110 protein-coding genes and 3 pseudogenes (2 of these 113 cut by a window edge) are annotated in these 115,343 nt (G+C 72.5%); 84 read left to right on the forward strand and 29 right to left on the reverse strand.

The window, feature by feature from the left end:
• The 3 genes in view from GA0070617_RS11705 to GA0070617_RS11715 are tightly spaced (each overlapping or abutting the next) and all read left to right on the forward strand, a layout consistent with a single transcriptional unit that may run on beyond the window.
• Positions 1–84, forward strand: the end of a protein-coding gene (locus tag GA0070617_RS11705; RefSeq protein ID WP_091436407.1) for an SDR family oxidoreductase. It extends 618 nt beyond the left edge of the window; 84 of the gene's 702 nt are visible here — the last part of the coding sequence; its start codon lies beyond the left edge, outside the window; its stop codon occupies positions 82–84.
• On the forward strand, positions 81–1,028 hold the full coding sequence (locus GA0070617_RS11710) for a glycosyltransferase family 9 protein (RefSeq protein ID WP_091436410.1): 948 nt from the start codon (positions 81–83) through the stop codon (positions 1,026–1,028). Before GA0070617_RS11705 ends, GA0070617_RS11710 begins: the two co-directional genes overlap by 4 nt.
• A complete protein-coding gene (locus tag GA0070617_RS11715) occupies positions 1,009–2,022 on the forward strand; it encodes a DNA topoisomerase IB (protein ID WP_091436413.1) in 1,014 nt (337 codons plus the stop codon). The genes GA0070617_RS11710 and GA0070617_RS11715 overlap by 20 nt, the downstream gene beginning before the upstream one ends.
• A gap of 96 nt (positions 2,023–2,118) precedes the next feature.
• Here the strand turns inward: GA0070617_RS11715 and GA0070617_RS11720 are convergent, their stop codons facing one another.
• The 4 genes from GA0070617_RS11720 to GA0070617_RS32020 all read right to left on the reverse strand — a co-directional run bounded on the left by GA0070617_RS11720 (position 2,119) and on the right by GA0070617_RS32020 (position 5,726).
• On the reverse strand, positions 2,119–3,147 hold the full coding sequence (locus GA0070617_RS11720; protein ID WP_091436416.1) for a helix-turn-helix domain-containing protein: 1,029 nt from the start codon (positions 3,145–3,147) through the stop codon (positions 2,119–2,121).
• Positions 3,148–3,298: 151 nt separating this feature from the next.
• Entirely contained in the window at positions 3,299–3,802 is a 504-nt protein-coding gene (locus tag GA0070617_RS11725) for a hypothetical protein (protein WP_091436418.1), read from the reverse strand.
• 86 nt (positions 3,803–3,888) lie between these two features.
• Positions 3,889–5,520 carry a RecQ family ATP-dependent DNA helicase gene (locus GA0070617_RS11730; protein WP_091436420.1) on the reverse strand — a complete coding sequence of 544 codons (1,632 nt, stop codon included), beginning with the start codon at positions 5,518–5,520 and terminating at the stop codon, positions 3,889–3,891.
• Positions 5,521–5,600: 80 nt separating this feature from the next.
• Positions 5,601–5,726, reverse strand: a complete 126-nt coding sequence (locus tag GA0070617_RS32020; protein ID WP_268239678.1) for a hypothetical protein — start codon at positions 5,724–5,726, stop codon at positions 5,601–5,603.
• A gap of 202 nt (positions 5,727–5,928) precedes the next feature.
• Between GA0070617_RS32020 and GA0070617_RS11735 the strand changes: the two genes are divergently transcribed.
• Positions 5,929–7,437, forward strand: a complete 1,509-nt coding sequence (locus tag GA0070617_RS11735; protein WP_091436422.1) for a glycoside hydrolase family 3 protein — start codon at positions 5,929–5,931, stop codon at positions 7,435–7,437.
• A gap of 18 nt (positions 7,438–7,455) precedes the next feature.
• Here the strand turns inward: GA0070617_RS11735 and GA0070617_RS11740 are convergent, their stop codons facing one another.
• A complete protein-coding gene (locus GA0070617_RS11740; RefSeq protein ID WP_091436424.1) occupies positions 7,456–8,535 on the reverse strand; it encodes a PQQ-dependent sugar dehydrogenase in 1,080 nt (359 codons plus the stop codon).
• A gap of 99 nt (positions 8,536–8,634) precedes the next feature.
• Here GA0070617_RS11740 and GA0070617_RS11745 point away from each other — a divergent pair, with 99 nt between their 5' ends.
• The 7 genes and pseudogenes from GA0070617_RS11745 to GA0070617_RS11775 all read left to right on the forward strand — a co-directional run bounded on the left by GA0070617_RS11745 (position 8,635) and on the right by GA0070617_RS11775 (position 12,969).
• A complete protein-coding gene (locus GA0070617_RS11745) occupies positions 8,635–8,988 on the forward strand; it encodes a hypothetical protein (protein ID WP_091436426.1) in 354 nt (117 codons plus the stop codon).
• A 52-nt stretch (positions 8,989–9,040) separates the two neighbouring features.
• Complete coding sequence (locus GA0070617_RS11750) at positions 9,041–9,862, forward strand: DUF1206 domain-containing protein (protein ID WP_091436428.1); 822 nt, start codon at positions 9,041–9,043, stop codon at positions 9,860–9,862.
• A 74-nt stretch (positions 9,863–9,936) separates the two neighbouring features.
• Positions 9,937–11,142: pseudogene (locus GA0070617_RS11755) on the forward strand (mechanosensitive ion channel family protein); the annotation flags it as partial.
• Positions 11,143–11,432: 290 nt separating this feature from the next.
• Positions 11,433–11,867: a phage holin family protein gene (locus GA0070617_RS11760; RefSeq protein ID WP_091436434.1), complete on the forward strand. Its 435-nt coding sequence runs from the start codon at positions 11,433–11,435 to the stop codon at positions 11,865–11,867.
• Positions 11,864–12,217 (forward strand): DUF3618 domain-containing protein, encoded by a 354-nt coding sequence (locus GA0070617_RS11765; protein ID WP_091436437.1) that lies wholly within the window; start codon positions 11,864–11,866, stop codon positions 12,215–12,217. The genes GA0070617_RS11760 and GA0070617_RS11765 overlap by 4 nt, the downstream gene beginning before the upstream one ends.
• Positions 12,214–12,486 carry a DUF4235 domain-containing protein gene (locus GA0070617_RS11770; protein WP_091436439.1) on the forward strand — a complete coding sequence of 91 codons (273 nt, stop codon included), beginning with the start codon at positions 12,214–12,216 and terminating at the stop codon, positions 12,484–12,486. Before GA0070617_RS11765 ends, GA0070617_RS11770 begins: the two co-directional genes overlap by 4 nt.
• 279 nt (positions 12,487–12,765) lie before the next feature.
• Positions 12,766–12,969, forward strand: coding sequence for a cold-shock protein (locus tag GA0070617_RS11775; protein ID WP_088962828.1), 204 nt, complete (start codon positions 12,766–12,768; stop codon positions 12,967–12,969).
• Positions 12,970–13,150: 181 nt separating this feature from the next.
• Here GA0070617_RS11775 and GA0070617_RS11780 read toward each other — a convergent pair whose 3' ends face one another.
• Together GA0070617_RS11780 and GA0070617_RS11785 are read right to left on the reverse strand one after the other, a co-directional pair.
• Positions 13,151–13,345, reverse strand: coding sequence for a hypothetical protein (locus tag GA0070617_RS11780; RefSeq protein WP_091446267.1), 195 nt, complete (start codon positions 13,343–13,345; stop codon positions 13,151–13,153).
• A gap of 92 nt (positions 13,346–13,437) precedes the next feature.
• Positions 13,438–14,421, reverse strand: a complete 984-nt coding sequence (locus GA0070617_RS11785; protein WP_091436443.1) for an aldo/keto reductase — start codon at positions 14,419–14,421, stop codon at positions 13,438–13,440.
• Between the two features lie 118 nt (positions 14,422–14,539).
• On the opposite strand from GA0070617_RS11785, the gene GA0070617_RS11790 reads away from it, so the two are divergent.
• Positions 14,540–15,565, forward strand: coding sequence for an adenosine deaminase (locus tag GA0070617_RS11790; protein ID WP_091436445.1), 1,026 nt, complete (start codon positions 14,540–14,542; stop codon positions 15,563–15,565).
• Between the two features lie 289 nt (positions 15,566–15,854).
• On the opposite strand, the gene GA0070617_RS11795 is transcribed toward GA0070617_RS11790, so the two are convergent.
• Both GA0070617_RS11795 and GA0070617_RS11800 read right to left on the reverse strand, forming a co-directional pair.
• The gene (locus GA0070617_RS11795) at positions 15,855–17,258 is read right to left on the reverse strand and encodes a HAMP domain-containing sensor histidine kinase (protein WP_091436448.1); all 1,404 of its coding nucleotides are present in this window, start codon (positions 17,256–17,258) and stop codon (positions 15,855–15,857) included.
• Between the two features lie 29 nt (positions 17,259–17,287).
• Positions 17,288–17,977, reverse strand: coding sequence for a response regulator transcription factor (locus GA0070617_RS11800; protein ID WP_091436450.1), 690 nt, complete (start codon positions 17,975–17,977; stop codon positions 17,288–17,290).
• Positions 17,978–18,050: 73 nt separating this feature from the next.
• Between GA0070617_RS11800 and GA0070617_RS11805 the strand changes: the two genes are divergently transcribed.
• Positions 18,051–18,971 (forward strand): ADP-ribosylglycohydrolase family protein, encoded by a 921-nt coding sequence (locus tag GA0070617_RS11805; RefSeq protein WP_091436452.1) that lies wholly within the window; start codon positions 18,051–18,053, stop codon positions 18,969–18,971.
• Between the two features lie 4 nt (positions 18,972–18,975).
• Here the strand turns inward: GA0070617_RS11805 and GA0070617_RS11810 are convergent, their stop codons facing one another.
• Together GA0070617_RS11810 and GA0070617_RS11815 are read right to left on the reverse strand one after the other, a co-directional pair.
• Complete coding sequence (locus GA0070617_RS11810; protein ID WP_175440503.1) at positions 18,976–20,073, reverse strand: DUF1775 domain-containing protein; 1,098 nt, start codon at positions 20,071–20,073, stop codon at positions 18,976–18,978.
• A gap of 305 nt (positions 20,074–20,378) precedes the next feature.
• Positions 20,379–21,527 carry a class I SAM-dependent methyltransferase gene (locus GA0070617_RS11815; RefSeq protein WP_229688304.1) on the reverse strand — a complete coding sequence of 383 codons (1,149 nt, stop codon included), beginning with the start codon at positions 21,525–21,527 and terminating at the stop codon, positions 20,379–20,381.
• 113 nt (positions 21,528–21,640) lie between these two features.
• Here GA0070617_RS11815 and thrS point away from each other — a divergent pair, with 113 nt between their 5' ends.
• The 4 genes from thrS (at position 21,641) to GA0070617_RS11835 (ending at position 26,335) form a co-directional block, all read left to right on the forward strand.
• Positions 21,641–23,638, forward strand: coding sequence for a threonine--tRNA ligase (gene thrS / locus GA0070617_RS11820; protein ID WP_091436457.1), 1,998 nt, complete (start codon positions 21,641–21,643; stop codon positions 23,636–23,638).
• A 179-nt stretch (positions 23,639–23,817) separates the two neighbouring features.
• Positions 23,818–24,330 carry an HIT family protein gene (locus tag GA0070617_RS11825; RefSeq protein WP_091436459.1) on the forward strand — a complete coding sequence of 171 codons (513 nt, stop codon included), beginning with the start codon at positions 23,818–23,820 and terminating at the stop codon, positions 24,328–24,330.
• A 47-nt stretch (positions 24,331–24,377) separates the two neighbouring features.
• Positions 24,378–25,016, forward strand: coding sequence for a CG0192-related protein (locus GA0070617_RS11830; protein ID WP_091436461.1), 639 nt, complete (start codon positions 24,378–24,380; stop codon positions 25,014–25,016).
• A gap of 266 nt (positions 25,017–25,282) precedes the next feature.
• Positions 25,283–26,335, forward strand: coding sequence for an aldo/keto reductase (locus GA0070617_RS11835; RefSeq protein WP_217628924.1), 1,053 nt, complete (start codon positions 25,283–25,285; stop codon positions 26,333–26,335).
• A 734-nt stretch (positions 26,336–27,069) separates the two neighbouring features.
• On the opposite strand, the pseudogene GA0070617_RS11840 reads toward GA0070617_RS11835, so the two are convergent.
• A pseudogene (locus tag GA0070617_RS11840) lies at positions 27,070–28,110 on the reverse strand (GTP-binding protein); the annotation flags it as partial.
• 270 nt (positions 28,111–28,380) lie between these two features.
• On the opposite strand from GA0070617_RS11840, the gene pgsA reads away from it, so the two are divergent.
• From pgsA to GA0070617_RS11895, 11 genes are all read left to right on the forward strand, one after another.
• The gene (gene pgsA, locus GA0070617_RS11845; protein ID WP_091436464.1) at positions 28,381–29,010 is read left to right on the forward strand and encodes a phosphatidylinositol phosphate synthase; all 630 of its coding nucleotides are present in this window, start codon (positions 28,381–28,383) and stop codon (positions 29,008–29,010) included.
• Between the two features lie 40 nt (positions 29,011–29,050).
• The gene (locus GA0070617_RS11850; RefSeq protein WP_091436468.1) at positions 29,051–29,983 is read left to right on the forward strand and encodes a phosphatidylinositol mannoside acyltransferase; all 933 of its coding nucleotides are present in this window, start codon (positions 29,051–29,053) and stop codon (positions 29,981–29,983) included.
• 16 nt (positions 29,984–29,999) lie between these two features.
• Entirely contained in the window at positions 30,000–31,160 is a 1,161-nt protein-coding gene (locus GA0070617_RS11855; RefSeq protein WP_091436471.1) for a glycosyltransferase family 4 protein, read from the forward strand.
• 21 nt (positions 31,161–31,181) lie between these two features.
• Entirely contained in the window at positions 31,182–31,685 is a 504-nt protein-coding gene (locus GA0070617_RS11860; protein ID WP_091436473.1) for a hypothetical protein, read from the forward strand.
• Positions 31,686–31,908: 223 nt separating this feature from the next.
• Positions 31,909–32,826, forward strand: coding sequence for a pyridoxal 5'-phosphate synthase lyase subunit PdxS (gene pdxS / locus GA0070617_RS11865; RefSeq protein ID WP_091436476.1), 918 nt, complete (start codon positions 31,909–31,911; stop codon positions 32,824–32,826).
• A gap of 74 nt (positions 32,827–32,900) precedes the next feature.
• On the forward strand, positions 32,901–33,506 hold the full coding sequence (gene pdxT, locus GA0070617_RS11870; RefSeq protein ID WP_091436478.1) for a pyridoxal 5'-phosphate synthase glutaminase subunit PdxT: 606 nt from the start codon (positions 32,901–32,903) through the stop codon (positions 33,504–33,506).
• Positions 33,507–33,524: 18 nt separating this feature from the next.
• Positions 33,525–33,722, forward strand: coding sequence for a hypothetical protein (locus tag GA0070617_RS11875; RefSeq protein WP_091436481.1), 198 nt, complete (start codon positions 33,525–33,527; stop codon positions 33,720–33,722).
• Between the two features lie 203 nt (positions 33,723–33,925).
• Positions 33,926–34,678 carry a YebC/PmpR family DNA-binding transcriptional regulator gene (locus GA0070617_RS11880; protein ID WP_091436483.1) on the forward strand — a complete coding sequence of 251 codons (753 nt, stop codon included), beginning with the start codon at positions 33,926–33,928 and terminating at the stop codon, positions 34,676–34,678.
• A 111-nt stretch (positions 34,679–34,789) separates the two neighbouring features.
• Positions 34,790–35,002 (forward strand): type II toxin-antitoxin system VapB family antitoxin, encoded by a 213-nt coding sequence (locus GA0070617_RS11885; protein ID WP_091446274.1) that lies wholly within the window; start codon positions 34,790–34,792, stop codon positions 35,000–35,002.
• Positions 34,999–35,394 carry a PIN domain-containing protein gene (locus GA0070617_RS11890; RefSeq protein WP_091436486.1) on the forward strand — a complete coding sequence of 132 codons (396 nt, stop codon included), beginning with the start codon at positions 34,999–35,001 and terminating at the stop codon, positions 35,392–35,394. Before GA0070617_RS11885 ends, GA0070617_RS11890 begins: the two co-directional genes overlap by 4 nt.
• Positions 35,395–35,522: 128 nt before the next feature.
• A complete protein-coding gene (locus GA0070617_RS11895; RefSeq protein WP_091446276.1) occupies positions 35,523–36,155 on the forward strand; it encodes a ribonuclease FAU-1 family protein in 633 nt (210 codons plus the stop codon).
• A gap of 70 nt (positions 36,156–36,225) precedes the next feature.
• On the opposite strand, the gene GA0070617_RS11900 is transcribed toward GA0070617_RS11895, so the two are convergent.
• The 6 genes from GA0070617_RS11900 to GA0070617_RS11925 form a co-directional block, all read right to left on the reverse strand.
• A complete protein-coding gene (locus GA0070617_RS11900; RefSeq protein ID WP_091436488.1) occupies positions 36,226–37,290 on the reverse strand; it encodes an ABC transporter permease in 1,065 nt (354 codons plus the stop codon).
• Entirely contained in the window at positions 37,287–38,180 is an 894-nt protein-coding gene (locus GA0070617_RS11905) for an ABC transporter ATP-binding protein (RefSeq protein ID WP_091446279.1), read from the reverse strand. The genes GA0070617_RS11900 and GA0070617_RS11905 overlap by 4 nt, the downstream gene beginning before the upstream one ends.
• Positions 38,181–38,262: 82 nt before the next feature.
• Entirely contained in the window at positions 38,263–38,973 is a 711-nt protein-coding gene (locus GA0070617_RS11910) for a response regulator (protein WP_229688328.1), read from the reverse strand.
• Between the two features lie 11 nt (positions 38,974–38,984).
• Positions 38,985–40,271 (reverse strand): sensor histidine kinase, encoded by a 1,287-nt coding sequence (locus GA0070617_RS11915; protein ID WP_373868345.1) that lies wholly within the window; start codon positions 40,269–40,271, stop codon positions 38,985–38,987.
• A gap of 73 nt (positions 40,272–40,344) precedes the next feature.
• Positions 40,345–41,289 (reverse strand): permease prefix domain 1-containing protein, encoded by a 945-nt coding sequence (locus tag GA0070617_RS11920; protein ID WP_091436493.1) that lies wholly within the window; start codon positions 41,287–41,289, stop codon positions 40,345–40,347.
• A complete protein-coding gene (locus GA0070617_RS11925) occupies positions 41,286–41,627 on the reverse strand; it encodes a PadR family transcriptional regulator (protein WP_091436495.1) in 342 nt (113 codons plus the stop codon). Before GA0070617_RS11925 ends, GA0070617_RS11920 begins: the two co-directional genes overlap by 4 nt.
• Positions 41,628–41,763: 136 nt before the next feature.
• Between GA0070617_RS11925 and GA0070617_RS11930 the strand changes: the two genes are divergently transcribed.
• From GA0070617_RS11930 to GA0070617_RS31030, 3 genes are all read left to right on the forward strand, one after another.
• Positions 41,764–42,390, forward strand: a complete 627-nt coding sequence (locus tag GA0070617_RS11930) for an acyl-CoA-like ligand-binding transcription factor (protein ID WP_091436497.1) — start codon at positions 41,764–41,766, stop codon at positions 42,388–42,390.
• 87 nt (positions 42,391–42,477) lie between these two features.
• The gene (locus GA0070617_RS11935; RefSeq protein ID WP_091436499.1) at positions 42,478–44,064 is read left to right on the forward strand and encodes an MDR family MFS transporter; all 1,587 of its coding nucleotides are present in this window, start codon (positions 42,478–42,480) and stop codon (positions 44,062–44,064) included.
• Between the two features lie 135 nt (positions 44,065–44,199).
• The gene (locus GA0070617_RS31030; RefSeq protein ID WP_139135637.1) at positions 44,200–45,195 is read left to right on the forward strand and encodes a hypothetical protein; all 996 of its coding nucleotides are present in this window, start codon (positions 44,200–44,202) and stop codon (positions 45,193–45,195) included.
• Between the two features lie 69 nt (positions 45,196–45,264).
• On the opposite strand, the gene GA0070617_RS30525 is transcribed toward GA0070617_RS31030, so the two are convergent.
• Positions 45,265–45,417 (reverse strand): hypothetical protein, encoded by a 153-nt coding sequence (locus tag GA0070617_RS30525; RefSeq protein WP_175440504.1) that lies wholly within the window; start codon positions 45,415–45,417, stop codon positions 45,265–45,267.
• Between the two features lie 219 nt (positions 45,418–45,636).
• Here GA0070617_RS30525 and GA0070617_RS11945 point away from each other — a divergent pair.
• Positions 45,637–46,466 (forward strand): annotated as a pseudogene (locus GA0070617_RS11945) (helix-turn-helix domain-containing protein).
• On the opposite strand, the gene GA0070617_RS11950 reads toward GA0070617_RS11945, so the two are convergent.
• The gene (locus tag GA0070617_RS11950) at positions 46,408–46,596 is read right to left on the reverse strand and encodes a hypothetical protein (RefSeq protein ID WP_091436503.1); all 189 of its coding nucleotides are present in this window, start codon (positions 46,594–46,596) and stop codon (positions 46,408–46,410) included. The pseudogene GA0070617_RS11945 and the gene GA0070617_RS11950 sit on opposite strands and share 59 nt — an antisense overlap.
• A gap of 442 nt (positions 46,597–47,038) precedes the next feature.
• Here GA0070617_RS11950 and GA0070617_RS11955 point away from each other — a divergent pair, with 442 nt between their 5' ends.
• From GA0070617_RS11955 to GA0070617_RS11965, 3 genes are read left to right on the forward strand one after another with little or no spacing between them, the layout of a single operon-like run.
• Entirely contained in the window at positions 47,039–47,629 is a 591-nt protein-coding gene (locus GA0070617_RS11955) for a DUF4956 domain-containing protein (RefSeq protein WP_091436505.1), read from the forward strand.
• On the forward strand, positions 47,626–48,459 hold the full coding sequence (locus tag GA0070617_RS11960) for a polyphosphate polymerase domain-containing protein (RefSeq protein WP_091436508.1): 834 nt from the start codon (positions 47,626–47,628) through the stop codon (positions 48,457–48,459). Before GA0070617_RS11955 ends, GA0070617_RS11960 begins: the two co-directional genes overlap by 4 nt.
• Before the next feature lie 38 nt (positions 48,460–48,497).
• Complete coding sequence (locus GA0070617_RS11965; RefSeq protein ID WP_091436510.1) at positions 48,498–50,291, forward strand: carbohydrate-binding domain-containing protein; 1,794 nt, start codon at positions 48,498–48,500, stop codon at positions 50,289–50,291.
• Positions 50,292–50,412: 121 nt separating this feature from the next.
• Here the strand turns inward: GA0070617_RS11965 and GA0070617_RS11970 are convergent, their stop codons facing one another.
• The 4 genes from GA0070617_RS11970 to GA0070617_RS11985 form a co-directional block, all read right to left on the reverse strand.
• Positions 50,413–51,153, reverse strand: coding sequence for a response regulator transcription factor (locus GA0070617_RS11970; protein WP_268239676.1), 741 nt, complete (start codon positions 51,151–51,153; stop codon positions 50,413–50,415).
• Positions 51,154–51,352: 199 nt separating this feature from the next.
• A complete protein-coding gene (locus GA0070617_RS11975; RefSeq protein WP_091446282.1) occupies positions 51,353–51,919 on the reverse strand; it encodes a hypothetical protein in 567 nt (188 codons plus the stop codon).
• A gap of 163 nt (positions 51,920–52,082) precedes the next feature.
• A complete protein-coding gene (locus GA0070617_RS11980) occupies positions 52,083–53,135 on the reverse strand; it encodes a hypothetical protein (protein WP_139135638.1) in 1,053 nt (350 codons plus the stop codon).
• Between the two features lie 3 nt (positions 53,136–53,138).
• Positions 53,139–53,747, reverse strand: a complete 609-nt coding sequence (locus GA0070617_RS11985) for a hypothetical protein (protein ID WP_217628788.1) — start codon at positions 53,745–53,747, stop codon at positions 53,139–53,141.
• A gap of 258 nt (positions 53,748–54,005) precedes the next feature.
• Here GA0070617_RS11985 and dnaE point away from each other — a divergent pair, with 258 nt between their 5' ends.
• The 12 genes from dnaE (at position 54,006) to GA0070617_RS12045 (ending at position 70,193) form a co-directional block, all read left to right on the forward strand.
• Positions 54,006–57,548, forward strand: a complete 3,543-nt coding sequence (gene dnaE, locus GA0070617_RS11990; protein WP_091436520.1) for a DNA polymerase III subunit alpha — start codon at positions 54,006–54,008, stop codon at positions 57,546–57,548.
• Between the two features lie 119 nt (positions 57,549–57,667).
• The gene (locus GA0070617_RS11995) at positions 57,668–58,705 is read left to right on the forward strand and encodes an aminotransferase class V-fold PLP-dependent enzyme (protein WP_091436522.1); all 1,038 of its coding nucleotides are present in this window, start codon (positions 57,668–57,670) and stop codon (positions 58,703–58,705) included.
• Positions 58,706–58,831: 126 nt separating this feature from the next.
• Positions 58,832–59,428, forward strand: a complete 597-nt coding sequence (locus GA0070617_RS12000; protein WP_091446285.1) for a transcriptional regulator — start codon at positions 58,832–58,834, stop codon at positions 59,426–59,428.
• Positions 59,429–59,599: 171 nt separating this feature from the next.
• Positions 59,600–60,661, forward strand: coding sequence for an FAD-dependent monooxygenase (locus GA0070617_RS12005; protein ID WP_091436523.1), 1,062 nt, complete (start codon positions 59,600–59,602; stop codon positions 60,659–60,661).
• Between the two features lie 159 nt (positions 60,662–60,820).
• Positions 60,821–61,348 carry a crossover junction endodeoxyribonuclease RuvC gene (gene ruvC / locus GA0070617_RS12010; RefSeq protein WP_091436526.1) on the forward strand — a complete coding sequence of 176 codons (528 nt, stop codon included), beginning with the start codon at positions 60,821–60,823 and terminating at the stop codon, positions 61,346–61,348.
• Entirely contained in the window at positions 61,345–61,947 is a 603-nt protein-coding gene (gene ruvA, locus GA0070617_RS12015) for a Holliday junction branch migration protein RuvA (RefSeq protein ID WP_091436528.1), read from the forward strand. The genes ruvC and ruvA overlap by 4 nt, the downstream gene beginning before the upstream one ends.
• Entirely contained in the window at positions 61,944–63,011 is a 1,068-nt protein-coding gene (gene ruvB, locus GA0070617_RS12020; RefSeq protein ID WP_091436530.1) for a Holliday junction branch migration DNA helicase RuvB, read from the forward strand. Before ruvA ends, ruvB begins: the two co-directional genes overlap by 4 nt.
• Before the next feature lie 121 nt (positions 63,012–63,132).
• Complete coding sequence (gene yajC, locus GA0070617_RS12025; protein ID WP_091436532.1) at positions 63,133–63,501, forward strand: preprotein translocase subunit YajC; 369 nt, start codon at positions 63,133–63,135, stop codon at positions 63,499–63,501.
• Positions 63,502–63,722: 221 nt separating this feature from the next.
• The gene (gene secD, locus GA0070617_RS12030; protein ID WP_175440505.1) at positions 63,723–65,588 is read left to right on the forward strand and encodes a protein translocase subunit SecD; all 1,866 of its coding nucleotides are present in this window, start codon (positions 63,723–63,725) and stop codon (positions 65,586–65,588) included.
• Between the two features lie 3 nt (positions 65,589–65,591).
• Positions 65,592–66,776, forward strand: a complete 1,185-nt coding sequence (gene secF / locus GA0070617_RS12035; RefSeq protein WP_091436536.1) for a protein translocase subunit SecF — start codon at positions 65,592–65,594, stop codon at positions 66,774–66,776.
• 104 nt (positions 66,777–66,880) lie between these two features.
• Positions 66,881–67,444, forward strand: a complete 564-nt coding sequence (locus GA0070617_RS12040) for an adenine phosphoribosyltransferase (protein WP_091436538.1) — start codon at positions 66,881–66,883, stop codon at positions 67,442–67,444.
• A gap of 169 nt (positions 67,445–67,613) precedes the next feature.
• Positions 67,614–70,193, forward strand: coding sequence for a RelA/SpoT family protein (locus GA0070617_RS12045; RefSeq protein ID WP_091436540.1), 2,580 nt, complete (start codon positions 67,614–67,616; stop codon positions 70,191–70,193).
• Between the two features lie 67 nt (positions 70,194–70,260).
• Here the strand turns inward: GA0070617_RS12045 and GA0070617_RS12050 are convergent, their stop codons facing one another.
• Complete coding sequence (locus GA0070617_RS12050) at positions 70,261–71,094, reverse strand: peptidylprolyl isomerase (protein ID WP_091436542.1); 834 nt, start codon at positions 71,092–71,094, stop codon at positions 70,261–70,263.
• Between the two features lie 63 nt (positions 71,095–71,157).
• Positions 71,158–72,027, reverse strand: coding sequence for a peptidylprolyl isomerase (locus GA0070617_RS12055; protein WP_091436544.1), 870 nt, complete (start codon positions 72,025–72,027; stop codon positions 71,158–71,160).
• A 271-nt stretch (positions 72,028–72,298) separates the two neighbouring features.
• Here GA0070617_RS12055 and GA0070617_RS12060 point away from each other — a divergent pair, with 271 nt between their 5' ends.
• The 4 genes from GA0070617_RS12060 to GA0070617_RS12075 all read left to right on the forward strand — a co-directional run bounded on the left by GA0070617_RS12060 (position 72,299) and on the right by GA0070617_RS12075 (position 76,824).
• Positions 72,299–73,018, forward strand: coding sequence for an MBL fold metallo-hydrolase (locus GA0070617_RS12060; RefSeq protein WP_091436546.1), 720 nt, complete (start codon positions 72,299–72,301; stop codon positions 73,016–73,018).
• Between the two features lie 90 nt (positions 73,019–73,108).
• A complete protein-coding gene (hisS, locus tag GA0070617_RS12065; protein WP_091436549.1) occupies positions 73,109–74,437 on the forward strand; it encodes a histidine--tRNA ligase in 1,329 nt (442 codons plus the stop codon).
• A gap of 69 nt (positions 74,438–74,506) precedes the next feature.
• Positions 74,507–75,442, forward strand: a complete 936-nt coding sequence (locus GA0070617_RS12070; protein WP_091436551.1) for an acyl-ACP desaturase — start codon at positions 74,507–74,509, stop codon at positions 75,440–75,442.
• Positions 75,443–75,771: 329 nt separating this feature from the next.
• The gene (locus GA0070617_RS12075) at positions 75,772–76,824 is read left to right on the forward strand and encodes a S1 family peptidase (protein ID WP_091436553.1); all 1,053 of its coding nucleotides are present in this window, start codon (positions 75,772–75,774) and stop codon (positions 76,822–76,824) included.
• A gap of 315 nt (positions 76,825–77,139) precedes the next feature.
• Here GA0070617_RS12075 and GA0070617_RS12080 read toward each other — a convergent pair whose 3' ends face one another.
• Positions 77,140–77,802 carry a DUF998 domain-containing protein gene (locus tag GA0070617_RS12080; protein ID WP_091436555.1) on the reverse strand — a complete coding sequence of 221 codons (663 nt, stop codon included), beginning with the start codon at positions 77,800–77,802 and terminating at the stop codon, positions 77,140–77,142.
• A gap of 218 nt (positions 77,803–78,020) precedes the next feature.
• Here GA0070617_RS12080 and aspS point away from each other — a divergent pair, with 218 nt between their 5' ends.
• The 26 genes from aspS (at position 78,021) to GA0070617_RS12205 (ending at position 109,426) form a co-directional block, all read left to right on the forward strand.
• The gene (aspS, locus tag GA0070617_RS12085; RefSeq protein ID WP_091436558.1) at positions 78,021–79,841 is read left to right on the forward strand and encodes an aspartate--tRNA ligase; all 1,821 of its coding nucleotides are present in this window, start codon (positions 78,021–78,023) and stop codon (positions 79,839–79,841) included.
• A gap of 102 nt (positions 79,842–79,943) precedes the next feature.
• A complete protein-coding gene (locus GA0070617_RS12090; RefSeq protein ID WP_091436561.1) occupies positions 79,944–80,759 on the forward strand; it encodes a sugar nucleotide-binding protein in 816 nt (271 codons plus the stop codon).
• 96 nt (positions 80,760–80,855) lie between these two features.
• Positions 80,856–81,032, forward strand: coding sequence for a hypothetical protein (locus GA0070617_RS30530; RefSeq protein ID WP_175440506.1), 177 nt, complete (start codon positions 80,856–80,858; stop codon positions 81,030–81,032).
• A 76-nt stretch (positions 81,033–81,108) separates the two neighbouring features.
• On the forward strand, positions 81,109–82,656 hold the full coding sequence (locus tag GA0070617_RS12095) for a replication-associated recombination protein A (RefSeq protein WP_091436564.1): 1,548 nt from the start codon (positions 81,109–81,111) through the stop codon (positions 82,654–82,656).
• 2,840 nt (positions 82,657–85,496) lie between these two features.
• Positions 85,497–86,132, forward strand: coding sequence for a hypothetical protein (locus GA0070617_RS12100; protein WP_091446287.1), 636 nt, complete (start codon positions 85,497–85,499; stop codon positions 86,130–86,132).
• Between the two features lie 159 nt (positions 86,133–86,291).
• Entirely contained in the window at positions 86,292–86,786 is a 495-nt protein-coding gene (locus GA0070617_RS12105; protein WP_091436567.1) for a DUF948 domain-containing protein, read from the forward strand.
• A complete protein-coding gene (locus GA0070617_RS12110; protein ID WP_091436570.1) occupies positions 86,783–87,088 on the forward strand; it encodes a DUF6167 family protein in 306 nt (101 codons plus the stop codon). Before GA0070617_RS12105 ends, GA0070617_RS12110 begins: the two co-directional genes overlap by 4 nt.
• Positions 87,085–89,763: an alanine--tRNA ligase gene (alaS, locus tag GA0070617_RS12115; RefSeq protein WP_091436572.1), complete on the forward strand. Its 2,679-nt coding sequence runs from the start codon at positions 87,085–87,087 to the stop codon at positions 89,761–89,763. The genes GA0070617_RS12110 and alaS overlap by 4 nt, the downstream gene beginning before the upstream one ends.
• Positions 89,764–89,849: 86 nt before the next feature.
• A complete protein-coding gene (gene ruvX, locus GA0070617_RS12120; protein WP_229688302.1) occupies positions 89,850–90,296 on the forward strand; it encodes a Holliday junction resolvase RuvX in 447 nt (148 codons plus the stop codon).
• The gene (mltG, locus tag GA0070617_RS12125; protein WP_091436574.1) at positions 90,296–91,516 is read left to right on the forward strand and encodes an endolytic transglycosylase MltG; all 1,221 of its coding nucleotides are present in this window, start codon (positions 90,296–90,298) and stop codon (positions 91,514–91,516) included. The genes ruvX and mltG overlap by 1 nt, the downstream gene beginning before the upstream one ends.
• Before the next feature lie 143 nt (positions 91,517–91,659).
• Complete coding sequence (locus GA0070617_RS12130) at positions 91,660–92,019, forward strand: hypothetical protein (RefSeq protein WP_229688301.1); 360 nt, start codon at positions 91,660–91,662, stop codon at positions 92,017–92,019.
• A 92-nt stretch (positions 92,020–92,111) separates the two neighbouring features.
• The gene (locus tag GA0070617_RS12135; RefSeq protein WP_091446291.1) at positions 92,112–92,984 is read left to right on the forward strand and encodes a shikimate dehydrogenase family protein; all 873 of its coding nucleotides are present in this window, start codon (positions 92,112–92,114) and stop codon (positions 92,982–92,984) included.
• A gap of 126 nt (positions 92,985–93,110) precedes the next feature.
• Positions 93,111–94,838 (forward strand): glycoside hydrolase, encoded by a 1,728-nt coding sequence (locus GA0070617_RS12140; RefSeq protein WP_091436580.1) that lies wholly within the window; start codon positions 93,111–93,113, stop codon positions 94,836–94,838.
• 205 nt (positions 94,839–95,043) lie between these two features.
• Positions 95,044–96,972: a hypothetical protein gene (locus tag GA0070617_RS12145; protein WP_373868344.1), complete on the forward strand. Its 1,929-nt coding sequence runs from the start codon at positions 95,044–95,046 to the stop codon at positions 96,970–96,972.
• A 96-nt stretch (positions 96,973–97,068) separates the two neighbouring features.
• A complete protein-coding gene (locus GA0070617_RS12150; protein ID WP_091446295.1) occupies positions 97,069–97,620 on the forward strand; it encodes an acyltransferase in 552 nt (183 codons plus the stop codon).
• Complete coding sequence (locus GA0070617_RS12155; protein ID WP_091436582.1) at positions 97,613–99,292, forward strand: P-loop NTPase family protein; 1,680 nt, start codon at positions 97,613–97,615, stop codon at positions 99,290–99,292. The genes GA0070617_RS12150 and GA0070617_RS12155 overlap by 8 nt, the downstream gene beginning before the upstream one ends.
• Positions 99,285–100,634, forward strand: a complete 1,350-nt coding sequence (locus GA0070617_RS12160) for an O-antigen ligase family protein (RefSeq protein WP_091436584.1) — start codon at positions 99,285–99,287, stop codon at positions 100,632–100,634. The genes GA0070617_RS12155 and GA0070617_RS12160 overlap by 8 nt, the downstream gene beginning before the upstream one ends.
• Positions 100,631–102,193, forward strand: coding sequence for a lipopolysaccharide biosynthesis protein (locus GA0070617_RS12165; protein ID WP_091436586.1), 1,563 nt, complete (start codon positions 100,631–100,633; stop codon positions 102,191–102,193). The genes GA0070617_RS12160 and GA0070617_RS12165 overlap by 4 nt, the downstream gene beginning before the upstream one ends.
• Positions 102,194–102,199: 6 nt before the next feature.
• A complete protein-coding gene (locus tag GA0070617_RS12170; protein WP_091436589.1) occupies positions 102,200–103,096 on the forward strand; it encodes a sulfotransferase domain-containing protein in 897 nt (298 codons plus the stop codon).
• Positions 103,081–104,415 carry a hypothetical protein gene (locus GA0070617_RS12175; protein ID WP_091446298.1) on the forward strand — a complete coding sequence of 445 codons (1,335 nt, stop codon included), beginning with the start codon at positions 103,081–103,083 and terminating at the stop codon, positions 104,413–104,415. The genes GA0070617_RS12170 and GA0070617_RS12175 overlap by 16 nt, the downstream gene beginning before the upstream one ends.
• A gap of 207 nt (positions 104,416–104,622) precedes the next feature.
• Complete coding sequence (locus tag GA0070617_RS12180; RefSeq protein WP_091436592.1) at positions 104,623–105,105, forward strand: glycosyltransferase family protein; 483 nt, start codon at positions 104,623–104,625, stop codon at positions 105,103–105,105.
• Entirely contained in the window at positions 105,102–105,764 is a 663-nt protein-coding gene (locus GA0070617_RS12185; RefSeq protein WP_229688300.1) for a glycosyltransferase, read from the forward strand. The genes GA0070617_RS12180 and GA0070617_RS12185 overlap by 4 nt, the downstream gene beginning before the upstream one ends.
• On the forward strand, positions 105,761–106,681 hold the full coding sequence (locus GA0070617_RS12190; protein ID WP_091436598.1) for a glycosyltransferase family 2 protein: 921 nt from the start codon (positions 105,761–105,763) through the stop codon (positions 106,679–106,681). Before GA0070617_RS12185 ends, GA0070617_RS12190 begins: the two co-directional genes overlap by 4 nt.
• A gap of 503 nt (positions 106,682–107,184) precedes the next feature.
• The gene (locus GA0070617_RS12195) at positions 107,185–107,610 is read left to right on the forward strand and encodes a hypothetical protein (protein ID WP_139135639.1); all 426 of its coding nucleotides are present in this window, start codon (positions 107,185–107,187) and stop codon (positions 107,608–107,610) included.
• 99 nt (positions 107,611–107,709) lie between these two features.
• On the forward strand, positions 107,710–108,888 hold the full coding sequence (gene aroC / locus GA0070617_RS12200; RefSeq protein WP_091436602.1) for a chorismate synthase: 1,179 nt from the start codon (positions 107,710–107,712) through the stop codon (positions 108,886–108,888).
• 31 nt (positions 108,889–108,919) lie between these two features.
• Positions 108,920–109,426, forward strand: a complete 507-nt coding sequence (locus tag GA0070617_RS12205; RefSeq protein ID WP_091436605.1) for a shikimate kinase — start codon at positions 108,920–108,922, stop codon at positions 109,424–109,426.
• Here the strand turns inward: GA0070617_RS12205 and GA0070617_RS31035 are convergent.
• A complete protein-coding gene (locus GA0070617_RS31035; protein WP_217628789.1) occupies positions 109,416–109,598 on the reverse strand; it encodes a DUF2243 domain-containing protein in 183 nt (60 codons plus the stop codon). The genes GA0070617_RS12205 and GA0070617_RS31035 overlap by 11 nt on opposite strands.
• 119 nt (positions 109,599–109,717) lie before the next feature.
• Between GA0070617_RS31035 and aroB the strand changes: the two genes are divergently transcribed.
• The 4 genes from aroB (at position 109,718) to nusB (ending at position 112,332) form a co-directional block, all read left to right on the forward strand.
• Positions 109,718–110,794 carry a 3-dehydroquinate synthase gene (gene aroB / locus GA0070617_RS12215; protein ID WP_091436607.1) on the forward strand — a complete coding sequence of 359 codons (1,077 nt, stop codon included), beginning with the start codon at positions 109,718–109,720 and terminating at the stop codon, positions 110,792–110,794.
• Positions 110,791–111,234, forward strand: a complete 444-nt coding sequence (gene aroQ, locus GA0070617_RS12220; RefSeq protein ID WP_091436609.1) for a type II 3-dehydroquinate dehydratase — start codon at positions 110,791–110,793, stop codon at positions 111,232–111,234. The genes aroB and aroQ overlap by 4 nt, the downstream gene beginning before the upstream one ends.
• Before the next feature lie 106 nt (positions 111,235–111,340).
• On the forward strand, positions 111,341–111,898 hold the full coding sequence (gene efp / locus GA0070617_RS12225) for an elongation factor P (RefSeq protein ID WP_091436612.1): 558 nt from the start codon (positions 111,341–111,343) through the stop codon (positions 111,896–111,898).
• 23 nt (positions 111,899–111,921) lie between these two features.
• Entirely contained in the window at positions 111,922–112,332 is a 411-nt protein-coding gene (gene nusB / locus GA0070617_RS12230; RefSeq protein WP_175440762.1) for a transcription antitermination factor NusB, read from the forward strand.
• 82 nt (positions 112,333–112,414) lie between these two features.
• On the opposite strand, the gene bldD is transcribed toward nusB, so the two are convergent.
• Positions 112,415–112,903 carry a transcriptional regulator BldD gene (bldD, locus tag GA0070617_RS12235; RefSeq protein ID WP_091436620.1) on the reverse strand — a complete coding sequence of 163 codons (489 nt, stop codon included), beginning with the start codon at positions 112,901–112,903 and terminating at the stop codon, positions 112,415–112,417.
• Positions 112,904–113,189: 286 nt separating this feature from the next.
• On the opposite strand from bldD, the gene pyrR reads away from it, so the two are divergent.
• The 3 genes from pyrR to GA0070617_RS12250 form a co-directional block, all read left to right on the forward strand.
• Positions 113,190–113,774, forward strand: coding sequence for a bifunctional pyr operon transcriptional regulator/uracil phosphoribosyltransferase PyrR (gene pyrR / locus GA0070617_RS12240; RefSeq protein ID WP_091436623.1), 585 nt, complete (start codon positions 113,190–113,192; stop codon positions 113,772–113,774).
• A 114-nt stretch (positions 113,775–113,888) separates the two neighbouring features.
• Positions 113,889–114,815, forward strand: a complete 927-nt coding sequence (locus GA0070617_RS12245) for an aspartate carbamoyltransferase catalytic subunit (protein ID WP_091436626.1) — start codon at positions 113,889–113,891, stop codon at positions 114,813–114,815.
• Positions 114,812–115,343: the start of a dihydroorotase gene (locus GA0070617_RS12250; protein ID WP_091436628.1), read on the forward strand. The gene runs 803 nt beyond the window's last position; the window shows 532 of its 1,335 coding nt (coding positions 1–532); the start codon lies at positions 114,812–114,814; the stop codon falls past the right edge of the window. Before GA0070617_RS12245 ends, GA0070617_RS12250 begins: the two co-directional genes overlap by 4 nt.

Raw genomic sequence — 115,343 nt, forward strand, 5'->3', positions numbered from 1 at the left:
GTGCTCTTCGCGCTCTCCCAGCCGCCCGGTTGCGCGGTCCGTGAGCTGGTGGTCTGTGCCGAGCAGGAGACGTCGTACCCGTGATCCTGGCGCTGCGCGCCCTCGGCGTCGGTGACCTGGCCACGGCCGTGCCGGCGCTGCGTGGGCTGCGGGCCGCCCACCCGGACCGGGAGCTGGTGCTGGCCGCACCGGGCTGGTTGGCCCCGCTGGCCGACCTGGTAGGCGGCGTCGACCGGTTGCTGCCGCTGGACGGGCTGACCGCGCCGGGGCAGTCCGTCGCCGCGGTGGTCGCGGTCAACCTGCACGGCCGGGGCCCGCAGTCGCACCGGTTGCTCGCCGCCGGGCGCCCGCAGCGGCTGCTCGCCTTCCGGTGTCCCGAGGCCGGCCACCACGACGGCCCGCTCTGGCGGGACGCCGAACACGAGGTCCGTCGCTGGTGCCGGCTGCTGCACTGGTACGGCATCCCGGCCGACCCCGACGACCTGGCGCTGCTGCGGCCGGCGGTGCCCGGCACACCGACCGGGGTCACCGTCGTGCACCCCGGCAGCAAGATCCCGGCCAAGCGCTGGCCGGCCGCCCGCTTCGCCGCCCTGGCCCGGGTGCTGTCCCGGCGGGGGCACCGGGTGGTGGTCACCGGCTCGGCGGCCGAGCGGGAGCTGGCCGGGCGGGTCGCGTACCAGGCGGGACTGCCCGACACGGCGGTGCTCGCCGGGCGGACGGACCTGGCCGGGCTCGCCGCCCTGGTCGCCCACGGCCGGTTGGTGGTCAGCGGGGACACCGGCGTGGCCCACCTGGCCACCGGCTACGGCACCCCGTCGGTGGTGCTGTTCGGGCCGGTGTCGCCGCACCGGTGGGGGCCACCGGTGGACCGACCCTGGCACCGGGCGTTGCGCGGCGCACCCGGGGCCGACGCGTCCGCCGGTGACCTCGACGCCCGGCTGGCGGGGCTCGACGTCGCCCAGGTGCTGGCCGCCGTGGACGAGGTGGATCAGGCGGTACGGGGGCCCGGTGCGGTTGCGGCGAAGTGACCCCGGCGGACCGGGGTACGGGCGGCGGCGACGCGGCCGGGGTTGGCTCTTCGTCGACCCGGCCGGTGCGCCGGTGCGCGACGCGGACCAACTGGCCCGGCTGCGGGCGCTGGTCGTCCCGCCCGCCTGGCGGGAGGTCTGGATCTCGCCGTACCCGAACGGGCACATCCAGGCCGTCGGCGTCGACGCCGCCGGCCGGCGGCAGTACGTCTACCACCCGCAGTGGCGACGCAAGCGGGACGAGGCGAAGTTCGACCACGTGCTGGACGTCGCCCGGCGGTTGCCGGTGCTGCGCGAGCGGGTCGGGCGGGACCTCGGCACCCGGGGGCTGAACCGGGACCGGGTGCTGGCCACGGTGACCCGGCTGCTGGACATGGGGATGTTCCGCATCGGCAGCGACCAGTACGCCGCCGGTGACGAACCCACGTTCGGGGTGGCCACCCTGCGTCCCGAGCACGCCCGGTCCCGGCAGGGCTGTGTGGTGTTCGAGTTCCCGGCCAAGGGTGGTCTCGCCCAGGTGCGCCGGGTCGAGGATCCCGAACTGTGCCGGGTGCTCACCAACCTGCGTCGCAGCCGCCGCCGGGCGGACCGGCTCTTCGGCTACTGGGACGGTCGGAGCTGGCGGGACGTACGCAGCGACGAGGTGAACGACTACCTGCGCGACGCCAGCGGCGGGGAGATGACCGCCAAGGACTTCCGGACCTGGCACGCCACCGTGCTGGCCGCGACCGAGCTGGCCACTGCCGAACTGGCCGCGACCGAGCTGCCAAACCCCGGTCGGGCGCGCTCGACGACCGCGCGGCGGCGGACCGTGGCGGCGGTGATGCGCCAGGTGGCCGAGCTGCTCGGCAACACCCCGACGGTGGCCCGGACGTCCTACGTCGATCCCCGGGTGGTCGACCTGTACCACGACGGGGCGGTGGTGCCGGTGACACCGGGGACGTCCCGCCAGGATGCCGAACGGGCGGTGCTCGATCTGCTGGCCGAGGACTGACCGGGCGGGCCGCTCGCCACCGTGCGGCGGCGAGCGCCTCGCCACGGCCCCCCGTTGACGGTCACCCGAACTTGCGGACCGGTGACCGCGATGGACTCAGTCTGCCCTGACCGGGTTGACGGTGGATGCCCGCCGGTTGACGATCCGTGACGAGTCGGACTGCCGGCGGCGCCAGTCCTGCGGGGTGGTGTCGTGGGCGGCCCGGAACGCCCGGCTGAAGTGGGCCTTGTCGGCGAAGCCCCACCGGGCGGCGATCGTGGCGATCGGCCGGCTGTGCAGGGCGGGGTCGGCGAGGTCCCGGCGACACCGCTCCAGCCGCAGCCCCCGGATGTACGCCGCCACGGTGGACTGTTCGGCCTCGAAGAGCCGGTGCAGGGACCGCACCGAGATGTGGTGGGCGTCCGCGACGACCTGCGGGCTGAGGGTGGCGTCGCCGAGGTGCTGGTGGATGTAGGACTGCACCTGGGCGAGCAACGCACGTCGGCGTACCTCGGTGGGCACCGCGTCCTCGGCGACCAGGTGCCGACCGAGCATCGTGGTGACCAGGTCGAGCCCCACCCCGCCGAGCCGGCTGGCGTCGGCGTCGTGGTACTGCTCGGGATGGCTGGTGAGCTGCACCAGGTACTGCGCCAGCAGGGCGCCGATGCCCTCGCTGCCGGACATCCGGCCGGCGAAGAGCGGGACGAGCCGGTCCTGGGACAGCGGAACCGCCGAGTACGGGATCAGCGCCACGATGGACGAGGCGGCGTCGTCGCCGATGCCGTGGTGGCACACCTCGTGCGGGCGCGAGGTGTCGTAGAAGGTGAACTCGCCGGCGGAGATCGCGTTGTACCGGCCGGCCTGGCTCAACGAGCTGTTGCCCCGGATGGTCAGGGCGAGCAGGTAGTGCTCCGGGTCCGACCGGCGGACCAGCAGCTCGTTGCGCTGGGCGTCCAGCGACGGGTACTCGTAGCGCAGGAGTCGGATCGGGCCCAGTTCGGTGACCTCGGCCCAGGCGGCGAAGTCGTGGGCGTGTTCGGTGCGGATGCGCAGTGGCACCGAGGTACGGGCGACCATGTCGAGCCAGAGCCCGAAGCGTTCGGCTGCCGGCACCTGCCGGGTGTCGATGGTGTCTCGGGACAACATTGTCGTTCTGCCTCCCCCAGTGGCGCGAGCCGTCGGGCCCATTGTCCCCATTGGTCAGGTGACCATACGAGACGAGGGCGGTCACCGAACGTGTCGTCCGGTGACCGCCCGGGACCACCCGGACACCGGGGGTCGACGACGGCAGTGGGGTTCAGTCGTTGAGGATCTGGGCCAACCGGTCGCGGAAGCGTCGCTCCGAGGCGCTTACCTGCTCGCCGCCGAGGCCGAGCAGACCGCCGGTGGAGGCCGCCCCCACCACCTGCTCGGCGATCTCCACCAGCCAGTGCTTGTACGCCCCGGCCTCACCCTCGTCGACCTTCGCGGTCAGCAGGGTGGCGGCCTTGCTGGCCCGGTGCAGCACGTCGTCGATCAGCACGCCCGGGTCGGCGGGGGAGACGACCGGTAGCTCCGCGCCGGCCTCCGGGTCACCGACCCGCAGGACGATCTCACCGGCGACCGCGGCCACCAGCGGACTGGCCGAGCCCCGGCCGGCGGAGATGGTCTCCAGCCCGGCCGCGTTCTCGGCCATCGTCCGGCGGGTGCTGTCGGACTCGGCGGCGCTCGCCGCGGTCAGCACCGACTGCGGCAGGCCGACCAGCAGCCCCCATTCCTCGTCGGAGAAGCCGAACCCGGTGTACGCCGGCTGTTCGATCACGACAACGCCCCTCTCACCTGTGACTGCACCTGAAACGTGAGCCCGCCGGAAGCTGTGCGGTGCCGGCGGGCGCGCGCGGGAACACGCTAGCTCAGGGTCAGCAGACCCTGCTCGGACACCACGGGCACGGACAACGTCTTGTACCCGACCTCGTCGAAGAGAACCGTCATCCGGTCCTCCTCGTAGTTGAGCACCATGCCGGGGCCCCACTCCGGGTGGCGGACCTGGCTGTGCACCGGGAACGGGCCGCTCGCGCCGTCGTCGGCGACGCTGGTGCCGGCGTGGCAGTTGTCGCAGTGCCCGCACACCTCGGTCATCTGCTCGCCGAAGTAGGCAAGCAGCGCCTGCCCACGGCACCCGGAGGTCTCGGCGAAGGCCCGCATCATGTCGGTCCGGGACCGGGTGACCGCCTGCTGGCGCTCCGCCTCGGCCAGGGCCGCCGCCGCCGCGTCGGCCGGCTGCGGCGCGTACCGGGGGGTGCCGAGGCGTTGCTTCTTGCGTGGCTCGACCGCACCGACCTGCTCCAGCAGGGCCAGCAGCTGGGCCAGCTTGCGGGGGCCGAGGCCGGTGCTGGCCTTGAGGTCCTTCTTGGTCGCCGGCTTGCTGCGCACCAGCGCGGCCAGCTCCTGCAGCTCGGTGACGTTCGGCAGGCCGCCGCTGAAGAAGCGCTGCAACCCGACGTCCTCGGCCCGCCACAGCAGCAGCACCCGGGCCGGCTCGCCGTCGCGCCCGGCGCGACCGATCTCCTGGAAGTAGCTGTCCGGCGAGTCGGGCAGCGCCATGTGCACCACCCAGGCGATGTTCGGCTTGTCGATGCCCATGCCGAACGCCGAGGTGGCCACCATGATCGGCACCTGGTCGGCGAGGAACGCCTCGTGCAGCTCGTTGCGCTGCCCGTTCGGCATCCCGCCGTGGTAGTACTTCGACGGGAAACCCGCGTCGGTGAGCCGGGCGGCCAGTTCCTCGGCGGACCGGCGGGTCGGCACGTAGATGATCCCGGGGCGCCCGTCGTCGCGCAGCAGCGCGATCAGCCGCCGCCACCGGTAGTCCTCGGTGGGGCAGTGCGCCACCTCGAGGAAGAGGTTCGGCCGGTCCAGTCCGGAGACCACCACCTCGGCGTCGCGCAGCCGGAGCCGGGCGATGATGTCGTCGCGTACCGGTGGGGAGGCGGTGGCGGTCAGCGCGACCACCGGCGGGCGGCCGATGCCCTCGATGAGGTGCCCCAGGGCCAGGTAGTCGGGGCGGAAGTCGTGTCCCCAGGCCGAGATGCAGTGCGCCTCGTCGATCGCCACGAGCGCCGGCGCCAACTCACGGACCTCGGCCATCCGGTCCGGGTTGGCCAGTTGCTCGGGGGTGATGAAGAGGAACTCCGCGCGGCCCTCGCGGACCTCGGCGATCGCCTCCGCCTGCTGGCTGGCCGACTCGTTCGAGCTGACCCGGACCGCCCGCAGTTCCGGGCGCTGGCGTTCGTTGAGGGCGGCGATCTGGTCCTGCTGCAGGGCGAGCAGCGGGGAGATGACCACCGTCGGCCCGGGGATCAGGCTGGCCGGGATCTGGTAGATCGCCGACTTGCCGGCGCCGGTGGGCAGCACCACCAGGGCGTCGCGCCGTTTCATCACCGCCCGCATGGCCGCGAGCTGGTTGGGCCGCAGCTGGGTCCAGCCGAAGAGGCTGCGGGCCGCGCGGCGCAGGGTCGTGGAGTGCGTCGACAGTTTCATTGCTGGCCGGACGTACCCTGGCCGTTCCGCGACGAAACCGCCGGGGTGTGCGGATTGCCGCACCGGGCGGCGGCGGGGGATCAGCGGCGGCCGAACATCGCCCGGATCGCGGCGAACAGCAGCAGCCCGCCGACCACCAGGCCGAGCAGGCGTACGCCGGGGATCTCGGCCGCGCTGGTGGCGTCGGCCAGGTTGGTGGGCTCCATCGTCGAACTGTCGCACGGTTGCCGGACCGTCGCCACCGGCTAACAGTAAGGTTTCTTGACTATTTCGGGACGCGGTGTGACCATGGCAGGGCCGCGCCGGCGGCGACCGGCGGGGCCGGTGAGGACGGGGGTGCGGACACCGCATGAGCGACGGGATCCTTCCGACCGACGGGCGCACGCCGAGCAGGCGGGAGGCGGCGGCATGACCGCGCCGAACAGCGCGCTGACCGCGCTGGCCGCCGCCGTCCTGCAACCCGGCTTCGTCGGCACCACGCCCCCGCCCTGGGTCTGCCGGTGGCTCGACGAGGGGCTCGGCTCGGTGGTCCTGTTCGCCCGCAACATCGTCGACGGAGCGCAGGTGGCGCAGCTGACCGCGGCCCTGCGGTCGGTGCGGCCCGACGTCCTGGTCGCCGTCGACGAGGAGGCCGGTGACGTCACCCGCTTCGAGTCGGCCCGAGGCAGCTCCCGGCCCGGCAACCTGGCGCTCGGGGTGGTGGACGACCCGGCGCTGACCGAGGCCGTGGCCCACGACCTCGGCACCGAGCTGGCCGCCGCCGGGGTCACCCTGAACTACGCCCCGGACGCCGACGTCAACGCCGACCCCGGCAACCCGGTCATCGGGGTACGCGCCTTCGGTGCCGACCCCGCCCTGGTCGCCCGGCACACCGCCGCCTGGGTACGCGGACTCCAGGCCGGCGGGGTGGCCGCCTGCGCCAAACACTTCCCCGGACACGGCGACACCCGGGTGGACTCCCACCACGACCTGCCGACGATCCACGCCGACCGGGCCCGGCTGGAGCGCACCGAACTGCTGCCGTTCCGGGCCGCCGTGGCCGCCGGGGTGCAGGCGGTGATGACCGGTCACCTCCTGGTGCCGGCGCTGGACCCCGCTCTCCCGGCCACCCTCAGCCGGCGGATCCTGGGCACCCTGCTCCGCGACGAGCTGGGCTTCGAGGGCGTGGTGGTCACCGACGCGATCGAGATGCAGGCGGTCACCCGGCGCTACGGCTTCGCCGGCGCGGCGGTACGGGCCCTGGCCGCCGGCGCCGACGCGATCTGTGTCGGCGGCGAGCACGCCGACGAGGAGACGGCCCGCCACCTGCGCGACGCCATCGTCGCCGCGGTCGTCGCCGGTGAACTGCCCGAGGAACGCCTGGCCGAAGCCGCCAAACGGGTCGGCCACCTCGCCGCCTGGAGCGCCACCGCGCGGGCCCGCCGTCGGCCGCCGGCCGTCCACCCCGGACCGGCCACCGCACCGGCCGACCGGGCACCGGTCGGGTTGACGGCGGCGCGTCGGGCGGTCCGGGTCACCGGGGCACCCGACGGGCTGCCACTGGCCGGGGCGGCACACGTGGTGGAGTTCGAGCCGCCGTGCAACATCGCGATCGGGCCGGAGACCCCGTGGGGGATCGGCGTCGCCCTCGCCGAGCTGCTGCCGGGCACCCGCACCGTCCGGTTCACCGAGGCCGAGGTGCCCTTCGACCCGACCGCCGGGGCCGCCGGTCGGCCGGTCGTGCTGGTCGTGCGCGACCTGCACCGGCACCGCTGGATGGGGGCAGCCGTCGGGCGGGCGCTGGCCGCCCGCCCCGACGCGGTAGTGGTGGAGCTGGGGGTGCCCGCGCTGGTGGTCGGCGGGGTGCACCTGGCCACCCACGGCGCCACCCGGGTCAGTGCCCGCGCCGCCGCCGAACTGCTCACCGGCACGGCCTGACCGGTTGCCCTGCCCTGCTCAGGGCTCCAGGCGCAGGATCCGGTCGTCGTCGGCACCGGGTGAGCCACGCCCGTCCCGGTTGTTGGTCAACACCCACAGCGAGCCGTCCGGTGCGGGCGCGACGTGGCGCAGCCGCCCGTACTCCTCCACCAGCAGCGCCTGGGCGTTCTGCCCGTCGGTGCCGAGGCGGTACAGCCGTTCCCCACGCAGGCACGCCATCCACACCTCGTCGTCGACGACGGCGATGCCGCTGGGGGAGGCGTCACCGGTGGCCCAGGTGGCCACCGGCGCCTCGTACCGCTCGTCGTCGGAGTCGCCCTCCACCTCGGGCCAGCCGTAGTTGCCGCCGGGGGTGATCCGGTTCAGCTCGTCGTACCGGTTCTGGCCGAACTCGGCCGCGAAGAGGGTGCCCGCCGAGTCCCAGGCCAGCCCCTGCACGTTGCGGTGGCCGTAGCTGTAGACCGGCGAGTCGCCGAACGGGTTGCCGGGCGCGGGCTGCCCCTGCGGGGTGAGCCGCAGGATCTTGCCGCCCAGCGAGTCGCGGTCCTGGGCGCTGTCCCGGTCGCCGGCGTCGCCGGTGCCGGCGTAGAGCATCCCGTCCGGCCCGAAGGCGATCCGGCCGCCGTTGTGCGTCGAGGCCCGCGGGATCCCGGTGAAGACCGGCTCGGGGGTGCCGCCGGCCTGCATCCGGGCGATCCGGTTGTCCTGGGCGGTGGTGTAGTAGACGTAGATCCACCCGTCCTGGGCGTGGTCGGGGGAGACCGCGATGCCCAGCAGGCCACCCTCGCCGCCGGGGGCGGCGTCGGGCACCCGCCCCACCTCCCGGGTCTGGCCGTCGGTCAGGGCGAGGATCCGGGTGCTGTCGCGCTCGGTGACCAGCGCCGAGCCGTCCGGCAGGAAGGCCAGGCCCCAGGGTGCTTCGAGACCGGTGGCCAGGACCTCCACATCTCCCGGCCGGGCCTGCGGGGCATCCGAGACCGAGGGATCGGCGAACCACCCCCGCCAGTACCCGAAGCCGGCAACTCCGGCCAGCAGGGCGACGGTCAGCACACCGGCGAGCAGCAGCCGACCTCTTCCGGGGCCCGATCGATCCGTCATCGTCCGACCCTAGCGGGCCGGATCGGGCATCGACGAGCCGCCGCATTTTCAAGATCAGTGGTGGTTCCGGCGTTCGCGTCCGTCTCGTACCCTTGGCGTGTGACGAACTTCCCCCCGAACCCCCTCCGCCGGACCGCCGGGCTGCTGGCCGGTCTCGCCCTCGGCGCCGCCCTGCTCGCCGGGTGCAGCTCCGAGGGGGCCTCCACCGACTGTGGCCTGGACGCGTGCACGGTCACCTTCGACCGGGGGGTGGAGGCCAGCGCCACCATCCTCGGCGTGGAGACCCGCCTGGTCGGGGCCGAGGGCGACCAGGTGACCGTGGAGGTCGCCGGCGAGCAGCTGTCGCTGACCATCGGTCAGCAGGCGGCCGAGGTCGCCGGCTTCTCGGTCACCCTCGACGGGGTCACCGACCAGCAGGTCAAGATCCGCGTCGCCCGGAACCCGGGCAGCTGACGACCCCTGCGGGACACGTTTGGAAATCTCCGCGTTCGGAGATTGATGCGCCATGTCTCTCACCCGGAACGCCGAAGCCACCGCCTCCCGCGCGGCGAACAGCCGGTGGCTCAAACTCCTCGCCCGTGCCGGATTCATCGGTTACGGGGTCGTGCACCTGCTGTTCGCCTGGTTGGCCCTGCAGATCGCCTTCGGCAGCTCGTCCGACGACGGCGACCAGTCGGGTGCCCTGCGTACCCTCGCCGCCCAGCCGATGGGCAAGTTCATCGTCATCGCCATCGCCGTCGGCATGGTGGCCATGGCCCTGTGGCAGGCCACCGAGGCCGCCGTCGGTCACGTCAGCCAGGACGGCAACAAGCGCACCATGGAACGGGGCCTCTCCGCCGCCCGTACCCTGGTCTACCTCTGGTTCGCCTTCACCGCCTACAAGGTCCTCTCCAGCGCCAACTCCAGCAGCGCCGACCAGCAGGAGGACCTCACCGCCTCCCTGATGGAGTCCACCGGCGGCCGTTGGCTGGTCGGGTTCGTCGGTCTGGTGGTCGCCGGGATCGGCATCGGCCAGGCCATCTACGGCATCAAGAAGAAGTTCGAGAAGAACCTCAACACCCACGAGATGAACGCCAAGACCCGCCAGCTCGCCCGCCGGCTGGGCATGGCCGGGTACGCCGCCCGTGGCTCCGCCTTCGCCGTCTCCGGACTGCTGGTCGTGGTGGCCGCGGTGAACTACGACCCGGAGAAGGCCCGGGGCCTGGACGCCGCCCTGCGTACCCTTCGTGACCAGCCCTACGGCAGCATCCTGCTCGTCCTCGTCGCCCTGGGCATCGCCGCCTTCGGCGTCTACTGCTTCATCCAGTCCCGGTACCGCAAGGTCTGATCTGGTCGATTCCGGGTCCACCGGGCACCATTGGGCCTTTGCCCGACGGCCGTCCGGATGGAGGAGAGGAACCCGTGCAGGAGTACCTGACGACGATCGCCGCCGCGCTTGGTGCGGCGGCGATCGCGTTGTTGCTGGTCGAGGTGATGCACCGGGTGTTCCAGCGGCTTGGCCGCCGCTCGGTGCTGCTGGTCGAGCTCACCGAGCACGCCCACCGGTCCATCCAGGTCGCCGGGGCGGTGCTGGCCGTCCAGTTCGCCGTCGGGTTCAGCACCGGGTACGCGGTGGGCACCGCCTGGCGGCAGGCTGTCCTGCACCTGCTCGTACTCTGCGTGATCGCCAGCACGGCCTGGCTGGTCGCCTCGCTGCTGGTGGTGGTGGAGGACACCGCGCTGGCCCGGTTCCGGGTGGACGTGCCGAACAACCGGCACGCCCGCCGGGTGCGTACCCAGGTGGTGATGCTGCGCCGGATCACCATCGTGGTGATCGTGGTGCTGACCGTCGGCGTGATGTTGATGACCTTCCCCTCGGTGCGCGGCATCGGCGCCGGCGTGCTGACCTCCGCCGGTGTCGCCGGTGTGGTCGCCGCCCTGGCCGCGCAGAGCCTGCTCGGCAACGTCTTCGCCGGCCTGCAGCTCGCCTTCAGCGACGCGGTACGCCTCGACGACGTGGTGGTGGTCGAGGGGGAGTGGGGCCGGATCGAGGAGCTGACCCTCAGCTACGTGGTGGTGCAGATCTGGGACGACCGTCGGCTGATCCTGCCCACCTCGTACTTCACCAGCACCCCGTTCCAGAACTGGACCCGGACCGAGGCGGCCGTGCTCGGCACCGCCATGTTCGACGTCGACTGGGCGGTGCCGGTGCAGGCCATGCGGGAGGAGTTGCGCCGGATCGTCGAGGGCACCGACCTGTGGGACGGCCGGGTCTGCGTCCTGCAGGTGGTCGACGCCACCGGCGGCGTGATCCAGATCCGGGCGTTGGTGAGCGCGGCGGACGCCGGCAGCCTGTGGGACCTGCGCTGTGTGGTCCGGGAACACCTGGTGGCCTGGGTACGCGACCAGCGTCCGCACGCCCTGCCCCGGATGCGTACCGAGATCGGCGACGAGGCGAGCGCGCTGCCCTGGCAGTGGGACCGGCCGGACCGCAAGGGCCGCCGGCCGGCCCGACGCCCGGCCGCCGCGAACCCGCCCGACGACGCCCGGATCTTCGGCGGCAGCGACGACGGCGACGCCCGCAGCGAGGCCTTCGTCGGGCCGACCGACGACGATCCCCCGGCCGAGGCCCTCGTCGGCACCGGGGACGCCGAGCAGCCCGCCCCGACCGACGAGCACCACGACCCGGCGTCCGGTGCCTCGAACGGACGGGTCGAGAGCCGGCGCTGAGCCGACCGGGGCGACCCCTTCCGGGTGGTCTGCGCCGGTCGCCGGGTTTGGTCCGGTCGCTGGCGGGGAGGTGCTGCCGGTGCTCCCGCGGGCACCGGCGGTTCGGCGTCCCGGAACGGTCCCGCCGGGCAGGATTGACGGGCGACGACTCCGGGCATACAGCGCGGTGATGACGAAAGGAGGGCAGCATGGCTGACGTGGCGAATTCCCGAACGCCCCGGGGAGAGGTCGAGCCGTCCACCGCCGAGCTGGTGCAGCGGGCCACCGAGCAGGTCTCCCGCCTGATCCGGGACGAGCTGACGCTGGCGCGGGCGGAGTTGACCGAGAAGGGCAAGCACGCGGGCATCGGGGTGGGGCTCTTCGGCGGCGGTGGGGCGCTGGCGCTGTACGGGCTCGGTGCGTTGATCGCCGCCGTGGTGCTGCTGCTGGCCACCTGGATCACCCCGTGGCTGGCCGCGCTGATCGTCGCGGTGGTGCTCTTCGTGGTGGCCGGAATCCTCGCCCTGGCCGGCAAGAAGCAGGTCAGCCAGGCGGTCCCGCCGGTGCCGGCGGCGGCGGTGCACAGCGTCCGGGCGGACGTCGACACGGTCACCGCCGCGGTCAGGGACAGGGGACACCGATGACGGGCAACGGCAACGGCAACGGGACCGGCGACGCCGAGGCGCTGCGGGCGGAGATCCGCCGTACCCGGATGGAGCTCGGCGAGACGATGGAGGCGCTGGCCGCCAAGGCCGACGTCAAGGCGCGGTTGAAGGACTCCGCCGACCAGGCCAAGGAACGGGTACGCGAGCAGGCCGCGCAGACCGTCGCCCGGGTCCGCGGGCAGGCGGCGCAGACCGCCGAGGTGGCGCGGTTCCAGGCGCAGGAGAAGGGTGAACTGGTCCGGCGCAATCCCGTACCGTGGGCGGCGGTCGCGGCCGGTGCGGTGGCGACCGTGATCGTGCTGTTGATCGTCCGGGGGAGGCGCAGGTGAGCAAGGGCATCAACAAGACCGTCTACAAGCCCGTCGGGGTGGTGCTCGGGTTGGCCGCCGGTGCGGTGGCCGGCGCGGTCTTCCGGCAGGTGTGGAAGCTGACCGCCGGTGACGGCGACGCCCCGAACGCCACCGACGAGGACCGTGGCTGGGGTGAGGTGCTGGCGGCGGCGGCCCTGCAGGGGGCCATCTTCTCGCTGGTCCGGGCGGCCGTCGACCGCGGCGGCGCGGTGGGCGTACGCCGGCTGACCGGGCACTGGCCGGACTGACCGGCAGACGGCGTGGACCCCCTTCCCGGACTTCGGTGGAGGGGGTCTTCTCGCGCCCGATGCCTGGCCGTTCAGGCCTCCGTCAGGTCACATGTCGGAGACTTTCATCGGTTAGGCTGTGCGGAGTTTTTGCGCACGTGGTTTGCTGATCCACGCCGTTGACAGTGGCGTGGATCGAGAGAGGTCTCCTTACCTGGAGCCGCCTCGGAGCACCGCTGCTCGAAAACGGCCAATCGGCCGCACGGCGTGCTCGGCCGCCAGTTTTAGAAGGAGATACACATGGCGCAGGGAACCGTGAAGTGGTTCAACGCAGACAAGGGCTTCGGCTTCATCACCGTCGACGGCGGGGGTGCTGACGTCTTCGTCCACTTCTCGGCCATCCAGTCCAGCGGCTACCGGTCGCTGGAGGAGAACCAGCGGGTGGAGTTCGAGATCGCGCAGGGTCAGAAGGGCCCGCAGGCTGAGCAGGTCCGGCCGATCTGAGCGACGCCGGCCGACATCCGCCGGCCGCCGAACCGATCCGGCCTGCCGGGTCACGTCGAAGCCCCGCATCCCGACCGGGAGGCGGGGCTTTCCACGTGCCGTGCCGTGCCGTGCTGCCGCCGTGCCGGGCCACTGCCGTGCCGGGCCGCTGTCGGGCCGGCGGGTGGCCGGGCCGGTGGCCTCAGGGGCGGCGCCGGGCACGCATCGCCCACCGGAGCACGACCAGACCGACCACCGTCAGGACCGGGCCGATCACCGCCCAGATCAGTTGGTCGCTCATGATGCTGCCGCCGACGTAGCCGAGGCCCTGCACCGTCCACAACGCGCCGACGACCACCGCCAGCAACCCGAGCGTCAGCGGGAGCCAGCCCCTCATCCGATCCTCCCTCCCGGCGGTGGCGGCCACCGCACCGTCCCGGTCAGCCTGCCCCGGCCCGCCGTCGCCGGGGGGCACCACGCCGGAGGTGTTCACCACCGGTCGTGCACCTGCGGCCGGACCAACTCGTCGTAGGTGTCCCGGACCGCCGCGAGTTCCGCCTCGGACAGCGGCGCCAGCTTCGCCGCGGCGGCGTTGAGCCGGGCCTGGTCGGCGTCCCGGGCGCCGGGAATGACCACGGTGACGCCGGGCTGGTCGATGATCCAGCGCAGGGCGAACTGCGCCATCGTCCGGTCCGGGCCGAGCAGCGGTACCAGTCGACGCACCACGGCCAGCCCCCGGTCGAAGTCGACGCCGGAGAAGGTCTCGCCGACGTCGAAGGCCTCGCCGTGCCGGTTGAAGGTGCGGTGGTCGTCGGCGGGGAAGGTGGTCTGCTCGTCGTACCGGCCGGAGAGCAGACCACTGGCCAGCGGCACCCGGGCGATGATGCCGACACCGGCCGCCGCCGCGGCCGGCAGCACGCGCTCCAGCGGCTTGAGGCGTACCGCGTTGAGGATGATCTGCACGCTGGCCACCCCGGGCCGGGCGATGGCGGTGAGCGCCTGGTCGCAGGTCTCGACGCTTACCCCGTACCCGGCGAGGCGCTCCTCGGCCACCGGGGTGTCCAACGCGTCGAAGACCGCGTCGTCGGCGAAGACCGCGGTCGGCGGGCAGTGCAGCTGGACCAGGTCGAGCCGGTCCATGCCGAGGTTGGCCCGGGACCGGTCGGTCCAGGCCCGGAAGTTCTCCAGGGTGTACGCCTCGGGTGTCTGCGGCACCCGGCGGCCCATCTTGGTGGCCACGGTCAACCCCGCGTCGCCACGTTCGCGCAGGAACCGACCGATCAGCTGCTCGCTGCGCCCGTCACCGTAGACGTCGGCGGTGTCCAGGAAGGTGACCCCGGCGTCCACCGCGGCACCCAGCACGGCCGACGCGGTGTCGTCGCTTACCTGCCCCCAGTCGGCACCGAGCTGCCAGGCCCCGAGGCCGACCACCGAGACGGACCTACCGAGTCGCGTGAGGTTTCGTTGTTCCATTCGACAGAGCCTAGTGATCCGCTCGTGGTCCGCGCACCACGAGCCGGTCCGGCGGTCGACGGGACGCCCCGTCCGGGACCCGGCGGGTAGGCTGCTGCACCGCAGAGAGGAGCGTCCCGTGACCGACCTGACCACCTTCATCGCCGGACTGCCCAAGGCGGAGCTGCACGTGCACCACGTCGGCTCCGCGTCCCCGCGGATCGTGGCCGAGTTGGCCGCCCGGCACGAGGGCCGCAGCCCGGTGCCGGCCGATCCGGACGCGCTCGTCGACTACTTCGCCTTCCGCGACTTCGCCCACTTCATCGAGGTCTACCTGAGTGTGGTGGACCTGATCCGCGACCAGCAGGACGTCTGGCTGCTCACCCACGAGGTGGCCCGCGAACTGGCCCGGCAGCAGGTCCGCTACGCCGAGTTGACCGTCACGCCCTACTCCCACGTGCGGCGGGGCATCCCCGCCCCGGCGTTCTGCGAGGCCATCGAGGATGCCCGCAAGAGCGCCGAGGCCGACTTCGGGATCGTGCTGCGCTGGTGCTTCGACATCCCCGGCGAGGCCGGGCTGCCGGCCGCCGAGGAGACCCTGCGGATCGCCCTGGACGAGCGGCCGGACGGGTTGGTCAGCTTCGGTCTGGGCGGTCCGGAGATCGGGGTGCCCCGGCCGCAGTTCAAGCCGTACTTCGACCAGGCCAGGGCGGCCGGGCTGCACAGCGTGCCGCACGCGGGGGAGACCACCGGGCCGGAGACGATCTGGGACGCGCTGCGTCATCTGGGCGCCGAGCGGATCGGGCACGGCATCTCCGCCGCCGCCGACCCCGAGCTGATGCGGCACCTCGCCGAGCAGCGGATCGTGCTGGAGGTCTGCCCCACCTCCAACGTCCGGACCCGGGCGGTGGCCGACCTCGCCGAGCACCCGCTGTCCCGACTGGTCGAGGCCGGTGTTCCGGTCACCATCAACTCCGACGACCCACCGATGTTCGGCACCACGCTCAACGACGAGTACGCGGTGGCTGCCCGCCTGCTCGACCTCGGCCCGCAAGGGGTGGCCGCGCTGGCCGAGGAGGCGGTGAACGCCTCGTTCCTCGCCCCGGCCGAGCAGCAGCGGCTGCGCACCGAGATCGCCGGCTACCTGGCCACCGCTGCCGGCTGAGCCGGACCGGTGGTGGGCACCCAGCCGTGAAACCTGTCGCGGGCGTTGCCCGCACGAGCCGGAGTGTTGCTGGCGCGCGCGACGGGAGCAGGTGTGGGGGACCGCGCTCCCGCCGCGCGCGCGGCTGCACCGGCCGGTGGGTGACAGGCCGTTGGCCGGTGGAACTGATGGGTTCTCGAAGATCCTGTCACCGAGACCGGGCCGGCGGACGCCGGTTAAGCCGGATCTAAGAAAGACTTGCGTTACCGCACAACGAGCGCTCGCCGCACCGCACCACGAGCGATGGTCCTCAGCGTCCGGACGGGCGCTGCCGGGGCCAGCGGCGGCCGGCGGACTTCTGCTCCCGGGCCTCCCGCGTCATCCGGCCGACCAGGCCGAACCGGTTGACCTGCCGGGGGGTCGCCTCCGGATCGGTAAGCAGCATCACCACGCTGGCCCCGCCGAGCCGGGCCCGGTCGATGCTCACCGAACCGTTGGCCTGCAACGCCACCCGCTTGGCGATGTCCAGCCCCAGGCCGGTGGAGCCCTGGTCGCTGGCCCCCCGGCGCAGCGCCCGGTCCGGGTCGCTGATCCCGGGGCCGGCGTCGTCGATCCGGATCGCCACGTACCCGTCGCGGCGGGAGACGGCCACCTCGAACGCCGTACCCTGCGGGGTGTAGCGGAAGACGTTGCCGATCACCGCGTCCAGGGCGGCGGCGAGTTCGGCGCGGGCGACCGGCGCCGGGATCCGCAGCTGCGCCCCGCTGACCCGGTGCGGCCGGTGCTGGTCGCCGGCGAGTGCCGCCCAGAACACCATCCGGTCCCGCACCACCTCGCTGACGTCACACATCGCCGGTGCGGTCTCCTGGGCGACCGTCTTGCGGGTGGTCTTGATCAGCTCGTCGATCTCGCCTTCCAGGGTGACGATGGCCTGCCGGATCCGGCGGATGCCCCGGCGGCGGTCCAGCTCCGCCTCGCTGAACGCGCCGACGCTGGTGTCGTCGGACTCCAGCGCCTCGGCGTCCAGCCGCAGCACGGTCAGCGGGGTACGCAGCCGGTGCGACAGGTCCGCCACCAGTTCCCGCTCGTCGGTGCGGGAGACCACCAGCCGGTCGGCCATCCGGTTGAACGCGTACCCGGCCTCGGCCAGCTCCCGGGGGCCGCTGGGCTCGATGCGTACCCCGAGGTCGCCGTCACCCACCGCGAGCGCCGCCTTGACCAGCCCCCGGGCCGAGTCGACCGCGCGGGCGGCGACCCGGTCCACCACGATGACCGCGGCGGCCACCAGCGCGGCGGCCACCGCGGCCAGCAGCCACCAGACGTCGGTCACCCCGTCGGTCAGGGCCGCGTCGGGCACGAAGACCTCGACCACCGCGACGGTGTCGCCGCGCACCACCGGATCGAGCCGGACCACGCCACCCTCGACCTGCGCCACCAACGAACGCCGGTCGGCCACGGCCCGCTCCAGGTCCGCCGCGGCCGCCCGCGCACCGGCCGGTTCGGCAGCCAACCCGTGTACGACAGGCCGGGTGGCCGGGTCGCCGCCGGTGGCCGCGACGGCCCGGTCGACCACCGCCGCGTCGGTGCTCACCGCCAACGCGCCGGTGACCAGCGCGCTGCGTCGGGCGGCGTCGGCGATGGCGTCCTCGCGCGCCTGCTCGCGCAGGTTGAGCCCGAGCGGCACCAGGGAGGCCAGTGCGATGAGCGTGCACATGCCGGCCGTGAGCAGGGCCAGCGCGGCCCTCAGTCCGGTGCCACCAACCGGAAGCCGACCCCCCGCACGGTGCGCAGGTATCGCGGCTTCGCCGCGGACTCGCCCATTTTGCGGCGGAGCCAGTACAGGTGAACGTCGATGGTCTGGTCCTCGCCTACCGACGGCTGGCGCCATACCTCCTCCAAGAGTTCGCGCCGGGACACCACCCGGCCGGGCCGGGCGGCGAGATAGGCCAACAGGTCGAATTCCTTGCGGGTGAGCGCCAGCGACGCCCCGTCCAGCTGCGCGCTGCGCTCACCGACGTCGACCTTGAGCCCGCCGACGGTGTGTACGGCCGGGGCGACGGTCCGGCTGGCCCGCCCGGCCCGGCGCAGCACCGTGGTGATCCGGGCATCCAGGTGCGCGCCGGTGAACGGCTTGACCATGTAGTCGTCGGCACCGGCCCGCAGCAACCGGACCACCGACTGCTCGTCGTCCCGGGCGGTGGCGATGATGATCGGTACGTCGGTGATGCCGCGCAGCATCCGCAGGGCGTCGGAGCCGTCCAGGTCGGGCAGGCCCAGGTCGAGCACGACCAGGTCGGGAGCTTCCGCGGCGACCCGCCGCAGCGCGTCCAGCGCCGTACCCACGGCGTGCACGGCGTGTCCCCGGTCGGTGAGGGATCGCAGCATCGCGCCGCGTACGACGTGGTCGTCTTCGACCAGGAGCACGGTGGCCACGTCAAGACGGTACTTCCCGTGGCAAGTCGACCGCGTTGCGGCACACCCGCCGGGCGGGCAAGCTGAACCGGACATGACTTTCACCCTGTTCGCCGACAGCCGCCTGAGCCTGGCCCGGGACGCCCTGGCCGGCCTGTCGGTCGGTGACGCCCTGGGCTCGCAGTTCTTCGTGCCGGGCCGCCACCCGGGGGAGCTGGCCGCCGGGCACCTGCCACCGCCGCCCTGGCAGTGGACCGACGACACCGAGATGGCCTGCTCGGTGGTGGCCGAGTTGGCCGAGATCGGCCGGATCGACCCCGACCGGCTGGCCCGGGTCTTCGCCGAGCGCTGTGAGCCGTACCGGGGGTACGGACCGGGCGCGGTGACCGTCCTGCGCCTGATCCGTACCGGCACGCCCTGGCCGGTGGCCGCCGCTGCCGCCTTCGACGGGCAGGGTTCGTGGGGCAACGGCGCGGCGATGCGGGTCGGCCCGCTCGGCGCGTACTTCGCCGACTCGACAAGCCGGGCCGCCGCGCAGGCCCGGGTCAGCGCCGAGGTGACCCACGCCCACCCGGAGGGGATCGCCGGCGCGGTGGCGGTCGCCGTCGCCGCCGCCCTGGCCGCCCGGGCCCGCCTGGACGGCGACCGCCCGACGCCGGCCCGCCTGCTCGCCGCGGTGGCCGCCGCGCTCGACCCCACCACCCGGGTCCACCACGGGGTACGCCGAGCCGTACCGCTGCTGGGTCGTCCGGTCGCCGAGGCCGCCGCCGTACTCGGCAACGGCGCCCGGGTCACCGCCCCGGACACCGTCCCCTTCACCTGCTGGGTCGCCGCCACCTTCCTGGACGACTATCCGGCGGCGATCCGCTCCTGCGTCGAGGCGGGCGGCGACGTCGACACCACCGCCGCCATCGTCGGTGCAGTGGTGGCCGGGTACACCGGGGTGGGCACCCCCGGCGGGGTGCCCACGGAGTGGGTGGCCCACCGGGAGGCGTTGCCGGCCTGGGTGGCCTGAGGCCTCACCGGGCGACGGCCGCCTCGCCGGCGGGGGCTGTTCCCGGGGCGGCGGGGGTCGCCTCCGGGCTGGCGGGAGCGGCTTCCGCATCGGCTGGGGTTACCGTGTCGGCCGGGGTTACCGGCTCGGCCGGCGTGGCTTTCGTCTCGGCGGGGGTCGCTTTCGTGTCGGCCGGGGTCGTCGCCGTGTCGGCTGGCGTCGTTGCCGTGTCGGCCGGGGCTGCTTTCGTGTCGGCTGGGGTCGTTGCCGTGTCGGTCGGGGCGGTCTCCGCCGTGCTGCCCGCGGCGGTGCCTTCGTCGTTGCCCTGCGTCTCGCCGCTCTTCGGGTCGTCTTCGCCGGTGGTGTCTCTTCTACGCCGCAGCCAGCGGGTGCCCAGCCAGCCGGCTGCGGCCCCGCCGCCCAGGCCGGCGACCAGCCCGCCGCCGAGCAGCAGGTCGGCGGTCAACCAGCCACCCTCCTCCGGCTCGTAGAGGGCCGAGCCGCCGTACTCGTGCGGCTCGGCGAGGCGGGTGCTCAGCGTGGGATGGGCGCCGTGTCCGCCACCGGTGTCGGCCCCGCCGCCGGGTGCCGCCGGAAGCAGCGCCAGCACCGGTGCCGGGTGCGCACCGCCGGCCGGGTCGGCCCAGCGCACCACCGTCTTGTCGGAGTAGGTCTGCACCACCTCGAAGGTCATCCGTTCGGCCTGTGGCAGCGGCCCCATCGAGACCGCGAACCGGTTCGGCCCGGTCGTCGCCGAGCCGACCCGGGTCCAGGTCACCGCAGCGGTGACCGTGTCCACCAGGGGGCCGTGGATGCTCGCCACCGGCTCGTCCAGCTTCCGGGTGGTGATCTGCGGCGCCCACCCGTCGACCGACATCGGGTACGCCTCACCGATCGGGTACGCCGTCGGCAGGCGCAGCTCCACCTTGCTGGTCCGGGCTCCCGGGCGCTCCTCGGGGACGACGATCTCGAACTTCACCGGGTCGCCCTGCCTGGCCTGTCCGGGCGTGCTCGTGACGTCAGCCGCCCAGGCCGCGCCGGGCCAGCCCAGCACCCCCACCACGGCGACGGCCAACGCGGTCAGCGCCCCGGCCCGGCTCCGCTGGCTGTCGCTACGGGTCATCGTGTTCGGCCTCCCCATCGGTGTCCAGGCGGGGCGTACCGACTCCGGCCCCACGAGGTAGTTCGGATGGCGGGCCCGAAAGGTTCAATCGCCACCCCGACCCGGTGGGTCAACGCTGGCCCGGTGGGTCGCGCTGGCCCGGTGGGTCAACGCTGGCCCGGTGGGTTGCGCTGGCCCGGTGGGTTGCGCTGGCCCGGTGGGAGGGCTGCCCCGACGTGATGGGTCGCCCCGGCGCGGCAAGTCGCCCTGGCGCGGTGAGAAGGGTGCCCCGCTATACCGGAAGCGTTAACAGGGGACCCTTCCTTTCAGGGGAGGTGGAGGACCCAGCGGTAGGCCTGGACCAGGCCGGTGTCGAAGCCGGCGGCCGAGCCCCAGAGGAACAGCCGGAACCGGCGGTACAGCGGATCGCCCCAGCGTTGGACGATCTCGTCGCGGGCGGCGTCCAGCCGCCGGGCCCACTCCCGGCAGGTCAGGTGGTAGTTGTGCCGGTCGTCGGCGATGCTCAACAGCTCGAAGGGGGAACGTGCCACGTGCCGCAGGTACTGGTGCAGCAGCAGCGGGGTGGACGAGCCGGGGTAGATGTAGCGCTTCATGAAGGTCGACGCGCTGTGCTTGCGGCGCATCGCCAGCGCGTCGCAGTAGACCCGCCCACCCGGGCGCAACGCGCGGGCGTACGCGCGCAGGGTGCGGCGGTAGTCGGGCAGGTGCTCGGTGACCCCCATGTTGACCACCGCGTCGTAGCGCCGGTCCGGGGTGTGGCCCAGCAGGTGCTCCCGGATCACCCGGACCTCCAGCCCCTCCCGCTCGAACAACGAGTTGAGGAACCGTTCCGACTCCACCGACAGGGTCAGCGTGGTGACGTTGATCCCCCGGCGGGCGGCGTGCTCGGCGAACGCCCCCCAGCCACCCCCGACCTCCAGCACGTGGTCACCCGGTCCGACCCCGATCGCCGTCAGGGCGAGGTCCAACTTGCGGGTCACCGCGTCCTCCAACGGCTCGTCGTCGGCGGCGAAGACCCCCTCGGTGTAGCAGCGGTGCCGGGTGTCGAGGAACGTCAGGAAGAAGTCCGGATCCTCGTCGTAGTGGTGTGCGATGTCCCGGTCGTCGGCGGCCTGCCGTCGGCCGGGGCGCAGCAGTGCCGGGGCGAAGCGGGCCGCCCAGGCCAGCGGGTGCAGGTCGGTGAAGAAGTCACGCATCCGCAGCGCGGCGGCCACGTCGCCGTCGACGTCCAGCCACCCCCGCAGGTACGACACGGCGACACCGAACTGGTCCAGGCTGGCCAGCGCCCGCGCGCCCCGGGCGTCGGCGACGGTGATGGTGAACGCCGGCTCGCCCGCCCCGATCACGTGCCCCGGCCCGCCGTCGGAGGTGATCGCGAACGGGGTAGCCGGGCGGCCGGCGGCGTAGGAGCGGTACCGGCGTTCCAACACGCCGCGCACATCCGTGGTGGTCACGTTACCGAATGTAACTCCGACGGCGGCCCCGGCGGTGCCGGAACCGGCGACCGATAGCATCTCTAGCGGCCGATCACCGGCTGCCACCGTCGCCTGTCCCTGGAGGAGTCACCGTGTCCGCACCCCGTACCCCCGTAGTGGCCGACCCCGTCGTCGTCGCCGCCGGGACGACGGCGGCCGACGCGGTGGCCGCTGCCGGGCTGCCCGCGAGCGGCCCGAAGGCGATCGTGGTGGTCCGCGATCCGCAGGGCCAGCTACGCGACCTGGACTGGGCCCCGGCCCAGGAGACCACCGTCGAGCCGGTCGCCATCGACACCCCGGACGGGTTGGACGTGCTGCGCCACTCCACCGCGCACGTGCTCGCCCAGGCGGTGCAGGACGTCTTCGCCGACGCGAAGCTCGGCATCGGTCCACCGATCGAGAACGGCTTCTACTACGACTTCGCCGTGGACAAGCCGTTCCAGCCCGACGACCTGGCGAAGATCGAGAAGCGGATGCAGGAGATCGTCAAGTCCGGGCAGCGGTTCCGCCGCCGCCGCTTCGACAGCCTGGACGAGGCGCGGGCCGAGTTGGCCGCCGAGCCGTTCAAGCTGGAGTTGATCGAGGTCAAGGGCGAGGGACTGGACACCGCCGAGGTGATGGAGGTCGGCGGCGGCGAGCTGACCATCTACGACAACCTCGCCGCGAACGAGGAGAAGGTCTGCTGGTCGGACCTGTGCCGGGGCCCGCACCTGCCGAACACCCGACTGATCGGGGCGTTCAAGCTGATGCGCTCGGCCGCCGCGTACTGGCGCGGGTCGGAGAAGAACCCGCAGCTGCAGCGGGTCTACGGCACCGCCTGGCCGACCCGGGACGCGCTGAAGGCGTACCTGAAGCTGTTGGAGGAGGCCGCCCGGCGCGACCACCGCAAGCTCGGCGCGGACCTGGACCTGTTCAGCTTCCCCGACGAGCTGGGCTCCGGCCTGCCGGTCTTCCACCCCAAGGGCGGCATCATCCGCCGGGAGATGGAGAACTACTCCCGGATCAAGCACGAGCAGGCCGGGTACGCCTTCGTCAACACCCCGCACATCACCAAGGGCAACCTGTACGAGGTCTCCGGGCACCTCGACTGGTACGCCGACGGCATGTTCCCGCCGATGGAGGTCGACGGCGCGAACTACTACCTCAAGCCGATGAACTGCCCGATGCACGACCTGATCTTCCGCTCCCGGGGCCGGTCCTACCGGGAGCTGCCGTTGCGGATGTTCGAGTTCGGCACGGTCTACCGGTACGAGAAGTCCGGCGTGGTGCACGGCCTGACCCGGGTCCGGGGCATGACCCAGGACGACGCGCACATCTTCTGCACCGAGGAGCAGATGGCCGGCGAGCTGAAGTCGCTGCTCGCCTTCGTCCTCGAACTGCTGGGCGACTACGGCATGGACGACTTCTACCTTGAGCTGTCCACCCGCAACCCGGCGAAGTCGGTAGGCACCGACGAGAACTGGGAGCGGGCCACCGAGGCGCTGCGCTCGGCCGCCGAGGAGTCCGGGCTGGCCCTGGTGCCCGACCCGGAGGGTGCGGCCTTCTACGGCCCGAAGATCTCCGTGCAGGTCAAGGACGCCATCGGGCGGACCTGGCAGATGTCCACCATCCAGGTCGACTTCAACCTGCCGGAGCGCTTCGGCCTGGAGTACCAGGCCGCCGACGGCAGCCGGCAGCGGCCGGTGATGATCCACCGGGCGCTCTTCGGCTCGATCGAGCGGTTCTTCGGGGTGCTCACCGAGCACTACGCCGGTGCGTTCCCGGCCTGGCTGGCCCCGGTGCAGGTGGTCGGCATCCCGATCCGCGAGGAGCACACCGAACACCTGGACGGCTTCGTCGCGGCGCTGCGCGCCGAGGGCATCCGGGCCCAGGTCGACACCGGCGACGACCGGATGCAGAAGAAGATCCGCACCGCCCAGCAGCAGAAGATCCCGTTCATGGTGATCGCCGGCGACGACGACGTGGCCGCCGGCACGGTCTCCTTCCGCTACCGCGACGGCTCCCAGCGCAACGGCGTACCGATCGACGAGGCGGTCACCCACGTCCTCGACGTGGTCCGCACCCGCACCAACACCGGCCCCTCCGCCTGAGGTGTAAGGAAGGGCCCCCTGTTAACGCATTCGGTAGAGAGGGGTTCCCCTCTCACGCAGCCGCGTTAACAAGGGGCCCTTCCTTAAGGTGGGACGGTGGGACGGGGCACGGGGGTGGTCCGGTGGCGGAACGTAGGATCGGGGGCGTGACAGGGGCGGAACGGCACACGGACAGCGGCATGGCCGACGGGCTGGATCGGCTCTGGACACCACACCGGATGACCTACATCTCCGGGGCGGACCGCCCCGAGGGTGGGTACGAGAAGCCGACCGGTTGCCCGTTCTGCCTCGCGCCGGGCCGCCCCGAGCCGGAAAGCCTGGTCGTGGCCAGGGGCGAGCACGTCTTCGTGGTGCTCAACCTGTACCCGTACAACCCGGGGCACCTGTTGGTATGCCCGTACCGGCACGTCGCCGACTACACCGACCTGACCGCCGAGGAGACCGTCGAGCTGGGCACCTACACCCAGACCGCGATGCGGGTGGTCCGCCAGGCCAGCAGCGCCCACGGCTTCAACCTGGGGATGAACCAGGGTGGGGTGGCCGGTGCCGGGATCGCCGCCCACCTGCACCAGCACGTCGTACCGCGCTGGGGTGGGGACGCCAACTTCATGCCGGTGATCGGCCGGACGAAGGTCCTCCCGCAGTTGCTCACCGACACCCGTACGTTGCTCTCCGACGCCTGGCCGTCCTGACCCGGCCGCCCCCCGCGACGGGGGGACAGCGCCTACCCTCGTTGGGCATGGCTCTGCTTCACCGCGCTGAACTGCGTCCCACCAAGTTCGAGCTGCTGGCCGCCTGGATGCCCGGTCGGGAGTGGTTCCACGGTCGGGTCGGCCGGACCGTCGACCGGGTGGCCGCGTACCGGTTCGACGACCCGGCCGGCCAGGTGGGCATCGAGACCCTGCTGGTGCGCACCGGGGAGGGGCCGGTCCACCAGGTGCCGCTCACCTACCGGGACGCCCCGATCGAGGGCGCCGACGGTCATCTGATCGGGGTCGCCGACCACACGGTGCTCGGGCGACGCTGGGTGTACGACGCCATCGGTGACCCCGTCTACGCCGCCGCGCTGGCCTCGGCGGTGCTCGCCGGCACCGGCCAGGCGTCGGAGTACTTCGAGTCCGACGGCGGGCGGGAGTACCGCGCCCCGAGCATGACCGTCGCCGTGGTCGGTGCCGGGCCCGCCGCCGTACCGCAGGTGGGTGCCGTACTGCGGGTGGTGGACGCCGATCCGGCCGTCGTGGTCACCGACGCGGTCGAGTTGACCGTGTGCCGGCGGTTGGGTGCCGACCGTTCCCTGCCGGCGGACGCCCCCGTGCTCACCGGCACCTGGGACGGCCAGCCGACCGCCCTCGCTCTGGCCTACGCCAGCCCACGGTGACGTCGCCCGGCCACCACCGCCGGACGGGCCGCCTGATGCCGTGCGGTGACGGCCCGGCGGTCAGCGCGTGACACTCGGCCCGATCCGTCGGTCGCGGTCACACCGGCCCTGACCTGCCCGTCGTGCCCGGCCTTCCCGATCCGTCGGTACGGAAGCCGAATTCGGCGCGGCCGACGGTGATCCGTGGACCTGGGCGGCCCGTACGGATGGTCGTGATGGACATCTGTCAGTTCGTGTCCGAAAGATGGCAGGATGCGTCGGTGGGCATGTCGACGCGCACGTTGGGCCGCAGCGGCATCGAGGTCAGCGCCCTGGGTATGGGCTGTTGGGCGATCGCCGGCCCGTGGTCGGAGGGCACCACCCCGCTGGGCTGGGGTGCGGTGGACGACACCGAGTCGATCAGGGCGGTCCGTCGGGCGCTCGAGCTCGGGGTGACCCTCTTCGACACCGCCGACACCTACGGTGCGGGGCACGGTGAACGGCTCCTCGGGCAGGCACTCGGCCGTCAGCGGGACGAGGCGGTGATCGCCACCAAGTGGGGTCACACGTTCGACGAGCGGGCCCGGCAGGCCACCGGCCGGGACGCCACGCCGGCGTACCTGCGCCGGGCGGTACGGGAATCGCTGCGTCGCCTCGGCACCGACCGGATCGACCTGTACCAGCTGCATCTGGCGGATCTGCCGGTGCCCCGGGCGCAGGCGCTGATCGGCGAGCTGGAGGAGCTGGTCTCCGAGGGGCTGATCCGGGCGTACGGCTGGAGCACCGACCGGGCGGACCGAGCGGCCGTCTTCGGGCAGGAGGCCCCGCACGCCGCCGCCGTGCAGCACGCCCTCTCGGTGCTGCGCGACGCCCCCGACCTGCTCGCCGTCTGTGACAAGTACGACCTGGCCAGCATCAACCGGGGGCCGCTGGGGATGGGGTTGCTCACCGGCAAGTACACCCCGGCCTCGACCCTGCCCCGAGACGACGTACGGGGTCTCTCCTCGGGCTGGCTGGAGTGGTTCCGCAGTGGCCGGCCGGCCCCGGAGTGGTTGCGCCGGGTCGAGGCGGCCCGCGCCGCGTTGACCGCCGACGGGCGCACCCTGGCCCAGGGGGCGTTGGGCTGGATCTGGGCCCGCAGCGGGCGGACCATCCCGATCCCGGGCTGCCGGACGGTCGCCCAGGTCGAGGAGAACGCCGCCGCCCTGGCGCTGGGCCCTCTCCAGCCGGACCACTTCGTCGAGGTGGAGCGGCAACTGGCCGCCCTGCGTACCGCCGCCCTGCGGGAGGTGGACCGTCCCTACTGGCCCAGCCCCATGCTGCCCACCGCCTGGCCCTGAACGCCCCGGCCTGCCGGTCGGGTCGCCTCGCCGGACTGCGGCGGCCTGCCGGTCGGGTCGCCTCGCCGGACTGCGGCGGCCTGCCGGTCGGGTCGCCTCGCCGGACTGCGGCGGCCTGCCGGTCGGGTCGCCTCGCCGGACTGCGGCGGCCTGCCGGTCGGGTCGCCTCGCCGGACTGCGGCGGCCTGCCGGTCGGGTCGCCTCGCCGGACTGCGGCGGCCTGCCGGTCGGGTCGCCTCGCCGGACTGCGGCGGCCTGCCGGTCGGGTCGCCTCGCCGGACTGCGGCGGCCTGCCGGTCGGGTCGCCTCGCCGGACTGCGGCGGGTCGCCTCACGGGACAACGGCGTTGATCGACTCGGTTGGGCCGATATGGCGGCATCAACCGACCCCGGACACCGCCTTTTCGGCCCAACCGAGTCGATCAAGCCCTAGCTGATGATCAGCAGTGGGTCGTGCCGGGCGGAGATGGTGTCCCCGATCCCCGCGCTGCCGAGATTCGTGATCACACAGTTGTCGCCGGCGACGCAGAAGGGCACCTCGCGCCGGTCCCCGTCGAGCGCGTGGTGGAGGCGGCCGATCCGCTGGTCGGCGTCGTGCTCGGCACTGCCACGCTCGCCGGAGCCGGAGCCGGAGCCGGAGCCGGAGCCGGAGCCGGAGCCGGAGCCGGAGCCGGAGCCGGAGCCGGAGCCGGAGCCCGAGCCCGAGCCCGAGCCCGAGCCCGAGACCGAGACCGAGACGTGCACGTCCTGTCCGGGGCGCAGGGTGCCGGAGAAGACCCGGACCAGGCAGATCCGACCGAGAAGCGGATCGGTGCCGGTCCGGAGCACCTCGGCCACCAGCGGACCGTCCGGGTCGCAGGGCAACGGGGGGCGGGGTGAGCCGTCCACCCCGGTCACCGCGGGCAGGTCGCGCTCCAACGGCGACGGGACGGCCGTGACCAGGGTGTCGAGCAGGACGTCCAGGCCGACACCGGTGGCCGCGCAGACCGGCAGTACCGGGTGGAAGTGGCCCCGCGCCACGGCCTGCGCCAGCTCGGCGACCAGCACCGCGCTGTCGATCTCCTCGCCGGCGAGGTAGCGGTCCATCAGGGACTCGTCCTCGCTCTCGGCGACCAGCGGATCGATCAGCTCGTGCCGGGACTCGGTGATCGCCGGCAGGTGCTGCGGCTCGGGTTCGCGGACCTGGGCCGGCAGGCCGGTGGTGTAGTCGAAGACCTGGCGGGTGACCAGGTCGAGCAGCCCGGCCACCGACTCACCGTCGTCGCCGAGCATGATCAGATGCAACGGCAACACGTTGTCGCCGAACACCCGCTGGCACAGCGCCACCACCTCGTCGAAGTCGGCGCGGGGGTGGTCCAGCCGGGTCACCGCCACCACCCGGGGCAGGCCCAGGGCGGCGCACTCCTCCCAGCGGGCGGCGGTGGCGGTGTCCATCCCGTCGACGGCGGAGACCACGAACAACGCCGCGTCGGCGCCCCGTAGCCCGGCCCGCAGACCGTCCTCCGGGCCGTCCGGGCCGTCGCCGTCTCCGCACGGGTCCAGCAGATTGATCTTCACACCGCGGTGCCACAGCGGTACGCAGGCCAGGCCGACCGCCCGCCGCTGGCTGCCCGCCGCCGCGTCCGGACCGTCCGCGTCGCCGGCGGCCAGCAGGGCCTCCACCAGGGTGGTCTTGCCCGAACCGGAGTGCCCGACGAGCACCACGTTGCGTACCCGGTCGGGTGCCGTGACCACCGACGGCACGCCGGTGGTGCCGTCCTGACCGTGCTGCGCCATCGGGCGCACCTCACTGCGCTGCGCCATCGGGCGCACCTCCTCGACCGGTGGTGGTGTCCGCCACCCGTTACGGCAGCGGGCCCGGGGCTGATCCGCGGCGATATCCTCCGGTGTCCCGCCGTCCCGCACCGACGGGGCAGGCACGTGGGTGAGCTGGCTCACCATCACCGCCCGATTTCACCCCTTCGACCGGCCGCACACCACCACGCCGCGCCGGGCGACCACCGGCCGTATCGCGGACGGTGGACCGCCCGTTATCGTGGGACCGCCATGGCGAAGATCTTCCAAGTGTCGGCCCGAGCGGGGATGACCCGCGTCGTCGAGCCCGTCGCACGCGGCCTGCTGAAAGCGGGCGTCACCCCCAACACGGTCACCGTGGCGGGCACCGTCGGGGTGCTCGTCGGTGCCCTCGGCTTCGGTGCCCGCGGCCACCTGGTCACCGGAGCGCTCATCGTCACCGTCTTCGCGTTGACCGACCTGCTCGACGGGACGATGGCCCGGATGTCGGGCGGCTCCACCCGCTTCGGCGCGTTCCTCGACTCGAGCATGGACCGGGTCGCCGACAGCGCGGTCTTCGGCGCCGTGGCCTACTGGCTCGCCACCCAGGGCGACTACCCGTCGGTGGCGGCGGCCCTGCTCTGCCTGGCCGTCGGCGGTCTCGTCTCGTACGTGAAGGCCCGCGCCGAGGGACTCGGCATGACCTGCAACGTGGGCATCGCCGAGCGTACCGAGCGGTTGCTCATCGTCGGCGTCGGCGGCCTGCTCACCGGCCTCGGCGTGGACCGGGCCCTGCCGATCGCGCTCTGGCTGCTCGCGGCGGTCTCGGTGTTCACCGTCGGGCAGCGGATGGTCCACGTCCACCGGCAGGCCCGCCAGCTCGAGCCGGGCGGCCAGCGGTGACGGCCACCGCACGTGGGCCCGGGGTGACGGGCGGGCGCAGGTGAACGCGACCGAGCTCGGGTACGTCGCCGGTTGGCGGCTGGTCCGCGCGCTGCCCCGGCCGATGGTCGCCGCCGCCTTCCGGGCCGGGGCGGACCGGTCCCACCGTCGCGGCGGTGCCGGGGCCCGCCGGCTGCGGGCCAACCTACGCCGGGTGGTCGGCCCGGCGATGCCCGAGGCCGAGCTGGACGACCTGGTCCGGCAGGGTCTGCGGTCGTACGCCCGGTACTGGATGGAGGCCTTCCGGCTGCCCGCGCTGAGCCGGGAGCAGATCCTGGCCGAGTTCCGGCTGGGCAACTCCGAGTCGCTGGCCGCCGACGTGGCGGCCGGGCGGGGCGCGGTGGTGGCGCTGCCGCACGCCGGGAACTGGGACCTGGCCGGTGCCTGGGCGGCGGCCACCGGCTGGCCGATCACCACGGTCGCCGAGCGGCTCAAGCCCGAGGGGGTCTTCGAGCGGTTCGTGGCCTTCCGGGAGGGGCTGGGGATGGAGATCCTGCCCAACCACGGTGGTACCCGGCCCACCTTCGACGTGCTGGTGGACCGGCTGGGCGTCGGTACGGTGGTGCCGCTGCTCGCCGACCGGGACCTCTCCGCCCGGGGCGTGGAGGTGGACTTCTTCGGCGGCCGCACCCGGATGCCGGCCGGCCCCGCGCTGCTGGCCATCCGGACCGGCGCCCCGCTCTACGTCGCCTCGATGTGGTACGAACCGGACGCGGCCTGTGCCGCCCTCGACGGTCCGCTGACCCTGCCGGCACCCGACAGCGGCCCGCTGGACCAGCGGGTCCGGCTGCTGACCCAGCGAATTGCCGACGGTCTGGCGGCGGGCATCGCCCGTCATCCGCAAGACTGGCACATGTTGCAGCGTATGTGGCTGGACCAGAAGGGCCCGGGACCGGACCGTACGAGGCCCCCGGCCGCCACCGGCTCGGTCTGAGACGAAGGGCACTGACGTGCGGATCGGCATCGTGTGCCCGTACTCCTTCGACGTTCCCGGCGGAGTGCAGAACCACGTCATGGACCTCGCCGAGGCCCTGATCGGGCTCGGTCACCAGGTGAGCGTGCTCGCCCCGGCCGACGAGGACTCCGAACTACCGGCGTACGTGGTGCCGGCCGGCCGGGCGGTGCCGCTGCCGTACAACGGTTCGGTGGCCCGGATCGCCTTCGGCCCGGTCTCCACCGCCCGGGTCCGGCGCTGGATCATCCGGGGTGACTTCGACGTGCTGCACGTGCACGAGCCGCTCACCCTCAGCCTGTCGATGCTCGCGGTCCTGTCCGCCCGGGGGCCGGTGGTGGCCACCTTCCACACCGCGATGACCCGGTCCCGGGTGCTCTCGGCGGCCCAGGGGGCGCTGCGGATCGTGCTGGAGCGGATCACCGCCCGGATCGCGGTGAGCGCGCTGGCCCGCAAGGTGCAGGTCGAACACCTCGACGGCGGGGCGGTGGAGATCCCCAACGGGGTCACCGTGCGTAAGTACGCCGGGGTCGATCCGCTGCCCGGGTGGCCGGGGGAGTGCGCCCCGGGCGTCGGCGGCAGCATCGGTTTCCTGGGCCGGTTCACCGAGGCCCGCAAGGGCTTCCCGATCCTGCGTGACGCCTTCGTCGAGCTGGCCCGGCAACGGCCCGGCCTGCGGCTGCTGGTCGCCGGCCCCGGTGACCCGGACGACCTCTACGGCCGGTTCCCGGCCGACCTGCGCGAGCGGGTGGACTTCCTCGGACGGGTCTCCGAGGCGGACAAGGCACGCATGTTACGCAGTGTGCATCTCTACGTCGCGCCGAACACCGGTGGGGAATCATTCGGGATGATCCTCACCGAGGCCCTCGCCGCCGGCACCACGGTCGTCGCCAGCGACCTGGACGCGTTCCGTCGGGTGCTCGACCAGGGGCGGGCCGGCTGCCTCTTCCCCAACGGTGACGCCGTGGCGCTGCGGACGATCCTCGGCGAACTGCTGGACGATCCGGTGCGTCGGGCCGCGCTGACCGCCTGCGGCGACCAGGTGGTGGCGGGCTTCGACTGGCCCGTGGTGGCCCGGCGGGTGGTGGAGGTCTACGCCGCCGCCATCGAGGCGACCGACGGGCGGGTCATCGACCAGGAATGGGTGGGGCTGGGCTGAGCGGAACGGAGCAGCACTACGATGCCGGGCATGTGGTGGGTGGTGGGCGCGACCGTGGTCGTCGGCCTGGTCGCGGCGTACCTGATCTGGACCGCCGGCCGGGTCGAGCGGCTCCAGGTCCGGGCCGAGTCGGCCGCCCGTGCCCTCGACGCCCACCTGCTGCGCCGGGCCGCGGCCGCGGCGGTGCTGGCCGAACGGCGGTTCGGTGTCGAGCTGTACGCCGCCGCGCGGATCGCTCTGGACGCCGGGCCGCAGGAGCGGGAGGCGGCCGAGAACGACCTCACCCGCCAACTGCGCTCGGTACGGCTGGACCCGACCGACCCCGAGTGCGAGGCGGTGATCGCGGCCAGTCGTCGCCTGGCGCTGGCCAGGCAGGTGCACACCGACCTGGTACGCGACGCCCGGGCGGTGCGGGGGCGGCCCCTGGTGCGGCTGTTGCGGATGGGGCGTGGCCACGACTGGCCCCGCTACTTCGACGTCGACGACCCCACCCTCACCACCCCCGCCGCCGACGTCCCCGCCTGAGGTGAAAGGAAGGGCCCCCTCTTAACGCATTCGGTAGAGCGGGGCACCCCTTTCACCCTCGCCGGGGCACCGGGGACTCCAGGCTGGCCGGGCAGCCGCAGCAGGCGGGGTGATGACGGCCACAGAGCAGGCCACCGTGGGGCTGATTGGCTGTCGGGTGCGCGTTGTGGCCGTCGTAGCATTTCGACAAGCCACCCCGTACCCGTCCGAGGAGCGATGACCCGTGTCCGAATCCACCGCCGCACCCGCCAGCGCCACGCCGACCGTCGGCACCGCCCGCGTCAAGCGCGGCATGGCCGAGATGCTCAAGGGCGGCGTCATCATGGACGTGGTCACCGCCGAGCAGGCCAAGATCGCTGAGGACGCCGGCGCGGTCGCGGTGATGGCCCTCGAGCGGGTTCCCGCCGACATCCGTGCCCAGGGCGGGGTGTCCCGGATGAGCGACCCCGACATGATCGACGGCATCATCAACGCGGTCTCCATCCCGGTGATGGCCAAGGCCCGCATCGGCCACTTCGTCGAGGCCCAGATCCTGCAGTCGCTCGGCGTCGACTACGTCGACGAGTCCGAGGTGCTCACCCCGGCCGACTACGCCAACCACATCGACAAGTGGGCTTTCACCGTGCCGTTCGTCTGTGGCGCGACCAACCTGGGTGAGGCGCTGCGCCGGATCACCGAGGGCGCGGCCATGATCCGCTCCAAGGGCGAGGCCGGCACCGGTGACGTCTCCAACGCCACCACCCACATGCGCAAGATCCGTCAGGAGATCCGTCGGCTGCAGACGCTGCCCACCGACGAGCTCTTCGTCGCGGCCAAGGAGCTGCAGGCCCCGTACGAGCTGGTCAAGGAGATCGCCGAGACCGGCAAGCTGCCGGTGGTGCTCTTCACCGCCGGTGGGATCGCCACCCCGGCCGACGCGGCGATGATGATGCAGCTCGGCGCGGAGGGTGTCTTCGTCGGCTCCGGCATCTTCAAGTCCGGCAACCCGGCCCAGCGGGCCGCCGCGATCGTCAAGGCCACCACCTTCCACGACGACCCGGACGTGCTGGCCAAGGTCTCCCGGGGCCTGGGTGAGGCGATGGTCGGCATCAACGTCGACGACATCCCCCAGCCGCACCGCCTGGCCGAGCGCGGCTGGTGACGTGAAAGGAAGGGCCCCTTCCTAACGCCTGCGGTAGGGGAAGGGGCCCTTCCTAACACCTGGAAGGAAGACACGTGACGGTACCCGTGATCGGCGTGCTCGCATTGCAGGGCGACGTCCGCGAACACGTCACCGCGCTGACCGACGCGGGCGCCGAGGCGCGCGCGGTGCGTCGGGCGGAGGAGTTGGACGCGGTCGACGGGCTGGTGATCCCGGGTGGGGAGTCCACCACGATCAGCAAGCTCGTCGACATCTTCGAGCTGCGCGAGCCGATCGACAAGCGGATCGCCGCCGGCCTGCCGGTCTACGGCTCCTGCGCCGGCATGATCATGCTGGCCACCGAGGTCCTCGACGGCCGGCCCGACCAGCGGGGCTTCGCCGGGATCGACATGACGGTCCGGCGCAACGCCTTCGGCCGCCAGGTCGACTCGTTCGAGGCACCGGTGGAGATCGCCGGGGTCGAGGGCGGCCCGCTGCACGCGGTCTTCATCCGCGCCCCCTGGGTCGAGCGGGTCGGCGACGACGTCGAGGTGCTCGGCACGGTCACCGCCGGCCCGGCCGCCGGGCGGATCGTGGCGGTCCGCCACCACCACCTGCTGGCCACCTCGTTCCACCCGGAACTCACCGGCGACGCTCGGCTGCACGCCTACTTCGTGGACCTGGTCCGCGCGGCGCGCTGACCGGAGGACCTGCGGTACGTGACACTGCGGCTCGACGACGGGTGCACCTTCGTCGAGGTGGTGTCGGGCCCGCACCTGCCCGACCCGCTGCCGTCGCTGGCGGCGTTCCGTCGGTTCCGGGCGGGGCTGGCGGAGCGCTGCGACCTGCAGGAAATGGCCGCGGCGACCGTGTCGGGGGCGTACCGGACAGGGGAGTGGTTTTTGTCTGGTCTGTAGAGCTCGGGGGAGATCAGGCCGGCGGCCGACGTGCGGCGGGTGACGTCCACCCGCCGCACGTCGGTAGGATTGCCGAGATTCGGCGGGGCATCTGCTCGCCACGGCTTCCACCAGGGTCGACCGGCACCACCGCGTGCGCCGGGTGGGGTCGGTGCGGGCACGGTGCGGTCGACGCAGACGGCGGGTAGCAACGGAGGTAGCAGATGTCCGGCCACTCAAAGTGGGCGACCACCAAGCACAAGAAGGCCGTCATCGATGCCAAGCGTGGCAAGATGTTCGCCAAGCTCATCAAGAACGTCGAGGTCGCCGCGCGCACCGGTGGTGGTGACCCGGCCGGCAACCCCACCCTCTTCGACGCCATCCAGAAGGCCAAGAAGAGTTCGGTGCCCAACGACAACATCGACCGGGCGGTCAAGCGCGGCTCCGGCCTGGAGGCCGGCGGCGCCGACTGGCAGACGATCATGTACGAGGGGTACGGCCCGAGCGGCGTCGCGATGCTCATCGAGTGTCTCACCGACAACCGCAACCGCGCCGCCACCGAGGTACGCACCGCGCTGACCCGCAACGGTGGCTCGCTCGCCGACGCCGGCTCGGTGTCGTACATGTTCTCCCGCAAGGGCATGGTGATCGTCCCGAAGGAGCAGACCAGCGAGGACGACGTGATGCTGGCCGTCCTCGACGCCGGTGCCGAGGAGGTCAACGACCTCGGCGAGGCCTTCGAGGTGATCTCCGAGCCGACCGATCTGGTGGCCGTGCGCACCGCCCTGCAGGACGCCGGCATCGAGTACGAGTCGGCCGAGACCTCCCTGGTCCCCAGCGTGAACGTGCCGCTGGACGAGGAGGGCGCACGCAAGATCTTCAAGCTGATCGACGTGCTGGAGGACTGCGACGACGTGCAGAACGTCTACGCCAACTTCGACGTCTCGGACGACGTGCTCGCGTCGGTCGAAGCATGAGGTGCTGACGGCCCCGTCGGACCTCAGGTGACGTGGTCGCCGGGACTGTCGGCTGACCTTGCCTGGATATACGCGCCTCCCGGATATATTCTTCTCCGGGAGGTGCGTTCGATGGCGAAAACTCTGTTGGATCTCGACGAGGATCTGCTGGCGGAGGCCACCGCGGCGCTCGGCACCGCGACCAAGAAGGAGACGGTGACGCTGGCGCTCCGACAGGCGGTGGAGTCAAGCCGCGAGCGCCGCCAGCAGGCCTTGGCCGACCTGCAGGAGGTCGCTGATGCTGGCGGATTCGACTTCGACCAGCTCGACGAACTCGACAGGTGAAGTACCTTGTCGACACCAGCGCCCTGGTCCGGATGGTTCGGCGTCAAGCTGATCCGCAGTGGTCCGACCTGGCGGCCCGTGGCCTGATTGCCATCTGCGATCCGGTGCTCGTGGAGACGCTGACCATCGCGGACGCCAAGGCGTACGACCGGGTCGAGCAGGGACTGCGCCACGTCTACCCCTGGGTTCCCGTACCGGATGACGCCTGGCAGGTTGTCCGGGCAGTCCGGCAGGAACTCGCCAGTCACAGCGCCCATCAGGGTCTTTCCGTGGCAGATCATCTCGTGGTGGCCACGGCGATTCGGCTGAAATTGGTGGTGCTCCATCAGGACTCCGACTTCGAAACAGTGGCCCGGTTGGTACCCCAACTGAATCAGGAACGGATCACCTGACCGCGGGGATCTTCGCGCACCGGGACGTCGGTGACGAGGTCATGGCCGCCGTGGCTCGTCGTGTCGACACGGCCCGGACGGCGGCGGCGGTTACCCTGGTCCGGTAGCGGCCGGATCAGGGAGTGTCGATGTCCTTGACGCAGAGTGGACCAACGCGCCGGTTCGCCCCGGGTGAGCCGGTCGTGCGCCGCGAGATCCTGCTCGGCGAGGTGTGGTTCGGCATGCCCACCGTCTGTGTCGAAGACTCCCCGGACCTGCTCGCGCTCTACCTGCCCGAGGGTGCCGCCTTCGGCTTCCCCGAAACCGGGGTCTTCCCGGCCGGCCGGCACCCCTGGCAGACGGGCGGTCACCAGCGGTGGACCGGGCCCGGCAAGCTGATGCTGCACCTGCCCGGGGTGGCGCACTCGATCGACGTGTTCTGGGTCGGCCCCGAGCGGGCCTTCGCCGGCTGGTACTTCAATCTCCAGGATCCGTTCCGGCGTACCCCGATCGGCATCGACACCCTCGACCACGAGCTGGACCTGTGGTGGGCGGCGGACGCCGACCGGTACGTCTGGAAGGACGTGGAGCTGTTCGGGCAGCGGCTCACCGAGGGGCGCTACCCGGGGCAGGGCGAGGCGATCCGGGCCGAGGGGGCCCGGATCGCCGATCTGCTCGACGTGGGACGGCGCTGGTGGGACGAGGCCTGGGCCGGGTGGCGCCCGGACCCCCGTTGGCCGGTGCCCCGCCTCCCCGCCGGCTGGGACACCGTCCCCTGCTGACCGGGCGCCGGGCCCGACCGAAACCCGATCCCGGGCCGGCCTGAGGCCGGAACCCGGGCCGGGTCGTGGCTCAGCCGATCCGTTCCCGCTGCCGCCAGGCCGTCGACATCGAGGTCCGGCCGTTGGTACGCAGCAGCGATCCCTCGTAGAGCCGGGCTCCGACCAGGACGAAGGCGACCGCGCTGACCGCCAGCAGGGCCAGCGACAGCACTGGCTCCCAGCCCGCCGCGTCACCGGTGAAGGCCCGTAGCGGCATCGCCATCGGCGACGAGAACGGCAGGTACGACAGCAGTCGCAGGATGCCCGCGTTGTCGTTGAGGAAGACCACCGCGAAGAAGGGCACCATCAGGGCCATCTGCACCGGTGTGGAGGAGGCGGCGATGTCCTCCTGCCGGGCCACCAGTGCCCCGGCCACCGCCCACATCGCGGCCAGCAGCAGGAATCCGAAGAGGAAGAACGGCACGAACCAGGCGATCGCCGGCCCCAGCAGGCCGAGCAGGTCGGTGTTGCCGCTGAACGCGAGACCGGCGAAGGTGACCAGCGCGATCAGGGCGATCTGGCCCAGGGCGAGCAGGCAGCCGGCGATCACCTTGCCGGCCAGCAGGGCCCGGACCGGTACCGCGGCGACCAGGATCTCCACGATCCGGGTCTGCTTCTCCTCGGTGATGCTCTGCGCGATCTGCAGGCCGAACGTCTGGGAGGTGATGAAGAAGACGAACGCGAGGGCGAAGGGCACGATGAAGGCGACGAACGGGTCGACCGCGTCCGGATCGAGGAACCGGACCGGCGGTGCGACGCTGAGCGCGTTCACCACGTCCTGGGGGGCGTTGGCCAGGGCGACCACGGTCGGTCCGGAGACCACGGCGGCGTCCACGTCGCCGTCGCGTACCGCCTGCTCGGCGGCGGCGTCGTCGGCCACGGTGCGGACCTGCAGGCCGGCGTCGCGCAACCCGGCGGCGACGCTCTCGGTGGCCACCGCGACGCTGGACGGCCCACTGGAGAACAACCCGGGCAGGATGGTCGCCCCCGCCGCGATGAGCAGGAAGATCAGCGTACTGATCAGGAAGGTACGGTCGCGCAGCTTGACCCGGATCTCCCGGCCGGCGACGAGGCGGGTGGCCTGGTACGTGTTCACTGGGTGACCTCTCGGAAGATCTCGGCGATCGTGGGGGTGACCGGGCGGAAGGCGCGGACCGGGCCGCGCGCCAACGCCTCCCGCAGCACCTGCTGGTCGTCGGCGTCGGCGGTGAGGTCGAAGACCGCACGCTGCCCGTCCAGGTCGACCAGGGTCACGCCGCGCTGGTCGCGCAGCCAGCCCGCGTCGGTGTCGACCACCAGCTCGAACCGGGGCCGGGCGTAGGTCGAGCGCAGCTCGTCGCGGCTGCCGGTGGCCCGGATCTCCCCGTCGGAGATGATCACCAGGTCGTCGCAGAGCCGTTCCACCACGTCGAGCTGGTGGCTGGAGAAGAGCACCGGCACCCCTCGGGCGGCCCGTTCGCGCAGCACCGCCAGCAGCGTGTCGACGGCCAGCGGGTCGAGCCCGGAGAACGGCTCGTCGAGCACCAGCAGCTCCGGGTCGTGGACCAGCGCGGCGGCGATCTGCGCACGCTGCTGGTTACCGAGGGAGAGCGTCTCCAGCAGGTCGTCGCCGCGGGCGTCGAGCCCCACCTGTTCGAGCAGGTCGTCGGTGGCCCGCCGGGCGGCGGCAGGGCCGAGCCCGTGCAACCGACCCAGGTACGTCACCTGTTCGCGGACGGTCATCTTGGGGTAGAGACCGCGTTCCTCCGGCAGGTAGCCGAAGCGTTGCCGGTCGGAGGTGGTAAGCGGCGCGTCGCGCCAGCGCACCGACCCGGCGTCCGGGGCGAGGACCCCCAGGATGATCCGCATGGTGGTGGTCTTGCCGGCACCGTTGCCGCCGACGAAGCCGGTCATCCGGCCAGCGTGCACGTCGAAGGTGACGTTCTTGAGTACCTGTCGGTCGCCGAAGCTGCGGTCGACCCCGTCGAGTCGAAGGGTTGTGGTCACCCGACCCACGGTAGGGCGGTCGGCGGGGCCGTCCCTCGGGCCGGGGGAGGATCATCGGGGTCCGCCGTACGGCGGATCCCGGTCACCCGCCGGGCTGGACCACCCCGTGTTCGTACGCGAAGATCACCGCCTGGACCCGGTCGCGCAGGCCGAGTTTGGTGAGTACCCGGCTGACGTGGGTCTTGACGGTGGCCTCGCCGAGACCGAGGGTGCCGGCGACCTCCGCGTTGCTGGCACCCCGGGCGACCAGGACCAGCACCTCGTGTTCCCGGGGGGTGAGCGCGGCCAGGGCCGCCCGGGCGTCTGCTCCGGTTCGGCCGGCGCCGGCCGGGCCGACCGACCGGGCGAAGGCGGTGATCACCGTCCGGGTGAGTTCCGGGGCGAGCAGCCCGTCGCCACGGGCGAGCACCCGCACGGCCTCGACGAGCTCCTCCGGGGTGCCGTTCTTGAGCAGGAAGCCACCGGCACCGGCCCGGAGCGCGGCGAAGAGGTAGTCCTCGCGGTTGAAGGTGGTCAGGATCAGCACCGCCGGACCGGGTCCGGCGCCGGCGGTGCCGGTGATCTGCCGGGTGGCCTCCAGGCCGTCCATGCCGGGCATCTCCACGTCCATCAACACGACGTCCGGCCGGGTTGCCCGGGTCAGGGCCACGGCCCGGTCGCCGTCGGCGGCCTCGCCGACCACCTCGATGTCGTCCTCCACCTCCAGGATGACCCGGAAGCCGGTACGTACCAGGTGGTGGTCGTCGGCGAGCAGCACCCGGATCGGCCGCCCACCCTCGGCACCGGCACCCACTGCGGGGCCGGTCACCGCGTCGGTCCCGTCGCGTCGGTGGCCAGCGGGAGGCGGGCCCGGACCCGCCATCCACCGCCGGTGCGGGGACCCACCTCCAGCACACCGTCGTGCGCGGCGACCCGCTCCCGCATGCCGATCAGCCCGAGCCCACGCTCACCTGAGGCGGGTCCGCCCCGGCCGTCGTCGGTCACGTCGATCTCCAGCTCGTGGTCCAGGTACCGGATCCGGACGTCGACCAGGGTGGCACCGGCGTGTTTCAGCGTGTTCGTGATGGCCTCCTGCACGATCCGGTACCCAGTCTGGGACATCGAGCCGGGCAGCGGCACCACGTCGCCGTACACCCCGACGCTGGCCTTCAGGCCGGCGTCCCGGGCCCGGCCGACCAGGTCCGGCACCCGGTCGATGTCGGCGCCGCCGGGGCGCCGGTCGTCCTCGTCGGTGTCGACGGCGCGCAGCAGGCCGAGCATCCGGCGCAGCTCGTCGACGGCGGTGCGGGCGGTCTGTTCGATCGCGGCCAGCGCGGTACGCGCCTTCTCCGGGTCCTTGTCGAACACCCGGCGGCAGGCGGCGGCCTGTACGCCCATCACCGAGACGTGGTGGGCCACCACGTCGTGCAGCTCGCGGGCGATCCGTACCCGCTCGCCGACGACCGCCCGTTCGTGTGCCTCGGCCTGTGAGCGGCGTAGCTGGTCGGCCTGGGCGCGCAGCTCGTGGTCGCGGCGGGCGGCCACCCAGGCGGTCTCCCCGAACAGGTAGGCGAAGCCGAAGAACAGGCCGTTGAGCAGCACCCCGTTGACCATCACCGCGAGCACCGGCGGCACCGGGCCGACCGCCAGGGAGAAGGCGTCCGGGCCCAGCTCCCGGAAGCCGACCAGCGCGTAGTACAGCCCCAGCCAGGCGAACATCGTGCCGATGACCCCGATGCGTAGCCGGCGGGCCAGCCGTCGGTCCTGACCCCAGGCGCCAAGGGTGTAGATGGCGGCGAAGAGCGCACCGCTGGTGATCTGGCTCTCCGGTGCCGCCCGGCCCTGCCCGGCGATGTAGGCGATCGAGATGACCAGGGTGGTCACCGCCGGCCAGCGTCGCCGCCAGATCAGTGGCAGGGTCGCCGCCAGCGCCCAGAAGACCTGCTCGGGTGCGGAGGGGCCGGGCCCCAGGATGAACATTCCGGCGCTGCGGGCCAGGGTGAGGCTGAACAACGCCAGCGCGGCGACGGCCAGCCCGATCCAGAGGTCGATGCGACGCTGTCGCGGGGTGGGACCGGGCCGCCGCCACTGGTGGTCGTTGGAGGTCTGCACACCGGAACGATGCCATCCCGGGTCGAGCGAGATGTACGCCACCTGCGTTCCCACCCGTCCTACGCTGGGTCGATCACCGCTGCCGGTACGTCTTCACCGCCTTGTCGGCGGTGTCCCAGACCATGATCGCCGCGATCGAGACGGCGGCCACCGTGCTCGCCGTCGCCAGGTTGTCGCCCTCGCGCAGCCACTCGAAGCGTTGCACCAGCGCCGGGTTGAGCAGGCGTTCGGTCAGCAGCAGCCAGATCGTGGGCACTCCGAAGGCCAGGTTGAGGGCGGCGGTGACCGCGACGAGTCGCCAGCTCCACCGCCCGATCCGGTACTTGACCAGCTCGAAGATGATGCTGGCGAGCAGGACGGCGGCGAGCACGGGCAGCCAGGAGTCCCAGAGCGCCGGGTCGAGCAGGGGGATGTTCTCCCCGTCGGCTGCGGTGACCGAGGAACGCAGGTGCTGCCAGGGCAGGAAGATGAGGGCGAAGAGCAGTCCGACGATCGCGGCGACCGTGTCGGGAAGCGAGATGCTCCGCTCGGCGGTGTCCTCCGGGAGCTGGTCGACGGTCCACTCCGGCAGTGCCCCGGCGGTGCCGGTGCGCTCCAGGATCGCGAAGGTCAGGGTGACCCAGAAGCAGATCTGGACCGCCACGCTCAGGGCGGTGGTGATGCCCGATCCGATCGCGCCCGCGCCCGCGCCGGTGGCCGCCTCGACCAGGGCGACCACCGTGCCGACGAGGGCCGGCACGAAGGTCAGCAGCACTCGGAGCAACCGCCGCCAGGCCAGGTAGACGGCGGGGCCGATGAGCTGCAGCCGCTGGTCGGCGTAGCGGGCGGCGAGGCGTTCCGGGTTGCCCAGCTCGGTGAGCACGTCCCGTTCGGCGGTGGCCGGGTCCTGGCCGGCGCCGGTCCGGTCCTCGACGGCGTCGGTGATGGCGGCGCGCAGCTCGGCGACGATTTCCTCCCGCCGCGCGGCGGGGGCGGCGCGCAGGGTGGCGGCGAGGTAGCGGTCGGTCAGGGAACTCAACGGTCCACTCCTTCGATCAGGCCGGTCACGGCGGTCTGGACGGCGGCCAGGTCGTCGAGGAGCCGGGTAAGCACCGACTCGCCCTGCTCGCTGGTCCGGTAGAACTTGCGCGGGCGGCTCTCGTCGGTGTTCCACTCGCTGGTCAGCAGGCCCTGCTCCTCCAGGCGGCGCAGCAGGGGATAGAGGGTGTTGGCGTCCACCGGGAATCCGTACGCCGCCAGGCGCTGCAGCAGCGCGTAGCCGTAGTCGGGGCGGCGCAGCGCGATCAGGCTCGCCACCACCACCGTGCCCCGACGTAACTCCTGCAGATGCGTCCGGAGGATGTCGTCATTGCCCATGCGTCACACCATAGTGTGTGGCACACAGCATTGTCCATCGCACATTACTGTCGATTGAGCGGCCTGTGCGCGTACCTGGGTCGTGTCACATTCCGAAAGTTTGCAGTCTCTGCACCTTCGCTCCTAGAGTGAGGGCATGACCTCCGACGGACCGCTCGGTCGGCGCGACCGCAAGAAGCGGCAGACCCGGGCCGCGCTGTCCGCCGCCGCGCTGCGCCTGGTCGCCGAGCGTGGGCTGGACCAGGTGACGGTGGAGGAGATCAGCGAAGCCGCCGACGTCTCCTCCCGGACGTTCTTCAACTACTTCGCGGCCAAGGACGAGGCGCTGGTGGGTGACAGCGAGGGCGACCGCGAGCGGGTCCTGCGCGCCCTGGCCGACGTGCCGGCACAGGTGCCCGCGCTGCGGGCGATCCGACTCGCCCTGACCGAGGTGATCGAGGACGTGGAGGGCGAGGCCGAGCTGTGGTTGCTGCGGATGCGGGTGGTGATGCAGCACCCGGTCCTGCTGGCCCGCCTGGTCTCCGGCAACGCCGCCACCGAGCAGGCCCTGGTGGCGGCGGTGGCCGCGCGCACCGGGCTGCCGCCCGAGGACACCTACCCCGCCCTGGTCACGGCGGTCACCGGTGCCGCACTGCGGATCGCGATGGTCCGCTGGGCCCACAGCGGCGGCGCCCGACCCCTGCCGGACCTGGTCGACGAGGCGTTCGCGGCGGTCGCCGCCGGCCTGCCCGACCCGCGTCACCCCGAACCGCACCAGCGGTGATCCCCGACAACCCTGTCCCGACAACCCTGTCCCGAACACCCGGCGCGACCGCGTCGGAGTGCGCACTGATCGTGTGAGGAATCGACGATGACCGCATCCGCCGTGCCGGTGGAGCCACTCAAGGTGGGTCCCGGCCGAATGTCCCAGCGAGAGGTGCTGCAGGCCCTCTCCGGTCTGATGGTGGGCCTGTTCGTGGCGATCCTCGCCTCGACGGTGGTGGCCAACGCGCTGCCGCGCATCATCGCCGACCTCAACGGCAGCCAGACCGTCTACACCTGGATCGTCACCACCGAGCTGCTGGCGATGACGGCCACCGTGCCGCTGTGGGGCAAGATGGCCGACCTCTACAGCAAGAAGCTGCTCATCCAGCTCTCGCTCGGCCTGTTCGTGCTCGGCTCGCTGATCGCCGGACTCACCCCCAACGTGGAGATCCTGCTGGTCAGCCGGGTCGTGCAGGGCATCGGCGCGGGCGGCATGACCGCCCTGGCGATGATCGTGATGGCGGCCATGATCCCGCCCCGGGAGCTGGGCCGGTACGCCGGCATCTTCGGCGCGGTCTTCGGCGTCGGCACCATCGCCGGCCCGCTGATCGGTGGGGTCCTGGTGGACACCTCCTGGCTGGGCTGGCGCTGGTGCTTCCTGATCGGCGTACCGTTCAGCATCGTCTCCATCGCGTTGCTGCAGCGCACCCTGCACCTGCCGGTGGTCCGCCGCAAGGCGAAGATCGACTGGTGGGGCGCGGCGCTGATCACCGCGGGCGTCTCCACCCTGCTGGTCTGGTCCTCGTTGGCCGGACACCGCTTCGCCTGGGCCTCGGGCTGGACCGCGCTGATGGTCGTCGGCGGCCTGGTGCTGCTGGCACTGGCGGTGTGGGTCGAGTCGAAGGTCGCCGAGCCGATCATCCCGCTCAAGATCTTCCGCAGTCGCACCGTCACCCTGACCACCGTGGCCAGCGTCCTGGTCGGCGTCGCGCTCTTCGGCGGCACGGTCTTCCTGTCGCAGTACTTCCAGACCTCGCTGGGTAAGTCGCCCACCGTCGCCGGGCTGATGAGCCTGCCGATGATTCTCGGCCTGCTGGTCTCCTCGACCGTCGCCGGTCAGCTCATCACCAAGTTCGGCCGGTGGAAGATCTACCTGGTGGCCGGCGCGGCCGTGATGACCGTCGGCATGCTGTTGCTGAGCACCATCGACGCCGAGACCGGCGTACCGCTGCTCTCGCTCTACATGGTGGTGCTCGGCACCGGCGTGGGCATGCTGATGCAGAACCTGGTCCTCGCCGCGCAGAACGACGTGCCCGCCCACGAGTTGGGCGCGGCGACCTCGGTGCTGACCTTCTTCCGCAGCATGGGCGGCGCGATCGGGGTGAGCGCCCTCGGCGCGGTGCTGGCCAACCGGGTGACCGGCCTGATGACCGAGCAGCTCGGCCCGGCCGCCGGGGCCGCCGGGGGCGGCACCACCGAGGTGCCCGACCTCTCCGCGCTGCCCGCCCCGGTCCTGGCGGTGGTCCGCGACGCGTACGCCACGGCCACCTCGGAGCTGTTCCTGATCGGCGCACCGATCGCCTTCCTCGCCCTGGTCGCGGTGGTCTTCATCCGGGAGAAGCCGCTGCACGAGGTAAGCGGCGACGAGCGGGCCCAGCAGGAGGCGTCGTCACCCGTGACCTTCGTCCACTGATCGAGTTTTATAGCGATATGGGGTTTTTGTTACCTTAAGTCCGTTTAGTCTCGGGTCGATGTGACCCCTCCCGACCGTCGGGAGGCGAGACGGACAAGAGGCGACAGCGTGAAACTGGGAAGACGAATCGCATCGGTGGCGACAGTGGTCGTCGCGGGCACGGGATTCGCGGGCTTCGTCGCTCTGGCGACCGGCGGTCCCGCCGTGGCGGCACCGGGTGACGCGAGCGCGCGGGGCGTGGTGGTCGATCTCTCCGCCAGCGTCCTCGGGACGACTGTCATCAGCGCCAACGCGACCATCGGCAGCGCCACGGCTCCGCCCGGTGGGGGCACCGATACCACCACCGGCCTGGCCGTGACGATCCCCGGAGCCGTCGGGGTGACCGCCAGCGGCACCGTGGTGGAGGTCAGCGCCACCCGGGGTCCGACCGCATCGTCGGCCAACGCCGACATCGCCGCGCTGGCCCTCGGCGTGCTGGGGGTGCCGGTGGTCGACGCGGAGCTGATCACCGCCGCGGTGAACTGCCCGCAGGTAGGCACCCTCACCGCCGACACCACCGTCGTCGGACTGAACCTGTTCGGCACGCCCGTCGTGCTGGTGCCGAACACCCCGGGGGTGACCGCGAGCGCCGCGGTGACCGTCCCCGGGCTGACCGAGGCCAGCCTGACCGTCACCCTGACCAGCGTCGAGGCGGTCACCGCCGACACCGCCGCCGCCGTCGCCGTGCAGGCCAGCATCCAGCTGACCGGGACGATCGTCGGGGGTCAGGTCCTGGACATCCCGGTCGGTACGGTGATCCTGGCCGAGGCGGCGTGCGAGCGGCCGTTGGCGCCGACCTCGCCGACCGCCACCCCGACCCAGCCCACGGCCTCGCCGACGGTCACCCCGACCGCCTCGCCGACCCAGCCCACGGCCTCCCCGACGGTGTCGCCCACGGTCTCGCCGACGCAGCCGACGGTCTCCCCGACGGTCTCGCCGACCTACCCGCACCCGACCAGGCATCCGCACCTGCCGGTGACCGGCGACAGTGCCTCCGGTCTGTTCTGGACCCTCGGAGTCGGCACCGGGATGGTCCTGGCCGGCGTCACCGTCCTGACCATCATCCGCCGACGCCGATCCATCGAGACGTGACGGCCAGCGGTCGACCCTGAGTCGACCTGAGTGGGCCCCGGGCGAACCGCCCGGGGCCCACCGCGCCGTTCAGGTGCTGTCGCGGTGCCGGCGGGCCCACCCGACGAACCGCCGGAACAACTCCGCCGGCGCGGCACAGACCCGGCACCGCCAGGTCGGCCGGGCCGCCACGTGCCGCCGCAACACCGCCACCGACACCCCCGTGTCCGTCGCTCGCCGCACCCCGGTCACCGTGCCCGGCCGCGCCGAGGCCCGCCGCCGACCAGCCGGATCGCCGTCCGCAGGAGACTCCGACCGGGTACGCCGGACGGCTCGACCGGCACCGGAAGGTGCCGGTCCGGGCAGCCGCTCCACCGCAGCCCCCGCAGACGCAGCAGCACGGTGCCACGGCGGCAACTCGGCAGATACCTGCGCGAGCTGCGGGAGAACGCGTACGTGACGGTGACGGCGGCGGCCAAGGCCCTGGAGTGGTCCGGCCCCCGGATCTGGCGGTACGAGAGCGGCCAGGTGCCGATGCACCCCAACGACAACGACATCGACGCGATGTGCCGGCTCTACGGGGCCGACCCGGAGACCACCGAGCGGCTGCGCGCCCTGGCCGGGGAGACCCGGGCCAAGGGCTGGTGGCACAGCTACGACAACGTGATCAAGGACTGGTTCCGCCTGTACGTCGGCCTCGAAGCCGCCGCCAGCGTGATCCGGCAGTACGAGGTCAGTGTGATTCCGGGTCTGCTCCAGACGGTCGAGTACATGACCGAGGTGATCGCCACCGATCATCCGACGATGAGTGAGCAGGACCGAGCGGGCCGGGTGGACGTGCGCCTACGCCGGCAGCGGTTGTTGGCCGTGTGGTGCCGGTGGCACCGCGCCTTGAGGTGATCCTGAACGAGGCGGCGCTCCGTCGGCCACTGCGGGACCTGAACGCCATGGCCCGGCAGTTGGACGCCCTGGTAGTCACCGGACGGCAGCACAACGTCCAACTCCGGGTGCTGCCGCTCGCCGCCGGACTGCCTCGTTGGTCGGCCGCGCCGCCGTTCGTACTGTTCGACTTCCCTGCGGAGAACGTCCGGGCGCAGGAACCGTCGACGGTGTACATGGACGGTCCCTGTGGGGCGGTCTACCTGGACCGGCCGCACGAGATCGAGACCTACGAGGACATCTGGCGCGGGCTGGTCGAGCGGGTGTTGGATGAGGACGAGTCCGGTGAGTTGATCACGGCTCTGGCGAAGGAGCGGAGCGTACCCGGGCGATGCCGGCGGCGACGGCGGTGAAGCCGGTGGCGGCGGCGCGGGCGGCGGTCTCCTGGGCCTGGTGGTCGGCGGCGGCGGTGAGGCTCTGCGCCCGTTCGACGCCGGTCAGCAGGGTACGCAGTTCGCCGGTGATCTCTTCGACAGAGGACATGATCGGGCACCTCGCACGGGTGAGGGATGGGTGCGAGGGTCGAAACTACCCCCGTTGCGAAACCACTTTCACGTTCGGCTGTCCCCGGCGGACAGCGGGCCGCGGCGGCACCGCGGCCGGCGCCGCCCGGCGTGCTGCCACCGCCGAACGGGAGCGGCTGCACGCCCTGGCCGTCCGAATGCATGCTCGCCGGTCGTACCTAACACGGCCTGATGCCGAACTCGCCCCGAGGTGTCGCCCTCGACCTGCCTTCCGGTGCTGTGACGGAGTGTGGCTCCACAGGTCACCTTCTGTCAGATCCTCTGAGCGAACTCTGAGGTTTCAGGCGCCCCATGGTGGGGTGCGCCAGCCTACTGTTATCCATCGATGTTCGGCGATTGTTCGCCGCCGCTTCGGACCCTGTTCACCGGTCAGAGCCGCATGGGCGCCTGGAGGAGCCGTTATGTCACGTTTGGTGCTGGTCGGGATAAACCTGATCGCTGTGAGCCTGCTCGTCTTCGGGATGTACCTACCCCGGCACCGGCGGCGGGATCTCGTGGTGGCCTACCTCGGGGTCAACGTGGGTGTTTTCGCCGTCGCCACCTCGCTGAGCAACAGCACGGTCGGCGCCGGCCTCGGGTTGGGACTGTTCGGTGTGCTGTCGATCATTCGCCTGCGCTCCACCGAGTTGGACCAGCACGAGGTCGCGTACTACTTCTCCGCGCTCGCCCTGGGCATCCTCGGCCCACTTGCCGGTACCTCGCTCTGGGTGGTCGCCGCGCTGACCGGGCTGATCCTGGCGGTGATGTACATCGGGGACCATCCCCGCATGCTGCGCCGACATCGGCGACATCTGCTGGTGCTCGACACCGCCTTCACCGATCCGATCGCCCTCACCGCGCACCTGGAACAGTTGCTTGGCGCGCGGGTCTACGCCGCCAACGTCGAACGGCTCGATCTGGTCAACGACACCACGGTCGTCGACGTGCGGTACTCGCAGCCAGCCTCGGCCGCGACTGCCCGACGCGCCGTCGAGGTCGGAGCCGGTCGATGATCGCGATATCGAGCTGTACGGGTGCCCTGACCGGTTTTCTGCCGATAGGTCTCGCGGAGCTGACGGAACGGGCGGCGCTGCAGACCCGGGTCGACCGCAAGTATCTGGTACCCCTCGCCGAGGTGCCGAGGCTACTTACCGCACTGCAGCCGGTCGGCCAGGTACTGACGATCGACGGTCTGCGGACCTTCCGCTACGAGTCTGTCTACTTCGACACTCCCGACCTGGTCAGCTTTCGACTCACCGCGCACCGACGCCGCCGCCGGTTCAAGGTCAGGACGCGGACCTACCTCGACTCCGGCCACTGCTGGTTGGAGGTGAAGACCGAGGGCGTTCGTGGCGGCACGGTCAAGGAACGGGTCCCGTACCGTCGCGACGACAGCACCGTGCTGTCTCCCGGGCGGTCCTTCGTCGACGGGGTGCTCGGCCCCGTCACGGACGGGCGGGCCCTGACGTTCGCACCGACACTTGTCACCCGGTACCTACGCACCACGCTCTACCTGCCCACGGGCGGGAGCCGGGCGACCGTCGACGTGGGGCTGTCCTGGGAGGACGAGTCCGGCCGTCGACTGGACCTGCCCGACCTCGCGATCGTGGAGACGAAGACCGCCTCCGCCGTTTCCCCCGTCGACCGGCTGCTCTGGCGTAACGGCCACCGTCCGGTGGCGGTCTCCAAGTACGCCACGGGTCTGGCCGCACTCCACCCCGATCTGCCCGCCGCCCGGTGGCGGCGCATTCTCCGGCGACACTTCGTGCCCACCGCGGGTGCCACGCAGCTGGGTGAGCTGTTCGATCGGCCGGCGGAGCAGTCGCGACTCCCACTCGGCTGACGGATCGACCGTCAGCTCACGACAGACAGGATGGACAGATGAGACTCTCCCCGAGACCGGGCCCCGACGGCGGACGCCGTGCTCCGGCCCGGACTGCCGGCCGCGCGGGCCTGGCGATCGTCGCCGCGACCGCGACTGCCCTCTGGGCCGGCGTCCCGCAGGCGGTAGCTGCCGGTCCCGCCGACGTGGGACTGCTCGCGGCCGGTCCCGCCGCTGCCCAGGCCATGGCCGCCAACCAGGCGGACCACGACGATCCCGCTGATCACAACTGGAACAGCGGATCCGTCGTGCCCGTGACGCTGACCGGCGGCTCCGCCACCTCCGCTGGCCCCGGCATCAGCGTCAGCGGCGCGGTGGTCACGGTGACCACGGCAGGCACCTACCAGTTCACCGGCACGCTCACCAACGGTCGGATCGTGGTGAACGCGACCGGGACGGGGATGGTCCGACTGATCCTGGCCGGCGTCACGGTGAACAACTCCACCGGGGCCGCGCTGCAGGTCGATGCCGCTGGTGAGGTGATGGTGGTCCTGGCCGCAGGTACCACCAACCGGCTCAGCGACGCCAGTAGCTACGTCTACCCCGACCCGACGGTGGACGAGCCCAACGCGGCCCTGTTCAGCAAGGCCAATCTGACGATCGCCGGCACCGGCACGCTGGACGTGCGGGGCAACGCATACGACGGAATCGCCAGCAAGGACGGCCTGGTGGTCACCGGTGGGACGATCGTCGTGAACGCTCTCGACGACGGCATCCGAGGCAAGGACTACCTGCTGGTCGAGGGTGGCACGGTCACCGTCACCGCCGGCGGGGACGGGCTCAAGTCCGATGAGGACGGCACCGCCGCGGCAGGCTACGTCGCCGTCGCCAACGGGACCGTGACGGTGACCGCGAGCGGGGACGGCGTCGACGCGGCCAGCGACGTGGTCGTCTGGGGCGGTGTGCTCGGAGTGCGGGCCGGCGGCGGCAGCAGCGTCCCGGTCGGCAGCTCCTCCACCAAGGGAATCAAGGCCGGAACGCTGCTCGTGGTCAGTGAGGGGCGGGTCACCGTCGACTCCTCCGACGACGGGGTCCACTCGGACGGGGCGTTGACCGTTGACGGCGGCACCGTGACGGTGGCCACCGGTGACGACGGCCTCAAGGCCGGCTCGACCCTGACCGTCGCCGCCGGTTCGGTCACCGTCAGCCGTTCGTACGAGGCACTGGAGGCGTTGAAGGTGTCGGTGACCGGGGGAACGGTCAACGTGACCGCCACCGACGACGCGGTCAACGCGGTGGAGGAGGGCCTCAACGAGTTCGTGATCGCCCCGAACGCGTGGATCCGGATCTCGGGCGGCACGCTGGTGGCCAGCGGTGGCACCGACGGGCTGGACTCGAACGGCACCTTCACCCTGTCAGGTGGCACGGTGGTGGTGAGCGGGTCACCCACCCGGGGCGGTGGCGAAGGCGGCCTGGACTCCAACGGCGCCGCCACCTTCACGGGCGGCACGATGCTCTCCTCCGGGCTCAGCGCCTCCACCGTCACCCTGCCGACGAGCGGCCAGGGCTGGGTGTCGGTGCGGTTCAGCGCCGTGCAGGCGGTCGGCACCATCGTGCACCTGGCCACCACCTCCGGTACGCAGCTTGCGACCTTCCGGGCCGAGAAGCGGTTCCAGGAGGTCGTCCTCACCAGCAACCAGATCACCCGGGGCGCCAGCTACCGGGTCTACACCGGCGGCAGCGTCTCGGGTACGGCGGTCGGTGGCGGAACGTACCTCGGCGGCACCCTCTCCGGGACGCTGCACTCCACGGTGGTCGCCGGTCAACGTACCGGTGGTGGGCCGCGCCCCTGACCAGCGCAGAGGGCAGTAGCCCCGGGTAGCCGCCTTCGGGATCCAGGGCCTCCTCCTCGGGGGCCCTGGACGACCCTTGCGCCCAGGTGGTCGGCGGACCGCGGTGCCCGTCGTCATGGACTCATCGGTCTCCCCGCTCCACCACCCGTAGGGTGTAGCCGGCTCCGCGCACGGTCTGGATCAGGGCGGGGCCGAGCCCGTCCAGCTTGCGGCGTAGCGAGTGGACGTAGGACTCGACGATCCGGCCGTTGCCGCCGAAGTCGTATCGCCAGACGTGGTTGAGGATCTGCGCCTTGCTGACCACCGACTCGGCGTGCACCAGCAGGTACCGCAGCAGGCGGAACTCGGTGGGGGAGAGCGCCACGAGCCGGTTGCCTCGGCGTACCTCGTGGGTGCTCTCGTCCAGTTCGAGGTCGGCGTAGGCGAGCAGTCGGGAGCCCGCGACGGACGACAGGTCCGGGCGGCTGCGGGTCAGGATGGCCCGGATCCGCAGGATCACCTCCGCCAGGTTGAACGGCTTGGCCACGTAGTCGTCGGCACCGAGGGCCAGCCCGGTGATCCGGTCCTCGACGCTGGCGCGGGCGCTGAGGAAGAGCACCGGCACCTGCCGCCCGGTCGCCCAGAGCAGGTGCGCCACCTCGAAACCATCCAGGTCGGGCAGGACCACGTCGAGTACGACCAGATGCGGATCGAACTCCTCCGCCGCCGTCAGCGCTGCCCGTCCGGTGCTCACCACCCGCGTCTCGTACGCGACCATCCGGAGGGTGGAGGCGAGCAGAGCAGCGATGCCCGGCTCGTTGTCGACCACCAGGATGCGGGCGGCCAGGGCCCGGTCCGGCGGTGCCGGCGATCGACCATTCAAGCAATGAGCATCGATATGCATGAGGTGTGCCTACGGGAGCCTCCTGTGTGTCAGCTGTGCGTGAGCTGTCAACCGCGTGGCGACCGGAGGCGGTCGGCAGGCCTGGCCATGGGGGAAGCTGCGGTCGACCGGCCGCCTCCGGGAGCAGTCGGAGGCGGTCGGGCCGCGGTAGACCCGGCGAAGGCCTACCGGACGTGGATCAGCAGGGTGTGCCCTGGCGGAAGCTCCGCTCGACGAAGGAGGCCGGGCCGACCTGGAAGTAGCCGACGCCCGGCCGGATCGGGTGGCCGGTGAACAGCTCGACCCGGGGGCCGTACCGAACCAGGTAGGCCGTGGCGGTGCCGGCGTCGTTGCTGATCAGTGCGCCGCGGGTGCCGTAGGTCTGCGCCAGGTCGGCGAAGGAGTCACCGACCCCCGCCCCGGCGGGTGAGTGGGGCGGGTTGGTGGCGGTGCCGATCGCCACCAGGCGGCCGGCGCGGAAGGTGAGCAGGATCTTGCCGGCCCAGCTGCCGGTCACCCCGGCGATCACCACGTCGTCGCAGCCGCCGGGTGCGGTCGAGTCGATCAGGCCGGCGGCGGACAACGTGGTCAGGCTGGCGTCGATGCGGAACGGGCCGGCGCCGCCGACGCTGAGGATCTGGGTCTGCTCGGCCCGTACCCCGGCGGGTGGGCCGGCCTGGGCCGGTGCGGGAGCGCCGACCGGGACGGCCAGGAGGCCGACGGCGGCCAGGACGGCGACGGCGACGCGGGCGGTGGGACGCGTCATGGTGATCACCTCCGGTGATCGGAGAAACCGCCGGCCCGGCCGGACCGGCGGTGGGAGGACGGTGTCCCCGCAGGCTAGACGCGCTGCGTCCGGAGCGGTCCCACAGAGTCCGAGATCGGACCGACCGACCATCACCGTCGATGTCATGCCGTCCGGTGTGGTCTCAGACGGCGAACCGGTCCACCCGGGACCGGGCCCGGCGTACCGCGACGACCAGCCACATCCCGGCCGCGAGGGTGAGCGCGCCGAGCAGTGCGACGAGCACCGGCAGCCGGTCCGACAGGGTGGCGGGCAGACCCCAGGAGCCGTTCTCGTCGGGGAAGGTGATCTCACCGGTGAACTCGCGGTGGATCCGTCCGCTCTCCAGCCGGAGCCGGGCCTGCCAGGGGCCGTTGGGTAGCTGCCGGTCCAGTCGCACCTCGGCGTGTGCGGTGCCGCCGGGGGCGACGGTGGTGCCGACGGTGACACCGAACGGCCCGGCGGAGAGTCCACCCGGTCCGTCGGAGAGCCACAGCCTGCCGGAGAGGTCCAGGGCCCGTTCCCCGGTGTTGCGCACCGTGGCCCGGACGATCGGCAACCCCTCCTCGGTACGCCCCGGAACGAGCTTGTCGATCTCGAAGTCCGACGGCGGGTCACCGCCGGGGCCGACGTCGAGGTAGAGCCGGATGCCCGTCCGGTTGATCTTCTGCACGTTGCCGTGCTCCGGGTCGGGCGCCGCGCTGGCGACCGAGGCCCAGATCACCCCGTAGCGTTCGCCGCGCGGCGCCGAGGGCGGGATCTTCACCGTCGCGCGCAGCGTGGTGGTGCTGTGCGGTGGCGCGACGAAAGCGGGCTGGTCGATCCGGACCCACTCGGGCAACTCGTTGACCTGCGGGTCGGTCGACGGCACGAACTTGTTGTCCCGGATCTCGGCGGTGCCTACCGACATGGTGATCCGCTGGGGTCGAGGGGAGGTGTTGGTCACCGCGAAGCGTCGGGTCATCTCGGTGCCGGGCTTCATGTGGTCCACGATGTACACCTTGGCGCGCGGGTCGTCGTGCCGGTCGGCCGACGCCTCCAACAACTGGATGCCGATGCTGCCGTCCGACTTCCCCTGCTTGTCACCGGTGTCCCGGTCGCCTTCGGCGGCGACCGGGACACCGGTGACGGCGAGGAACAGCAGGACGACGAGCGACACCAGGGGCGTACGCCATCGCGACTGTTTCGCCGGGATCATCGATCAGGCGACCGTGTGGGTGATCGTGCCGGTGAACGTGCCGGCGATGGCGGTGATGGGGATGGCGACGGTAAGCAACGGGTCCCAGGTCGCCGAGTTGTTCCCCGTCTCGGTGGCCACCACGGTGTGGCTGAACGCGGTGACGGGAGCCGTCAGGGCGTCTCCGTCCGGCGGGGGCGGCGGGCTGCAGGTGCCCGGCTGGCCCGGGACGAAGGTGCCGCTGCCCTCGGTCGCGGTGGCGTCGCCCGAGCAGTAGTAGACGGCGCTGGCCGGGATGCTCGTACCCGGGTCGGCGCCGGTGCCGGTGATGAAGCTGGTGCTGCTGACCGTGGCGGTCCAGCTCGGGGTGGCGCTGGCCCGCAGGTCGTCGACGGTCACCGCGCCGAGCTGGCCGTACGCGTAGCCGCCGGGCGCGCCGTTGTTGGTCAGCGCCACGGGGCCGTCCGGCACGGTGATCTGCAACGCCCCCGCGGTGACGTCGAAGGTGACCGTCGTGTCACACTCGATGGTCTCCAGACAGGTGCCCGCGTACGCGGGCGTCGCGGTGAGCACCCCGGCCACCATCACTGCGGCCGTGCCGATGAGTGCCATCGACGTGAGTCGTCTCTTCACTGGCTTGTACCTCCTGGGTCGGTGATCGCTGCCGGCTCAGACTAGGAATCACGTAGGCGTTAAGCCCTTTTTGTCCGGTTTAGTCACACCACTGGGTGAATATCCAGGTCGTAGTGCTTGCCGCGGGCCCGACCGGATGACTGAAGGTGACGTCCGGGCAGCAGTCCGCGTGGCTCGTCGCCGGCCGCCAGTCGATCTCGGTAGGGTGGGCCGTCGGCCTTGACCAACCCATGATCACGATCCGGGGGGACGCCACGCATGGGCGATTCGTTCGCGCATCTGCACGTGCACACCGAGTACTCGATGCTCGACGGGGCGGCCCGGCTCAAGGACCTCTTCGCCGAGGCCAAGCGGCTGGGCATGCCGGCGGTGGCGATCACCGACCACGGCAACATGCACGGCGCGAACGACTTCTACAAGCAGGCCATGGCCGCCGGGGTCAAGCCGATCCTGGGCGTCGAGGCGTACGTCGCGCCGGAGTCGCGCTACCACAAGAAACGGGTCAAGTGGGGCCGGCCGGAGCAGAAGAGCGACGACGTCTCCGGTAACGGCGCGATCACCCACATGACCATGTGGGCGGCGGACAAGGCCGGCCTGCAGAACCTGTTCACCCTCAACTCGCGCGCCTCCATGGAGGGCCACTACGTCAAGTGGCCCCGGATGGACATGGAGTTGATCGCCGAGCACGCCCAGGGGATCATCGCCACCACCGGCTGCCCGTCGGGGGCGGTGCAGACCCGGCTGCGGCTGGGCCAGTTCGACGAGGCGCTCAAGGTGGCCTCGGCGTACCAGGACATCTTCGGCAAGGAGAACTACTTCCTGGAGATCATGGACCACGGTCTCGACATCGAGCGCCGGGTCCGTGAGGGGCTCACCGAGATCGGCCAGAAGCTCGGCATCCCGCCGGTGGTCACCAACGACTCGCACTACACCCACGAGGCCCAGGCCACCGCGCACGACGTGCTGCTCTGCGTGCAGACCGGCAGCAACATCGACGACCCGAACCGGTTCCGCTTCGAGGGCGGCGGCTACTTCGTCAAGTCCGCCGACCAGATGCGCGCGGTGGACAACTCCGAGCTGTGGCAGGACGGCTGCCGCAACACCCTGCTGGTGGCCGAGAAGGTCGACCCGGCCGGGATGTTCGAGTTCCACAACCTGATGCCCCGGTTCCCGGTGCCCGAGGGGGAGACCGAGGAGTCCTGGTTCCGCAAGGAGACCTTCAAGGGGCTCGGTCGGCGTTACCCCGGCGGCATCCCCGAGGGGCACGTCGTGCAGGCCGAGTACGAGCTGGGCGTCATCAACCAGATGGGGTTCCCGTCGTACTTCCTCGTGGTCGCCGACTTCATCCAGTGGGCCAAGAGCCAGGGCATCGCGGTCGGTCCCGGGCGGGGCTCGGCGGCCGGCTCGCTGGTCGCGTACGCCCTGGGCATCACCGACCTGGACCCGATCCCGCACGGGCTGATCTTCGAGCGGTTCCTCAACCCCGAGCGGGTCTCGATGCCGGATGTCGACATCGACTTCGACGAGCGTCGGCGCGGTGAGGTGATCAAGTACGTCACCGACAAGTGGGGTGAGGACAAGGTCGCCCAGATCGCCACCTTCGGCACGATCAAGGCCAAGGCCGCGATCAAGGACTCGGCCCGGGTGCTCGGCTACCCGTACGCGGTAGGCGACCGGATCACCAAGGCGATGCCCCCGGCGGTGATGGGCAAGGACATCCCGCTGGAAGGGATCTTCGACACCAAGCACCCCCGGTACGCCGAGGCCGGTGAGATCCGCGGCATGTACGAGGCCGAGCAGGACGTCAAGAAGGTGATCGACACCGCCCGGGGCATCGAGGGGCTGATCCGGCAGACCGGTGTGCACGCCGCCGGCGTGATCATGTCCGCCGAGCCGATCATCGAGCACATCCCGCTGATGCGCCGGGACTCCGACGGGGTGATCATCACCCAGTTCGACTACCCGACGTGTGAGTCGCTCGGGCTGTTGAAGATGGACTTCCTCGGCCTGCGCAACCTGACCATCATCGACGACGCGGTGAAGAACATCGGCCTCAACCACGGCCGGGAGCTGGACCTGCTCGCCCTGCCGCTGGACGACAAGCCCGCCTACGAGCTGCTGGCCCGGGGCGACACGCTCGGCGTGTTCCAGCTCGACGGCGGGCCGATGCGGTCGCTGCTGCGGATGATGAAGCCGGACAACTTCGAGGACATCTCCGCCGTCCTGGCGCTCTACCGGCCCGGCCCGATGGGCGTGGACTCGCACACCAACTACGCGCTGCGCAAGAACGGCCTCCAGGAGATCACCCCGATCCACCCGGAGCTGGAGGAGCCGCTGCGGGAGATCCTCGCCCCCACCTACGGCCTGATCGTCTACCAGGAGCAGGTGCAGCGCGCCGCGCAGATCCTCGCCGGGTACACCCTCGGCCAGGCCGACCTGCTGCGCCGGGCGATGGGCAAGAAGAAGAAGGAGATCCTGGACAAGGAGTTCATCCCGTTCCGGGACGGCTGCCGGGAACACGGCTACTCCGACGAGGCCATCCAGAAGGTCTGGGACGTGCTGGTCCCGTTCGCCGGGTACGCCTTCAACAAGGCGCACTCGGCGGCGTACGGGCTGGTGTCGTACTGGACGGCGTACCTGAAGGCGCACTACCCGGCCGAGTACATGGCGGCGCTGCTGACCTCCGTCGGTGACGACAAGGACAAGATGGCGCTGTACCTGTCGGAGTGCCGGCGGATGCGCATCCAGGTGCTGCCGCCGGACGTGAACACCTCCGCCGGGCCGTTCACCCCGGTCGGCAAGGAGATCCGCTTCGGCCTCGGCGCGGTGCGCAACGTCGGCGCGAACGTGGTCGCCGCGATCATGCGGTGCCGCGAGGAGAAGGGCGAGTACGCCGACTTCTACGACTTCCTGAGCAAGGTCGACGCGGTGGTCTGCAACAAGAAGACGATCGAATCGCTCATCAAGGCCGGCGCGTTCGACGTGCTGGGGCACCCGCGCAAGGGGCTGCTCGCGGTGCACGCCGACGCGATCGACGCGTACGCCGACGTCAAGCGCAAGGAGGCGGTCGGCCAGTACGACCTCTTCGGCGCCGGCTTCGGCGACGCCGACGCCGGCGCGGGAACCAGCAGCACCACGGTGATGCCGATCATCGGCGACAGCGAGTGGGACAAGCGGGACAAGCTCGCCTTCGAACGCGAGATGCTCGGCCTCTACGTCTCCGACCACCCGCTGTTCGGCCTGGAACGGGTGCTCGGCGCGGCGGCCGACACCACCATCGCCGCGCTCAGCGAGGAGGGCGTGGTGCCCGACGGCGCGGTGGTCACCCTGGCCGGCATCCTCTCCGGGGTGCAGCGCCGGGTCACCAAGCAGGGCCGGGCCTGGGCCTCGGCCACCCTGGAGGACCTGGCCGGCGGGGTGGAGGCGCTGTTCTTCCCCAACACCTACGAGGTGATCGGCCAGTACATCGCCGAGGACGCGATCGTGGTGGTCAAGGGGCGGGTGGACCGCCGGGACGACACGCCCCGGATCATGGCGATGGACATGTCGATGCCGGACGTGACCAGCAACCCGGCCAACAAGCCGGTCACCCTCACCATCCCGGTGCACAGGTGCACGCCGCCGCTGGTGGAACGGCTCAAGGAGACCCTGGTGCTGCACCCCGGCGACACCGAGGTGCACGTCAAGCTGCTCAACGGCGGTCGGACCACCACCCTGCGGCTCGGGCCGTTCCGGGTCGCGGCCACCACCGCGCTGATGGGTGACCTGAAGAGCGTGCTCGGCCCGGCCGCCGTGAGCTGAGCGGACGTCGGCCGGGCCGGCCGGCGGCCCGTCCGGTCCGGCGGTGGCCCGGGGTGCAGCGGCCACCACCTGCCGATTGGCGCTCCCCGGTGGGTCCGCGCCTGACTAGCGTCAGCGGCATGGAGTTGGCGAAGGCACAGCAGTTGTGGCGACCCGAACCGGGTTGGCTGGACACGGCCAGCTACGGGTTGCCGCCCGAACCGGCCTGGACGGCCCTGCAGGAGGCGCTGGCCGACTGGCGGGTGGGCCGGGTCTCCTGGCGGGGCTGGGGGGAGTCGACCCAACGGGCCCGGGTCGCCTTCGCCGACCTGGTCGGGGCACCCGCCGAGGACGTGACGACCGGCGCCACCGTGTCGCAGATGCTGGCCCCGATCGCCGCCGCGCTGCCCGCCGGGGCCACCGTCCTGGTCCCCGAGCAGGAGTTCACCTCCAACCTCTTCCCGTGGCTGGTGCAGGCCGAGCGCGGGGTGCGGGTGCGTACCGTCGACGCCGGCCGGCTCGCCGAGGAGATCGACGCCGACACCTACCTGGTCGCGTTCAGCCTGGTGCAGTCCGCCGACGGCAGCGTGGCCGACCTCGACCGGATCGTGGCCGCCGCCCGGGCGTACGACGCGTGGGTGGTGGTGGACGCCACGCAGGCCTGTGGCTGGCTGCCGTTCGACGCGACCCGGGCCGACGCGGTGGTGGTCGGGGGGTACAAGTGGCTGATGGCGCCGCGCGGGGTCGGCTTCGGCTACCTGGCCCCCGAGCTGCGCGAGCGGCTGCGACCCGACGCCGCGGGCTGGTTCGCCGGGCCGGACCCGCACGACTCCTACTACGGGCCGCCGCTGCGGCTGGCCGACGACGCCCGGCGCTTCGACATCTCCCCGGCCTGGTTCAGCCTGGTCGGCGCGGCCCCCGCCCTGGAGCTGCTGGCCGAGGTCGGCATCCCGGCCGTGCGGGAGCACAACGTGGCACTGGCCAACCGGTTCCGCGCCGGACTGGGCCGCCCGGCGGGGGACAGCGCGATCGTCACCGTCGACGTGCCCGGCGCCGAGCAGCGGCTGGCCCGCGCCGGGGTCCGGGCGGCGGTCCGGGCCGGCCGGGTCCGGGCCTCGTTCCACCTCTACAGCACCCCGGACGACGTGGACCTGGCCCTGACCGCCCTGCTCGACTGACGGCCACCCCGCCACCCGCGCGCGGGGCGGGCGGCACCGCGGGCCGGGCGCATCCAAAAACGGGAGTACGAGCGAACTCCCGGGTAGTGATCGCCTACCCGGGGGGACGTCGTGCGGACCGATCCGATGCCAGCCGACCTGGTCGAGACGGCCCACAAGCGGCTCTGGGCAGCCGCCGAGGACCTGGACCCCAACCGGATCGCCGGCATCGTCGGTGAGCTGGCCGAGGAGTCCGGGGTGGCACCGCTCTGGGATCAGGTGTGCGTGCCGGTGCTGGGGGCGCTGTCCGGCTGGGCGGCCAGCGAGATCGCCGTCGAACACGCCCTCTCCGAGGGGGTACGCGTCGGTCTGGACGTGCACCGGCGACTGTCCCGACGGCCGTACCCGCCCGACGGGGTGCTGCTGGCCGGTGCCGAACAGGAGCTGCACTGCCTCGGGTTGCACGCGCTCGCCGCGGCCCTGCGGGAACAGGGACGGGGTTGTCTGCTGCTCGGCCCGGCGCTGCCCTGGGTGGCGCTGGCCGGCGCGGTGCAGCGGGCCCGCCCGCACACCGTGGTGGTCTGGTCGCAGACACCGGTGACCGGCCGGGCGTACCGGCTGATCCGCTTCGCCCGGGAGTTTCCGTCGGTGCGGGTGCTGGCCGCCGGACCGGGCTGGATCGAGGCGCTGCCCGCCCCGATCACCCTGCTGAGCGGCCTGGTCCCCGCCGTCCGGGCCTGCTGAGCGGCCTGGTCCCCGCCGTCCGGGCCTGCTGAGCGGCCTGGTCCCCGCCGTCCGGGCCTGCTGAGCCCCGGGCGGGCGGGCGCGTCGACCCCGGGGGCGACCAGCCGCGGTACGCCCCGACGGCGGCCCGCCGGTCCCAGCCGACGGCCGCCACCTCGTAGCCTGTCGATCGTGGACAGGCGAGCGGTGGTGGTCGGTGGGGGTATCGGTGGGCTGGCGGCGGCGATCGGTCTGCGGCGGGCCGGTTGGCAGGTGACCGTTCTGGAGCGCGCCACCGGACTGCCGGTGACCGGCACCGGCCTCGGCATCTGGCCCGCCGCGCTGCGCGCTCTCGGTGCGCTCGGCGTGGGGGAGCAGGCGCGTCGGCGGGGACGACCGCAGCTCGGCGGGGAGTTCCGTCGCCCCGACGGCAGCCGGATCGCCAGCATGGACATGCGCAAGCTGATCCGCCGGTACGGCGAGACCGTGCACCTGATCACCCGACCGGCGCTGCTCGCCGTGCTCGCCGAGGCGCTGCCCGACGGTGTCGTCCGGTTCGGCACCCCGGTGACCGACCTCGCCGGGCTCACCGACCGATACGACCTGGTGGTCGGTGCCGACGGGCTGCGCAGCGTGGTCCGGGCCGGGCTGTACGGCGACCGGTACCCGCTGCGGCACACCGGCACCGTGGCCTGGCGTGGGGTGGCCCCGGTGGAGGTCGCCGTGGGCGGCGAGACCTGGGGGCGGGGCACGAAGTTCGGCGTCACCCCCGAAGGACCGGGCCGGACCAACTGGTACGCGGTGCGCACCGCCCCGCCCGGCTGGCGACCCGCCGCCGGTGACCTCGCCGAACTGCGCCGGCTCTTCGGCGACTGGCACGACCCGGTGCCCCGGCTGCTGGACGCGATGACCCCGGACGAGGTGCTCCGGCACGACGTGCACGACCTCACCCCGCTGCCGAGTTACGTCGGTGGCCGGGTCGCGCTGCTCGGCGACGCCGCCCACGCCATGACCCCCGACCTGGGGCAGGGCGCCTGCCAGGCGCTGATCGACGCGGTGTCACTGGCCGAGTGCCTCGGTGCCGGCGTGGAGGTGGCCGCCGGCCTGCGGGCGTACGACCAGAGCCGGCGACCACCGACGCAGCGGATGGCGGTGCTGGCGAGGCGGGCCGGTCGGCTCGGTCAGGTCCGGCACGCCACCCGGCTGCGCGACGGTCTGCTGCGGCTGGCCCTGGCCGCCGGCCCGCCCGGCTGACCCGCCCGCCGCGACCGGTCCGGTGCTCGGCGCGTCCGGTTCGGCCCCGTTCGGCCTGGCCGAGCCCGAACGGGTCGGCGTGTCCCCGGAACCGGGCTGACCCGCCGCCCAGTAGGGTGTCGAACACACGTACTGCTGGCGGTTCGGGGAGGAGGCGGCGTGCGGGTGCTCGGCGTCGACCCGGGGCTTACCCGGTGTGGGGTCGGCGTGGTGGAGGGGGTGCCGGGCCGGCCCTGCACGCTGGTCGCCTACCACGTGGTGCGCACCGATCCGGACGACGAGCTGCCGAACCGCCTGCTGCACCTGGACCGCTGCCTGACCGACCTGGTCGCCGAGCACCGGCCGGACGCGGTGGCCGTGGAGCGGGTGTTCAGCCAGCACAACGTCCGGACGGTGATGGGCACCGCGCAGGCCAGTGGGATCGCCGTGCTGGCCGGTGCGCGGGCCGGGTTGCCGGTGCAGACGTACACCCCGAGCGAGGTCAAGGCCGCGGTGACCGGTTCCGGTCAGGCCGACAAGCAGCAGATGACCGCCATGGTGACCCGGCTGCTGCGGTTGGCCGAGCCGCCCCGGCCGGCGGACGCCGCCGATGCCCTGGCGCTGGCCATCTGCCACGTCTGGCGGGGTGGCACGCGGTCCCGGCTGGCGGCGGCGGCGCAGCGGGCACGACGAGGAGGAGCAAGATGATCGCCAGCGTACGCGGCACGGTGACCGCGACCGGTCCGGACCACGCGGTGGTGGAGGTGGGCGGGATCGGGCTGGCCGTCCAGTGCGCCCCCGGCACGCTGGCCGAGCTGCGGGTGGGCGCGCCGGCCCGGTTGGCCACCAGCCTGGTGGTCCGGGAGGACTCGCTCACCCTGTACGGCTTCGCCGACGACGACGCCAAGGCGCTGTTCGAGCTGCTCCAGACCGCCAGCGGGGTCGGCCCCCGGCTGGCCCAGGCGGTGCTCGCCGTGCACTCCCCCGAGGAGGTGCGCCGGGCCGTGGCCAACGCCGACATCGGCGCGCTGACCCGGGTGCCGGGGATCGGCAAGAAGGGCGCCGAGCGTCTGGTGCTGGAGCTGCGGGACCGGATCGGCCCGGTGCCGGTGGGCACCGACGGCGCGGCCGGGGTGACCGCCGGGGCCTGGCCCGAGCAGGTCCGTCAGGCCCTGGTCGGGCTCGGCTGGACGGCCGGCCAGGCCGACCAGGCGGTGGCCGCGGTGGCCGAGACCGTCGAGGGTCCGCCGCCGCCGGTGCCGGTGCTGCTCCGGCAGGCCATCCGGCTGCTGGGCCGGACCCGATGAGCGAGACCGAGGGGCTGATCTCGGCGTACGCCACCGACGCCGAGCGCGACGCGGAGGTCAGCGTCCGGCCCCGACGGCTGGCCGAGTTCATCGCCCAGCACCGGGTCCGCGACCAGCTCGACCTGCTGCTGCAGGGGGCCATGCGCCGGGGTTCCCCACCGGACCACATCCTGCTCTCCGGGCCGCCGGGGCTGGGCAAGACCTCGCTTGCCAACATCGTCGCCGCCGAGCTGGGCACCGGGATCCGGGTGACCAGCGGCCCGGCCATCGAACGCTCCGGGGACCTCGCCGCCATCCTGACCGGCCTGGCCGAGGGCGACGTGCTCTTCATCGACGAGATTCACCGGATCGCCCGCCCGGCGGAGGAGCTGCTCTACAGCGCGATGGAGGACTTCCGGGTCGACGTGGTGGTCGGCAAGGGGCCGGGGGCCACCGCGATCCCGCTGGACGTGGAGCCGTTCACCCTGGTCGGCGCGACCACCCGGTCGGGCCTGTTGACCGGCCCGATGCGGGACCGGTTCGGCTTCGTCGCGCACCTGGACTTCTACTCCCCGGCCGATCTGGAGGCGCTGCTGCACCGCTCGGCGCGGATCCTGGGGGTGCCGATCACCGACGACGGCGCGGCCGAGATCGCCGGCCGGTCCCGGGGCACCCCCCGGATCGCCAACCGGCTGCTGCGCCGGGTGCGCGACTTCGCCGAGGTCCGGGCCGACGGCGTGGTCACCGTGGAGACCGCCCGCGCCGCGCTCACCGTGTACGACGTCGACGCGCTCGGCCTGGACCGGCTGGACAAAGCGGTGTTGACCGCGCTTGTCGAGTCGTTCCGGGGCGGTCCGGTCGGGCTCTCCACCCTGGCCGTGGCGGTGGGGGAGCAGCCGGACACGGTCGAGGAGGTCTGCGAGCCGTTCCTGGTCCGGGCCGGCCTGTTGGCCCGGACGCCCCGGGGCCGGGTCGCCACCGAGGCCGCCTGGCACCATCTCGGCCGTATCCCACCGAATGGTACATTTGCCACCGAGTTGCCCGCCGTGCCCGACCTGTTCTCCGGCGCGCCGGATGAGCCGTGATCCGTTCGTGATCTGTGTCGCATTCGGCGTTCCCAGGTGCAGGGACTAGACTCGCCGCGGTCTGTACAGGACGTGAGAACTCGCCTCCGCTCCGGCGCCCGACGCGTCGGTCCGGGGGCTGATGGGAAGGTCAGCAACCGTGCTTATCGCAGCAGAGGGCGGCGGAGGAGCGAGCAGTTTCACGCCGCTCCTGATGATCGCTCTGCTCTTCGGCGTCATGTACTTCATGATGATCCGCCCCCAGCAGAAGCGCCGCCGGGAGGCGGAGCAGATGCAGTCCGGGCTGTCCGCCGGCGACGAGGTGGTCACCATCGGCGGTCTCTACGGCACGGTGACCGACGTCGACGACGAGACCGTCCTGCTGGAGGTCGCCCCCGGCGTGCAGACCCGGTACGCGCGCCCGGCCATCGCCCGGGTGACCAAGCGGGTCGAGCAGGAGGAGGAGACGTCCACCGGCACCACCGAGGGCGTCGAAGTCGTCAAGGAGTAGCTACCGCGCCCGTCGGGCAGCGGATATTGTCACAAGTGGATAGACAGGTCGGTGCCCGTCCCGGCACTCCCACGCCCCCCGTCCTTCGCCGCTGAGCCGGCGACGCGGGGGTGTCGTGCCAGGCGGGGAGCCGGCCAGGCACCGACGTCGCCGGGATCTCCGGCCCGACCTCCGCAGCCGTTCGCACCGGCGGCGCGACCGTACAGGGAGACAGGACAGCCGTGGCACCACCTCAGGGACAGATGCGCCCCGGGCGGCAGCTCGCCGTGCTCGGGATCATCTTCGTGGTCCTCTATCTTTTGGTGTTCTTCGCGGGCGGTGCCAGCGGTGGCTGGAAGGACCGGTTGGAGCCTCGGCTCGGGCTGGACCTGGTCGGCGGCACCCGGTTGACGCTGGAGGCGACCAACACCGTCGACGGCCGGCCGCCGACGTCGGAGAACCTCGAAGAGGCCCGGCAGATCATCGAGAGCCGGGTCAACGCCTACGGGGTGGCCGAGGCCGAGGTGGTGACCGAGGGCGACCGAAACATCGTCATCTCCCTGCCCGGTGAGAACCGCGACCTGACCGACGTCGGCAGCGCCGCCGAGCTGCGTTTCCGCAAGGTGCTCAAGGCCGCCGACGGCAGTGGCACGATCGCGCCGCCGCCGGCGGCGACGCCGAACCCGTCCGGCAGCCCGGCACCCAGCCCCTCCGGCGGCACCGAGCCGGAGGTCACCTCCTCGCCCTCGGGCGGACAGGGCGGGATGGCCCCCACCCCGGATGCCACCCCGACGCCGAGCGCCCCGGCCCCCTCGCCGAGCGCCAGCGCCGCGCCGGAGACGCAGACCATCGAGCAGCAGCGCCAGGCCGTGCAGCAGAAGGTGGGCGCCGAGGCCTGGCAGGCGGCCAACGCCCTGCAGGCCCCGGCCGACCTGGCCACCGACCCGTCGCTGGCCGAGAAGCTCGCCCCGTTCGCCGAGCTGACCCCGCGCGAGGTGGCGGTGCTGCCGGTCCCGGTGCAGTTCAACGTGCCTACCGTCGGCTGCGCCCAGCTCGACGAGCGGCCCCCGGCGTCGATCAAGGACGAGAACCAGCAGGCGGTGGCCTGCGAGGCCGGCGCCAAGTACCTGCTGGACCAGGCCAAGGTGCTCGGCACCGACGTCAGCGGCGCCAGCGCGGTGATGGACCAGACCAGCCAGTGGGTGGTCAGCCTGGACTTCAAGAGCGGGGGCCAGGAGAAGTGGACCGAGCTGACCCGTGAGTCGTTCAACAACACCGGGCAGGCCTGCGACGCCAGCGCGCTGGGCCAGGACGGCAAGTGCCGGGTCGCGGTCGTGCTGGACAACCGGATCGTCTCCGCCCCCGAGATCCAGGGCGTGCTGACCGGTAGCTCGCAGATCACCGGCAACTTCACCCAGGCCGCCGCCAGCGAGCTGGCCGGCAACCTGCGCTACGGCGCGCTGCCGGTGACCTTCGAGGAGCAGGAGCAGCAGAACGTCACCGCCACCCTGGGCGAGAGCCACCTGCGCGCCGGTCTGCTCGCCGCGGGTATCGGCATGCTGCTGGTCGTCATCTACTCGTTCTTCTACTACCGGCTGCTCGGCTCGGTGATCTTCCTGAGCCTGGTGCTGTCGGCGCTGCTGCTCTTCGGCGCGATCGTCTTCCTGGGCCGGCAGATCGGCTTCACCCTGACCCTCGCCGGGATCGCCGGCATCATCGTCTCGCTCGGTGTGGCCGCGGACTCCTTCGTCATCTACTTCGAACGGCTCAAGGACGAGATCCGCGAGGGCCGCAGTCCGCGCAGCGCGGTGCCTCGGGCCTGGACCCGGGCCCGTCGGACGATCATCTCGGCGAACGCCATCACGCTCATGTCGGCGGTGGTGCTCTACGTCGTGTCGGTAGGCACGGTGAAGGGCTTCGCCTTCGCCCTCGGCCTGGCCACCGTCCTGGACCTGCTGGTGGTCTTCCTCTTCCGGCACCCGATCATGACGATGTTCGCCCGCACCCGGGCGTTCCTGTCCCCGCGGGTCAGCGGCCTGGGCCGGGCCCTGCCCGCCCGCACCGAGCAGCCGGCCAAGCCCCGTAACCAGCGCGTCAAGGAGGCCTGAGCAATGGCTGATAATGGTCTGGGTGCCCGGCTCTACCGGGGCGAGGCCGGTCTCGACATCGTCGGCCGGCGCAGGCTGTGGTTCTCGGTCGCCGGCGTGCTGGTCCTGCTCGCGGTGCTCAGCGTCGGGATCCGCGGGTTCAGCCTGGGCATCGAGTTCGCCGGCGGCAACTCCTTCCAGGTGCCGGCCAGCGTCGGCACCCTGGAGGAGGCCGAGACGCAGGTCGACGAGGCGCTGGCCGGCCCGGGCGGCGGCGCCGAGGTGGTCACCGCCCAGCAGGTCGGTGGCACCAGCGGCAACTTCTACGAGATGCGGACCACCCAGCTCTCCACGGAGCAGGCCAACGCGGTCAAGACCGACCTGGCCGAGCGGTTCGGCATCCCCGCCGACCAGATCAGCGGCAACCAGGTGAGCGAGGCCTGGGGCAAGCAGGTCACCTCGCGGGCGCTGCTCGGTCTGGTGATCTTCATCGCCCTGGTCACGCTCTACCTGGTGGTGCGCTTCGAGTGGCGGATGGCGGTCGCCGCCATCTTCTCCCTGGTGATGAACCTGGTCCTCACCGCCGGCATCTACTCGGCGGTCGGCTTCGAGGTGACCCCGTCGACAATCGTCGGTTTCCTCACCATCCTGGGCTTCGCGCTCTACGACGTGGTGGTGGTCTTCGACAAGGTGCAGGAGAACACGAAGGGCATCACCGCCAACAACAACCAGACCTACGGTGACGCGGCCAACCTGGCGGTCAACCAGAGCCTGATGCGGTCGCTGAACACCTCCGTGGTCGCCCTGCTGCCGGTCGGCGGTCTGCTCTTCATCGGTGCCGGTCTGCTGGGCGCGGGGACCCTGAAGGACCTCGGTCTGGTGCTCTTCGTCGGTATGGCGATGGCGTTCCTGACCTCCATCCTGCTGGCCACCCCGCTGCTGGTGGTGCTCAAGAACCAGGAGCCTCGCATCCAGTCGCACAACAAGCGGGTGCTGGCCCGCCGGGGTGCCCTCGCCTCGGGGGAGAGCACCCCGAAGGGCGCGCCGCGTACCGCCGAGGAGCCGGACCACGAGCCCGACCAGGAGGTGCCGGCGCTGGCCGGCGCGACGCCGAAGGTCGGCGCCCGGCCGGCGGGCAAGCGCTCCGCCGGGGCCCGGGGCGGCCGGCCCGGCGGCGGCAACCGGCCGGGCGGCGCCAAACGGCGCTGACCGGGTCGCACCACCCACCCGGTGACAACCGGTTCGACGGCGTCCTTCATGCTGTGCGCGCAGCATGCAGGACGCCGTCGTCGTCGAAGGGGAACGGAAGCGCCGTGCCGGAGACCGAGAACTCAGTACGCGGAGACAGCGGCCCCGAGGTGGCCGCCCTGGTGGCCAGCCGGGTGCTGGACGTGCCGGACTTCCCCGTACCCGGTGTCCTGTTCAAGGACCTGATGCCGCTCTTCGCCGACGGCGCGGTGTTCCGCGAGGTGACCGACCGGATCGTGGCCCACCACGGCCGGGACTCCTTCGACGTGGTGGTCGGCATCGAGGCGCGCGGGTTCGTGGTCGCCGCCGCCGTCGCGTACGCCACCGGGGTGGGCGTGGTGCCGGTGCGCAAGGCCGGCAAGCTGCCCCGGGCGGCCCACTCGGCCTCCTACGCCCTGGAGTACGGCGAGGCCACCCTCCAGGTGCACACCGACGCGTTCACCGCCGGACACCGGGTGCTGGTGGTCGACGACGTGCTCGCCACCGGTGGCACCGCCGGGGCCACCCTCGACCTGGTCGAGCGGGCCGGCGGCACCGTCGCCGGCTTCACCGTGCTGCTGGAGTTGGCCTTCCTCGGTGGCCGGGACCGGCTCGCCCCGCGTCCGGTCCATGCCCTGCTGACCGTTTGACCCCGGTGGGCCGGCGGGCCGAGGTGGACCCGTACGACCGGCGGAGCGGCAGGGCACGGTGCGTACGGGTAGCATTGCCCATTGCTGGCCGGGCGGGCGACCGTCCGGCGGTGTGATACCCAGGCCGGCCCTGACGGTCGGCGCATCCCGGCGAGCGGTGAGGAGGCCGGTGTCCCACGATGTCGTCCCTCCGGCGGAGGGCACGGTGCACCCCACAGGCGACACGGACAGCTCGGTGACCGACCGGCAGGACACCACCGGTGAGTCGGCGGCGGGTGTCGCCGCCAACGGCACCGGACCGGCCGCCCCGAGTGACGTCGGACGGCCCGGAGACGGTGCCGCCGACCTTCGACCCTCCGGCGGCCTGGGCACGGGCTCCTTCGGTGACCCGGCTGCCGGCCCGGTGCTGACCTCCGACGCCGGTCCCGACCCGGTGGTGGTGGCGCTCGGCACCGACGAGGACCCCTCGCCGAGCGCCGGTTTCGGCCTGTCCAGCGCGCCGACCGGCCGCCGGGTGCGGGCCCGGCTCGCCCGGTTCAACGCCCCCTGGCAGACCTCGCAGGTAAGCGAGGTGCTGGAGCCGCTGATCGCGCTGCACCGCGAGAATCACCCCAAGGCCGACGCCCGGCTGCTCCAGCGGGCCTTCGACACCGCCGCCCGGTGGCACTCGGGTCAGTACCGCAAGTCCGGTGACCCGTACATCACCCACCCGTTGGCGGTCGCCGGCATCCTGGCCGCCCTGGGCATGGACACCACCACCCTGGTCGCGGCGCTGCTGCACGACACCATCGAGGACACCGAGTACACCCTCGACCAGATGCGCACCGACTTCGGCGGCGAGGTCGCGCTGCTCGTCGACGGGGTGACCAAGCTCGACAAGGTCAAGCTCGGTGACGCGGCCAAGGCCGAGACGATCCGCAAGATGGTCGTGGCGATGGCCAAGGACCCGCGGGTCCTGGTGATCAAGCTGGCCGACCGGCTGCACAACATGCGTACCCTCTCCTTCCTGCCCACGCCGAAGCGGGAGCAGAAGGCGAAGGAGACCCTGGAGATCCTCGCCCCGCTGGCTCACCGGCTGGGTATGAACACCATCAAGTGGGAGCTGGAGGACCTGGCCTTCGGCACCCTGTTCCCGAAGCGGTACGAGGAGATCCTCCGGCTGATCGGGGAGCACCAGCCGCAGCGGGAGGCGTTGCTCAAGCAGGTCACCCAGAAGGTGGGCACCGACCTCAAGGCCGCCAAGATCAAGGCGGAGACCACCGGCCGGCCGAAGCACCTCTACTCGATCTACCAGAAGATGATCGTGCGGGGGCGCGACTTCAACGACATCTACGACCTGGTCGGGGTGCGGATCCTGGTCGACACGGTGCGGGACTGCTACGCGGCGCTGGGGGTGATCCACGCCAACTGGCAGCCGGTGCCGGGCCGCTTCAAGGACTACATCGCGATGCCCAAGTTCAACATGTACCAGTCGCTGCACACGACGGTGATCGGGCCCACCGGCAAGCCGGTGGAGATGCAGATCCGCACCTACGCGATGCACCGTACGGCGGAGTTCGGCATCGCCGCGCACTGGAAGTACAAGGAGCACAAGGGCACCCAGGTCGTCGGCCCACCGGCACACATCGACGAGATGACCTGGCTGCGGCAGTTGCTGGACTGGCAGCGGGAGGCGGCCGACCCGAGCGAGTTCCTCGACGCGCTGCGCTTCGACCTGTCCAGCCAGGAGGTGTACGTCTTCACCCCGAAGGGCGACGTCATCCCGCTGCCGACCGGGTCGACGCCGGTGGACTTCGCCTACGCGGTGCACACCGAGGTCGGGCACAAGTGCATCGGGGCGCGGGTCAACGGCAAACTGGTGCCGTTGGAGTCGACGCTGTCCAACGGCGACGTGATCGAGATCTTCACCTCCAAGTCGGAGACGGCCGGCCCGACGCAGGACTGGCTGGGCTTCGTCAAGAGCCCCCGGGCCCGCACCAAGATCCGCCAGTACTTCAACAAGGAACGGCGTGAGGAGGCGATCGAGACCGGCAAGGACGCGATCGTCAAGGCGATGCGCAAGCACGGCATGCCGTTGCAGCGGATGCTCACCTCCGACAACCTGATGGCGGTCGCCCGGGACCTGCACCTGATCGACGTGGCCTCGCTCTACGCGGCGGTCGGCGACAGCCAGGTGTCGGCGCAGTCGGTGGTGCAGAAGCTGATGGCCACCTACGGCGGCGAGGAGGGCGCGGCGGAGGACATCGCCGAGACCGCCGTGGCCACCCGGCCGCCGCGCAGCCGGGCCTCCAGCCACGACCCGGGGGTGGTGGTCCGGGGCGTCAGCGACGTCTGGATCAAGCTGGCCCGCTGCTGCACCCCGGTGCCGCCGGACACCGTCTTCGGCTTCGTCACCCGCTCCGGCGGGGTGAGCGTGCACCGCGACGACTGCGCCAACGCCGAGGACCTGCGGGCGCAGAGCGAGCGGGTGGTCGAGGTCAGCTGGCGGCTCACCTCCGCCTCCACCTTCCTGGTGGCGATCCAGGTGGAGGCGTTGGACCGGCACAAGCTGCTGGCCGACGTCACCCGGATGCTCTCCGAGGAGCGGGTGAACATCCTCTCCGCGACCGTCACCACCACCCGGGACCGGGTGGCGGTGAGCCGGTTCAGCTTCGAGATGGCCGACCCGAAGCACCTGGGTCACCTGTTGGCCGCGGTCCGCAAGGTCGACGGCGTCTTCGACGCGTACCGGGTCACCTCGAACTCCTGACCCGGCGCCCACCAGCAGAGACGCCCGCCGGCTGCGAGCCGGCGGGCGTCCTTGTCGGTGCGTTGGGTCAGGCGTCGCTCATCGTCAGGTCGGTGATGACGACCTCCTTCTTGGGGTGGCCACCCCCGGCCTGCTCGGCGAAGGCCTTGTCGTCACCGGCCTTGGCGACCTCCTGGACCAGCTCCATCCCACCGGTGATGGTGCCCACCACGGTGTAGTTGGGGTCCAGCGGCGAGTCGCCGTAGACGATGAAGAACTGGCTGCCGGTGCTGCCCGCCTGCCCGGAGTTGGCCATCGCGATGACGCCCTCCGGGTACGGCGGACGTTTGTCGGTGGGCAGGTTCTCCTCGGCCAGCCGGTAGCTCGGGCCGCCGGTGCCGTCGGTGTCCCGCCAGCCCTTGCCGGTGGCGCTCGGGTCACCGCACTGCAGCACCTTGATGCCCTCGGTGACCAGCCGGTGGCACTTGCTGTTGTCGAAGAAGTCCTTGCTGGCCAGGTAGGTGAAGCTGCCGGCGGTGCAGGGGACCAGGGCCCGGTCGACCTTGGCGGTGATCGGACCCAGGTTGGTGGTGATCGTCATGGTCTGGGTGCCGGTGTTGGGCTGCTCCGCCGGCGGCATCCCGACGTCCTTGATCGTGGGCGGCCGCTGGTCGGCCGGGACCTCGGTGAAGGCGCACTGGACCTTACCGGCGGCCGGGCCGGCGGTCTGCTCGGTCTCGTCGTCGCCGCCGAGGCTGGTCGCCAGCCAGACGGTGCCGGCGACGACGAGCAGCAGCGCCGCCGAAGCCCCGACGACGGCCTGGGTCTGCCGGCGTTTGCGGGCCTTGGCCGCACGCTCGGCCATCTCCCGTTCGAGTCGGGCCCGCGCCGCGGCGCGCTGCCGATCTCTGGTGGACGTCACGCCTGGATCCTCCTGGACTGCTCGGGCGCGGTCGGTGCCGCTGGTCTGCTGGACGAGGGGTGGTCAGCCGGCGCTCGGGCTGGCCGACGGGGTAGGCGACACCGCGTCGCCGATCGGTGGCGCCGTCGTGGTCGGCTGGCCGACGGTGAGGCTCTGGATCACCACGTCGGTCTTGGGCTTGACCTTCTCCCCGGCCTCGTTCTCCACGGTCGGCAGGGCGCCGACCTTCTCCACCACGTCGAGCCCCTCGGTGACCCGGCCGATGACCGGGTACGCCGGCTCGGCCGGGTCGAAGTCCTTGAAGAAGATCAGGAACTGGCTGCCGTTGGCCCCCGGCGCGCTGCCGACCATCGCCACCGTGCCCTTCGGGTACGCCGGCGGCGCGTCGGCGGCGCCACTGGGCGCGGGCTCCGGCACGTTCTCGTTGTAGAACGAGTAGGTGGGCCCACCCAGGCCGGTGCCGCTGGGGTCACCGCAGCGCACCGCCCCCTCGGTGGTGATCTCGTGGCACGGGGTGTTGTCGTAGAACGAGCGGCTGGCCAGGTGTTCGATGCTCGCCGCGGCACAGGGCGCGGCGGTCAGGTCGAGCTCGGCGGTGACCGTGCCCTGGCCGGTGGTGACGGTCATCGAGCGGGTGCCCTCGGTGGGCAGCCCGGCGGTGGCCGGGGTGCCCACGTCCTTGAGGTTGGTGTTGCCGGCACCGTCCTGCGGGGTCCAGGCGCAGACGTCCGCGCTGGCCGTCTGCTCCTCGGGGTCGGAGTCGAAGGCGCCCAGCGCCCACGCCGAACCGGCGACGATCAGCACCAGCGCCAGTGCGGCGCCGACCCCGGCCTGGATCTGGCGACGCCGCCGTAGGGCGGCGGCCCGCCGGGCCTGCTGGCGGTCGAGCTTGGCCCGCGCCAGTTTGCGCTGCCGGTCCCTGCTGGAAGCCACCGGTGCTCCCCTTTCCTCTACCCTGGTCGTCGTGGCGGGCGGGCGTGCCCCGTCGGGCGTCACGTGCGCCACGCCACACGCCCGCCAGAGTGTACGGGTAACAACTGGGAAAGTGGTGTACGAGGTCGGTACCGGCCACCGGGCGCGGTCCCGTCGACGCATCGGAGCCGGTCACTGGCTGCCGTCGACACCCCGGGGCGGGCGGCCGGTGGGTGGCCCCGGGCCGGCTAGGCTGGCGACCGGAGGACACCTCGACGGAAGGGGAGCGGACGTGCTCGTGGCCGGCTTTCCCGCCCAGGCCTTCGACACCAACTGCTACGTGGTCGCCGCCGGCCCCGGGGAGCAGTGCGTGGTGGTCGACCCGGGCATCGGCGTCGTGGACCAGCTCGACGCCGTGCTCGCCGAGCACCGGCTGCACCCGGCCGCGGTGCTGCTCACCCACGGCCACGTCGACCACACCTTCTCGGTCGCGCCGGTGTGTGGCGCGCGGGGGATCACCGCGTACGTGCATCCGGGCGACCGGGAGATGCTGGCCGACCCGACCAAGGGCATCTCGGCGGACCTGGCCGCCCTCTTCGGCGGCCGGCTGGCCTACAGCGAGCCGGACGACGTCGCCGAGCTGACCGACGGCGCCACGCTCAGCCTGGCCGGCCTGGAGATCACCGTCGACCACGCCCCGGGTCATACCGGCGGGTCGGTGCTGTTCCGGCTGCCGGCCGCCGGCTCGGAGTGGGAGGCCGACCAGCTCTGCCTCTCCGGTGACGTGCTCTTCGCCGGCTCGATCGGCCGCACCGACCTGCCCGGTGGCAGCATGCCGGCGATGCTCGCCAGCCTGCGCGGCAAGATCCTGCCGCTGGCCGACGACACCGTGGTGCTGCCGGGCCACGGCCCCGCCACCACCATCGGTCGCGAGCGGGCCGGCAACCCGTACCTGCGCCAGGTGTCGGAGGTCGACGCCGGTCGGCCGGTCGGCCCCGCCCGCGGCCTGTAGCCCGCACCGCAACGACCTGCCCTACCGGCACGACTTCGCCGCACCGCCACGACCTGTCCGCGCGTCGCGCGGGACCGCGAGGAGCACCTCATGAGCAAGCCCACGCCCATCTCCGGGTTCCCGGAGTGGACCCCGGCGCAACGGATGATCGAGCAGTTCGTCCTCGACCGGATCCGGGCCACCTTCGAGCTGTACGGCTTCGCCCCGCTGGAGACCCGCGCGGTGGAGCCGCTGGACCAGCTGCTGCGCAAGGGGGAGACCTCCAAGGAGGTCTACGTGATCCGCCGGTTGCACGAGGAGCCGGGCGCGACGGCCGGTGACGACTCGCTCGGCCTGCACTTCGACCTGACCGTGCCGTTCGCCCGGTACGTGCTGGAGAACGCCGGCAAGCTGCAGTTCCCGTTCCGCCGGTACCAGATCCAGAAGGTGTGGCGGGGCGAGCGTCCGCAGGAGGGGCGCTACCGGGAGTTCGTCCAGGCCGACATCGACATCGTCGACCGGGACACCCTGGCCGCGCACCACGAGGCGGAGATGCCGCTGGTGATCGGCGACGCGCTGCGCTCGCTGCCGATCCCGCCGGTGACCATCCAGGTCAACAACCGCAAGATCTGTGAGGGCTTCTACCGGGGCATCGGGCTGACCGACCCGGAGGCGACCCTGCGGGCGGTGGACAAGCTCGACAAGATCGGCCCGGCGAAGGTCGCCGACCTGCTCGCCGAGACCGCCGGGGCGAGCCCGGCGCAGGCCAAGGCGTGCCTGGCGCTGGCGGAGATCTCCGCACCGGACGCCTCCTTCGCCGACGCGGTGCACGCCCTGGGGGTGACCGACCCGCTGCTGGAGGAGGGGATCGCCGAACTGGTCGCGGTGGTGCAGACCGCCGCCGCGCACTCGCCCGGTCTCTGCGTGGCCGACCTGCGCATCGCCCGGGGGCTGGACTACTACACCGGCACCGTCTACGAGACCCAGCTCGCCGGGTACGAGCGGTTCGGCTCGATCTGCTCCGGCGGCCGGTACGACAACCTGGCCAGTGCGGGCGCGGTGTCGTACCCGGGGGTGGGGATCTCGATCGGGGTGACCCGGCTGCTCGGGCTGCTCTTCGGCGCCGGTGAGCTGTCGGTGTCCCGGTCGGTGCCGACGTGCGTGCTGGTCGCGGTGGCCAACGAGGAGCAGCGGACGGCGAGCAACCGGGTCGCCGAGGCGCTGCGTCGGCAGGGGGTGCCGACCGAGGTGTCGCCGAGCGCGGCCAAGTTCGGCAAGCAGATCCGGTACGCCGAGCGGCGGGGCATCCCGTACGTCTGGTTCCCGGGGGCCGAGGGGGCCGCGGACGAGGTCAAGGACATCCGGTCCGGCACGCAGGTCGAGGCGGTGGCGGGGCAGTGGACGCCGCCGGCGGCCGACCGCACCCCCCTGGTCGGCTGAGACGTTACTGGCGCGTACGCCGGATGCGACCTACGGTTGCGTAAGTTACGCCACCGTAGGGAGATCCTCGTGACCACACTGAGCCAGACCGCACTCCTGCTCGAACTCGAGCCCGTGGTGGAGCGCAACCTGAACCGGCACCTCACCATGGCCAAGGAGTGGTTCCCCCACGAGTACGTGCCGTGGAGCGAGGGACGCACCTTCGACGGCCGGCTCGGCGGCGAGCCGTGGCAGGAGTCCGACTCGACGCTGCCGGACGTGGCCCGCACCGCGCTCATCGTCAACCTGCTGACCGAGGACAACCTGCCCTCGTACCACCACCAGATCGCCACCCTCTTCGGCCGCGACGGCGCCTGGGGGACCTGGGTGCACCGCTGGACGGCCGAGGAGGGGCGGCACGGCATCGCGATCCGCGACTACCTGACCGTGACCCGGGCCGTCGACCCGGTGGAGCTGGAACGGGCCCGGATGGTGCACATGTCCCACGGGTACTCCAACGCGCACGACCACCACATGCTCAACTCCCTGGCGTACGTGTCGTTCCAGGAGCTGGCCACCCGGATCTCGCACCGCAACACCGGCAAGGCCACCGGCGACCCGGTCTGCGACGCCCTGCTGGCCCGCATCGCCGCCGACGAGAACCTGCACATGGTCTTCTACCGCAACCTGCTCGCCGCCGGGTTCGAGGTGGCCCCGAGCCAGACGATGCGCGCGGTCGCCGACGTGCTCGGCAACTTCGCCATGCCGGGGGTCGGCATCGAGGGCTTCACCCGCAAGTCGGTGGCGATCGCCCTGGCCGGCATCTACGACCTGCGCCAGCACCGCGACGAGGTGGTCATGCCGGTGCTGCGCCAGTGGGACGTCTTCAACGTCACCGGCCTGGACGCCGACGGGGCGGCCGCCCAGGAGTGGATCGGCGCGCACCTCGACGATCTGGACCGCGCCGCGTCCCGCTTCGAGGAGAAGCGCGACGCCCGCAACGCCCGTCTCGCCGCCGCCCGCTGACCCACCCCACCTTTCGCGGTCACCGTCGCGCCATCTTCCGCGTCACCTTCGCGCCGCCGAGCGCCGGCCGCCCGCTGTCGGGGCGGACCGGCGCTCGGTCGCGTCCTGCCGCAGGTACGTCCCACGACAACGGTGGGTGTCCAGATTGTTGCGCTTGGATCGCGTCACGTATGTGAGGGGTGGAATGCTATGGATCAATCTCTTGATTAGCCAATCAGACATGTGAATACTTCTCCGGGACGCGGCTGTTTCCCCAGATCAGCCGGATTTGCTCCACCCGGGCCCGTCACCCCCGCCGGGCCCGTCACCCCCTCCCGGGAGGTCAGTACATGCGACCCACGAGGTCAACCCTCCGCCACGCCGCCACCATCGCCGTGGCCGGATCCCTGGTCGTCGGCTCGCTGATCGGCGCGCCCGCCCAGGCCGCGCCCGCCTCGCCCGCCTCACCCGACGCCGCCACCGCCCTCGCCGAGCGCCTCGGCGACCGGTCCGCCGGGGCGTACGCCGACGCCTCCGGCAAGATGGTCGTCACGGTCACCGACGCCGCCGCCGCGCGGCAGGTCACCGCCAACGGTGCCACACCCAAGCTGGTCAAGCGGGGCGCCGCCGAGCTGGCCAGGGCCACCAGCGAGCTGGACCGCTCGATCACCATCGCCGGCACCGCCTGGTGGACCGACCCGGTCACCAACCAGGTGGTCGTCTCCGTCGACCCCACCGTGACCGGCGCGAAGCTGGCCAAGGTCCAGGCCGCCGCCGCGAAGTCCAACGGCGCGGTCCGCATCGAGGCCGAGGCCGGCGTGCTGAGCACCCGCATCTCCGGCGGCCAGGCCATCTACGCCGGCGGCGGCGGCCGCTGCTCGCTGGGCTTCAACGTCCGCAGCGGCAGCACCTACTACTTCCTGACCGCCGGGCACTGCACCAACATCTCGGCGAGCTGGTACTCCAACTCCGCCCAGACCAGCCTGCTCGGCAGCCGTACCGGCAGCAGCTTCCCGGGCAACGACTACGGCATCGTGCGGCACAACAACGCCGCCAACGCCTCCGGTGACGTCTCGCTCTACAACGGCACCGTCCGGGACATCACCGCCGCCGGCAACGCCACCGTCGGCCAGTCGGTGCAGCGCTCCGGCAGCACCACCGGGCTGCGCAGCGGCTCGGTGACCGCGCTCAACGCCACCGTCAACTACGCCGAGGGCCGGGTCACCGGCCTGATCCGGACCAACGTCTGCGCCGAGCCGGGCGACAGCGGCGGCTCCCTGTTCAGCGGCTCCATCGCCCTGGGCCTCACCTCGGGCGGCAACGGCAACTGCCGACTCGGCGGCACGACCTACTTCCAGCCGGTCGGCGAGGCGCTCAGCGCCTACGGCGTCAGCATCTTCTGACCCACCGACGCACCGAGCGGGCCGCCGACCCCCGGCGGCCCGCTCGCCGCTGTGTAAGGAAGGGCCCCCTGTTAACGCTTTCGGTAGAGCAGGGTCCCCCTCTCACCGCCTGAACCGGGCGGCCGGCCCGGACGAGGCGGCCGGGCCCCGACGAGGCCGCTGGTCGGAAGGGGCGCTGGGCGCGGACGGGGTCGCTACGCCCGGACGAGGCCGCCGGGCCGGACGAGGCCGCCGGGCCGGGCGGGGCCGCCGGGCCGGGCGGGGGCGCCGGGCCGGGCGGGGGCGCCGGACGGTCGCGTCGCGCGGGTCCGCCGCTCAGCGTCGGGAGCGGGTGGTCAGCGCGCCGGCGACCAGCAGCGGGCAGAGCGCCTCGGCGGCGGCGGCCACCCGTTCGGCCAGCCCCACCCGGTCGCCGCCCCCGGCCAACTCGACGACGAACCAGGCCACCAGGACCAGCAGGCCGACCGAGAGCGCGACCCACCGAAGCCGGCTGTCCGCGTACCCCTCAGGGGTCGTCCGGGTTGACGGGTGGCGGCCGGCCTCGGACCCGGCCGGTCGCGGACCGGGGGTGGTTGGGCCCCGGGTAGCGGCGGGCGGGGCGAACGCCGGCCAGAGCGCCAGCGCGCCGAAGGCCACCGCGGCGGCGACGGTGTGCGGCGCGGCGCTGCCGCCCCCGGCCGGCAGCGGAAACGCGGCCACCGCGACGGTGGCCACCCCGCCGAGCGCGAGCAGTGCCCGCCCACCGGCACCGAGGGTACGCAGACCGGCGGCGGTCACGCAGTGGCACAACCCGAGGCCGACCAGCCCGAGCGTCATGATCCACCGGTCGGTGGCGTCGACGGCGGCGAGCGCGCTGATCGTCCCGGAGACCCCGTCGAAACCGCCGGGCTGGCGGGCCGCGCCCAGCGTCCAGCCGCCGATCAGGAAGACCGGCGCCGCGCCGGCGGAGGCCAGCACCCACCGGGGTACGACACGCATCCCGGCACCGTACGCGGTGCCGACGGCGGCTGAGCGGGCCAGGTCGGGTTCCCCTCCGGTCCACGGCGACGGCCTCAGGTGGTAACAGGGGACCCTTCCTATACCGGATGCGTTAACCGGGGGCCCTTCCTTACGGTGGGGTGCGCCCGGTGGGGGTGGACGGTGGAGGGCCCTGACAGAATGCGGGGGCAGCCGTTAGACGTGAGGAGACGTAAGCCGTGATCCGTACCCATGACGCCGGCAGCCTGCGCGCCAGCGACGCCGGCACGACGGTGACGCTCGCCGGGTGGGTGGCCCGCCGGCGCGACCACGGCGGTGTCGTCTTCGTCGATCTGCGTGACGCCTCCGGGGTCGCCCAGGTGGTCCTGCGCGAAGAGGACGCGCACGCGCTGCGCAACGAGTTCTGTGTCAAGGTCACCGGCGAGGTGACCCGCCGCCCCGAGGGCAACGAGAACCCCGAGCTGCCGACCGGCGAGGTGGAGGTGACCGCCGCCGCGCTGGAGGTGCTCTCCGAGGCCGCGCCGCTGCCGCTGCCGGTGGACGACCAGATCGAGGCCGGCGACGACATCCGGCTCAGGTACCGCTACCTCGACCTGCGTCGGGGTGGCCCGGCGAAGGCGATGCGGCTGCGTTCGCGCGCCAACCAGCTCGCCCGCGCCGTGCTGCACGAGCGGGACTTCCTGGAGATCGAGACGCCGACGCTCACCCGCTCCACGCCCGAGGGCGCCCGTGACTTCCTGGTCCCGGTGCGGCTGCAGCCGGGCAGCTGGTACGCGTTGCCGCAGTCGCCGCAGCTGTTCAAGCAGCTGTTGATGGTCGGTGGAATGGAGCGGTACTACCAGATCGCCCGCTGCTACCGCGACGAGGACTTCCGCGCCGACCGGCAGCCGGAGTTCACCCAGCTCGACATCGAGATGTCCTTCGTCACCCAGGACGATGTGATCGACCTCGGCGAGGAGATCGTCGTCGCGCTCTGGTCCGACCTGGCCGGCCACGAGATCCCCCGGCCGATCCCGCGGATCACCTGGCACGACGCCATGGCCCGGTACGGCTCGGACAAGCCGGACCTGCGCTACGGCGTGGAGCTGACCGAGCTGACCGAGTACCTGCGCGGCACCACGTTCCGGGTCTTCGCCGGCGCGATCGACGCGGGTGGGTACGTCGGCGCGGTGGTCATGCCGGGCGGCGCCAGCCAGACCCGCAAGGAGCTGGACGGCTGGCAGGACTGGGCCAAGGCGCGTGGCGCGAAGGGCCTGGCGTACGTGGTGCTGGACGCCGAGACCGGCCAGCCGCGCGGCCCGGTGGCGAAGAACCTCTCCGAGGAGCACCTGTCCGGGCTGGCCGACGCCGTCGGCGCGAAGCCCGGCGACGCGATCTTCTTCGCCGCGAGTACGCACACCCGGGAGGCGCAGGAGCTGCTCGGCGCGGCCCGGACCGAGATCGCCAAGCGGGCGAAGCTGGTCGACGAGAGCGCCTGGGCGTTCTGCTGGGTGGTCGACGCGCCGATGTTCGAGCCGACCTCCGACGACAACGGCGGCACGGGCGGCTGGACGGCGGTGCACCACCCGTTCACCTCGCCGAACGCCGACTGGGTGGACCGGTTCGAGGAGGCACCTGACCGGGCGCTGGCCTACGCGTACGACATCGTCTGCAACGGCAACGAGATCGGCGGCGGGTCGATCCGTATCCACCGGGGCGACGTGCAGAAGCGGGTCTTCGACCTGCTCGGCATCACCCCGGAGGAGGCGCAGGACAAGTTCGGCTTCCTGCTGGAGGCGTTCAAGTACGGCGCGCCTCCGCACGGCGGGATCGCCTTCGGTTGGGATCGGGTCTGCATGCTGCTCGCCGGGGCGGACTCGATCCGTGAGGTGATCGCCTTCCCGAAGACCCGGGGCGGGTTCGACCCGCTGACCGGCGCGCCGACGCCGGTAACCGCCCAGCAGCGGCTGGAGGCGGGCATCGACGCCAAGCCGAAGCCGGCCGCCGCGCCGCGTACCGGCACCGCCGGCCCGGCCGCCCCGGTGGCCGACCCGGTCTGAGGCTGGTCGGCCCACGGCGGCCAGGAGCACGGGACGACGGCGGTCCCCGGTGGGCGGTGGCAGGTCGGCCGGCCACCGGGGCACGGCAGGACAGGAGATGACGTGACGCTGCTGGTGGTGGGCGCCAGCGGGTACCTCGGCGGTGAGGTGTGCCGCCAGGCGGTCGCGGCGGGGCGACGGGTGGTCGGCACGTACCACGCCAACCGGGTCGAGCTGCCCGGGGTCGAGGTGCGCCGGCTGGACGTGACCGACCGGTCCGCCGTGCGCACCCTGGTCGCGGCCGTGCGGCCGACCACCATGGTGAGCACCCCCTACCGGTACGACGACTGGACGGTCACCGCCGACGGCGCGGCCCACGTGGCCTACGCCGCCGCCGAGGCCGGTGCCCGGTTGGTGCACCTGTCCAGCGACGCGGTGCACGCCGGCCGCCCCGAGCCGTACGCCGACGACGAGGTGCCGACCCCGGTCTTCGCGTACGGGGCGGCGAAGGCGGCGGCGGAGACCGCCGTGCGGGCGATCGACCCGGGGGCGGCGCTGGTGCGTACCTCGTTGATCGTCGGCGACGAGCGCAGCGCGCAGATCCGGCTCTGTCTGGACGCCCTCGCCGGTCGCGCGGCGCTCTTCACCGACGAGGTCCGCTGCCCGGTCGACGTGACGGACCTGGCCGCCGCCGTGCTGGAGGTGGCCGCCGGTGATCACGCCGGCCTGCTCAACGTCGCCGGCCCGGAGGGGGTCAGCCGCGCCGGGCTGGGGCTGCTGGTGGCCCGCCGGTTCGGGCTCGACCCGGCCGGCCTGCGGACCGCCACCAGCGCCGGGTCGGGCCTGGTCCGCCCGGTCGAGGTACGACTGGACATCTCCCGGGCCGCCAGCCTGCTGAGCACCCGCCTGCGCGGCGTCACCGAGCTGCTCACCCGCTGAGCGCCGGACCGGGACAGTTCCACCGTGGAGATTGGCGAGCCGACCGAAGGGGTACATCCCGGTCGACCTACTGGTAACCCCCACCGGAGGACCACCATGCTCGCCATCGTCGCCGCCGTCGTCTTCGGCTTCGCGCTCCTGCTCGACCTCATCAACTCCAACCTCGGCGCACCGGACCTGTTCAACTGGAACACTCTCGTGCTGATCGGGCTCCTGCTGCTGGCGCTGCACCTGGGCGGGGTCGGCAGCCGGGTCCGGCGCGGTCGACGCTGACCGGTACCGATCATCACCGGGCCGGGGCCGCGCCGCGATTCAGGCGGTGCGGACCCGGCCCGGTACTGTTCCTCTGATGGATTCCGACGCCCTGTTCCCACTCGGTGAGCCGACCGGCGCGCCCAGCGCCCCCGCCGGGGCCGGCGTCGATGTCTTCACCACCGTGGGCACGGACGCCCCGCTACCGGTCCGGATGCGCCCGGCGAGCATCGAGGAGCTGGTCGGGCAGGAGCATCTGCTCGCCCCGGGCGCTCCGCTGCGACAGCTCGTCGGTGGTGGCGCGCCGCTGTCGGTCATTCTCTGGGGCCCGCCCGGCAGTGGCAAGACCACCATCGCCCACCTGGTCGCCCGGGCCACCGACCGCCGCTTCGTGGCGATGTCCGCCCTGTCGGCGGGGGTCAAGGACGTCCGCGCGGTCATCGACACCGCCCGTCGGCAGCGCCGCTCGGGCGGCCCGCAGACCGTGCTCTTCATCGACGAGGTGCACCGGTTCAGCAAGACCCAGCAGGACTCGCTGCTCGCCGCGGTCGAGGACCGGACGGTCACGCTGCTCGCCGCCACCACCGAGAACCCGTACTTCTCGGTCATCTCCCCGCTGTTGTCCCGGTGTGTACTGCTCACCCTCCAGCCGTTGGACGATGCGGCCGTGCGCGGCCTGCTGCGCCGCGCGGTCACCGACGAGCGCGGCCTGGCCGGCGCGCTCACGCTGGCGAGCGAGGCCGAGGACCATCTGGTACGCCTGGCCGGCGGCGACGTCCGCAAGGCGCTGACCGCGCTGGAGGCCGCAGCCGCCTCCGCGACGGCGCTGGGCGCCGACCGGATCGATTTGGCCACCGCCGAGCAGGCCGTCGACGTGGCGGCGGTGCGCTACGACCGGGCCGGTGACGCCCACTACGACGTGACCAGCGCCTTCATCAAGAGCATGCGCGGCTCCGACGTGGACGCGGCCCTGCACTGGCTGGCCCGGATGCTGGTCGCCGGTGAGGACGCGAGGTTCATCGCCCGTCGGCTGGTGATCTTCGCCAGCGAGGATGTCGGGATGGCCGACCCGAGTGCGCTGAGTGTGGCCACCGCCACCGCCCACGCGGTGGAGTACGTCGGTCTGCCGGAGGTCCAACTGAACCTCGCCCAGGCGGTGATCCACCTGGCCACCGCCCCCAAGTCGAACTCCGCCACCGTCGCCATCGGGGCGGCGATCGGCGACGTCCGGGCCGGTCGGGGTGGACCGGTGCCCCGGGGACTGCGCGACGCCCACTACGCCGGCGCGCGGGGGCTCGGACACGGCACCGGCTACCGCTATCCGCACGACGACCACCGTGGGGTGGTCACCCAGCAGTACGTGCCCGACGATCTTGTCGGTACCGACTACTACCGTCCCGGTGGACACGGCGCGGAGCGGTCGGTCGCCACCCGGCTGCCGTTGCTGCGGCGGATCGTCCGCGGGCTGCCGCAGCCGGCACCCGGTGCCGGGGGCGTGGCCCCGGGAGAGGGTCGCGATCCGTCGGGGTCAGGTGGTCGGTCGGCGACGCGTGACCGGTCGGGGGCCATTGACCGGTCGGGGGCAGTGGCCGCCGACGCGGCCGAGGAGGGCGGCGCAGATGCCGTCGGGGAGGGTCAGCAGTGAGATCCCGTGGTTCGGAGCAACCGGAGGACGGCCCGGACGAGCGGCGTGATCCACGCCCCAAGGGACGCCGCTGGGGGCGGGGCAAGGCCGAGGCCGAGCCGCCGCCGCCGGAACAGGGCGAGGAGTTCGGCTGGATCGACGACCTGCGGTCGGCCAAGGAACAGCGCGGAGAGATCGGCCCCGACCTGCCCCATCCGCAGTCGCCGCCCGGCGCGGGTCCCCCGCCGCTGACCGGACCTCCCGGTCGTCCCCCGGCCGGTCCACCCCCGCCCGGTCCACCCCCGCCCCATTCCGCAACGCCCGGTGCCCGCCCCGGTGGCGGGCCGCCACCCGGCGTCCGGCCCGAGGCCGGTCCACCCTCCGGCCGGTTCACCGCCGCGAGTCCACCACCCGACCAGGGGCCACCGGGGACGCCCGCCGGCCGGGTGCCGCCTCCGGGACCGTTTCCCTCTCCGGTGCCGCCGGGTTCGGTGCCGCAGGGTCCGGTGCCGCAGGGTCCGGTGCCGCATGGTTCGGTGCCAGTGGGCCCGCCGCCTGGTCCTGGGTCAGTGGGCCCGCCGCATGGTCCGGGGTCAGCGGGGCCGCAGCCTGGGCCGGCGCAGAACGTGCGACCGCCGGGTCAGCTTCCGCCCGCGCCGCCGGTCCAGGCCGGTCCGGGGCCGGCTCCGCGCCCGCCGATGGGCGACCCGCCGGGTCAGCACCAGCCGCCCGGGTTCCCCCCGGACCGGATGGCTCCGCCGCCGGGTGCGGCGCCCATCGCTGCCCCGCCTCCCGGCTCCCACCCCACGGGTGGGCCCGCGCCGGGCCCCCGCACCGCGAGTGCTCCGCCGCCGGCTGCCCGTCCTGGCCACGTCCCGCCTCCCGGTGGCCGTCCTGCGGACATGCTGCCTCCCGGTGGCCGTCCTGCGGACCCGCCGGCTTCCGTGACGCGGGCTGCCGCGTCGGTTCCGGTCGGGGTGCGACCGGTGACGCCTCAGGTGCCTGGTGCGCCGGGTGGGCCGATGGGGCCGGCCGGACCGGTGCCGCCCGGCCCCGGTGCCGGCAGCGGACCGCCACCGGCTGGGCCACCGGGCCCCGCTCGCCGGGACCACCCGGATCCGGCCGGGCCCCGCCGTTCGGTGGACGTACCCTGGCCCGGTTCGCCGGTGCCACCGCGAGCGCCGCACGAGGACGGTCGGTCGACCGAGCAGTCCCATCCGCACCGTCACCCCGCAGCTTCCGAGGCGGGCGACCGTGCCCCGGGTCGGGTGACGCCACCGGCCGGCGAACGCGGTGAAGCCCGCCATACCGGTGCACCCGTCGACCACGGCGGCCCCGGGGAGCCCGGCCGCCACGGCGGTCCTGGTGAGTCCGGCCGCCACGGCGGTCCCGATCCGCGCGGCGACCACGACCGCGCCACGGCATCCGGTTCCCGGGGCCGGTCCGGCGACGCCCCCCGTCCCGGTGAGGTGCCCCGGTCCGGTGGCCGTCGCCGGGCAGCCGAGCCCGACGAGCCGGCGGTGCCGAGGTCGGGAAACGCACCAGCCATTCCCGACGAGCCGACCGCACCGGCCGGTGGACAGACCGGTGCGGGGGTGCCCCGGGACGGGCGCAGCGGCGGGTTCCCCATGGTGTCCGGGCCGGAGGACTCCGGGGCGCTGCCGCGCGGCAGCGCCGCCGTGCCCCAGTCGACCGGCGCGTTCCCGACCGCCGCCGGCAATGAACGCGGACGGGGCGGTGGTGGCCGCCGTCGGGCGGCTGAGGAGGACGATGGCCGCCGTCGGGCGGCTGATGATGACGGCCGTCGTCGGGCGGCGGAGGATAACGGGGACTCCGTGGCGGGTGCCCCGGCCGAGCCGCCGAGCCGATGGCCGGTGAACCCGCAGGGCAGTCGTCCCGCCGACGCCACGAGGCCCCGCCGCGCCCCGGTGGACGGGCCGGCGAGCGGTCCACGGGGCGGTGCGGTGACCGTGCCGCGGCCTTCCGGTCAGGAGCAGACCGGGGGGCGTTCGGCGGTGCCACCGGGCTCCGGCCGGGCTCCGGTCGGTCGGGCCCGCCCCGGTGGCGACATGCCGCCTCAGGTCGGCGCGCCTCCGTCTGGACGACCTACGTCCGGACCGCCTCCGGTCGGTGCGCCGACCCGTCCCACCACCGGTCCGGAGTCCGGGCCGACCAGCGGTGGCCCGAGCGGGCCGGCAACGGGAGAGCACCGGTCGGGCGGGCCACCGCAGACCGGGGCGCATCCACACCTTCGTCCGGTGACCGGCCGGCAGCCGGCTCTGCCCGCTCCCGCCGCCGGTGGCCCCGGCCCCCGGCCCGGGACCGGGCCGGTCGGGCGGGGCCGGGCAGCACCGGAGGAACATCGGGTGGGCGCACCGGGCGCACCGGGCGCACCGGAGCATCGGCCGGGCCGGGCAGCACCCGAGGCACAGCGGCCGGGCGTACCGGGGTCGCACGTACCGGGGCCGCACGTTCCGGGACCGGGGGTACCGGGGCCGGAAGCCGGCGTCCGGCCCGACGCCGATCGACGTACCGTCGGGGCGGCCGCGGTGGTGCCGCCTCCGGCGGTGGCACGCGCGGCGGCACCGGTCCGGCCGACCGGCGACGAGCGCCCCGCGGGGCGGGCGACCCCGCCGCAGCGGGAGCCGGACGTCGACCAGGCCGTCGCCGCCTCCCCGGTCCGTTCGCAGGCAGCGGGGGTGGCCCGGGTGGCCGCCGCCGCACCGGTGACCGGGCCGGGTGGTCCCCGACCGGCGACCCCCGGCGGCGTCACGGACGAGCCGGACGCCGAGCAGGCCCGCGACGAGGCCGCGGAGCGGACCGCGACGGCCGGGGACGGAGCCGGGGGCGCCCGCTCCGAGCTGCGCCGCCGTCTGCGGGAGCGCCGCCGGCTGCGGTTGGGCCTGCTGGCCCTGGTGAGCGTGCTGGTGCTCGGTGCGTTGCCGCTCTACTTCGGCATCCGTACCCTCAGCCGCGATCCGGTCTTCGACACCCTCGACGCCCTCGGCGTGCCGGGCTGGGCGGCGGTACGGGTCGAGGACGACGTCAGCGGCAGCCGCTGGTGTCTGCTCGACTGCCGGCTGCGCGAGCGCACCGTGGAGTCCGAGCGCCCACCGGCGGAGACCGCCCAGGCCTACGAGCAGGCGTTGGCCGCTGACGGGTGGCGGCCCTGGAAGGTGGACCGCTGCCCGGAGCAGCCGGCGAACGGCTCGTACACCTGCTGGCGGCGCGACGAGCTGACCCTCGACCTGTGGGTACGCGAACCGACGTGCGTGCCGCCGCCGGTGGACGGCGAACCCGCGATCGTGCCCTCACCGGCCCCGCAGGAGCGGTCGGCGGAGTGCAGCGGATCGTCGGTGTCGCTGAAGGTGCGCAACGCCATCGACGACGACCGGACCCGTCCGCAGCCGAGCACCGACCCCTCGTTGACCGGTGAGGATCCGTACCCGACGTTGACCGAGGACCCCCTGGGCGAGCCGACCCCCTCACCGTCGTGAGCCGACTTCCATCACTGACGGTAGGGTCTGGGGCTGGTGGGGCCGCTGGTCCCACCAGCCGATGACGCAGGGCGGATCACGCCCGACGCGGCACCCGGTGACGGTCGCCCGCCCGGCGAGGACGTCGAGGCTCGTTAGCTCTGTTTGAGGAGGACATGCGTGGACGGTGGACAGATCGCTGCCCTGATCGCGGCTGGCGCGTTCCTGATGCTGGTGGTCGTGCTGGCGGTGCCGATCCTGCGGCTGCGGCACACCGTGGACGCCACGACCAGGATGATCAGTGACCTCAACGAGCAGACCACGCCGTTGCTGGGTGACGTCAACGTGACGGTACGCAACGTCAACACCGCGCTGGAGCAGGTGCAGACCTCGCTGGACGGGGTGAACCTCCAGCTCGCCAAGGTCGACACGATGACCAGCCACGCGCAGAACGTCACGGCCAACGTGGCGAACCTGGCCACCGTGGTCTCCGCCGCCGCGGCGAACCCGCTGGTCAAGGTCGCCGCCTTCGGCTTCGGGGTACGCAAGGCGGCGTCCGCCCGGCGGCATGCCGAGACCGAGCGTGAGGTGCGCGACACGATCAAGCAGCAACGCCGGGCCGCCAAGCGCAGCAACCGCTCCGCCGGCGGGCAGGGTCTGGGGGACCGGTCATGAGGCGGCTGTTCTGGCTGGGCATCGGCGTGGCCGTGGGCGTGCTGGTGGTCCGCAAGGCGACCCGTACCGCGCAGGCGTACACGCCGGCCGGTATCGCCGACGGGCTGTCGCAATCCGCTGGCAGTCTGGTGGAGTCGCTGCGTAGCTTCGTGGAGGACGTCCGGATCGGGATGGCCGAGCGGGAGCAGGAGATCCACGAGGCGTTCGCCCGCGGTGAGGCGTTCGACGACAACTTCGCCGAGCTGCGGGAGGACCCGCGGATCGGGGACCGAGAGATTTTTCCGGAGGAGCACCAGCGATGAAGACGGCGGAGATCAAGCGGCGGTATCTCGCGCACTTCGAGGCGAACGGCCACGCCGTGGTGCCGTCCGCTCCGCTGCCCGCCATCGACGACCCGAACCTGCTCTTCGTCCCGGCCGGCATGGTGCCCTTCGTGCCCTACTTCCTCGGGCAGCAGACTCCGCCGTACCGGCGGGCGGTCAGCGTGCAGAAGTGCATCCGGACCCCGGACATCGACGAGGTCGGCAAGACCAGCCGGCACGGCACGTTCTTCCAGATGAACGGCAACTTCTCCTTCGGCGACTACTTCAAGGAAGGCGCCATCCCGCTGGCCTGGGAGCTGATGACCACGTCGTCGGCACAGGGTGGGCTGGGGCTGGACGCCGACCGGCTCTGGGTGACCGTCTACCTCGACGACGACGAGGCGTACGACATCTGGCACCGCACGGTGGGGGTGCCGGCCGAGCGCATCGTACGCCGGGGCAAGGGCCCGAACTTCTGGGACATGGGCATTCCCGGCCCGTGCGGCCCGTGCTCGGAGATCTTCATCGACCGGGGCCCGGAGTACGGCCTCGACGGCGGTCCGGAGGTCGACGAGGACCGCTTCATGGAGCTGTGGAACCTCGTCTTCATGCAGTACGAGCGGGGTCCCGGCGCGGGCAAGGACTACCCGCTGGTGGGTGAGCTGCCGGCCAAGAACATCGACACCGGCATGGGCCTGGAGCGGATGGCCTCGGTCCTGCAGGGCGTCGACAACCTCTACGAGATCGACGAGATCCGGCCGATCCTGGCCCGCGCCGCCGAGCTGACCGGCAAGCGCTACGGCGCGCACTCCGGGCACGTGGCCAGCGAGTCGCACCCGGACGACGTCCGGCTGCGGGTGATCGCCGACCACCTGCGTACCGCGCTGATGTTGATCGGTGACGGGGTGACCCCGAGCAACGAGGGGCGCGGCTACGTGCTGCGCCGGATCATGCGGCGGGCGATCCGGGCGGTGCGGCTGCTGGGTTACCAGGATCCGGCCCTGCCGGAGCTGCTGCCGGTGGCCCGCGACTGCATGGCCCCGTCGTACCCGGAGCTGGCCGCCGAGTTCGGCCGGATCGCCGACTACGCGTACGCGGAGGAGGAGGCCTTCCTGTCCACGCTGCGCGCCGGCACCACGATCCTGGACACGGCGATCGCCGAGACCCGGTCGGCGGGCCGCCCGGCGCTGTCCGGGGAGAAGGCCTTCCAACTGCACGACACCTACGGCTTCCCGATCGACCTGACCCTGGAGATCGCCGCCGAGCAGGGGCTGCAGGTGGACGCCGACGGCTTCCGCCGGCTGATGGCCGACCAGCGCAACCGGGCGAAGGCCGACGCCCAGGCGCGCAAGACCGGGCACACCGACGTGTCGGCGTACCGGGGGGTGCTGGACGCCGGCGGGCCGGTGGAGTTCACCGGTTACACCGAGCTGACCCGGGAGTCCCGGGTCCGGGCGGTGCTGGCCGGCGGCGGCGAGGTCGGCGCGGCAGCCGAGGGGGACACCGTCGAGCTGGTGCTCGACACCACCCCGTTCTACGCCGAGGGCGGTGGCCAGCAGCCCGACCAGGGTCTGATCACCGTCGGCGGTGGCCAGGTCGAGGTCTTCGACGTGCAGCAGCCGGTACCGGGGCTGATCGTGCACCGGGCCCGGGTCGTCCGGGGCGAGGTCCGCGCCGGCGAGACCGGGTACGCCGAGATCGACGTGACCCGGCGGCGGGCGATCTCCCGGTCGCACACCGCGACCCACCTGGTGCACCAGACCATGCGTAACTTCCTCGGCGCCTCGGCCACCCAGGCCGGTTCGTTGAACGCCCCCGGCCGGCTGCGGTTCGACTTCAACACCCCGACCGGGGTGGCGCCGAGCGTGCTGCACGACGTGGAGCAGCAGGTCAACGAGGTGCTCCTGGCCGACCTGGAGGTGCACGCCTTCATCACCACCCAGGAGGAGGCCCGGCGGATCGGCGCGATGGCGCTCTTCGGCGAGAAGTACGGCGAGCGGGTCCGGGTCGTCGAGGTCGGCGACTACGCCCGGGAGCTGTGCGGCGGCACCCACGTGGCCCGCTCGGCCCAGCTCGGCCTGGTCAAGATCCTCTCCGAGGCGTCGGTGGGTTCGGGGGTCCGGCGGATCGAGGCCCTGGTGGGCATGGACGCCTTCGGCTTCCTGGCCCGCGAGCACCTGCTGGTGTCCCGGCTGGCCGAGCTGTTCCGGGTCCCCGGCGACCAGGTCGCCGACCGGGTGGAGCAGACCGTCACCCAGCTGCGCGACGCCGAGAAGGAGCTGGACAAGCTCCGGGCGCAGCTGGTGCTGGGCGGGGCGGCGGCGCTGGCCGCCCAGGCCAAGGACGTGCGCGGGGTGGCGTACGTGGGCACCGAGGCGCCCGAGGGGGCGGCCGGCAACGACGTGCGGACGTTGGCCCAGGAGATCCGGGGCAAGATCGACCCGGCCCGGCCGGCGGTGGTCGCGGTGGCGGCCCGGTCCAACGGCAAGGCGTCGCTGGTGGTGTCGGTGAACCCGGCGGCCCGGTCCCGGGGCCTGGCCGCCAACGACCTGGTCAAGGCGGCCTTCTCCGGCCGGGGCGGCGGCAGCGCCGACCTGGCCCAGGGCGGCGGCCTGCCGGCGGCCGAGGCCCCGACGCTGCTGCTCACCGTCGAGAAGGCGATCGCCGACACGTGATGTGGTCAACCGTCGTCGACCCGGGTCACAGGGGAGCAGTCCCCGCCGCGGCCCGGGTCGACGCGTTACTGGGGGAGGGCCGGAGCGTGTTCGGGGTACGACTGGGCGTGGATGTCGGTCAGGTTCGTGTCGGGGTGGCCCGTTCCGACCCGCACGGGGTGCTCGCCACCCCGGTGGCCACCCTGGCCCGGGACCTCGGTGCCGCCCCGGAGGCGGTACCGGCCGACATGGCCGAATTGAAACGCCTGGTCAGCGAGGTGGAGGCGGTGGAGGTGGTGGTCGGCCTGCCGGTCAACCTCGCCGGAAAACACGGGCCGGCGGCGGTGCACGTGACGGCGTACGCTGAGCGACTGGCCGAGGTGCTGGCACCTGTTCCGGTATCGCTCACCGACGAGAGGATGTCGACCGTGGTTGCTTCTCGTAGGCTGTCCGAGCGGGGCGTCCGTGGGAAGCGCCAACGTGCGGTGGTCGACCAGGCCGCCGCGGTCGAGATTCTGCAGAGCTGGCTGGACGCGCAGCGGAGGCGGACGTAATGATCGACGATCTGGACCTCGGGTTCGACGAGCAGGAGCGGGGGGAGAAGGGCCGGCACCGGCGTGGCTTCGTCGAGAGACGCAAGGCCACCGGCAAGGGCAAGGCGAAGTCCGGCGGCACGGGCAAGACCGTGATCGCCCTCTTCCTGGCCCTGGCGCTGCTCGGCGGCATCGGCGGCGGGGCCTACTACGGCTTCGACCGGGTGTCGAACTACTTCACCACGCCCGACTACGACGGTGCCGGCTCCGGTGAGACGACCGTCGAGATCAAGCAGGGTGCGTTGATCGCCGACATGGCGAACGCGTTGCACGAGGCGGGGGTGGTGAAGAGCCCCAAGGCGTTCGTCAACGCGGCAGCGGATAACTCCCGCAGCACCAACATCCAGCCCGGTACCTACAAGGTCCGCAAGGAGATGAGCGGCGAGAGCGCGGTCGCCGCCCTGCTCGACCTCAAGAACAAGATCGTCAAGGGGCTCACCATCCCCGAGGGCCGGACCGCCAAGAGCATCTTCAAGCTTCTTTCCGAGGAGACGAAGATCCCGGTCAAGGAGTTCGAGGCGGCGGCGAAGGACCCGGAGGCACTCGGTGTGCCGGACTGGTGGTTCAAGCGCAACGACGACAAGAAGGTCAGCAAGTCGGTCGAGGGCTTCCTCTTTCCCGACACCTACGAGCTTCCGCCAAACATCACCGCCGAGGGTGTGCTCTCGTTGATGGTGGACCGCTTCCTCACCGTTACCGGTGACATGGACTTCGCTGACAAGGTGGAGAAGGAGCGCGGCGGGATCAGCCCGTACGAGGCGTTGATCGTGGCGTCGATGGCGCAGGCCGAGGCGGGTAACGCCGAGGACCTCGGCAAGATCGCCCGGGTTGCCTACAACCGGGCCTACAGTGGCAACTTCCCCTGTAGCTGCCTGGAGTTCGACGTGTCGGTGAACTACTACTGGGAGTTGACCGGTAAGCCGACGAAGGCTTCGAAGGACATGCGTACCGAGGAGATTCGGGACCCGAAGAATCCGTACAGCACGCACTCGCATCCGGGTCTGACCCCCACTCCGATCAACAATCCGGGGAAGCTGGCGCTGGAGGGAGCGATGGATCCCCCGGATGGGCCCTGGCTCTTCTTCGTGGCGATCGACAGGGAGGGGCACTCCGCCTTCGCCGAAACCAACGCCGAGCACGAGCGCAACATCGAGAAGGCCAAGAAGAACGGGATCCTCTGAGCCGGGCCGCCTCGCAGGCAAGCAGCTCGACCCTGGCCGGTCGTGGCGGTCTCCGACCCCGCCTCACGCACGGTAGTGGGACGTTGACGTGTGATTCGCCCGGCGGTAGCGTCCCCAGTGGACGCTATACGGGGAGGCACGGGGTGAGATCTCTTCTGGGACGGCTGGCGGTCGGAGTGGTGGCGGGGATCGGGGTCTCCCTGGTCCTGGTGCCAGTTCCTGCCCAGGCGGCGGCGACCGAGCACTTCAGCACCACCGGAGCGGTGGGGCGGGCGGTGTACATCAAGAACGGTGACTGGAATCTCTATGCGCGTGATCCGCTGACCGACGGGCACTGCGCCCGCTGGCAGGTGCGTGCTCCTGGATCGAGCACCTGGAACTGGCAGGGACCGTCGGTCTGCACCGCCACCGAGCAGCACGCCACCTTCGGTCGAGCGCAGTACTCCTACCGCATCTGTCGTACCGGGGTGGGAAACTGCTCGGCACCGAAGACCCTGTACTGACCCAGCCGGAATCCGAGATAGTCTGGTCACCGCTGAAAGCGTGGCGGTCACACGGACGGAAGGCTGACGGGGACGTGGTGAGACGGGCGGCGGTGGTCGGCAAGCCGATCGCGCACTCGCTCTCCCCGGTGATCCACACCGCCGGGTACGTGGCGGCCGGGTTGACCGGCTGGTCGTACACCCGGATCGAGTGCGCCGAGTCCGAGGTCGCCGGCCTGGTCGGCGGCCTCGGCCCGGAGTGGGCCGGCCTGTCGGTGACCATGCCCGGCAAGGAGGCGGCGCTCGCGGTGGCCGACGAGGTCTCCCCGCTGGCCGCCGCCGTCGGTGCCGCCAACACCCTGGTACGCCGCCCCGACGGTTCCTGGTACGCCGACAACACCGACGTCACCGGCATGGTCGAGGTGCTGACCGCCGCCGGCGTACGCGCCGGTGCCACGGTGACCGTGCTCGGTGCCGGCGGTACCGCGCGGGCGGCGCTGGCGGCGGCGGCCCGGCTCGGTGCCGCCGGGGTGACCGTGGTGGCCCGCCGGGCGGCGGCCGTCGACGCGTTGCGCCCGGTCGCCGCCGCCCTCGACCTGCCACTGACCGGCGCGGGCTGGGACCCGGCCGGTTGGGACCGGACCGGCGGGGACCCGGCCGGTTGGGACCGGACCGGCGGGGACCCGGCCGATCGGGGCCCTACGGCCGGACCCGCCGACTGTGACGTGCTCGTCTCCACCGTGCCGAAGGGAGTCGCCGACCCGCTGGTCAGCCGGTGGCGGTGGCGGTCGTCCACCGTGGTCTTCGACGCCCTCTACGATCCCTGGCCGACTCCGTTGGCCGCCGCCGCCCAGGCCGCCGGTTGCCGTGTCGTCTCCGGGCTGGACCTGCTGCTGGCCCAGGCCGTCGGTCAGTTCGAACAGTTCACCGGGGTTCCCGCGCCGGTGCCGGCGATGCGCGCCGCCCTGCTGGCCGCCCGTCGTTGACCGGCCACGGCCCCCCGTTTCTTAGCTTTGGGTTAAGACGCGCTTACCCGTAGCTGTACGTGTGACGTCCCGCGACCCTCCTGGTTAGGCTGCACCCGGTACCACAGTCGACACAGGGAGTGTCCCTTGAACAGGCACGGGATTCACCGCCTCACCCGGCACGCCGGTCCCCGACGCAAGGCAGCCGTTCTCGGGGTGCTCGGCGTCGCGGTGGTGGGCGCTCTGGTGGCCACCATGATGCCGCTGCTGGCTGCCGACGATCCCGCCCTGGTGGCGGTGGCCGACACCACCGCCACGACGGTGCCGCAGGACGGTGACAACGGGGTCAAGACGTCCCTGGCCACCTGCCCGGCGCCCTGCGACGGCAACCCGCGCGGGGCCCGGGACGCGGTGGTCGAGTTCGCGGTGCGCGGGGTGCCCGCCACCGCCGTGGGCCTGCGGGCCACCCTGCGGGTGTACGCCTGGCGGGACGCCGCCGCCACGGTGACCGCGTACGCCTCCCCGGTGGACGCCCGGCAGGCCCGGCCCGCGCCGGTGGAGCCGGTCACCGCGTTGGACTCGGTGTCCCGGGTGGCCGAGGGCTTCAACGAGTGGGACGTCTCGGCGCTGGTGCGGGGCAACGGCAACTGGACGGTGTCCCTGGCCCAGTCCGGTCTGGACACCCGGCTCTACTGGGCGTCCCGGGAGAACCGCGACCCGGAGCTGCGACCCCGGTTGCTCGTCGACTACGACGTCGCGCCGACCGCGTCCCCGACGGTGCCGGCCACCCGGCCGGCCACCTCGACCCCGGCGACCACCGCGCCGGCCAGCCCGACGCCGCGCGTCGAGCCGAGCACCCCCCGCCCGTCGGCGACCACCCCCGCGGCGACGCCCAGCACCACCGCCCCGGCCAACGGTTCGGGCCGGTGCGGGACGGTGTCGGCGAAGCTGGTGCCCTCCTGCGGCGCCTGGTGGGGGATGTACTCGCCGGCCTCGGCCGGCAACGGGTGGGACCACGGCCAGGCGGTGGCCGATGTGGAGGCCCAGGTCGGGCGGAAGTTCGACGTGGTGCACCGCTACCACGACTTCTCCAACGCCGGCAGCAACGGGGCCTTCCCCGACCCGTACGAGCAGCAGCAGCTGCGCGAGGGCAGGCTGCTCTTCTTCGCCTGGGAGTCCCGGAACTTCTCCACCGGTACGACGTTCACCTGGGCGGACGTCTACAGTGGCCGGCACGACGAGACGATCGACGCGGTGGCCGGTCGGATCAAGGCGGTCGGGGCGCCGGTGTTCATGGGCTTCGACCACGAGCCGGAGGACGAGCCGGCCAAGGGCAGCGACGCCGACTTCGTCCGCGCCTGGCGGTACGTGCACGACCGGTTCGCCAGGGCCGGGGCGTCCAACGCCGTCTGGGTGTGGGTGATGATGGGCTGGTCCGGCTACCACGACCGGTACGTCGGCCTCTACCCCGGTGACCGGTACGTCGACTGGGTGGGCTACGACCCGTACAACTTCCAGGTCTGCAACGGCAGCACGGTGTGGAAGAGTCCGCACGAGACGGTCGGTGGCTTCTACCGGTGGCTGGACGACAACGGGGTGGGCGCGGGCAAGCCCCGGATGCTTGCCGAGTTCGGCACCAACCTGCACCCGGACGACCCGGGGGCCAAGCGCCGGTGGTTCGAGGAGTTCCCGGCGGCCCTGAAGGCCCACCCCAAGATCAAGGCGGCGATCTACTTCAACTCGCCGGGGATGACCCGCAAGTCCAGCACCTGTGACATGACCATGAACCACAACGCCTCGGCGGTGGCCGGCTTCGCCCAGGCCGGGCGGGACTCCTATCTGCGTCAGCCGACCGCGCGGAGCACCCGCGACTGACCTCGGCCCGACAGTGACGTGGCCGGTATGGACCGTCCACGTCGCTGTCGGTTACCGGATTCAGTGACCGCCCAATCGGCGGATTTCCCTTGTGGCGCTGGACAAGGCACGCTACGCACGTTCTGTTGGCCCTCCCAGGAGGCACAGCGTGCCCGTTCCCTCCCTTCTCCGGCGTACCGCCGGAACCACCCGTGCCCGCGCGACGCTGCTCGCGGTGGTGGTCGGCCTCACGGTGTTGACCGCACCCGCCGCGGCGTCCGCCGCCGTGGTCCCGGCGCCCGCGCCGGCCACCCTCGTCTCGGCCAACCCCGCCGACCACACGCCACACGCCCGTGACGGTGAGACCCGCGCGTTCGCCCAGGTGGGCGACATGGTCTACGTCGGCGGCAGCTTCACCCAGATCCGCCTCACCGCCACCGCCACCTGGACCACCCAGCGCTACCTGTTCGCCTACCACCGCGGCACCGGGGCGATCTCCACCACGTTCCTGCCGGTGCTCGACGGGGCGGTCAACACCCTGATCGCCGGCCCCGGCGGCACCGTCATCGTCGGTGGCGCCTTCAAGACCGTCAACGGGATCGCCCGCCGCAACCTGGTCGCGCTCGACCCGACCACCGGCGCGATCATCGACAGCTGGGTCGGTCGCTCCGACGGCGGGAACGTCCGTGACCTGGTGCTGCACGGCAACGACCTGTACGTCGCCGGCGCGTTCAACTGGCTCAACGGCACCGCGCACACCGGGTTGGCCCGGCTGAACGCGACCACCGGTGCGATCGACCCGACGTTCAACGTCAACGCCACCGTGGGCCGGCACGAGACCAACTCGTACGTCTGGGCGATCGACGTCTCCCCGGACGGCAACACCCTGGTCGTCGGCGGTAACTTCACCCTCCTCAACGACCTGCCCCGCAACCAGATCGCGCTGGTGGACCTGACCGGGACGCCCTCGGTGATCGACTGGAGTTCGGAGAAGTTCGTCGCGGGGTGCGGCAGCCCCTCGACCTTCGTGCACTACGTGCAGGACGTGAGGTTCGGCGCGGACGGCAGCTGGTTCGTCGTCGGCACCAACGGCGGGTCGGGTTGGCCGTCGGCGTACTGCGACGCACTGGTCCGGTTCGAGACCGCCGCGCGGGGGACCGGGCAGGTGGCCACCTGGGTCAACTTCACCGGCAACGACACCATCACCTCGGTCGAGGTCGCCGACGGGGTGATCTACCTCGGTGGGCACTTCCGTTGGCTGAACAACCCCAACGCCAGTGACGTCGCCGGCAACGGGGCGATCGACCGGCTCGGCATCGGGGCGGTCAACCCGGCCACCGGCATGCCGCTGAACTGGAACCCGCGCCGTACCGCCTCGTCGCTGCCGACCGGGGCCAGCAGTTGGGGCTCCTCGGTACCGGTGATCTGGCGCGGCACCGACGGGATCTACTTCGGGCACAACTCCGACGGGATGGGCAACGAGTACCACGGCCGGCTCGGCATGTTCCCGCTCGCCGGTGGACGTACCGTCACCCCGAAGAACCCGCAGCCGGCCGGCAGCGGCAACCTGCACCTGCGGACGGCCAACGGTGAGCTGGCCAAGGTCCCGTTCGACGGCACCACCCTCGGCACGGCGACCGTGGTCAGCCAGCCGAACTGGACCAACGCCGGCGCCACCTGGCAGGTCGACGACCGGATCTACTGGGCGCGTACGGTGACCGGCGCCCCGAGTGGCAGCCGGATCGACATCTCGCTCTACAACGGTACGGCGATCGGCGCGTCGTGGGAGGCGTCGGGCTACAACGACTGGTTCAACGCGGCGAACCTGACCGGCGCGTTCTACCTGGACGGTCAGCTCTACTACACCCGGACCGGGGCCAACGCGCTGTACCACCGGTACTTCGAGATCGACGGCAACTACCTCGGCGCCACCGAGTTCAGCACCCCGACCACCGGGATGACCTGGTCGGCGGTGCGCGGGATGGCCTGGGTGGACGGGCGGATCGTCTATGGACACACCGACGGTACGCTGCGTGCCGTGCCGTTCGATCCGACGGCCGCGCCGGTGGTGACCGGTACCGCGGCCACCGTGCTCGCGGCGCCGAGCCCGGGGTTGACCTGGTCGCAGTCGGCCATGTTCTTCTCCGTACAGTAAGGATCGACCGATCGTGATGGTTTCTCGGTAGATTGGTCGACCGGGGGCCGGCGACGCAGTCGCGTCGCCGGCCCCCGAGACGGTGGGGAGGGTGTGTTGGCTGGCGTCGCTCAGACCCGGCGGGGGCCGTTGCTACGCGCGGTGTTCGCGCTCCGGCGGGTGTGGTATCGGCTGCGCTACCGTCGGCTGACCCTCGGCCGGGACGTCGAGATCCGCGGCCGGCTCCGGCTGCGCCGCGGGGTGCGGGTGACCCTCGGCGACCGGACCAGGGTGAACAAGCTGGTCCGCTTCGCCGGGCCGGGTGAGGTGCGGGTGGGCGCGGACTGCCTGCTCAACGCCACCTGGATCGGTGCCTGGACCTCGGTGACCGTCGGTGACCGGTGCCTGCTCTCGGACTGCGAGCTGCTGGACAACGACTTCCACAACCTTCCCCCCGAGCTGCGGCACGCCCCGCCGACCGCGGCCACCCGCGCCCCGATCGTGGTCGGCGACAACGTCTGGATCGGCACCCACGCGCTGGTTCTCAAGGGCGTGCGGATCGGCGACGACAGTGTCGTCGGCGCCGGCACGGTCGTCCGGTCCGACGTGCCACCCCGGGTCGTCGTCGTCGGCAATCCCCAACAGACGGTGAAGAAGTTCCATGACTGAGCACGCCTCCGCCGGATGGTCCCCGGCCGACCGGCCGACCGGCCCACCCGCCCGTACCGTCACCATCACCGACGTGCTGCGGGTGCCGCTGCACCGGATCCGTTTGGTGGCCGCGATCGCCGGCTCCGGCCTGCTCGCCGCCCTCACCTTCGTCATGCTGGCCCCGGCGGCGGTGACCGCCAGCGCGGTGGTGGCGGTACGTCCGGTGGTGACCGACGCGTTCACCCCGACCGGCGGCAGCCCCGACCGGTCGGTGAACATGAACGTGGAGAGCGGCATCGCCACCGGCACCGACGTGGTCAGCCGGATCGCCGAGGCGGTCGGTCGTCCCTCGGTGGAGGTCCGCAACGCGCTGGAGGTCGAGGTACCCACCGGCGGGCAGATCCTGCGCTTCGTCTACCAGGGCCGCACCGTCGACGAGTCGGTGGAGACCGTCAACGTCGCCGCCCGCTCCTACCTGGACGTGCGCCGGGAGATGTACGAGAGTCAGCGCAACGAGATGCTGCGCTCCTACGACGCGAGCATCGCCAAGGTCACCGAGCAGCAGACCACGCTGCAGAAGCGGATCGACCGCAACCGGGGCACCGCCGCCGCCGACGCGGCGGTCAGCGAACTCGCCGCGGTCAACAACCAGCTCACCCAGCTCAACTCGGCGCGCAGCGAGATCGCCGCCGTCGACGTGAACCCGGGCTGGTTGACCCAGACCGCCGAGCCGGAGCTGGCCAACCGGGACGGCAGCCGGATGCTCTACCTGCTCGCCGGCCTGCTCGGCGGGACGTTGATCGGCGTGGTCGCCGCGTACGGCTGGGAGTCGATCGACAGGCGGATCCGCACGGTGGCCGACGGGCGGGAGGTCACCGGACTGCCACTGCTGGGCACCGTCCGGCGGCGGCGGGTGCCCGGCCGGGCACAGTTGGTCGACGCCGACGTCCGCTACGTCGCGATGGCGATCGCCGCGCAGGTCAGCTCGCCGGCCCGGGTGGCGGTGCTGACCACCCGGGAGGACTCGACCGCGACCACGGCCGGGCTCGCGGTGGCGCTCGCCGCCGACGGCCGTCCGGTCTTCGTCGCCGACGACAGCGGACGGGCCGGCCGGCTGCGCGAGGCGGTGCTGGCCGGCAGCAACCGGCTGCCCTTCGACCGGGTCGCGGTGGCGCAGCAGCCACACCTGCCCAACGGCACGGCACCGCCGGTGCGGGGGACCGGGGTGGTGTCGGTGCCCACCGCGGCGGGCGGGACGGCGGGTGCCGGGACGGCGCCCAACCGGCGGCCCTCGCCGTACCCGGCCGCCGCCCGTACCTCCGGCGACCCGGACGCCACCGCGATCGTGCCCCGGGTCACCTCCGGTCGGGCCGCCGCCCCCGGGCGGATCGTCGACGCCCGCCGGGGCGGCGCCGAGCCGGCCGGCGACGGTTCGGAGATCACGGTGGGCCCGGGCAGCGTCCGGATCGGCACCGCCCGGCAGGCAGTGGGCCAACCGCTGGTGCTCTACAACGCGCCACCGGCCGAGTCCGACGAGCGGGGGGTGGCGCTGGCCCGGCAGGGCACCGCGGTGATCGTGGTCGTGCAGGACCGCACCCGACAGACCGACCTCCGGCGGCTGGTGGAGCGGCTGCGGGCGGCCGGGGTCAGCCCGATCGGCTTCGTGCTGACCCGCGGCAGCCATGGCTGACCCGCGCGCCGACGGCCCACCACCGTCGGCCGCCGTCGGACCGTCGGGGCCCGTCCTGCCGTCGGCCGCCGTGGTGCCGCTGCTGCCGGTCTGGCCGCTGGCGGTGATGTTCGGGCTGGTGCCGCTCTGGTGGCTGACCGGAGCGTTCTACCTGGGCTGGCCGTTGCTCGGCGCGTTGCTGCTCACCATCCTGGTCACCCGGGGCCGGGTGCCGTTGCCCCCGGGAACGGGCGGGTGGCTGCTCTTTCTCGCCCTGGTCGTGGTCAGTGCCACCCAGTTGCAGAACGCCGCCTCGCTGCTGACCTTCGCCCTGCGGCTGGCGTTCTACCTGACCGCGCTCATCGTCGGCTGCTACGTCTACGCCGCGGCCCGGGAGCGCCCCCGCCAGGTGACGGTGCTGATGCCGCTCTGCGCCTTCTGGTTCGGCCTGGTCACCCTGGGCTGGCTGGGGGTGCTGGTGCCCCGCTTCGCGATGACCACGCCGATGGAGGTGCTGTTGCCCGCCGGCCTGGCCAACACCCCGTTCATCCAGGACATGGTCCACCTCACCACCGCCGAGTTCAGCCCACGCTCGCTCAACCCGATCTACCGACCCGCCGCGCCGTACGCGTACACCAACAACTACGGCAGCGCGTACGCGATGAGCCTGCCCTGCGTGGTGGCGCTCAGCATGCTGCTGCGCCGGGGGCTGCTGCGCTGGGTGCTGCTGGGCTCGTTGCCACTGTCGTTGGCACCGGCCTTCCTCACCCTGAACCGGGCGATGTTCCTCAGTCTCGGCGTCGGGCTGGCCGTGCTCGGGATCCGGGCCGCCCTGCGGGGCAACATCCGGGTCGCGGCCTCGATCGTCGGGGTCGCCGTGCTCGGCGCGGTGGCCACCCTCTTCATCCCGGTCGTCGACCTGATCAGCAACCGGGTGGAGTCCAGCGACACCAACACCGACCGGCTCTCGCTCTACACCGAGGTGCTCGACCGGGTCCGCGACTCGCCGTGGCTGGGCTACGGCGCGCCGGTGAACGTGGACACCGTCTCGGCCGACGCGCCGATCGGCACCCAGGGTCAACTGTGGATGGTGCTGTTCAGCCACGGGGTGCCCGCGCTGCTCTGCTTCCTCGCCTGGTTCGTGCTGGCGTACCTGGTCTGTTCCCGGGCGGTCTCACCGCCGGGTCAGTGGCTGGCCGTGGTGCCGGTGGTCTGCCTGGTCCAGGTGCCGTTCTACGGGATGGCCAACCAGAACCTGGCGCTGGCGTTCTTCGTGATCTGCTTCTCGATGGCGCTTACCGAGCGGGAACGCGCCGTCATCGGTGACCGGGTCCGTCGTACCCCGGTGGCGGTGCCCGCGTGACCGCCGTCGCGCCCCGCGCCGACCAGCCGGCCGACGACGCCACCGAGACCCGACGCAGCGCCCGCAGCGGCGCCGCCGGTCTGGTCGGGGCGGCCACCAGCGGACTTTTCGGCTTCGTCCTGGCGGTGGTGATCACCCGGGGCTACGGTACGGCCGGCTCGGGTGCCTTCTTCGCGGCGATCGGGGTGGTCACCGTCGCCACCGCGGTCTGCACCCTCGGCGCGGAGACCGGGCTGATGTGGGCGCTACCCCGGCGGCGGACCGGCCCGGACGGTGACGCCGCCCGGCTGCTGCCGGTGGCGCTGGTCCCGCCGCTGCTGATCGCGCTCCTGGTCGCCGTCGGTGGGGTGGTGGCCGCCGGCGGACTCGCCGGGCTGCTCCTCGACGGCTCGGGTGACGCCGGCCGGCCACTGCTGGTCGCCGCGTTCGTGGCGGTGCCGGTGGTGGTCGCGATGACCCTGCTGCTCGCGGCGTTGCGCTGTGTACGGCCGATCCGCGCGTACGTCGCCGTGCAGTTCTTCCTGCTGCCGGTGACCCGGCCGCTGCTGGTCGGCGCGGTGGCCCTGGTCGGCGGCGGCCTGGTGCTGGGCCTGACCGGCTGGCTCGTCCCGGCCGGCATCGCCCTGCTGGCCTGCCTGGCGCTGGTCGCCGGGCCGGTCGGCCTGGGCCGGGCGGTGCCGCTGCGGCCCCGGCGCACGGACTGGTCGACGTTCTGGGGCTTCGCGCTGCCCCGGGCCGCCTCGGCGGCGATCGACGCCGGCAGCATGTGGGTCGGGGTGCTGCTCACCTCGGCGCTTGCCGACCAGACCCAGGCCGGTGTCTTCGGCGCGGTCGGCCGCTACGTGCTCGCCGGTCAGCTGGCCATGCAGGGACTGCGGGTGGCCGTGTCGCCCCAACTGTCGCGGCTGCTCGGCCGGGGGGAACGGGCGGCGGCGGCCACCGTGCACCGGCAGCTGACCACCTGGGCGCTCGTGCTGTCCTGGCCGGTCTACCTGCTGCTCGCCGTCTTCGGGCTGGCCTTCCTCCAGCTCTTCGGGCCGGAGTTCGCCGCCGGGGCCACCGCGATGACCGTGCTCGCCCTGGCGATGCTTGTCAACACCGGGGTCGGCAACGTGCAGAGCCTGCTGCTGATGGGCGGGCACAGCGGCCTGCACCTGGCCGCCGCGGTGGCCGGACTGGCCGGCACCGTCACCCTCGGCGTCGCCCTGATTCCCGGGTACGGCGCGACCGGCGCCGCCCTCGCCTGGGGGGCCGGGATCGCCACCGAGAACCTGATCGCCTTCAGCTGTGCCCGCCGGACGGTGGGGCAGCCGTTGACCGACCGGGCGATGGGCCGGGCCGCCCTGCTCACCGTCGCCGGCGTCGGGGCGGCCTCGGCGCTCGGGGTGCTGGTCGCCGGCCGGGGGATCCCCGGGCTGGTGGTGGCGCTGGCCGTGCTGGTGACCGGCGCGGTCGCCCTGGTGGCGGTGCCCCGGGTGCGGCGTGGCATCCGGGCGATCCTGACGCAGATCCGGGGCGGGCCGAACCCCGTCCCGACCCAACCCACGAAGGGCAGGTGAGCACCGGTGTCCTCGCTCCGAGACCGGATGAAACAGCTGGTACCGACCCAGGTCACCGACCGGGTCAAGGAGAGTCTGGTCGACTACGGGGTACGGACCAGCGACCGGCGGCCGTTGCCGGACTTCCTCATCATCGGCACCAAACGCGGTGGGACCACCTCCCTGTGGAACTACCTGATCCAGCATCCGCTGGTGCCCCGGCTCTTCCCGGCCTGGAACACCAAGTCCGCGCACTACTTCGAGGAACACTGGCGGCGGGGCGAGGCCTGGTACCGCTCGCACTTCCCGACCACCCGGCAGCGGGCGGCGCTGGAGAACCGGCACGGCGGCCCGGTCCGCGTCGGCGAGGCGGCCCCGCTGTACATGTTCCACCCGCTCGCCGCGCAGCGGGTGGTGGAGCTGATGCCGCAGGTGCGGCTGATCGTGCTGCTGCGCGACCCGGTGGAGCGGGCGTACTCGCACTGGAAGGAGCGGCGCACCCACGACATCGAGCCGTTGGAGTTCGCCGACGCCCTGGCCGCCGAGGCGGAGCGCACCGCGGGGGAGCGGGAGCGGCTGATCGCCGAGCCGGAGTACTTCAGCGAGCCCTACGACTGGTACACCTACCGGGCCCGGGGCCGTTACCTGGAGCACCTGGAGCCGTGGCTGGCGCGGTTCGAGACGTCCCAGTTCCTCTTCCTGCCCAGCGAGGACCTCTACCGCGACGCCCGGTCGACCTACGCGCGCACGCTCGACTTCCTCGGCCTGCCCGCCTTCGACCTGCCCGACTTCAAGGTCTACAACGACCGGCGGTCGGCGCCCCTGGACCCCGCGGTACGCGCCGAGCTGACCGACTACTACCGGCCGTACAACCAGGCGCTGGAACGACGCCTCGGGATGACCTTCGACTGGGGCGCGCGGTGACCTCGACCGGTGACCCGCGCGGACGTACCGACGGGTTGGGGTGGGTCAGCCGGGCGGTCTTCGGTGACGACCGGATCGGGCTGACCGTCGACGGTGCGCCGCCGGCCGGCCACCGGGTGCTGGCCCGGTACACGGTGGTGCCCTCGGTCGAGCGGGCCCGGTTCCTGCTGCCCCGGGGTGCGACCCGGGCCACCGCCGCGGCGCTGTTGGCGTACAACGCGCTGCGTCCGCCGAAGATCCGGGCGGTCCGGGCCGGACTCGGCGCGTTGGCCCGGATCGGGGTGCTGGACGCCGCCCGCTTCCCGACCCTGACCGTGTCGCTGCCGGCCGACGTGGATCCGGCCGGAGCGCTGCTCGCCGCACACCTGGCCGAGTTGCTCGGCGTCCGTCCGGCGTACGCGGCCTGCGGGATCCGGCCGCCGGACCCCCACCACAAGCCGACGTTGCAGGTCTTCGCGGCCGACGGTCGTCCCCTCGGTTACGCCAAGATCGGGTGGAACGACGCCACCCGGGCCCTGGTGACCGCCGAGTGCGCCGCGCTGCGCGCGCTACCGCAGGCATCCGGTGTGGACGGCCATCCGGTGACGCCCCGGCTGCTGGCCGAACTGACCTGGGCCGGCCAGGTGGTCGCCGTGGTCGAGCCGCTGCCGCTGGCCGTGCGGGGCGTGCCGGTCGACGACCCGCCGAGGATCGGCGCGCTGCTCGCGGTCGCCCGCCGGGGTGGCGCACCCGCCGCCCCGCGGCCGCTGGCCGGCTCGACCTTCCTGGCCCGACTGACCACCGAGGCGGCCCGGGCCGCTGCCGCCGACGACACCATGGCCACGGCCACCGCCGGCAGCGGGGTCGAGCAGAGCGGGACGAGCCGGGCGGGGGGCGGCGAGCGGGCCGGGGCACGGGCGGTCGAGGCGGTCGCGGCGCTGGCCCGCCGGCACGGCGACACCGCTGTCGAGTTCGGACACTGGCACGGTGACTGGGTGCCGTGGAACCTCGGCCGGCATGCCGGGAACCTGGTCGCCTGGGACTGGGAGCACAGCGGGCCGGACGTACCCCTCGGGTTCGACCTCGCGCACGACGCCTTCCAGCGGGCCCTAGTGCTCGACGGGCAGCCGGCCGGGGCCGCCGCCGCGGCGGTCGACGCCCACCTCGCCGCGCACGGTGCCGCGCTCGGCCTGTCGGCGGCGGGCCGGCGGCTGGTGGCCGACGCCTACCTGGTGGAGATGTGGCTGCGCACCTGGCGGCTCGCCGCCGGGGGCGCGGGGTGGAACCCGGCGCTGCATCCCGCGCTGTTGGACGTCGTCGAGAAAAGACATTCCGGTTGATCTGCCGGCCAGATCCGCCGCCGGAGGTCCACAATCCGACGTATCCGCAGGTGATGACGACACCATCGGTATGGTGTCCGCTGTGGACGACATCGGAGCCGGATCGCCGCGGGGGCAACCGGCTTCACATTCCACGTCGTTCTGTGATGTCCTGACTACCGATAGAAACCGTTGATTGTCCTTCCGGGCGTGCTTGTGGGGAGTCGCGTGGACCCGACCGTCGAGGATCCGGCTGATCCTGCTGTCCTGTTGCTGGTCGGCTCCAGCGGTGGCCATCTGGCCCAACTGCTGGCGCTGCGCCCGTGGTACGAGCGGTGGCCCCGGTGCTGGGTCACCTTCGACACCCCCGAGGCGGTGTCGCTGCTGACCGGTGAGGAGCTGGTCGCCGCCCACCATCCGACCACCCGCAACCTGCCCAACCTGCTGCGCAACGCCTGGCTCGCGTTGCGGGTGCTGCGTACCCGGAGAATCGCCGCCGTGGTGACCACCGGCGCGGGCGTGGCGGTGCCCTTCGTGGTGTTGGCCCGCCTGCGGGGCATCCCGACGGTCTACATCGAGGTGTACGACCGCATCGACACCCCGACGCTCACCGCCCGACTCTGCCGACCGTTCCTGTCGGTGATGCTCGTGCAGTGGGAGGAGCAGCGCCGGCAGTACCCCGAGGCGACCGTCGTGGGGACCCTGCTGTGACCGGCGAGAGATCGACCCCCCTCGGTGGCCCCGACGTGACCGCCCGGATCCCCCGGCAACGGCGTCGGGAACTGCCGGCCCGGGCCCGGCTGCTCGTGGCCGTCGGCACCGACAAGCACACCTTCGACCGGTTGACCGACTGGATCGAGCAGTGGCACCGCGACCACGGCCACCGGGTCGAGCTGACCCTGCAACACGGGCACACCCGGGCCCCGGCCACCCCGGGAGCGGTGCCCTTCCTCGGTCACGACCAGCTGCAGGACGCGATGGCCAGCGCCGACCTGGTGGTCTGCCACGGTGGCCCGGCGACCATCCTGGAGGCCCGCCGGCACGGCCGGCTGCCCATCGTGGTGCCCCGCAACCCGGCCCACGGCGAACACGTCGACGACCACCAGCTGCTCTTCGCCCGCCGGCTGGGCGCCGCCGGGCTGGTGGCGCTCTGTGAGTCCCGGGAGGCGCTCGTCGCGGCGCTGGACGCCGGCCTGGCCGACCCGGGCCGTTTCCGGGTGTCGACCGACGACGGCTCGGGCGACGCCCGGCGGGCCGCCGTGGAGCGCGTCGGTCGGATCGTGGAGCAACTGGTGGCCTCGTCGAACCGGTCGCGTCGGCAGTGGTGGTGGCCGAGAGGCCGAGTAATGGACGGAGAACGCACCCGATGAGTCAGTACCCGACGGTCAGCGCCGTGGTTCCCACCCGGGACCGTCCGGTGTTGCTGCGGGCCGCGGTCACCGCGATCCTCGACCAGGACTACCCCGGCCCGATCGAGGTGGTCGTGGTCTACGACCAGTCCACCCCGGACCCGAGTCTGGCCGAGCTGTCCCGACCGGAACGGCAGGTCCGGGTGATCACCAACGGGCGGGCCGCCGGACTGGCTGGGGCCCGCAACAGCGGCACCCTGGCCGCCGAGGGTGAGCTGGTCGCCTTCTGCGACGACGACGACGAGTGGCTGCCCGGCAAACTACGGGCCCAGGTCGACGCCCTGCGCGCCGTGCCCGACGCGGAGTTCGTCAGCTGCGGCATCCGCGTCAACTACGACGGCCGTACCGTCGACCGGGTGCTCGACCGGTCGGAGATCACCCTGGCCGAGCTGCTGCGGGACCGGATGACCGAGCTGCACCCGTCCACCTTCGTGATCCGGGCCGCCGCCCTGCGTGACGGCTTCGGTCTGGTCGACGAGGAGATCCCGGGCAGCTACGCCGAGGACTACGAGTTCCTGCTCCGGGCCGCGCGCAGCGCCCCGCTGGTCAACCTGTCGGTGCCGTACGTGCTGGTGCGCTGGCACAAGCGGTCGTACTTCGCACAGCGCTGGGACACCATCTCGGCGGCGTTGCAGTGGCTGCTGGAACGCTACCCCGAGTTCGCCACCCAACCGGCCGGCCAGGCCCGGGTCAGCGGCCAGATCGCCTTCGCCCGGGCGGCCTCCGGTGACCGGCGCGGCGCGGTGCGCTGGGCCCGCCGGACGCTGCGCGGCAACCCCCGCGAGCCGCGCGCCTACCTCGCGCTGGCGGTGGCCAGCCGGGTGGTCCGCGCCGACGCCGTCCTACGCACCCTCCACAAACGCGGCCGCGGCATCTAGGGTGCAAGGAAGGGCCCCCTCTTAACGCCTACGGTAGAGAAGGTCACCCCTGTCACCGCCGACGGAACGTAGCCCGCGAGTTGACCGGTCGTCCGGGCTCAGGTTGTCGGGAGCAGGCCGGAGCGGAGCCTGCCGACGTCGCCGACGGCGGGAGCAGCGACGTCGGTCCGTCACGCGGGGCAGCGGGTGCGGGGTCAGGACTCCGGTTCCGCACCGCGTTGGCGCAAGCGCTCCCGAACGGCCACCCCGACGGTCGCGCCGCCTCCCGTCGATCACCGCAGCCGCCGGTGCAGCAGGTCGCCGCGGCTCGGCGGGGCCATTCGGCCCGGCCGGTCCGCGTCACCGGCCGACAACCCACCGGGTACGGGCGACGACTTCCACCCCGCCGGCCACCACAATGGATCATTCCGGTCTGCCGGCCGACGGGTGGTGGTACCGGGCAGCCACGGCCTGATCCAGGTCTCGACGCGACACGAAGAGGTACCGCGACGCCCGGCAGATACGTGACACGGTCTGTCCGGTGGGGCCGGATCCGGCGGTATGTGGCGTTCCTGTCCAGTGGCGTGGCGGTGGGCGTACTGCTGGTCCTTGGTCTGCCGATCCTGCTCGGCCCGCAGGTGCGGGTGTCGTGGTTGCTGGTCACGGTGCTGCCGCTGGGTTACCTGGCCGGGGTGGCCGCCCGGCGGCTCGGATGGCAGCCGGCGGCGTTCCGAGAGGGGCGGGCGTCGAGCTTGCGGGAGGACGTCCTGAGGGCGTTGGTGGCCATCCTGCCGGCACTTGCCGCGGCGCTCGTGGTGGCGGCGCTCACCGAGGCCGCGTCGGACCGGTGGTGGCGGTCCCTGCTCGCGGTCGCGCTGCTGGCGACGGCCGTCCCCGTCGGGATCGCACTGCGCCGCGAGCGGACCCACCCCCGCCCGTCGCGCGACTGAGCCGCCCCCCGGTGGGTGATAGGGGTGCCCTTCTCTACCGTACGCGTTAACAAGGGGCCCTTCCTTACAACGGCGACCGGGCGTGACAGACTGGTCGCCGTGTTGCGTTGGCTGACTGCAGGTGAATCGCACGGTCCCGCCCTCGTCGCGCTCCTGGAGGGCGTGCCCGCCGGCGTCGAGGTGACCACCGGTGAGATCGGGCGTGAGCTGGCCCGCCGCCGGCTCGGCTACGGCCGGGGTGCCCGGATGGCGTTCGAGCAGGACGAGATCGAGATCATCGGCGGGTTGCGGCACGGGGTGACCCTGGGCAGCCCGGTGGCGATCCGGGTCGGCAACTCGGAGTGGCCCAAGTGGCAGACCGTGATGGCCGCCGATCCGGTGGACCCGGACGAGTTGGCCAGCCAGGCCCGTAACGCCCCGCTGACCCGGCCCCGGCCCGGCCACGCCGACCTGGCCGGCATGCAGAAGTACGGCCACACCGACGCCCGCCCGATCCTGGAGCGGGCCAGTGCGCGGGAGACCGCCGCCCGGGTCGCCGTCGGCACGGTGGCGAAGGCGCTGGTGAAGCAGGCCCTCGGCATCGAGATCGTGTCGCACGTGGTCGAGTTGGGGCCGGTGGCAGCCAAGCCCGGTCTGCGGCCGGAGCCGCGGGACGCCGAGCGGATCGACGCCGACCCGCTGCGCTGCCTGGACGCCGAGGCGAGCGCCCGGATGGTCGCCGAGGTCGACGCGGCGAAGAAGGCCGCCGACACCCTCGGCGGCGTGGTCGAGGTGCTGGCGTACGGGGTGCCGCCAGGGCTGGGCAGTCACGTGCAGTGGGACCGCAAGCTGGACGCCCGGCTGGCCACCGCGCTGATGTCCATCCAGGCGATCAAGGGCGTGGAGATCGGCGACGGCTGGCAGCAGGCCCGCTCCCGGGGTTCCGAGGCGCACGACGAGATCATGCCGACCGCCTCCGGGGTGCGTCGGGTCACCGACCGGGCCGGTGGCCTGGAGGGTGGCATCACCACCGGCGAGCCGCTGCGGGTGAAGGCCGCGATGAAGCCGATCTCGTCGCTGAACCGGGCCCTGGCCACGGTCGACGTGACCACCGGGGAGCCGGCCACCGCGATCAACCAGCGCTCCGACGTCTGTGCGGTGCCGGCCGCCGCGGTGGTCGCCGAGGCGATGGTGGCGCTGGTGCTCGCCGAGGCCGCCACCGAGAAGTTCGGCGGTGACTCGGTTGCCGAGATCCGCCGTAACCTGGCCGGCTACCTCGATGCCCTGGTGATCCGGTGAGCCCCCGGCGGGGCGCCACGGGGGGACTCCGGTGACGAAGCCGGTCTGTGTGCTGGTGGGCCCGCCCGGCTCGGGCAAGTCGACGGTGGGCGCGACCCTCGCCGCCGCGCTCGGGGTGCCGTTCCGGGACACCGACTGCGACATCGAGGCGCTGGCCGGCAAGCCGATCCCGGAGATCTTCGTCGACGAGGGGGAGGACCACTTCCGTACCCTGGAACGGGCGGCGGTGGTCGCGGCGCTGACCTCGCACCACGGGGTGCTCGCTCTCGGCGGTGGCGCGATCCTCGCCGAGGAGAACCGGGCGGCGCTGTTCGGGCACACCGTGGTGTACCTGTCGGTGGAGTTGCCCGACGCGGTCAAGCGGGTCGGGCTGGGCGCGGGCCGGCCACTGTTGGCGATCAATCCCCGGGCCACCCTCAAGCACCTGATGGACCAGCGGCGTCCGCTCTACACGGAGGTGGCCACGGCGACCGTGGTCACCGACGGGCGTACCCCGGCCGAGATCGCCGCCGAGATCGAGTCCCTGCTCAAGCACTGACCCGCGGTCCGACGGCGTTCACCCGCTCCGCCGGGCCGCCGGCGACGGCACGCTGCGCATGCCACTGCCGGACCTGGTGCAGCATGATGCCGTCGACGAAGCCGCCCAACCCGACACCCAGGACGGTGGCGGGCAGCCGGATGTCGGCGGCGTCGGGCGTCGAGTCGGCCATCGGAACCCTCCTCGGTTGTCGACCGTCTCCTGTCCGATCGCTGTCCGGTCAAACGTCAGGTGTCCGACGGCGGTCACGCGTCACCCGGGTGCACCGGGGTCTCGACTAGGCTGCCGGTGATGAACGAGGTGACCCGGATTCCGGTCGGCGGCGAGCGGCCGTACGACGTACTGGTGGGGCGTGGTCTGCTGGACGCGCTGCCCGGCCTGCTGCCGGGGGCGACCCGGGTGGCGCTGCTGCACGCGCCCCCGGTGAAGCCGCTGGCCGACGCGCTCGGCGAGCGGTTACGCGCCGCCGGTGTCGAGCCGCTGCCGGTCGAGGTGCCCGACGCCGAGGCGGGCAAGCAGATCGAGGTGGCGGCGGAGTGCTGGGACCGGCTCGGTGCCGCCGGGTTCACCCGTACCGACGCGGTGGTGGGTGTCGGCGGCGGTGCGGTGACCGACCTGGCCGGCTTCGTCGCGGCCTGCTGGCTGCGCGGGGTGCGCTGGGTGCCGGTGGCCACCTCCCTGCTGGGCATGGTCGACGCGGCGGTCGGCGGCAAGACCGGGATCAACACGGCGGCCGGCAAGAACCTGGTAGGTGCGTTCCATCCGCCGGTGGGGGTGCTGGCCGACCTGGCCACCCTGGACAGCCTGCCCGCGGTCGACCTGGCCGCCGGGCTGGCCGAGGTGGTCAAGTGCGGGTTCATCGCCGACCCGGTGATCCTCGATCTGGTGGAGCGGGACCCGACGGCGGCCACCGACCCGGCCGGCGCGGTGACCCGGGAGCTGATCGAGCGGGCGATCCGGGTCAAGGCCGACGTGGTCTCCGGTGACCTGCGGGAGTCCGGGGTGCGGGAGGTACTCAACTACGGCCACACCCTGGCCCACGCCATCGAGAAGGTGGAGGGGTACCGCTGGCGGCACGGGCACGCCGTCGCCGTCGGCCTGGTCTACGCCGGTGAGCTGGCCCGGCTCGCCGGCCGCCTCGACCAGGCCACCGCCGAGCGGCACCGCAGCGCGGTGGCCGCGCTCGGACTGCCCACCGGGTACGCCGCCGACGCCTGGCCGCAGTTGCTGGCCACGATGCGGGTGGACAAGAAGGCCCGGGGCAACCTGCTGCGGTTCGTGGTGCTCGACGGCCTGGCCCGCCCGGCGATCCTGGAGGGCCCGGACGACGAGCTGCTGCACGCCGCCTACCGGGAGATCAGTCGGTGAGCGCGAAGGTGTACGTGCTGAACGGGCCGAATCTGGGGCGGCTGGGCAGCCGGCAGGTCGACGTGTACGGGCAGACCAGCTACGCGGACCTGGTGGCGCTCTGCGAGTCGACCGGTCGGGAGCTGGGCCTGGACGTGACGGTCCGGCAGACCGACGCCGAGCACGAGTTGTTGGGCTGGCTGCACGCCGCCGCCGACGAGCAGGCGGCCGTGGTGCTCAACCCGGCCGCCTGGTCGCACTACTCGTACGCGGTGCGGGACGCCTGCGCGATGCTGCGCGGCCCGCTGGTCGAGGTACACATCTCCAACATCCACGCCCGGGAGCCCTTCCGGCACCACTCGGTGGTCTCGGCGGTGGCCACCGGGGTGATCTGCGGTCTGGGGGTGGACGGCTACCGGCTCGCCCTGCACCACCTGGCCGCCCACCGGGCGGCCAGCTGAGGCTGCCCGCCCCGACCTGCGGCGTCCGGCGCAGGGCCTGGGTGACGGGTCGACACGGCTAGTAGACTTGCCAGGTCTGTCCGCCAATTGATGATCAAGGCAGGAAATGGCCACCACCAACGACCTCAAGAACGGCCTGGTACTCAACCTCGACGGAGAGCTGTGGGCCGTCGTCGAATTCCAGCACGTCAAGCCCGGTAAGGGTGGTGCCTTCGTCCGCACCACGCTGAAGAACGTGCTGTCCGGCAAGGTCGTCGACAAGACCTTCAACGCGGGCACCAAGGTCGAGACCGCGACCGTGGACAAGCGCACCATGCAGTATCTGTACGCCGACGGCGAGGACTACGTCTTCATGGATCTGGAGACCTTCGACCAGATCTCCGTGCCCGGCGGCACGGTGGGCGAGGCGGCCAACTACCTCCTGCCCGAGGCCGAGGCGACCGTGGCCACCCACGAGGGCGTGCCGCTCTACATCGAGCTGCCCACCAGCGTGGTGCTCCAGGTCACCTACACCGAGCCGGGTCTGCAGGGCGACCGGTCGACCGGCGGCAACAAGCCGGCCACCGTGGAGACCGGGGCGACGGTGCAGGTGCCGCTCTTCATCACCACCGACGAGAAGATCAAGGTCGACACCCGCGACGGCCGTTACCTCGGCCGCGCCTGATGGCCGAGGGGCCGAAGCAGCAGATGCCGGCGCGCCGCAAGGCGCGTAAGCGGGCGCTGGACGTGCTCTACGAGGCCGACCTGCGGGACCGGCCCCCGGTCGAGGTGCTGGCCGGCTACCTCGAGCGGATCGAGAAGCCGCACCCCGACCACCTGGGGTACGCGGTCAGCCTGGTCGAGGGGGTCGCCACCCACCTGGACCGGATCGACGAGCTGGTCGCCAGCTACGCCGAGGGGTGGACGCTGGACCGGATGCCGGTGGTCGACCGCAACCTGGCCCGGATCGCCGTCTACGAGCTGCTGCACGTCGACGAGATCGACGACCCGGTGGCGATCAGTGAGGCCGTGGAGCTGGCCCGGCAGATGTCGACCGACGACTCGCCGCGCTTTCTCAACGGCCTGCTCAACCGGATCGCCGAGTACACCACCCGGTGACCCGCGCGCCCCGTCCGGGGGCGCCGTGACGACCAGGGGCCCGTGCCGTCCGGCACGGGCCCCTGCTTCGGTTGTCGGTGGGTCAGGAGGCGAAGAACGCCCGCGGGTCGGCGACCAGCACGCCGTGCTCGGTGAGCCGCTCGATCAGGCCCGACGGTGAGGCGTCGTAGACGATCGCGAGGGCGCGCAGGTCGTCGGCGCGGATGGAGAGCACCCGCCCGTTGTAGTCGCCGCGCTGCTGCTGGATGGCGCGGGCGTAGCGGGCCACGTACGCGAGCTCCTCGGAGGCCTCGTCGTAGAGCCGCTCCAGGTCCAGCACGATCTTGCTGGTGGGCTCGTGACGCACCCCGCTGCCGTCGGGCAACAGCTCCGAGACGGGAACTCGGTAGAAGTCAGCCAACTCGGCCAGTCGGGACACCGTGACTGCCCGGTCACCGCGTTCGTACGAGCCGACCACGACGGCCTTCCACCGTCCGTTCGACTTCTCCTCCACCCCCTGCAGGGACAGGCCCTGCTGCTGGCGGATGGAACGCAGGCGGGCGCCCAGCGACTTGGCGTATTCAGAGGGCATACGGACACTCCCAGTGCTGTTCGGGGTTCACCCAGCGATCGCTACGGAGCGTGACGGTACGGGGATTGCGACAACTGGTCAAGTGCTGGGGTGGTGCCGGTTGTCGCCGGCGGGGGAGTTGTCCGCATTTCGGCGTCCTGAGCCGGGGATCAGTGGGTGGCGGACGGCACCGCGGTGACCACTGGTAACGTGGCGTAAGCCCCGGCCCGGGTCGCCCGTCGGCCCGTCCGGTGCGATCCGACGTCCTTTAACGACCCGTCCCGTGAGGCGGGGAAGGAGGTCCGCTGTGGCCTACCCGGCGGCTGCCCATTCGTCACCCCCGCGACAACCCTCGGTGAAGGTGATCCTCGCCGCAGCCGACGTCTCGCGGGTGGTCGACCGCATCGCCCACCAGATCCTGGAGAAGACCCAGGGTGCCGCCGACACCGTGCTGCTCGGCATCCCGACCCGTGGGGTACCGCTGGCCCGTCGGCTGGCCGACCGGATCAGCACCTTCGAGGACGTGGCCGTGCCGGTCGGCGTGCTCGACATCACCCTCTACCGGGACGACCTGCGTCGCCACGCCACCCGGGCGGTGGGCCCCACCCAGCTGCCCCCGGCCGGCATCGACGGCCAGCGGGTCGTCCTCGTCGACGACGTGCTCTTCTCCGGCCGTACGGTGCGGGCCGCGCTCGACGCGCTGAGCGACATCGGCCGCCCCGCCTCGGTCCAGCTCGCCGTGCTGGTCGACCGGGGCCACCGGCAACTGCCCATCCGCGCCGACTACGTGGGGAAGAACATCCCGACCGCGTTGGCCGAGAACGTCAAGGTCACCCTCGCCGAGACCGACGGCACCGACGAGGTACGCCTCTACGGCGGTGCCTCCCAGTGAGCGCGAGGAGTGCAGCGCAGCGGAGCCCCGCAGTCGCGAACGAAAGGCTGGTCCAGTGAGCGCGAGGAGTGCAGCGCAGCGGAGCCCCGCAGTCGCGAACGAAAGGCTGGCCCAGTGATCAGACACCTGCTCTCCGGGGCCGACCTGGACGCCGACACCGCCACCCAGATCCTGGACACCGCCGCCGAGATGGCCACCGTCGCCGGCCGCGAGGTCAAGAAGCTGCCCGCGCTGCGCGGCCGGACCGTGGTGAACCTCTTCTACGAGGACTCCACCCGGACCCGGATCTCCTTCGAGGCGGCGGCGAAGCGGCTCAGCGCCGATGTGATCAACTTCTCGGCCAAGGGGTCCAGCGTCACCAAGGGCGAGAGCCTGAAGGACACCGCGCTGACCCTGCAGGCGATGGGGGCCGACGCGGTGGTCGTCCGGCACCCCGCCTCCGGCGCCCCGCACCGGCTCGCCCACTGGGTGGACGGTTCGGTGGTCAACGCCGGCGACGGCACCCACGAGCACCCCACCCAGGCGCTGCTGGACGCGTACACCATGCGCTCCCGGCTGGGGCGGCTGGCCGGCCTGTCGGTCGCGGTGGTCGGGGACGTCCTGCACAGCCGGGTGGCGCGCTCCAACGTCCTGCTGCTGTCCACCCTCGGTGCCAAGGTCACCCTGGTCGGACCGCCGACGTTGATCCCGGTGGACATCGCCGCCGCGCTCGCCCCCGGCACCGGCGTCTCCTACGACCTGGACTCGGTGCTGCCCGGCTCGGACGTGGTGATGATGCTGCGGGTGCAGCGGGAACGGATGAACGACTCCTACTTCCCGTCGGCCCGCGAGTACTCCCGCCGCTACGGCCTGGACGGCCCCCGCATGCGGCGGCTGCCGGAGCACGCGATCGTCATGCACCCCGGCCCGATGAACCGGGGGATGGAGATCACGCCGGAGGTCGCCGACTCACCCCGCTCCACCATCGTCGAACAGGTCGCCAACGGGGTCTCCGTACGGATGGCCGTGCTCTACCTGCTGCTCGGAGGGAACAACCGGTGACCGCGTACCTGATCAAGAACGTGAGCGTGGTCGGTGCCGCGCCGACCGACCTGCTGATCCGCGACGGCGTCGTGGCGCAGGCCGGTGCGGGGCTGTCCGCGCCGGACGCCGTGGTGGTCGAGGCCGACGGCCTGGTCGCCCTGCCCGGCCTGGTCGACCTGCACACCCACCTGCGTGAACCCGGCCGGGAGGACGCCGAGACCGTCGAGTCCGGCTCCCGGGCGGCGGCGCTCGGCGGTTACACCGCCGTCTGCGCGATGGCCAACACCTCGCCGGTGGCCGACACCGCCGGCGTGGTGGAGCAGGTATGGCGGCTCGGCCGGGAGGCCGGCCTGGTCGACGTGCAGCCGATCGGCGCGGTCACCGTGGGCCTGGCCGGCGAGCGGCTGGCCGAGCTGGGCGCGATGGCCGACTCGGCGGCCCGGGTCCGGATCTTCTCCGACGACGGGCACTGTGTCGCCGACCCGATGCTGATGCGCAGGGCCCTGGAGTACGTGAAGGCGTTCGACGGGATCATCGCCCAGCACG

Origin of the sequence: Micromonospora yangpuensis, assembly GCF_900091615.1 — a bacterium.
GTDB classification, from domain to species: Bacteria; Actinomycetota; Actinomycetes; order Mycobacteriales; family Micromonosporaceae; genus Micromonospora; species Micromonospora yangpuensis.

Coding starts and splice junctions, on each gene's coding strand:
- GA0070617_RS12080 (WP_091436555.1), bottom strand. CDS start 77,802: ATGCGTGTCGTACCCCGGTGGGTGCTGGCCTCCGCCGGCGCGGCGCCG.
- hisS (WP_091436549.1), top strand. CDS start 73,109: ATGAGCAAGCCCACGCCCATCTCCGGGTTCCCGGAGTGGACCCCGGCG.
- secF (WP_091436536.1), top strand. CDS start 65,592: ATGGCTGATAATGGTCTGGGTGCCCGGCTCTACCGGGGCGAGGCCGGT.
- GA0070617_RS11760 (WP_091436434.1), top strand. CDS start 11,433: ATGGCTGACGTGGCGAATTCCCGAACGCCCCGGGGAGAGGTCGAGCCG.
- GA0070617_RS11830 (WP_091436461.1), top strand. CDS start 24,378: ATGGCTCTGCTTCACCGCGCTGAACTGCGTCCCACCAAGTTCGAGCTG.
- GA0070617_RS12160 (WP_091436584.1), top strand. CDS start 99,285: ATGGCTGACCCGCGCGCCGACGGCCCACCACCGTCGGCCGCCGTCGGA.
- efp (WP_091436612.1), top strand. CDS start 111,341: ATGGCCACCACCAACGACCTCAAGAACGGCCTGGTACTCAACCTCGAC.
- GA0070617_RS11895 (WP_091446276.1), top strand. CDS start 35,523: ATGTCCTTGACGCAGAGTGGACCAACGCGCCGGTTCGCCCCGGGTGAG.
- GA0070617_RS11880 (WP_091436483.1), top strand. CDS start 33,926: ATGTCCGGCCACTCAAAGTGGGCGACCACCAAGCACAAGAAGGCCGTC.
- GA0070617_RS12155 (WP_091436582.1), top strand. CDS start 97,613: ATGACTGAGCACGCCTCCGCCGGATGGTCCCCGGCCGACCGGCCGACC.
- ruvB (WP_091436530.1), top strand. CDS start 61,944: ATGAGCGAGACCGAGGGGCTGATCTCGGCGTACGCCACCGACGCCGAG.
- GA0070617_RS32020 (WP_268239678.1), bottom strand. CDS start 5,726: ATGGAGCCCACCAACCTGGCCGACGCCACCAGCGCGGCCGAGATCCCC.
- aroB (WP_091436607.1), top strand. CDS start 109,718: ATGAACGAGGTGACCCGGATTCCGGTCGGCGGCGAGCGGCCGTACGAC.
- GA0070617_RS11780 (WP_091446267.1), bottom strand. CDS start 13,345: ATGAGGGGCTGGCTCCCGCTGACGCTCGGGTTGCTGGCGGTGGTCGTC.
- alaS (WP_091436572.1), top strand. CDS start 87,085: ATGAAGACGGCGGAGATCAAGCGGCGGTATCTCGCGCACTTCGAGGCG.
- GA0070617_RS11740 (WP_091436424.1), bottom strand. CDS start 8,535: ATGACGGATCGATCGGGCCCCGGAAGAGGTCGGCTGCTGCTCGCCGGT.
- GA0070617_RS11960 (WP_091436508.1), top strand. CDS start 47,626: ATGATCGCGATATCGAGCTGTACGGGTGCCCTGACCGGTTTTCTGCCG.
- GA0070617_RS11785 (WP_091436443.1), bottom strand. CDS start 14,421: ATGGAACAACGAAACCTCACGCGACTCGGTAGGTCCGTCTCGGTGGTC.
- GA0070617_RS12075 (WP_091436553.1), top strand. CDS start 75,772: ATGCGACCCACGAGGTCAACCCTCCGCCACGCCGCCACCATCGCCGTG.
- bldD (WP_091436620.1), bottom strand. CDS start 112,903: ATGCCCTCTGAATACGCCAAGTCGCTGGGCGCCCGCCTGCGTTCCATC.
- GA0070617_RS11750 (WP_091436428.1), top strand. CDS start 9,041: ATGTCTCTCACCCGGAACGCCGAAGCCACCGCCTCCCGCGCGGCGAAC.
- GA0070617_RS12190 (WP_091436598.1), top strand. CDS start 105,761: ATGAGTCAGTACCCGACGGTCAGCGCCGTGGTTCCCACCCGGGACCGT.
- ruvA (WP_091436528.1), top strand. CDS start 61,345: ATGATCGCCAGCGTACGCGGCACGGTGACCGCGACCGGTCCGGACCAC.
- GA0070617_RS11885 (WP_091446274.1), top strand. CDS start 34,790: ATGGCGAAAACTCTGTTGGATCTCGACGAGGATCTGCTGGCGGAGGCC.
- GA0070617_RS12110 (WP_091436570.1), top strand. CDS start 86,783: ATGAGGCGGCTGTTCTGGCTGGGCATCGGCGTGGCCGTGGGCGTGCTG.
- dnaE (WP_091436520.1), top strand. CDS start 54,006: ATGGGCGATTCGTTCGCGCATCTGCACGTGCACACCGAGTACTCGATG.
- GA0070617_RS11925 (WP_091436495.1), bottom strand. CDS start 41,627: ATGGGCAATGACGACATCCTCCGGACGCATCTGCAGGAGTTACGTCGG.
- mltG (WP_091436574.1), top strand. CDS start 90,296: ATGATCGACGATCTGGACCTCGGGTTCGACGAGCAGGAGCGGGGGGAG.
- GA0070617_RS11980 (WP_139135638.1), bottom strand. CDS start 53,135: ATGATCCCGGCGAAACAGTCGCGATGGCGTACGCCCCTGGTGTCGCTC.
- GA0070617_RS31035 (WP_217628789.1), bottom strand. CDS start 109,598: ATGGCCGACTCGACGCCCGACGCCGCCGACATCCGGCTGCCCGCCACC.
- GA0070617_RS30530 (WP_175440506.1), top strand. CDS start 80,856: ATGCTCGCCATCGTCGCCGCCGTCGTCTTCGGCTTCGCGCTCCTGCTC.
- yajC (WP_091436532.1), top strand. CDS start 63,133: ATGGGAAGGTCAGCAACCGTGCTTATCGCAGCAGAGGGCGGCGGAGGA.
- nusB (WP_175440762.1), top strand. CDS start 111,922: ATGCCGGCGCGCCGCAAGGCGCGTAAGCGGGCGCTGGACGTGCTCTAC.
- GA0070617_RS11730 (WP_091436420.1), bottom strand. CDS start 5,520: ATGAAACTGTCGACGCACTCCACGACCCTGCGCCGCGCGGCCCGCAGC.
- GA0070617_RS11765 (WP_091436437.1), top strand. CDS start 11,864: ATGACGGGCAACGGCAACGGCAACGGGACCGGCGACGCCGAGGCGCTG.
- GA0070617_RS11835 (WP_217628924.1), top strand. CDS start 25,283: ATGTCGACGCGCACGTTGGGCCGCAGCGGCATCGAGGTCAGCGCCCTG.
- GA0070617_RS11975 (WP_091446282.1), bottom strand. CDS start 51,919: ATGACGCGTCCCACCGCCCGCGTCGCCGTCGCCGTCCTGGCCGCCGTC.
- GA0070617_RS11720 (WP_091436416.1), bottom strand. CDS start 3,147: ATGTTGTCCCGAGACACCATCGACACCCGGCAGGTGCCGGCAGCCGAA.
- pgsA (WP_091436464.1), top strand. CDS start 28,381: ATGGCGAAGATCTTCCAAGTGTCGGCCCGAGCGGGGATGACCCGCGTC.
- GA0070617_RS11950 (WP_091436503.1), bottom strand. CDS start 46,596: ATGTCCTCTGTCGAAGAGATCACCGGCGAACTGCGTACCCTGCTGACC.
- GA0070617_RS12095 (WP_091436564.1), top strand. CDS start 81,109: ATGGATTCCGACGCCCTGTTCCCACTCGGTGAGCCGACCGGCGCGCCC.
- GA0070617_RS11805 (WP_091436452.1), top strand. CDS start 18,051: ATGACTTTCACCCTGTTCGCCGACAGCCGCCTGAGCCTGGCCCGGGAC.
- GA0070617_RS11965 (WP_091436510.1), top strand. CDS start 48,498: ATGAGACTCTCCCCGAGACCGGGCCCCGACGGCGGACGCCGTGCTCCG.
- GA0070617_RS11995 (WP_091436522.1), top strand. CDS start 57,668: ATGGAGTTGGCGAAGGCACAGCAGTTGTGGCGACCCGAACCGGGTTGG.
- GA0070617_RS11860 (WP_091436473.1), top strand. CDS start 31,182: ATGCCGGGCATGTGGTGGGTGGTGGGCGCGACCGTGGTCGTCGGCCTG.
- GA0070617_RS12000 (WP_091446285.1), top strand. CDS start 58,832: ATGCCAGCCGACCTGGTCGAGACGGCCCACAAGCGGCTCTGGGCAGCC.
- GA0070617_RS11735 (WP_091436422.1), top strand. CDS start 5,929: ATGACCGCGCCGAACAGCGCGCTGACCGCGCTGGCCGCCGCCGTCCTG.
- GA0070617_RS11825 (WP_091436459.1), top strand. CDS start 23,818: ATGGCCGACGGGCTGGATCGGCTCTGGACACCACACCGGATGACCTAC.
- GA0070617_RS11955 (WP_091436505.1), top strand. CDS start 47,039: ATGTCACGTTTGGTGCTGGTCGGGATAAACCTGATCGCTGTGAGCCTG.
- GA0070617_RS11930 (WP_091436497.1), top strand. CDS start 41,764: ATGACCTCCGACGGACCGCTCGGTCGGCGCGACCGCAAGAAGCGGCAG.
- GA0070617_RS11935 (WP_091436499.1), top strand. CDS start 42,478: ATGACCGCATCCGCCGTGCCGGTGGAGCCACTCAAGGTGGGTCCCGGC.
- GA0070617_RS11810 (WP_175440503.1), bottom strand. CDS start 20,073: ATGACCCGTAGCGACAGCCAGCGGAGCCGGGCCGGGGCGCTGACCGCG.
- GA0070617_RS11775 (WP_088962828.1), top strand. CDS start 12,766: ATGGCGCAGGGAACCGTGAAGTGGTTCAACGCAGACAAGGGCTTCGGC.
- GA0070617_RS11795 (WP_091436448.1), bottom strand. CDS start 17,258: ATGTGCACGCTCATCGCACTGGCCTCCCTGGTGCCGCTCGGGCTCAAC.